104 protein-coding genes and 5 pseudogenes (1 of these 109 running past the window's edge) are annotated in these 114,230 nt (G+C 72.6%); 55 read left to right on the top strand and 54 right to left on the bottom strand.

Annotated features, from left to right (window positions below):
• Positions 1–1,121, bottom strand: the 5' portion of a protein-coding gene (locus AB0946_RS28685) for an ATP-binding SpoIIE family protein phosphatase (protein ID WP_366763545.1). It extends 514 nt beyond the left edge of the window; only the first 1,121 of its 1,635 coding nucleotides appear in the window; the start codon lies at positions 1,119–1,121; its stop codon lies off the left edge, out of view.
• A complete protein-coding gene (locus AB0946_RS28680) occupies positions 1,118–2,134 on the bottom strand; it encodes a PP2C family protein-serine/threonine phosphatase (RefSeq protein WP_366763604.1) in 1,017 nt (338 codons plus the stop codon). The genes AB0946_RS28685 and AB0946_RS28680 overlap by 4 nt, the downstream gene beginning before the upstream one ends.
• A 523-nt stretch (positions 2,135–2,657) precedes the next feature.
• On the opposite strand from AB0946_RS28680, the gene AB0946_RS28675 reads away from it, so the two are divergent.
• Entirely contained in the window at positions 2,658–5,096 is a 2,439-nt protein-coding gene (locus tag AB0946_RS28675; RefSeq protein WP_366763544.1) for a SpoIIE family protein phosphatase, read from the top strand.
• A 6-nt stretch (positions 5,097–5,102) separates the two neighbouring features.
• On the opposite strand, the gene AB0946_RS28670 is transcribed toward AB0946_RS28675, so the two are convergent.
• From AB0946_RS28670 to AB0946_RS28650, 5 genes are all read right to left on the bottom strand, one after another.
• Complete coding sequence (locus AB0946_RS28670) at positions 5,103–8,078, bottom strand: glycoside hydrolase family 2 TIM barrel-domain containing protein (RefSeq protein WP_366763543.1); 2,976 nt, start codon at positions 8,076–8,078, stop codon at positions 5,103–5,105.
• 81 nt (positions 8,079–8,159) lie between these two features.
• Entirely contained in the window at positions 8,160–10,892 is a 2,733-nt protein-coding gene (locus AB0946_RS28665; protein WP_366763542.1) for an alpha-mannosidase, read from the bottom strand.
• A 35-nt stretch (positions 10,893–10,927) separates the two neighbouring features.
• The gene (locus AB0946_RS28660) at positions 10,928–11,734 is read right to left on the bottom strand and encodes a carbohydrate ABC transporter permease (RefSeq protein WP_366763603.1); all 807 of its coding nucleotides are present in this window, start codon (positions 11,732–11,734) and stop codon (positions 10,928–10,930) included.
• Between the two features lie 47 nt (positions 11,735–11,781).
• Positions 11,782–12,729 (bottom strand): sugar ABC transporter permease, encoded by a 948-nt coding sequence (locus tag AB0946_RS28655; RefSeq protein WP_366763541.1) that lies wholly within the window; start codon positions 12,727–12,729, stop codon positions 11,782–11,784.
• Positions 12,730–12,736: 7 nt separating this feature from the next.
• Positions 12,737–14,071, bottom strand: a complete 1,335-nt coding sequence (locus AB0946_RS28650) for an ABC transporter substrate-binding protein (protein ID WP_366763540.1) — start codon at positions 14,069–14,071, stop codon at positions 12,737–12,739.
• 266 nt (positions 14,072–14,337) lie between these two features.
• Here AB0946_RS28650 and AB0946_RS28645 point away from each other — a divergent pair, with 266 nt between their 5' ends.
• Entirely contained in the window at positions 14,338–15,336 is a 999-nt protein-coding gene (locus tag AB0946_RS28645) for a LacI family DNA-binding transcriptional regulator (protein WP_366763539.1), read from the top strand.
• Positions 15,337–15,436: 100 nt separating this feature from the next.
• Here AB0946_RS28645 and AB0946_RS28640 read toward each other — a convergent pair whose 3' ends face one another.
• Positions 15,437–16,357 (bottom strand): LysR substrate-binding domain-containing protein, encoded by a 921-nt coding sequence (locus AB0946_RS28640; RefSeq protein WP_366763602.1) that lies wholly within the window; start codon positions 16,355–16,357, stop codon positions 15,437–15,439.
• Positions 16,358–16,457: 100 nt separating this feature from the next.
• On the opposite strand from AB0946_RS28640, the gene AB0946_RS28635 reads away from it, so the two are divergent.
• Positions 16,458–17,591 carry a diaminopropionate ammonia-lyase gene (locus AB0946_RS28635; RefSeq protein ID WP_366763538.1) on the top strand — a complete coding sequence of 378 codons (1,134 nt, stop codon included), beginning with the start codon at positions 16,458–16,460 and terminating at the stop codon, positions 17,589–17,591.
• Positions 17,592–17,834: 243 nt separating this feature from the next.
• On the opposite strand, the gene AB0946_RS28630 is transcribed toward AB0946_RS28635, so the two are convergent.
• Positions 17,835–18,260 carry a VOC family protein gene (locus AB0946_RS28630; RefSeq protein WP_366763537.1) on the bottom strand — a complete coding sequence of 142 codons (426 nt, stop codon included), beginning with the start codon at positions 18,258–18,260 and terminating at the stop codon, positions 17,835–17,837.
• Positions 18,261–18,448: 188 nt separating this feature from the next.
• Entirely contained in the window at positions 18,449–19,153 is a 705-nt protein-coding gene (locus AB0946_RS28625) for an SMI1/KNR4 family protein (protein ID WP_366763536.1), read from the bottom strand.
• 204 nt (positions 19,154–19,357) lie between these two features.
• On the opposite strand from AB0946_RS28625, the gene AB0946_RS28620 reads away from it, so the two are divergent.
• The 3 genes from AB0946_RS28620 to AB0946_RS28610 all read left to right on the top strand — a co-directional run bounded on the left by AB0946_RS28620 (position 19,358) and on the right by AB0946_RS28610 (position 21,905).
• Positions 19,358–20,095, top strand: coding sequence for a flavodoxin family protein (locus AB0946_RS28620; protein WP_366763535.1), 738 nt, complete (start codon positions 19,358–19,360; stop codon positions 20,093–20,095).
• 112 nt (positions 20,096–20,207) lie between these two features.
• Entirely contained in the window at positions 20,208–20,897 is a 690-nt protein-coding gene (locus AB0946_RS28615) for a HEAT repeat domain-containing protein (RefSeq protein ID WP_366763534.1), read from the top strand.
• A 3-nt stretch (positions 20,898–20,900) separates the two neighbouring features.
• Positions 20,901–21,905, top strand: coding sequence for a MerR family transcriptional regulator (locus AB0946_RS28610; RefSeq protein ID WP_366763533.1), 1,005 nt, complete (start codon positions 20,901–20,903; stop codon positions 21,903–21,905).
• Positions 21,906–22,377: 472 nt separating this feature from the next.
• Here the strand turns inward: AB0946_RS28610 and AB0946_RS28605 are convergent, their stop codons facing one another.
• The gene (locus tag AB0946_RS28605) at positions 22,378–22,920 is read right to left on the bottom strand and encodes a GNAT family N-acetyltransferase (protein WP_366763532.1); all 543 of its coding nucleotides are present in this window, start codon (positions 22,918–22,920) and stop codon (positions 22,378–22,380) included.
• A 242-nt stretch (positions 22,921–23,162) separates the two neighbouring features.
• Between AB0946_RS28605 and AB0946_RS28600 the strand changes: the two genes are divergently transcribed.
• Positions 23,163–25,325 carry a SpoIIE family protein phosphatase gene (locus AB0946_RS28600; protein ID WP_366763530.1) on the top strand — a complete coding sequence of 721 codons (2,163 nt, stop codon included), beginning with the start codon at positions 23,163–23,165 and terminating at the stop codon, positions 25,323–25,325.
• Between the two features lie 87 nt (positions 25,326–25,412).
• On the opposite strand, the gene AB0946_RS28595 is transcribed toward AB0946_RS28600, so the two are convergent.
• The 3 genes from AB0946_RS28595 to AB0946_RS28585 all read right to left on the bottom strand — a co-directional run bounded on the left by AB0946_RS28595 (position 25,413) and on the right by AB0946_RS28585 (position 28,383).
• Positions 25,413–26,597 (bottom strand): type III polyketide synthase, encoded by a 1,185-nt coding sequence (locus AB0946_RS28595; RefSeq protein ID WP_366763528.1) that lies wholly within the window; start codon positions 26,595–26,597, stop codon positions 25,413–25,415.
• A gap of 403 nt (positions 26,598–27,000) precedes the next feature.
• Complete coding sequence (locus AB0946_RS28590; protein WP_366763527.1) at positions 27,001–27,633, bottom strand: AAA family ATPase; 633 nt, start codon at positions 27,631–27,633, stop codon at positions 27,001–27,003.
• Positions 27,634–27,687: 54 nt separating this feature from the next.
• Positions 27,688–28,383 carry a DNA alkylation repair protein gene (locus AB0946_RS28585; RefSeq protein ID WP_366763526.1) on the bottom strand — a complete coding sequence of 232 codons (696 nt, stop codon included), beginning with the start codon at positions 28,381–28,383 and terminating at the stop codon, positions 27,688–27,690.
• Positions 28,384–28,801: 418 nt separating this feature from the next.
• Here AB0946_RS28585 and AB0946_RS28580 point away from each other — a divergent pair, with 418 nt between their 5' ends.
• The 5 genes from AB0946_RS28580 (at position 28,802) to AB0946_RS28560 (ending at position 33,515) form a co-directional block, all read left to right on the top strand.
• Positions 28,802–29,989 carry a lycopene cyclase family protein gene (locus tag AB0946_RS28580; RefSeq protein WP_366763525.1) on the top strand — a complete coding sequence of 396 codons (1,188 nt, stop codon included), beginning with the start codon at positions 28,802–28,804 and terminating at the stop codon, positions 29,987–29,989.
• 30 nt (positions 29,990–30,019) lie between these two features.
• Complete coding sequence (locus tag AB0946_RS28575; protein WP_366763524.1) at positions 30,020–30,739, top strand: class I SAM-dependent methyltransferase; 720 nt, start codon at positions 30,020–30,022, stop codon at positions 30,737–30,739.
• A complete protein-coding gene (locus tag AB0946_RS28570; protein ID WP_366763523.1) occupies positions 30,736–32,328 on the top strand; it encodes an FAD-dependent oxidoreductase in 1,593 nt (530 codons plus the stop codon). Before AB0946_RS28575 ends, AB0946_RS28570 begins: the two co-directional genes overlap by 4 nt.
• A 148-nt stretch (positions 32,329–32,476) precedes the next feature.
• Complete coding sequence (locus AB0946_RS28565; protein ID WP_366763522.1) at positions 32,477–32,929, top strand: hypothetical protein; 453 nt, start codon at positions 32,477–32,479, stop codon at positions 32,927–32,929.
• A gap of 109 nt (positions 32,930–33,038) precedes the next feature.
• Positions 33,039–33,515: an MSMEG_6728 family protein gene (locus AB0946_RS28560; protein WP_225809953.1), complete on the top strand. Its 477-nt coding sequence runs from the start codon at positions 33,039–33,041 to the stop codon at positions 33,513–33,515.
• Positions 33,516–33,720: 205 nt separating this feature from the next.
• On the opposite strand, the gene AB0946_RS28555 is transcribed toward AB0946_RS28560, so the two are convergent.
• The 6 genes from AB0946_RS28555 to AB0946_RS28530 form a co-directional block, all read right to left on the bottom strand.
• Positions 33,721–33,882: a hypothetical protein gene (locus tag AB0946_RS28555; protein ID WP_366763521.1), complete on the bottom strand. Its 162-nt coding sequence runs from the start codon at positions 33,880–33,882 to the stop codon at positions 33,721–33,723.
• 102 nt (positions 33,883–33,984) lie between these two features.
• A complete protein-coding gene (locus tag AB0946_RS28550) occupies positions 33,985–34,197 on the bottom strand; it encodes a helix-turn-helix domain-containing protein (RefSeq protein ID WP_366763520.1) in 213 nt (70 codons plus the stop codon).
• A 109-nt stretch (positions 34,198–34,306) separates the two neighbouring features.
• The gene (locus AB0946_RS28545) at positions 34,307–34,828 is read right to left on the bottom strand and encodes a hypothetical protein (protein ID WP_366763519.1); all 522 of its coding nucleotides are present in this window, start codon (positions 34,826–34,828) and stop codon (positions 34,307–34,309) included.
• 349 nt (positions 34,829–35,177) lie between these two features.
• A complete protein-coding gene (locus tag AB0946_RS28540) occupies positions 35,178–35,999 on the bottom strand; it encodes a rod shape-determining protein (protein WP_366763518.1) in 822 nt (273 codons plus the stop codon).
• A complete protein-coding gene (locus tag AB0946_RS28535; protein WP_366763516.1) occupies positions 35,996–36,370 on the bottom strand; it encodes a TraR/DksA C4-type zinc finger protein in 375 nt (124 codons plus the stop codon). The genes AB0946_RS28540 and AB0946_RS28535 overlap by 4 nt, the downstream gene beginning before the upstream one ends.
• A gap of 49 nt (positions 36,371–36,419) precedes the next feature.
• Positions 36,420–36,731: a TraR/DksA C4-type zinc finger protein gene (locus tag AB0946_RS28530; protein WP_366763515.1), complete on the bottom strand. Its 312-nt coding sequence runs from the start codon at positions 36,729–36,731 to the stop codon at positions 36,420–36,422.
• 336 nt (positions 36,732–37,067) lie between these two features.
• Between AB0946_RS28530 and AB0946_RS28525 the strand changes: the two genes are divergently transcribed.
• The 7 genes from AB0946_RS28525 (at position 37,068) to AB0946_RS28495 (ending at position 46,923) form a co-directional block, all read left to right on the top strand.
• Positions 37,068–38,021 carry a histidine kinase gene (locus AB0946_RS28525; RefSeq protein ID WP_366763514.1) on the top strand — a complete coding sequence of 318 codons (954 nt, stop codon included), beginning with the start codon at positions 37,068–37,070 and terminating at the stop codon, positions 38,019–38,021.
• 2 nt (positions 38,022–38,023) lie between these two features.
• A complete protein-coding gene (locus tag AB0946_RS28520; protein WP_366763513.1) occupies positions 38,024–38,725 on the top strand; it encodes a response regulator transcription factor in 702 nt (233 codons plus the stop codon).
• A 1,338-nt stretch (positions 38,726–40,063) separates the two neighbouring features.
• Entirely contained in the window at positions 40,064–42,424 is a 2,361-nt protein-coding gene (gene secD / locus AB0946_RS28515) for a protein translocase subunit SecD (protein ID WP_366763512.1), read from the top strand.
• Between the two features lie 152 nt (positions 42,425–42,576).
• A complete protein-coding gene (locus AB0946_RS28510) occupies positions 42,577–43,506 on the top strand; it encodes an endopeptidase (RefSeq protein WP_366763511.1) in 930 nt (309 codons plus the stop codon).
• Between the two features lies 1 nt (position 43,507).
• Entirely contained in the window at positions 43,508–43,783 is a 276-nt protein-coding gene (locus AB0946_RS28505; protein ID WP_366763510.1) for a carboxypeptidase regulatory-like domain-containing protein, read from the top strand.
• 697 nt (positions 43,784–44,480) lie between these two features.
• Positions 44,481–45,095 carry a lasso peptide biosynthesis B2 protein gene (locus tag AB0946_RS28500; RefSeq protein WP_366763509.1) on the top strand — a complete coding sequence of 205 codons (615 nt, stop codon included), beginning with the start codon at positions 44,481–44,483 and terminating at the stop codon, positions 45,093–45,095.
• 10 nt (positions 45,096–45,105) lie between these two features.
• Positions 45,106–46,923, top strand: a complete 1,818-nt coding sequence (locus AB0946_RS28495) for an asparagine synthase-related protein (protein ID WP_366763508.1) — start codon at positions 45,106–45,108, stop codon at positions 46,921–46,923.
• An 86-nt stretch (positions 46,924–47,009) separates the two neighbouring features.
• On the opposite strand, the gene AB0946_RS28490 is transcribed toward AB0946_RS28495, so the two are convergent.
• Positions 47,010–47,324 (bottom strand): SpoIIE family protein phosphatase, encoded by a 315-nt coding sequence (locus AB0946_RS28490; RefSeq protein ID WP_366763507.1) that lies wholly within the window; start codon positions 47,322–47,324, stop codon positions 47,010–47,012.
• A gap of 65 nt (positions 47,325–47,389) precedes the next feature.
• Here AB0946_RS28490 and AB0946_RS28485 point away from each other — a divergent pair, with 65 nt between their 5' ends.
• The 3 genes from AB0946_RS28485 (at position 47,390) to AB0946_RS28475 (ending at position 52,207) form a co-directional block, all read left to right on the top strand.
• Positions 47,390–48,031 (top strand): carbonic anhydrase, encoded by a 642-nt coding sequence (locus AB0946_RS28485; RefSeq protein ID WP_366763506.1) that lies wholly within the window; start codon positions 47,390–47,392, stop codon positions 48,029–48,031.
• A gap of 457 nt (positions 48,032–48,488) precedes the next feature.
• A complete protein-coding gene (locus AB0946_RS28480; RefSeq protein WP_366763505.1) occupies positions 48,489–50,417 on the top strand; it encodes a maleylacetate reductase and hydroxyquinol 1,2-dioxygenase domain-containing protein in 1,929 nt (642 codons plus the stop codon).
• A 17-nt stretch (positions 50,418–50,434) separates the two neighbouring features.
• Positions 50,435–52,207: an FAD-dependent monooxygenase gene (locus AB0946_RS28475; protein WP_366763504.1), complete on the top strand. Its 1,773-nt coding sequence runs from the start codon at positions 50,435–50,437 to the stop codon at positions 52,205–52,207.
• 260 nt (positions 52,208–52,467) lie between these two features.
• Here the strand turns inward: AB0946_RS28475 and AB0946_RS28470 are convergent, their stop codons facing one another.
• From AB0946_RS28470 to AB0946_RS28455, 4 genes are all read right to left on the bottom strand, one after another.
• Complete coding sequence (locus tag AB0946_RS28470) at positions 52,468–53,337, bottom strand: AraC family transcriptional regulator (protein ID WP_366763503.1); 870 nt, start codon at positions 53,335–53,337, stop codon at positions 52,468–52,470.
• A 192-nt stretch (positions 53,338–53,529) separates the two neighbouring features.
• Positions 53,530–54,534: a hypothetical protein gene (locus AB0946_RS28465; protein ID WP_366763502.1), complete on the bottom strand. Its 1,005-nt coding sequence runs from the start codon at positions 54,532–54,534 to the stop codon at positions 53,530–53,532.
• A 412-nt stretch (positions 54,535–54,946) separates the two neighbouring features.
• Positions 54,947–55,468: a phosphatase PAP2 family protein gene (locus tag AB0946_RS28460; RefSeq protein WP_366763501.1), complete on the bottom strand. Its 522-nt coding sequence runs from the start codon at positions 55,466–55,468 to the stop codon at positions 54,947–54,949.
• Between the two features lie 317 nt (positions 55,469–55,785).
• Positions 55,786–55,974, bottom strand: coding sequence for a hypothetical protein (locus tag AB0946_RS28455; protein ID WP_366763601.1), 189 nt, complete (start codon positions 55,972–55,974; stop codon positions 55,786–55,788).
• A gap of 186 nt (positions 55,975–56,160) precedes the next feature.
• Between AB0946_RS28455 and AB0946_RS28450 the strand changes: the two genes are divergently transcribed.
• Positions 56,161–57,798: a N,N-dimethylformamidase beta subunit family domain-containing protein gene (locus AB0946_RS28450; RefSeq protein WP_366763600.1), complete on the top strand. Its 1,638-nt coding sequence runs from the start codon at positions 56,161–56,163 to the stop codon at positions 57,796–57,798.
• Here the strand turns inward: AB0946_RS28450 and AB0946_RS28445 are convergent.
• Positions 57,775–58,137: an antibiotic biosynthesis monooxygenase gene (locus tag AB0946_RS28445; RefSeq protein WP_366763500.1), complete on the bottom strand. Its 363-nt coding sequence runs from the start codon at positions 58,135–58,137 to the stop codon at positions 57,775–57,777. The two genes, AB0946_RS28450 and AB0946_RS28445, sit on opposite strands and share 24 nt — an antisense overlap.
• Positions 58,138–58,306: 169 nt before the next feature.
• On the opposite strand from AB0946_RS28445, the gene AB0946_RS28440 reads away from it, so the two are divergent.
• Entirely contained in the window at positions 58,307–58,855 is a 549-nt protein-coding gene (locus AB0946_RS28440) for a GNAT family protein (protein ID WP_366763499.1), read from the top strand.
• A 98-nt stretch (positions 58,856–58,953) separates the two neighbouring features.
• On the opposite strand, the gene AB0946_RS28435 is transcribed toward AB0946_RS28440, so the two are convergent.
• Entirely contained in the window at positions 58,954–59,109 is a 156-nt protein-coding gene (locus AB0946_RS28435) for a hypothetical protein (RefSeq protein WP_366763606.1), read from the bottom strand.
• Positions 59,110–59,210: 101 nt separating this feature from the next.
• Here AB0946_RS28435 and AB0946_RS28430 point away from each other — a divergent pair.
• Positions 59,211–59,768 (top strand): annotated as a pseudogene (locus tag AB0946_RS28430) (isocitrate lyase); the annotation flags it as partial.
• 10 nt (positions 59,769–59,778) lie between these two features.
• On the opposite strand, the gene AB0946_RS28425 reads toward AB0946_RS28430, so the two are convergent.
• Positions 59,779–60,957, bottom strand: a complete 1,179-nt coding sequence (locus AB0946_RS28425) for an MFS transporter (RefSeq protein WP_366763498.1) — start codon at positions 60,955–60,957, stop codon at positions 59,779–59,781.
• 206 nt (positions 60,958–61,163) lie between these two features.
• Positions 61,164–61,715 (bottom strand): ABATE domain-containing protein, encoded by a 552-nt coding sequence (locus AB0946_RS28420; protein ID WP_366763497.1) that lies wholly within the window; start codon positions 61,713–61,715, stop codon positions 61,164–61,166.
• Positions 61,716–61,834: 119 nt separating this feature from the next.
• Here AB0946_RS28420 and AB0946_RS28415 point away from each other — a divergent pair, with 119 nt between their 5' ends.
• A complete protein-coding gene (locus tag AB0946_RS28415) occupies positions 61,835–63,067 on the top strand; it encodes an MFS transporter (RefSeq protein WP_366763496.1) in 1,233 nt (410 codons plus the stop codon).
• Between the two features lie 77 nt (positions 63,068–63,144).
• Here the strand turns inward: AB0946_RS28415 and AB0946_RS28410 are convergent, their stop codons facing one another.
• Together AB0946_RS28410 and AB0946_RS28405 are read right to left on the bottom strand one after the other, a co-directional pair.
• Positions 63,145–63,528 (bottom strand): hypothetical protein, encoded by a 384-nt coding sequence (locus tag AB0946_RS28410; protein WP_366763495.1) that lies wholly within the window; start codon positions 63,526–63,528, stop codon positions 63,145–63,147.
• Positions 63,529–63,644: 116 nt separating this feature from the next.
• Positions 63,645–64,358, bottom strand: a complete 714-nt coding sequence (locus AB0946_RS28405) for an SDR family oxidoreductase (protein WP_366763494.1) — start codon at positions 64,356–64,358, stop codon at positions 63,645–63,647.
• 284 nt (positions 64,359–64,642) lie between these two features.
• On the opposite strand from AB0946_RS28405, the pseudogene AB0946_RS28400 reads away from it, so the two are divergent.
• Together AB0946_RS28400 and AB0946_RS28395 are read left to right on the top strand one after the other, a co-directional pair.
• Positions 64,643–65,466 (top strand): annotated as a pseudogene (locus AB0946_RS28400) (aldo/keto reductase).
• A gap of 478 nt (positions 65,467–65,944) precedes the next feature.
• Entirely contained in the window at positions 65,945–67,129 is a 1,185-nt protein-coding gene (locus tag AB0946_RS28395; RefSeq protein WP_366763599.1) for a YbfB/YjiJ family MFS transporter, read from the top strand.
• Between the two features lie 60 nt (positions 67,130–67,189).
• On the opposite strand, the gene AB0946_RS28390 is transcribed toward AB0946_RS28395, so the two are convergent.
• Both AB0946_RS28390 and AB0946_RS28385 read right to left on the bottom strand, forming a co-directional pair.
• Positions 67,190–67,885 carry a type 1 glutamine amidotransferase domain-containing protein gene (locus AB0946_RS28390; RefSeq protein WP_366763493.1) on the bottom strand — a complete coding sequence of 232 codons (696 nt, stop codon included), beginning with the start codon at positions 67,883–67,885 and terminating at the stop codon, positions 67,190–67,192.
• A gap of 162 nt (positions 67,886–68,047) precedes the next feature.
• A complete protein-coding gene (locus AB0946_RS28385) occupies positions 68,048–69,283 on the bottom strand; it encodes an epoxide hydrolase (protein ID WP_366763492.1) in 1,236 nt (411 codons plus the stop codon).
• An 821-nt stretch (positions 69,284–70,104) separates the two neighbouring features.
• On the opposite strand from AB0946_RS28385, the gene AB0946_RS28380 reads away from it, so the two are divergent.
• The 5 genes from AB0946_RS28380 (at position 70,105) to AB0946_RS28360 (ending at position 72,664) form a co-directional block, all read left to right on the top strand.
• A complete protein-coding gene (locus tag AB0946_RS28380) occupies positions 70,105–70,308 on the top strand; it encodes a cold-shock protein (protein ID WP_014677112.1) in 204 nt (67 codons plus the stop codon).
• A 333-nt stretch (positions 70,309–70,641) separates the two neighbouring features.
• A complete protein-coding gene (locus AB0946_RS28375) occupies positions 70,642–70,899 on the top strand; it encodes a hypothetical protein (RefSeq protein WP_366763491.1) in 258 nt (85 codons plus the stop codon).
• Positions 70,900–71,117: 218 nt separating this feature from the next.
• A complete protein-coding gene (locus AB0946_RS28370; RefSeq protein WP_366763490.1) occupies positions 71,118–71,363 on the top strand; it encodes a DUF5133 domain-containing protein in 246 nt (81 codons plus the stop codon).
• Positions 71,364–71,591: 228 nt separating this feature from the next.
• Entirely contained in the window at positions 71,592–71,894 is a 303-nt protein-coding gene (locus AB0946_RS28365; protein WP_366763489.1) for a hypothetical protein, read from the top strand.
• A gap of 206 nt (positions 71,895–72,100) precedes the next feature.
• Positions 72,101–72,664 (top strand): dihydrofolate reductase family protein, encoded by a 564-nt coding sequence (locus tag AB0946_RS28360; RefSeq protein WP_366763488.1) that lies wholly within the window; start codon positions 72,101–72,103, stop codon positions 72,662–72,664.
• Between the two features lie 71 nt (positions 72,665–72,735).
• Here AB0946_RS28360 and AB0946_RS28355 read toward each other — a convergent pair whose 3' ends face one another.
• A complete protein-coding gene (locus AB0946_RS28355) occupies positions 72,736–73,497 on the bottom strand; it encodes a DeoR/GlpR family DNA-binding transcription regulator (RefSeq protein WP_366763487.1) in 762 nt (253 codons plus the stop codon).
• A gap of 88 nt (positions 73,498–73,585) precedes the next feature.
• On the opposite strand from AB0946_RS28355, the gene AB0946_RS28350 reads away from it, so the two are divergent.
• From AB0946_RS28350 to AB0946_RS28335, 4 genes and pseudogenes are all read left to right on the top strand, one after another.
• Positions 73,586–74,773 carry an MFS transporter gene (locus tag AB0946_RS28350; protein WP_366763486.1) on the top strand — a complete coding sequence of 396 codons (1,188 nt, stop codon included), beginning with the start codon at positions 73,586–73,588 and terminating at the stop codon, positions 74,771–74,773.
• Between the two features lie 61 nt (positions 74,774–74,834).
• A pseudogene (locus tag AB0946_RS28345) lies at positions 74,835–75,218 on the top strand (MMPL family transporter); the annotation flags it as partial.
• Positions 75,219–75,527: 309 nt separating this feature from the next.
• Entirely contained in the window at positions 75,528–76,136 is a 609-nt protein-coding gene (locus tag AB0946_RS28340; RefSeq protein ID WP_366763485.1) for a sigma-70 family RNA polymerase sigma factor, read from the top strand.
• Positions 76,137–76,301: 165 nt separating this feature from the next.
• A complete protein-coding gene (locus tag AB0946_RS28335) occupies positions 76,302–77,315 on the top strand; it encodes a cobalamin B12-binding domain-containing protein (protein WP_366763598.1) in 1,014 nt (337 codons plus the stop codon).
• A gap of 87 nt (positions 77,316–77,402) precedes the next feature.
• Here the strand turns inward: AB0946_RS28335 and AB0946_RS28330 are convergent, their stop codons facing one another.
• From AB0946_RS28330 to AB0946_RS28310, 5 genes are all read right to left on the bottom strand, one after another.
• Positions 77,403–78,911 carry a cryptochrome/photolyase family protein gene (locus AB0946_RS28330; RefSeq protein ID WP_366763484.1) on the bottom strand — a complete coding sequence of 503 codons (1,509 nt, stop codon included), beginning with the start codon at positions 78,909–78,911 and terminating at the stop codon, positions 77,403–77,405.
• A 397-nt stretch (positions 78,912–79,308) separates the two neighbouring features.
• A complete protein-coding gene (locus tag AB0946_RS28325) occupies positions 79,309–80,316 on the bottom strand; it encodes a DUF5914 domain-containing protein (protein ID WP_366763483.1) in 1,008 nt (335 codons plus the stop codon).
• A complete protein-coding gene (locus AB0946_RS28320; protein WP_366763482.1) occupies positions 80,313–81,344 on the bottom strand; it encodes a phytoene/squalene synthase family protein in 1,032 nt (343 codons plus the stop codon). The genes AB0946_RS28325 and AB0946_RS28320 overlap by 4 nt, the downstream gene beginning before the upstream one ends.
• Entirely contained in the window at positions 81,341–83,098 is a 1,758-nt protein-coding gene (gene crtI / locus AB0946_RS28315; protein WP_366763481.1) for a phytoene desaturase family protein, read from the bottom strand. The genes AB0946_RS28320 and crtI overlap by 4 nt, the downstream gene beginning before the upstream one ends.
• Positions 83,095–84,426: a polyprenyl synthetase family protein gene (locus tag AB0946_RS28310; RefSeq protein WP_366763480.1), complete on the bottom strand. Its 1,332-nt coding sequence runs from the start codon at positions 84,424–84,426 to the stop codon at positions 83,095–83,097. The genes crtI and AB0946_RS28310 overlap by 4 nt, the downstream gene beginning before the upstream one ends.
• Positions 84,427–85,112: 686 nt before the next feature.
• Here AB0946_RS28310 and AB0946_RS28305 point away from each other — a divergent pair.
• The 4 genes from AB0946_RS28305 to AB0946_RS28290 all read left to right on the top strand — a co-directional run bounded on the left by AB0946_RS28305 (position 85,113) and on the right by AB0946_RS28290 (position 88,024).
• Complete coding sequence (locus AB0946_RS28305) at positions 85,113–85,895, top strand: MEDS domain-containing protein (RefSeq protein ID WP_366763479.1); 783 nt, start codon at positions 85,113–85,115, stop codon at positions 85,893–85,895.
• A complete protein-coding gene (locus AB0946_RS28300; protein WP_366763477.1) occupies positions 85,892–86,845 on the top strand; it encodes a sensor histidine kinase in 954 nt (317 codons plus the stop codon). The genes AB0946_RS28305 and AB0946_RS28300 overlap by 4 nt, the downstream gene beginning before the upstream one ends.
• A gap of 162 nt (positions 86,846–87,007) precedes the next feature.
• Positions 87,008–87,379 (top strand): STAS domain-containing protein, encoded by a 372-nt coding sequence (locus tag AB0946_RS28295; protein WP_366763476.1) that lies wholly within the window; start codon positions 87,008–87,010, stop codon positions 87,377–87,379.
• Between the two features lie 165 nt (positions 87,380–87,544).
• Positions 87,545–88,024 (top strand): hypothetical protein, encoded by a 480-nt coding sequence (locus AB0946_RS28290; RefSeq protein ID WP_366763475.1) that lies wholly within the window; start codon positions 87,545–87,547, stop codon positions 88,022–88,024.
• A 54-nt stretch (positions 88,025–88,078) separates the two neighbouring features.
• Here AB0946_RS28290 and AB0946_RS28285 read toward each other — a convergent pair whose 3' ends face one another.
• Positions 88,079–88,774 carry a glycerophosphodiester phosphodiesterase family protein gene (locus tag AB0946_RS28285; RefSeq protein ID WP_366763474.1) on the bottom strand — a complete coding sequence of 232 codons (696 nt, stop codon included), beginning with the start codon at positions 88,772–88,774 and terminating at the stop codon, positions 88,079–88,081.
• A gap of 286 nt (positions 88,775–89,060) precedes the next feature.
• Here AB0946_RS28285 and AB0946_RS28280 point away from each other — a divergent pair, with 286 nt between their 5' ends.
• On the top strand, positions 89,061–89,927 hold the full coding sequence (locus AB0946_RS28280) for an alpha/beta fold hydrolase (protein ID WP_366763473.1): 867 nt from the start codon (positions 89,061–89,063) through the stop codon (positions 89,925–89,927).
• 40 nt (positions 89,928–89,967) lie between these two features.
• Complete coding sequence (locus tag AB0946_RS28275; RefSeq protein WP_366763472.1) at positions 89,968–91,740, top strand: MOSC and FAD-binding oxidoreductase domain-containing protein; 1,773 nt, start codon at positions 89,968–89,970, stop codon at positions 91,738–91,740.
• Positions 91,741–91,793: 53 nt separating this feature from the next.
• Here AB0946_RS28275 and AB0946_RS28270 read toward each other — a convergent pair whose 3' ends face one another.
• Together AB0946_RS28270 and AB0946_RS28265 are read right to left on the bottom strand one after the other, a co-directional pair.
• Positions 91,794–92,687, bottom strand: coding sequence for an SDR family oxidoreductase (locus AB0946_RS28270; protein ID WP_366763471.1), 894 nt, complete (start codon positions 92,685–92,687; stop codon positions 91,794–91,796).
• The gene (locus AB0946_RS28265) at positions 92,684–93,520 is read right to left on the bottom strand and encodes a DUF1990 domain-containing protein (protein WP_366763469.1); all 837 of its coding nucleotides are present in this window, start codon (positions 93,518–93,520) and stop codon (positions 92,684–92,686) included. The genes AB0946_RS28270 and AB0946_RS28265 overlap by 4 nt, the downstream gene beginning before the upstream one ends.
• 108 nt (positions 93,521–93,628) lie before the next feature.
• Between AB0946_RS28265 and AB0946_RS28260 the strand changes: the two genes are divergently transcribed.
• Positions 93,629–93,841, top strand: coding sequence for a hypothetical protein (locus tag AB0946_RS28260; RefSeq protein ID WP_366763468.1), 213 nt, complete (start codon positions 93,629–93,631; stop codon positions 93,839–93,841).
• Positions 93,838–94,569, top strand: coding sequence for a DUF1990 family protein (locus AB0946_RS28255; protein WP_366763467.1), 732 nt, complete (start codon positions 93,838–93,840; stop codon positions 94,567–94,569). The genes AB0946_RS28260 and AB0946_RS28255 overlap by 4 nt, the downstream gene beginning before the upstream one ends.
• Positions 94,570–94,864: 295 nt before the next feature.
• Here the strand turns inward: AB0946_RS28255 and AB0946_RS28250 are convergent.
• From AB0946_RS28250 to AB0946_RS28230, 5 genes and pseudogenes are all read right to left on the bottom strand, one after another.
• Positions 94,865–95,096: pseudogene (locus tag AB0946_RS28250) on the bottom strand (transposase); the annotation flags it as partial.
• Positions 95,097–95,120: 24 nt separating this feature from the next.
• Positions 95,121–95,660, bottom strand: coding sequence for a GNAT family N-acetyltransferase (locus tag AB0946_RS28245; RefSeq protein WP_366763597.1), 540 nt, complete (start codon positions 95,658–95,660; stop codon positions 95,121–95,123).
• 114 nt (positions 95,661–95,774) lie between these two features.
• On the bottom strand, positions 95,775–97,760 hold the full coding sequence (locus AB0946_RS28240; protein ID WP_366763596.1) for a serine/threonine-protein kinase: 1,986 nt from the start codon (positions 97,758–97,760) through the stop codon (positions 95,775–95,777).
• A gap of 575 nt (positions 97,761–98,335) precedes the next feature.
• The gene (locus tag AB0946_RS28235; protein ID WP_366763466.1) at positions 98,336–98,791 is read right to left on the bottom strand and encodes a MarR family winged helix-turn-helix transcriptional regulator; all 456 of its coding nucleotides are present in this window, start codon (positions 98,789–98,791) and stop codon (positions 98,336–98,338) included.
• A 446-nt stretch (positions 98,792–99,237) separates the two neighbouring features.
• On the bottom strand, positions 99,238–99,825 hold the full coding sequence (locus AB0946_RS28230; RefSeq protein ID WP_366763465.1) for a helix-turn-helix domain-containing protein: 588 nt from the start codon (positions 99,823–99,825) through the stop codon (positions 99,238–99,240).
• Positions 99,826–100,039: 214 nt separating this feature from the next.
• Here AB0946_RS28230 and AB0946_RS28225 point away from each other — a divergent pair, with 214 nt between their 5' ends.
• A complete protein-coding gene (locus AB0946_RS28225) occupies positions 100,040–100,804 on the top strand; it encodes an SDR family NAD(P)-dependent oxidoreductase (RefSeq protein ID WP_366763464.1) in 765 nt (254 codons plus the stop codon).
• An 82-nt stretch (positions 100,805–100,886) separates the two neighbouring features.
• Here the strand turns inward: AB0946_RS28225 and AB0946_RS28220 are convergent, their stop codons facing one another.
• Positions 100,887–101,999, bottom strand: coding sequence for an aminotransferase class V-fold PLP-dependent enzyme (locus tag AB0946_RS28220; protein ID WP_366763463.1), 1,113 nt, complete (start codon positions 101,997–101,999; stop codon positions 100,887–100,889).
• A gap of 795 nt (positions 102,000–102,794) precedes the next feature.
• Here AB0946_RS28220 and AB0946_RS28215 point away from each other — a divergent pair.
• A complete protein-coding gene (locus tag AB0946_RS28215; RefSeq protein WP_366763462.1) occupies positions 102,795–103,214 on the top strand; it encodes an ester cyclase in 420 nt (139 codons plus the stop codon).
• Positions 103,215–103,520: 306 nt separating this feature from the next.
• Here the strand turns inward: AB0946_RS28215 and AB0946_RS28210 are convergent, their stop codons facing one another.
• Positions 103,521–103,826, bottom strand: a complete 306-nt coding sequence (locus AB0946_RS28210) for a hypothetical protein (RefSeq protein ID WP_366763461.1) — start codon at positions 103,824–103,826, stop codon at positions 103,521–103,523.
• A 217-nt stretch (positions 103,827–104,043) separates the two neighbouring features.
• Here AB0946_RS28210 and AB0946_RS28205 point away from each other — a divergent pair, with 217 nt between their 5' ends.
• The 3 genes from AB0946_RS28205 to AB0946_RS28195 all read left to right on the top strand — a co-directional run bounded on the left by AB0946_RS28205 (position 104,044) and on the right by AB0946_RS28195 (position 106,257).
• Positions 104,044–104,946 (top strand): NmrA family NAD(P)-binding protein, encoded by a 903-nt coding sequence (locus AB0946_RS28205; protein ID WP_366763460.1) that lies wholly within the window; start codon positions 104,044–104,046, stop codon positions 104,944–104,946.
• 108 nt (positions 104,947–105,054) lie between these two features.
• Positions 105,055–105,528: a VOC family protein gene (locus tag AB0946_RS28200; RefSeq protein WP_366763459.1), complete on the top strand. Its 474-nt coding sequence runs from the start codon at positions 105,055–105,057 to the stop codon at positions 105,526–105,528.
• 156 nt (positions 105,529–105,684) lie between these two features.
• Positions 105,685–106,257 carry an ester cyclase gene (locus tag AB0946_RS28195; protein ID WP_366763458.1) on the top strand — a complete coding sequence of 191 codons (573 nt, stop codon included), beginning with the start codon at positions 105,685–105,687 and terminating at the stop codon, positions 106,255–106,257.
• Positions 106,258–106,362: 105 nt separating this feature from the next.
• On the opposite strand, the gene AB0946_RS28190 is transcribed toward AB0946_RS28195, so the two are convergent.
• Entirely contained in the window at positions 106,363–107,010 is a 648-nt protein-coding gene (locus AB0946_RS28190; protein WP_366763457.1) for a TetR/AcrR family transcriptional regulator, read from the bottom strand.
• 152 nt (positions 107,011–107,162) lie between these two features.
• A complete protein-coding gene (locus AB0946_RS28185; RefSeq protein WP_366763456.1) occupies positions 107,163–107,876 on the bottom strand; it encodes an SDR family oxidoreductase in 714 nt (237 codons plus the stop codon).
• A gap of 223 nt (positions 107,877–108,099) precedes the next feature.
• Between AB0946_RS28185 and AB0946_RS28180 the strand changes: the two genes are divergently transcribed.
• From AB0946_RS28180 to msrA, 5 genes are all read left to right on the top strand, one after another.
• Positions 108,100–109,023: a LysR family transcriptional regulator gene (locus AB0946_RS28180; RefSeq protein ID WP_366763455.1), complete on the top strand. Its 924-nt coding sequence runs from the start codon at positions 108,100–108,102 to the stop codon at positions 109,021–109,023.
• A 184-nt stretch (positions 109,024–109,207) separates the two neighbouring features.
• A complete protein-coding gene (gene wrbA / locus AB0946_RS28175; protein WP_366763454.1) occupies positions 109,208–109,819 on the top strand; it encodes an NAD(P)H:quinone oxidoreductase in 612 nt (203 codons plus the stop codon).
• Positions 109,820–109,870: 51 nt separating this feature from the next.
• Complete coding sequence (locus AB0946_RS28170; protein ID WP_366763453.1) at positions 109,871–110,176, top strand: muconolactone Delta-isomerase family protein; 306 nt, start codon at positions 109,871–109,873, stop codon at positions 110,174–110,176.
• Positions 110,173–110,544, top strand: a complete 372-nt coding sequence (locus tag AB0946_RS28165) for an SgcJ/EcaC family oxidoreductase (protein WP_366763452.1) — start codon at positions 110,173–110,175, stop codon at positions 110,542–110,544. The genes AB0946_RS28170 and AB0946_RS28165 overlap by 4 nt, the downstream gene beginning before the upstream one ends.
• A gap of 218 nt (positions 110,545–110,762) precedes the next feature.
• A complete protein-coding gene (msrA, locus tag AB0946_RS28160) occupies positions 110,763–111,278 on the top strand; it encodes a peptide-methionine (S)-S-oxide reductase MsrA (RefSeq protein ID WP_366763451.1) in 516 nt (171 codons plus the stop codon).
• Between the two features lie 196 nt (positions 111,279–111,474).
• Here the strand turns inward: msrA and AB0946_RS28155 are convergent, their stop codons facing one another.
• From AB0946_RS28155 to AB0946_RS28145, 3 genes and pseudogenes are all read right to left on the bottom strand, one after another.
• Positions 111,475–112,938 carry an NAD(P)/FAD-dependent oxidoreductase gene (locus tag AB0946_RS28155; protein WP_366763450.1) on the bottom strand — a complete coding sequence of 488 codons (1,464 nt, stop codon included), beginning with the start codon at positions 112,936–112,938 and terminating at the stop codon, positions 111,475–111,477.
• Positions 112,939–113,289: 351 nt separating this feature from the next.
• A complete protein-coding gene (locus AB0946_RS28150) occupies positions 113,290–113,901 on the bottom strand; it encodes a TetR/AcrR family transcriptional regulator (protein WP_366763449.1) in 612 nt (203 codons plus the stop codon).
• Between the two features lie 132 nt (positions 113,902–114,033).
• A pseudogene (locus AB0946_RS28145) lies at positions 114,034–114,230 on the bottom strand (hypothetical protein); the annotation flags it as partial.

Raw genomic sequence — 114,230 nt, 5'->3', positions numbered from 1 at the left:
TGGCAGACGTCACCCGGGCTCGGCCGGGGTCCCAGGTCCGTCAGCGGCGGCGCGGCCGCGCAGGCCCCGGCTGCCGGACCGGGTGTCCCGGGGCCGTGTCCGCGCAGCAGAAGCACACTGCCCTCGGGGAGACGGACCTCCGTGGCCTCCGCAGGCGGCCGTGCGTGTCCGAGCGGCGGGCCGGCCGGAAGGTCGACCGTGGTGACGACGCCGTCGGGCCTGATGACGGTCGGCGCCTCACATCCGGCGCCGGCGAGGGTGCAGCAGCCGGAGACGGGGTCGTAGACCGCGTACAGGCAGCTCACGGTCACCCCCGGCGCGCCCGCGCGGTGCCCGCCCGCGTCGCCGGCGGGACGCAGCCGGGCGAGCACGTGCTCCAGCCGGGTGAGCAGTTCCTCGGGTTGCAGGTCCAGGTCGGCCAGCGTGCGTACCGCGGCGCGCAGTTCGGCGGTGACGGCGGGCGCGGCGGTCCCGTCCTCGACGGAGCCCGCGACGAGCGCGACGCGGGCACCCGGCAGCGGTATGGCGTCGAGCCAGTAGGCCTGGGCGCCGGCCGTGCCGTCGGCAGCCGTGCGGCGAGCCGCCAGTTCCACCGCCGCGGGGTGCGGCAGGAGGTCCAGCCGCAGTTCGGTCATCGAGGGCGGCGCGTCAGGGGGCGTGCTGCGGGCGGGCTCCACGGGCCGCTCCGTGGGGACGGGAGCCGAGCGCTGGTGACGCAGCCGCGCCTTACAGACGACGAGGCTGAGTACGAGGGACAGCACGGCCGCGGAGATCACGACCGTTCGGCCGCCGCCCGAGACCCCCTGGATCGCGAAGCCGTAGACGGTCACGCTGGCGACGAGCGTCGCCACCCCGACCGCGAGGGTGCTGCGGACGGGAAGCAGCGCCGCGGCCACCAGGGGCGCCGGCAGCGAATAGGCGGACCAGCGGACCAGGCCCCCCGCCGACGCGCCCAGCTGGACCGCGCAGGCCGCGCACAGATAGACGGCGAGCAGCGGGCCGGGGTGCCACAGCAGGCGGCGTACGGCGGCCGTCCTCGTCACGGTCTCTCCCGGACCGGCGGTGTGCAGGGGGGAGACAGGGGGCGGGGGGTCGTCGTCGCCGGTCGTGTCGCCGGTCACGCGGTCGCCTCCGGTGCGGGTCCCGCGACGGCCGTCGGGACGTGGCGGGAGCGGGCGGGGGAGTGTACGGCCACCATGGCGAGGTCGTCGTCCAGGTGCCGCCCCGCATAACTCTTCAGGTCCTTGCTGATGTCCCGCAGGAGGCCCTGCGGACACTGCCACGCCCAGGCGGCGGCGCGTTCGAGGACGGGGTAGAAGCTCCCGGTGGCATCGCGGGCCTCGATGAGCCCGTCGGTGTAGAGCAGCAAGGTGTCTCCTGGCGCGAACGCGAAGGTGGCGAGGGGGAATTCCTCCGCCGTGCTCCCGGCCAGGCCGAGCGGCGGAGCGGGACGGGTCACACACAGGGCGGTCACGGGGCCGCGCCGGTTGACCAGGGGCGGGGGATGTCCGCAGCTGACGATCCGGACGGTCTCCTCTCCGTCGGGAAGTTCGGCCAGCAGGGCCGTGATGAAGCGCTCGGCGCAGTCGGGCGCCAGTCCGGCCATCTCGTCCAGGTGCCTGCGGACACTGCGTTCCAGGGCGGCCGCCAGCTCCGGGAGCGTCTCGTGCTGGTGGGCCGCCTCGCGGAACGCGCCGAGCAGGGCGGAGGCGTCCTCCAGGGCCGGCAGACCCCTGCCGCGGACGTCGCCTATGAGGATGCGGGTCGCGCGGCCGGTGCGGGCGGCGGCGTACAGGTCACCGCCCACCTGGGCGTGCGCGGTGGCCGCCCGGTACGCCGACGCGACACGCAAGGAGCCGAGTCTGCCGGGCAGGGGCCGCAGCAGAACCCGCTGGGCCGCCTCGGACACGGCCCGCACCTGCGTGAGTTCCCTCAGGTCACGGTCGTGCAGGGCGCGAGCGGCGATCACCGAGGCGGAGACGGCCAGCAGGGCGCCGATGTGAATGGGCAGCAGGGGCGAACGCAGCAGCCCGTCGTGCCAGTCGACGAGAACCACGGCCGCACTGGCGGTCAGCGCTGCGGCGACCGTGTACCGGGTGCGGGCGACCGCCGCGGTGCAGGTGGGGGCGGCCACGAGGAGGGGGGAGAGGTGAACGGCCAGGGGGGCGAAGGACGCCGCGAGGGTGATCGCCGCGATCAGCAGGAGGGGAAGGGCCAGCTGGGCTCGGAGACCGCTGGTGAGGGGTCTGCCGGTACCCGTGGGGCCGAACCGGGATCGGCTTCCCCACCGGATCCGGAGCCCCCGCGGCCCATGGCCCTCGGGGTCCTTCGGACCCGGTGCCGGGACACGGCGGGAAGGAGATTTCATGGGGGTCCTATGAGGGGGCGAACCTCATGAGCGCCGGGGATCGTGTGGCGATGCGGCGCAGACGCTCCGACGGAAGTGGATCATGGGCCCGCCGTCCTTACCGGATTCATGACGCATTCTCACCGTAATGCGAGAAATGGTTTCCGTAATGCGGACTCAAATGTGCGACACCCGACGGCGCGAGTCAAGCGGCATATCATCTCGGCCTCACCATGACAAGACTGTACGCATTTGTGAAGTTTGAAGTAGCTTCGAGCCATTCAAGTCATCTGTCCATAAAGGTGATGATGTGGAGAGGCGAAGGCGGCAGGCCGAAGCCCTGCCGTTCCACGCGTCCTTCCTGACCGCCGCTCACGCGGCGTCCCGGGGCGCCTCCCTGCTGTGCGCCCTGCTCGGCGCGGTGGGCCTGTCCGGCTGGATCTCCGGCATCGCCGTGCTGAAGAGCGCCCTGCCCGGCGCCGCCCCGGTCATGAAACCGAACACCGCCGTGGCCCTCCTCGCGGTGGGCCTCTCGCTGTTCCTGGCGGCCCGCGGGCCCATGACCCGGCCGACGACCGCCGTGGCTCGCACGGCCGCGGGGCTGGCCGCCCTGATCGGCGGACTCACCCTGCTGGAGTACCTCACCGGCACCCGCCTCGGCATCGACCAGCTCCTGTTCAGGGACGGCAGCCTGCGGCTGATGACCGGCGCGCCCGGACGGATGGCCCCGAGCGTGGCCGCGGCGCTGACGCTCGGAGGCGCGGCGGCCCTGGGCCTGAGCATGCGCCGACTGCCCGCCTGGGTGAGCCAGGCCTCGGGCCTGTCCGTCCTCGGACTGGGCCTGCTGCGCCTGTACGGGCTGGCCTACCACGCGCCCGAGATGGAACGGTTCGGCGCCTACATGGCCCTGCCCACCGCACTGGCCCTGGTCCTGCTGGGCATCGCCGCGTTCCTGGCCCGGCCGGACGAGGGCCTGGCCGGACTGCTGATGAACGCGGGCATCATGAGCCCCCTGGGGCGCCGGCTGGTCGCCACCAACCTGATCGTTCCGCTGCTGCTGGGCTGGGCCGTCCTGGCCGGCCAGGACGCGGGGCTGTACGGGGAGCGGCTGGGTACGGCGCTGCTGGTGTGGGGGCACGTGGTCGTCTTCACCGTCGTCGTCTTCGTCACCCTGCCCGTGGGCCGCCGAGTCGAGCTGGCACAGGCCCGGGCCGAACGGCAGGTCCGGCAGAACGAACTGCTGCAGGCCTTCATGGACCACACGCCCGCGACGGTGTTCATCACGGACCTGGACGGCCGCTTCCTCGCGGTCAACTCCACGTTCGAGGAGAACACCTGCGTGCCGGTCGAGCAGGTCCTGGGCCGGCGCGCCGAGGACGTCCTGCCGACCGGACTGGCACGGCACGTGAGCTCCGGCGACTTCGGCACACCGGCGAGCGGCACCGCCGTACAGCGGGAGGAACGTCTGCTCCTGCCGATAGGGCCCCGGGACGTCCTCACCACCTTGTTCCCCCTCACCGGTCCGACCGGCACGCCCTACGCCGTCTGCGGCGTGGTCATCGACGTCACCGAACGCGTCGCGGCCCAGCGCGAGGTCCAGCGGTCCCACCAGCGATTCCGCGCGCTGCTGGAATCCGCGCCCGACGCCACCCTGATCACGGACGGCGACGGCATCATCGTCATGGCCAACGCGCAGGTCGAGCGGCTCTTCGGCCACAGGCCGGACGACCTCGTCGGCACCCTGGTCGCCGACCTGGTGCCCGGCGAGCGGCGCCGGCGGCACAGCGCGCTGCTGGGCGCCTACCTGCGCCGGCGCGACCCGCGGCCGATCGTCCTGGACCGGGACCTGTACGGGTTGCACCGCGACGGGCGTGAGTTCCCCGTCGAGGTCAGCGTCAGCACCCTCCAGGCCGAAGAGGACGCGGTGATGTTCATGGCCGTGCGGGACATCACCGAACGCCGGCAGCTCGAAGCGGAACGGGCCGGACGCTACGAGCAGCAGCGACGCGTCGCCTACACCCTGCAGCACAGCCTCATGGGCGAACCGCCCCGGCTGCCGCACCTGCCCAGCGCCCACCGTTATCTGGCGTCCGTCCAGGACCCCGGGGTGGGCGGGGACTGGTTCGACATCATCCCCCTGGACGCCCACCGCACCGGCATCATGATCGGCGACGTGATGGGCCGGGGCCTGGAGGCCGCGGCCGTCATGGGTCAGCTGCGCGCCGCGTCCCACGCACTGGCCCGCACGGGCATACCGCCCAGCCGGCTCATGACCGGCCTGGACGCGTTCGTCAGCGACCTGGCGGACCAGCTCGTCACCTGCGTGTACCTGGTGATCGACCAGGAAGCCCACCACGTCACCCTGTGCTCGGCCGGACACGTGCCGGTCATCGCCCGGCCTCCCGACGGGCCGGCCCACCGGCTGCCGGCACCGGTCGGTGTGCCGCTGGGCGTCAACGAACTGTCCGGCACCGCGGTGCCGTTCGAGGAGACGACCCAGCCGCTGCCCCCGGGCAGCACCGTCGCGCTCTACACCGACGGACTGGTCGAGAGGCCCGGCACCGACATCGAGGCACAGATCGATGTCCTCGCCCGCACCCTCGACGGCGTGTTGCAGAACGCTCCCTCCGGTCCGGACACCCTGGACGCCACCGCCGGCCACCTGGTCGGCAGCCTCATCCCGGACACGGCCACGCACGACGACGACGTGACGCTGCTCCTCCTCGGCGTGCCCCCGTCACAGGAGTGACCCGGTTCAGCGGTCCGCCGTGATGCGCAGTCCGATCGTGCGGGCCTCGGGACGCAGCGCGAACGCGGGCCGCACATCCGGCCCGCAGGACCGTGAGCCGAGTCCGTGCTGGGCCGCATCGATGATCAGGTGGCTCGTCGTCGAGCCGGGAAGCTCGAACGGGTGCCCGGCCCCTGCCATCTGCTGGGGGGTGTGGCGGCTCAGCGTGAAGCCAGGACGACGTCCGGACCTGTCCGGGACCGCCTCGACGCGCAGCACCTCGGTGCCGCCGCTCAGCAGGGTCAACCGGCGCAGTCCCGAACGGTGTCCGGTCTCCTGAGGGCGCGCATAGCCGGCCGAGAGGTCGCCGACGCCCGCGGTGAAGCGGCCCGTGCGCGCCGCACGCAGACTGTCCGGGTAGGACTCGAAGGGACCGAGACCGAACCACTCGGCGCCGTCGACCGGAGCCGTGCCGTCGGGAAATCCGAAACGGATCCCGATCCGGGGCCACACCGTCCGCCATCCCCTCGACGGCTCGATCTCCACGAGCAGTTCCAGACCGTCGTCCCCGAGGGACCAGACGGACTCCACCGTCACCGACGGGGCGGAGCCCGCCGCGGCGACCTTGTCGATCGTGCGCAGGGACCGCGCGGCCTGCTCCACCCGGACCCGCCGTGTCATGAGCCGGTCGAGACCGTAGCGGCGCCACAGGTCGGCGTGGGAGACACCGGCCACGGCGTCGCTGTCCTCGACCCGGTCGGACGCGCTCTCGTCGTTGTCGGTCGGTGCCCGGAACAGTTCCAGCCGCGGGCCCGTCACGGCGCGCCCGGCCAGTCGTACGAGGGACCCGTCGACGAAATCGGCGAACCCCAGCGTCAGGGTTCCCTCCCCCGGCCGCCAGTCGGTCCGGGGACGGGCCGCCGCCACGGTACGGGGTGCCGACGCGTCCCGCTGGGCCGTCGCGACCACGTGTCCCTCGGGCGCCCAGGCCGTCCCGGCCGCCAGCACCGCGTCCACCGTGAACCACGTCTCGGCGTCCGGTGACACACGGATCGGGGGCAGCGGCACCCGCGCCGAACCGCCCGGTGCGACGACGGGGACCTCTAGGTCCCCGCTCTCCACGGGCGTCCCGTCGTGCTCGACCCGCCAGCGGAAACGGAGGTCGGAGGTGTCCGCGGAGTGCCGCAGGTTCGTGACCGTGACGCCGTCGTCGCCGAAGCCGAAGCGGATCGGCTGCGCGACCGCCTTGAACTCGTGGAGACCGGGCGTCGGCACGTCGTCGCTGAGTACCATCCCGTCCATCACGAAGTTGCCGTCGTGCACCACCTCGCCGAAGTCGCCGCCGTAGGCGTAGTACGGCGTCCCGTCCGGGGCGCCGGCCAGGATGCCGTGGTCGCGCCACTCCCAGACGAAACCGCCGTGCACGCGCGGGTACGCGTGCACCAGTGCCTCGTACTCCTCGAGCCCTCCCGGCCCGTTGCCCATCGCGTGCGCGTACTCGCACAGCAGGAACGGCTTGGCACGCTGGCGGGCACTCTGTGCCGGAGTGCAGTGCGCCAGCGCCGAACGGGCGTCCTCGGCGCCGATCTGCTCGATCTCCGGCACCGATGCGTACATGCGCGAGTAGAGGTCGGTGTACTCGCCGGTGTGGTCACCTTCGTAGTGCACGGGGCGTTCGGCGTCGCGGGCGTGCACCCACGCCGACATGGCGGCGAGGTTGCCGCCCGTCCCCGCCTCGTTGCCGAGCGACCAGATCACGATGCCGGGGTGGTTCTTGTCCCGCTCGACGGTGCGCTGGATCCGGTCGAGGAGCGCCTCGCGCCACGCCGGGTCGTCGCAGGGGTTGCCGGCCCAGCCGGCGTCCTCGAAGCCGTGCGTCTCCAGATCGCATTCGAGGACGACCCAGAACCCGAGTTCGTCGGCGAGGTCGAGCAGCCTCGGGTGCGGCGGGTAGTGGCTGGTGCGGATGGCGTTCACGTTGAACCGCTTCATGCGGGCCAGGTCCGCCCGGGCGTGCTCCTCGTCGAAGACGCGCCCGCGCTCGGGGTGGGCCTCGTGGCGGTTCATCCCGTGGAACACGACGCGGCGGCCGTTGACCAGGAACCGGTCGCCGCGGATCTCGACCGTACGGAACCCCAGCCGCAGGGAGACGGTCTCGGCGGCCGTCGACACGGTGGCGTCGTACAGGCGCGGTCGTTCGGCCGACCAGGGCTCCACGCCGGCGATGTCGAGGGGGGCCACGTCGGCGGGTGCCGCCCAGACCCGCTCCACGCCGAGTTCCGGGATGCGCAGGGTGACCGGGAAGGCCGCCGCCTCGGCCGTGACCTCGGGGTCGACGCGTCCGCGCCCGTCGTCGAACCCGGTGCGCAGCCAGACGTCCTCGATGCCCCCCGCAGGCCGGGCGATCACGGTGACGTCCCGGAAGATCCCCGGCAGCCACCACTGGTCCTGGTCCTCCAGGTAACTGCCCGCCGACCACTGGTGCACCCGTACGGCGACGACGTTGTCGCCCGGGCGTACCACCGAGCTGACGTCGAACTCGTGGGCGAGCCGGCTGCCGCCGGCGCTGCCGATCTCCGTGCCGTTCACCCACACCCGGAAGAGCGACTCGACCCCGTCGAACCGCAGCACGACGCACTCGGCGTCCGACCAGTCGGCGGGCAGGTCGAAGTGGCGGCGGTAGTCGCCGGTGGGGTTCTCGTCCGGCACGTGGGGCGGGTCGAGCGGGAAGGGGTAGCGGATGTTGGTGTAGTGGGGCCGGCCGTAGGCTCCGTCGCCCTGGAGCACCCAGTGGGAGGGGACCGGAACGCCGTCCCAGCCGCTGTCGTCGAAGTCCTCGGCCGCGAAGTCCTCGGCCTCCGACGCCGTGGGCGACAGCCGGAACCGCCACGGCCCGTTGAGTGACCGGGAGGGCGCGTCGGAGTGCAGCCACGACCGCGCGGGACGCAAAGCCCCCCGTCCGGGGGCGAGGTCCGAGACATGGGTGGGGAGTGTGGAGGACAAGAGGTCACAACTCTTTCTCGTGAGCGAGTGAGCGAGTGAGCGAGTGCGTGAGCGGGGGCGTCGCGTGCCCGCGGCGACCGGTCAGCGCACCCTGACGGTGCGGATCTCCCACGGGGCGAGGTCGAGTCCGAGCCCGTCCCGCACCGGCGTCTCGGACAGGGGCCTGCCCAGCAGGTCGACCGTGGTGGCCTCCGTGAACGGGCCGGTGACGCGGACGTGCGCCCCGCTGTCGCTCATCGCCGTCAGCCGGATCTCGATGCCGCCGGTTCCGTGACCGGCGTCGGTGACCCGGCGAACGGCCGAGACGAGGACGTCCGTGCCGTCGACGCGGATGCCGGCCGCGTCCGGGGGCAGCCGGTCCCCGGCGGGGGCGGTCCCGCGGGTGACGAGTACGTCGTTGCGGAACTCCTCGGCGCGCGCGACCGCGCGGGCGCCCGCCCAGCCGGCCGCCGAGGGCAGCACCGCGAAACGGTTCTCGATGCGCATGCCCAGGTCCTGCGCACCCGGTGCCGGGATCTCGCTCGCCGCGGGCTCGTCACGGAGAGGATGGATGTTGACGCTGATCGAGCCGACGGCACGCAGCAGGGTGAGGGCGAGTTCGCGGCCGCCGTCGACGAGTTCGTACTCACCGGAGTGGGCGAGCAGGACGTGCGCGGCGCCGGCCGACACGAAGCAGCTCGCGGGGAACGTCGGGATCGGGTACTCGCCCCAGCCGCCCTCGGCGCTGAGCCCGCGTTCGGTGACGGCGAACTGCCCGGCGGAGGCCGACGTGTCCACGGCTTCGGGCAGCGGCACGTGGAAGCGCAGCCGGTGGTCGGCGCACTGGTTGAGGAACGCGGTGGACACCCGGACGAACGGCTCGCCGGCGCGCACCTCCACCAGCGTCTCGACTGGCGTCGGCACGGTCCGCACGCTGCGCACGTCACGGTCACGGGAGAGCTCCGCGGGCCACTCGTAGACACGGGTGACACGCACGCGCGCCCGCAGCGGGCCGCTCTCGAGCAGCTCGAAGCCGACCTCCGTGGGCTCCGAGACGAGCACGTCCCGGGCCGGGGGAGCGTAGTTGTAGCTGTCGCCGCGGTCTCCGCCGTCGACGAGCCGCCCGACCCCGTTCAGCACGGTGCCGTCGGCCCCCGTCACGTTCAATGTGCCGTCGTCGGCGATCTCGACCTCGACCAGCCCGTTCGACAGGGCGCGGGCCGTCGCCGCCGCCGGGGCGGGGGTCGCCGCGGAGGCGGCGGGCCGGTCGCCCGGCGCGACCCGGAAGCTCGCCAGCCCGCAGGCGGGGACGTGCACGGGCACCAGCGCGGTGGCACGCGCCTCCCGGAGCGTCAGCACCCGCCACTCACCCGGATGCGCGGCAGCGGCGGCGGCGACGTCCCGGCGCAGGATGAGCAGGTCGAACGGTCCGCCGGCCGGCACCTCGGCGAGGTGGAAGACGAGCGAACCCGGGGTGAGTTCGTAGTGGTCGATCAGCAGGCCGAAGAGTTCCCGGCGATGGATCCGGCGCAGCACGCGTTCGAGCTGCGAGGCGTCCACGCGCTCGTCGCTGAGCACGGTCGGGGTCTCGGAGATCAGTTGCACGGGGTGTTCGCGGCCGTCCGGGGTGGTGGCGACCAGCATGGTTCCCCCGGGCGGGGCCGCGACCTCCACCTCGACCAACGCCTCGCGGGGGAACGGCAGCGGATTGACGGCCAGATGACCGTCGCCCGGCACCAGGGCGGCGGGCTCGGCGAGAGCCGCGTCCCGGACGGCGCGCGCGATCTGCGCGGCTTCGGCGAGCCGCGCTTCGACCTGGGTACAGGTCTCGTCGGTGCCGGAACCGACCACCGAGTCGTGCGCCGTCGACTCGATGATCTTGTGCCAGGCGAGCGAGAGGAACGGCGAGTCGTCCCGCCGGGACCACAGCGCGTTGACCCGCTCGGCGTGGTCGATGGTGCGCTCGGCCACGGCCATCCGCTGCTTGAGGCCGAGCCGGACGGACAGCACGCCCGGCAGGATGTTCCCGCGCACATGACTGCGCAGCTCACCGGTGACGACGGTGGCCGCCTCGTCGCGCACGTGCTCGCGGACGTACGCGTCGAGCGTGGCGAGGGTGATGGCGCGGTCCGGGCCCGCCGCGCGCCGCAGCCAGGCCGCGAGCCGCGGGTCGGGCGCGGTGTGATCGGTGCCGGCCATCGCCAGCACCGGGTCGTCGCCCCACCGATGGGCCGTCGTCTCCGTGTACTCACCGAGCGCGCGGCCGATCCGGTCGGGTACCAGCAGCAGGTCGAGGCCGTTGTCGTAGCCGTCGAAGAGGAACTCGGTGCGCACCTCGGAGCCGTCGGGAGCACGCCAGCGGAAGGCGTGGCCTTCGACGGCACCGGGCACGCCGCGCCACAGCGCCGCGTGTTCGATGCCGGCACGGGCCAGGATCTGCGGCATCTGCGCGATGTGGCCGAACATGTCCGGCAGATAGCCGATGGGCATCGCCCCGCCCAGGCCCTCCGCGACCGCCCACCCGAGCTGGAGGTTGCGGACGATGGTCTCGCCGGAGCAGAGGAACTCGTCGAGCAGGATCAGCCACGGCCCGATGGCGATCCGGCCCTCGGCGACCAGGGCCGCGAGACGATCGCGGTTCTCCGGGCGCATCTCCAGGTAGTCCTCGACCGCGGCCATCTGACCGTCGACGGTGAACCGGAACTCCGGGTCGGCCTCGGCCGTCTCCAGCACGGTGTCGAGGGCGGTGACCAGCCGGTGCCGGAACACCTGGAAGGGCTCGTACCACTCGCGGTCCCAGTGGAAGTGGGGCACGAACACGGCCGCATGGGGCATGGCGACAGACACCTTCTGTGCGAGGGGGGCGGACGTCACTTGAGGGACCCGGCGGCGAGCCCGGTCCGCCAGAACCGCTGGAGGAGCACGAACACGATGATCACGGGCACGATCGACACCAGCGAGCCGGTGATCACGGACTGCTGGAGCAGCGGGGCGCGGGCGGTCTGGCCGTTCCACTCGTACAGGCCGAGCGTGATCGGGAACAGGGACTCCTTCTGCAGCATCACCATCGGCAGGAAGAAGTTGTTCCAGATGGCCACGAACTGGAACAGGAAGATGGTCACCAGGGCCGGCGTCATCAGCCGGAACGCCACCGAGAAGAACGTGCGGAACTCGCCCGCGCCGTCCAGCCGCGCCGACTCGATCAGCTCCTGCGGGACGGACGCGTTGGCGAAGACGCGCGCGAGGTAGACGCCGAACGGGCTGACGACGCTGGGCAGGAAGACCGCGAGATAGGTGTTGACGAGCCCGGTCGCCGAGAACAGCAGGAACAGCGGCAGGGCGAGCGCGGTGGTGGGGACGAGGACGCCGCCGAGGATGACGGAGAACAGCACCTCCCGGCCGCGGAAGCGGAACTTGGCGAGGGCGTAGCCGCACAGCGCGGAGATCAGGGTGCCCACGGCCGCGCCCAGCACCGCGTAGACGACGGTGTTGAGGGCCCAGCGGCCGAAGATGCCGTCGCTGCGCGTGAACAGGACGCGGAGGTTCTCGAACAGGTTGAAGTGCGAGAACACCAGCCCGTTGGTCGAGGCGAGGTCGCCCTGCGGCTTCGTCGCCGCGACGACGAGGAAGTAGACGGGCAGCAGGAAGTAGAGGGCGAGGAGCAGCATCAGGGCCATGACGGCCGTACGGCTGACACGGCTCTCACGGATCACGGAGGGGTTGCTCACAGTCCGGCCCTCTTCGCGGTCAGTCGCATGAACCCGAAGCTCAACACGAAGGTGATGACGGCGATGACCACGGAAATCGCCGCGGCCTGCTGGTAGTTGTTCCCCGAGGCCACCGTGTACGCGAGCATGTTCGGCGTGAACGTGCTGGGGATGTTCGAGGAGATCTGGCGCAGCACGGCCGGCTCGGCGTACAGCTGGAGCGTGCCGATGATCGAGAACACCGAGGTCAGCACGATCGACGGAGCGATGATCGGGACCTTGACCCGCCATGCGATCGTCCAGTTGCTCGCGCCGTCGATCTTCGCGGCCTCGTAGAGCTCCTGCGGGATCGACTGCAGTGCCGAGAACATGATCAGCATGTTGTAACCGGTCCACAGCCAGGTGGAGACGTTGGCGGTCGACCACAGCACAGCACCCGGGCCGAGGAAGTCCGGCTTGAGGCCGACGCCGTTCAGCAGGTCGACGACGGGGCTGAGCTGGGGCGAGTACAGGTACGACCACATGATCGCGGCGATGACTCCCGGCACCGCGTACGGCATGAACGCGGTGATGCGGAAGAACGCCTTGAGCCTCAGCAGCGGAGTGTCGAGCAGCAACGCGATGATCAGGGCGACGAACAGCATGACCGGCACCTGCACGACGCCGAACAGCCCGATGCGGCCGATGCTGGACCAGAACTCGGTGTTCCGCAGCACCTGCCCGTACTGCTCGAAGCCACCGAAGGCGGTGTACGAGGTCCCGTACTGCCCGCCGGTGCGGCGCACCACCCGGAGGCTCTGCCAGAGCGCGTAGCCGACAGGCACCAGGTAGAAGAGCAGGAACGGCAGGAAGAAGGGGGTCAGGAACGCGGCGACGGTGCCCGCCCGGGGCCCGCCGCCGTGGAGCCGGCGGCGGACGCGGACCGGCGCCACCACGGATGTCGCACGGGCTGCGGTGTCGGTCATGCCGTGGTCACTTGCCCGCCGTGACCGGGATCGCCTGGTCCTTCATCGATGTCAGCGCGGCCCTCTGGGCCGCCGTCAGCGCGTCGGTGAGCGTGCCGTCGCCGGCCGCCGCCTTGGCCATCGCGTCCTGCAACGCCAGGTTCACCGTCTTCTGCGTGGGACCCCAGGCGAAGCTGGTGTCGATCTTCTTGGAGGACTCGGCGAAGACGTCGAAGATCTTCTCGTTGCCGTAGTACGCGACTCCCTTCTGCAGCGAGGGAAGTCGCAGCCCGGCAGTGGCCGCGGGGTACAGGCCGCCCAGCTTGTTCTCCATGGCGAGCGCCTCCGGATCGGTGTTCAGCCAGGTGTTGAACTGCACCGACTCGTACAGGTGCCGGCTGCCCTTCATGAACGCGACGGTCGACCCGCCCCAGTCACCGGAGGCGCCGTCCGTCCCCCAGGCCGGCATCGGGACGACCGACCACTTGCCGGCCTGCTTGGGCAGGTTGTCGCGGAACATGCTGTAGCCCCAGGCGGCACCGACGTAGCTGGCGATCCGGTCCTTCTGGTACGCGGCGTACATCTGCGTCGAGCCGTTGGCGAGGTCGGTGCGCACGAGCTTGCCGGAGATCAGCTTCTGCCAGTACGCCGCCACCTGCCTGCTGCGCTCCGAGTCGACGGTGACCTGCCACTTGTCGTCGGAGTAGCCGTACATCTTCGCGTCGTTCTGCCAGAGCAGGCCGTTGAACCACTCGGCGTTGTTCGGGTCGAAGAACGTGATGGCGAGGTTCGGGTCCGCCTTGTGCAGCTTCTGTGCCGCGGACGCGTACTCGTCCCAGGTGGCGGGGATCGCGACGTGGTGCTTCTCGAAGAGGTCGCGGCGCACGAAGAGGGCCATCGGGCCGGTGTCCTGCGGGAGGGCGAACACACCGGTGCCGCCGAAGCTGGTCTGGGACCAGGTCCACGGGACGAACTTCGACCTGGCCGCGGTGGCCGCCTTGCACGCCGAGGCGTCCACGAAGGCGTTCTGGGTGCGCAGGTTGGGGAGTTCGTCGTAGCCGACCTGCGCCAGGTCCGGCGCCTTCCCCGCCTTCAGGGCGTTCCCCAGGGTGCCGTACTGGTCGTTGGAGATGTTCTTCGTCTCGACCCGGATGTCCGGATGCCGCTGGTTCCACAGGTCCACGACCTTGTCCATGCCCGGCACGGTGTTCCAGTACTGGAGGGTGACCTTGCCCTTGGAGGGCGCGCACGAGGCCGCCGATGCCTCGCCCGACGGCGCGGGCGAGGAGCACGCGGCGAGTACGGCGACACCGGCGGCCGCGGCCACGGTGGCGAGGCGGGTGCGCATGACTGTGCTGCTCATGTTTTCCGTTCCCGAGGACGACCGGCGACGGGCGCCGGCCGGGTCGACGTTGACTCACTCAGACGGGATGCCGCGGTGGACGTGGACGGCCGCGACGGTGCCGGTTCGGATCCCCGAGCACCGTGGCGGGAAGGGGCGACTCTGCTGTAGCTTCCGTCCGTGAGCGTTCACGGGAACGTTCACGGACGCTGTGAAACGTTCGGAAGTGTGCGCTCGGGTGCAGTTGAGTGTCAATACTTCGGATCACGACGGGGAGGTGGCCGACAGTGCCGTCCGGGACCGGTTCCCGCAGGGTGACGATCCATGACGTCGCCCGTGCTGCCGGGGTGTCCCGGCAGACCGTGTCACGCGCGCTGAACGACAAGGGGGAGATCGACGACTCCACCAAGCAGCGTGTGCTCGAGGCCGCGCGGACGCTGGGATACCGGCCGAGCCGGTTCGCCAGGGGGCTGGTGCGCCAGGACACCATCAGCGTCGGTCTCGTGATCCCCGACCTGCTCAACCCGTTCTTCACCGAGGTCGCCGCGGCGGCGCTGGAGGCGGCGCGGGCCCGCGGATGGCATGTCCTGGTCTACGACACCGCGGACAGCGCACAGGAGGAGCTCGGCACCCTCCAGGTGCTCGCCTCCCAAGTGGACGCGGTCGTCGGCTACTTCAGCCGGAGCGAGAGCGAGATCGAGCAGTGGACCCGGGGGCTGCCGGTCGTCCTGATCGACCGGGGCGAGGACGCCGAACGCTTCAGTTCCATCCGTATCGACGGACGGGACGGCGTCAGGGCGGCCGTCTCCCACCTCGTCCAGGCGGGGCACCGGCGCATCGGCATGCTCGACCACGCCGCTCGGACCGAGCCGAGCGTCCGGCACGCGTGGTTCGCCGAGGCGCTGACCGCATGTGGACTCGGTGACGGACCGGTGTGCCGCGCGGAGCAGAGCGTGCGGGGCGGCGAGAGGGCGCTGGAGCTCCTCCTCGGCCGGCATCCCGACGTGACCGCCGTGTTCGCCTTCAACGACGTCATCGCCATCGGCGCGCTCCGTGCCGCGCGCCGGACGGGACGACAGGTGCCGCGCGATCTGGCCGTGGTCGGCTTCGACGGGGTGACGCTCGGCACGCTGGTCGAGCCCCCACTGTCCAGCGTGGCCCTGGACATCCGCCGGCTCGGAGCACTCGCCGTCGAGCAAGCGGTGCGTCTCCTGACCGGTGACGGTCCGCTCGGCCCCGACGACCTCGTGGCCCGCGCGGAACTCCGGCTCCGCGAGTCCACCTAGGGTCTTTCGTTCGGACCGGGCCGGATCAGGGAGCCGTGCCAGGGCCCGCGAGCCCGGCATGATCCGAACGCGAGGCCCGGGGTCCGCCCCTCTGACCCCGTCACGTGGGGTCGGAGCGCAGGTCGACCGCTCGGCGCAGAGCCTTCCGGCAGGCCCGCACGGCGGGGTGCCGGCCGCGGCCACGGCGTACGACGGTGAAGATCCGACGGACGCGCTGACCGCGGGGGAGCGGCCGCAGCGTGACGGTCGGGGACTGTCCGGTCCAGACGAGGCCGGGCAGGAGGGCCGCGGCGTGCCTCTGCTCGACGAGGCGGAGGTGGAGCAGCAGGTCGGTGGTCTCGAACCGCACGTCCGGTTCGAAGCCGGCGTCGCGGCACAGGGTCGTGGCCCAGTGCCGGGCCGCGGTGCCCTCCGGTTCCATCACCCATGGGTGGTCGGCGAGGGAACGCAGCGCCGCGGCCGGCCCCTCGGCTTCCGCTGCGCCGGCCGGTGCCGGCAGGGCCAGGTGCAGGGGGTCGTCGAGCAGGTCCTCCTGTTCGAGTTCGGCGGGGCGGGGATTGGGGTTGCCGGGGTACTCCTCGGCGAGCACGAGGTCGAAGTCGCGGGCTTGCAGCGCGGGCAGGGCCTTCTCCGGCTCCATGTGGGTGACGTGGACACGCAGGTGCGGGTGCTGATCCCGAAGCAGGCCGAGCGCGGTGGGGACGAGGGCCAGGGCGGCCGTCTGGAACGAGGCGATGCGCAGGGTGCCGGTCAGGTCGGACAGCGAGGCGGCGATGTCCGCCTCCGCGCGCTCAAGGCGTTCGAGGACCGCTTCGGTGTGGGCGACGAGGATCTCGGCCTGCTCGGTCAGCCGTACCCGCCGCCCGACCGGTTCCAGCAGCGGGACACCGACCTCGCTCTCCAACAGGGAGAGCTGCTGGGAGACGGAGGAGGGGGCGTAGGACAGGGCGGTCGCGACGGCCGCCAGCGTGCCGCGGTGCTTCAGTTCCCGCAGCAGGCGCAGTCGGTGCAGATCGAACATGGCACGCTCGGTCCGTCGGCCCATCGGTCGGTTCCGTCGACGAGTATAGGTCGGAAACATTCGCTGGACCGATCGTACGGGCTCGCCGCACCCTGATCCTGTGCCTGACGACGCCCCCGACAACGCCTCCTCCCGTCCGCTGCCGTGGTTCGCGCGCTCCGGTGCCCGTGCCTGGCGGTGTGAACCCGCGCCGGCCGAGGTGCGGGCCTTCCACCTCTCGCTGGCCGACTACGCCCCCACCCCGCTGACCGAACTACCGTCGCTCGCGGACGCGTGGGGTGTCGGCCGGGTCTTCGTCAAGGACGAGTCGTGCCGTCTGGGGCTGCCCGCGTTCAAGGCCCTGGGTGTGTCCTGGGCCGTCCACCGCGTCCTGGCCGAGCGGGCGGCGAACGGCGGGGAACCGGCTCCGGTCACCCTCGTGACCGCCACCGACGGCAACCACGGCCGCGCGGTGGCCCGTGTCGCACGCCGCCTCGGCCAGGAGGCCCACGTGTTCGTTCCGCAGGGCGTGCACCCCCGGGCCGTGGCGGCCATCGTCGCCGAACAGGCCAAGGTCACCGAGGTGCCGGGGCCGTACGACGAGGCCGTGCGCCTGGCGGCCGAGGCGGCTGCCGCGCCGGACGCGGTCCTGGTCCAGGACACCGCCTGGCCGGGCTACGAGCGGATCCCGCGGTGGATCGTCGAGGGGTACTCCACCCTCTGCGCCGAGACCGACGAGCAGTTGAGGGCCGAAGGGGTCACCGACGGGCCCGACCTCGTCTCCGTACCGGTGGGCGTGGGGTCCCTGGCCCAGGCGGTGGTCACCCACTACCGCAGCCGCCCCCGCGGGCACGCCCCGGCACTGCTGTCGGTGGAGCCGGAGGCCGCGCCGTGCGTCCTGGAGAGCCTCACACTCGGCGCACCCGTCAGCGTCCCCACGGGGAGCACCACCATGGCCGGGCTGAACTGCGGCACCCCGTCCAGCATCGCGTGGCCGCACCTGAGGGACGGACTGGACGCCGCGGTCGCCGTCGCGGACGCCGACAGCTCCCGCGCGGCCCGCGTCCTCGCCGCTGCCGGTGTGTCCTCGGGCCCCTGCGGGGCCGCGTCGCTCGCCGGTCTGCGCGCGGCACTCACCGGCACGGGGGCCGAGGAACGCCGCGGGGCGCTGGGACTGGGACCGTCCTCGGTCGTCGTGCTGCTGAGCACCGAGGGCGCCGCTGCCAATCCGCACCCGGGAGCCGGTCACCGGTGACCCGCCTCGTGACCGCGATCGGTGTCCTGAGGCTGCCGACCGTCGTGCCCGGCCCGGACACGGCGGTGGTGACCCGGCGTGCGCGCGTGGGCGGTCGCGGGAACGGGCTGCGTACCGCGGCCACCTGGTGTTCCTGGGCTCGCAGGCGCTGTGGCAGCACCGCCAACACGGTGGTCCGACGACACACCGGGCTGCCCCGGCCGGCTCCGAGCAAGCCGGGGCCCGACGTCGTTCGGCGGCCTCCTACGGGCGGACGTACGGCCGAGTCATGATCTCCATGTTGTGGCCGTCCGGGTCCTCGAAGTAGGCGCCGCGGCCACCGAAGAGACGGTTGATCCGGCCGGGCTCGGTGTGGCCGGGGTCTGCGTAGTAGGTGACACCGACCGTCTCCAGGCGGGCGATCATGGCGCTGAACCGATCGTCGGGCACGAGGAACGCGTAGTGCTGCGACTGGATCGGCTCGTCGCGCTTCTCGTAGTAGTCGAGTGTGACGCCGTTGCCCAGGTCGACGGGCAGGAACGGCCCGAAGGGGGCGCCGACCTCCAGGCCGAGGATCGCGGCGATGAATTCGGCCGACAGCCGACGGTCCGTCGCGTAGACGGCGGTGTGGTTCAGCTGGACGGTGGCCGGCGAGGCGGGTTCGTGCCGACGCTGCTGTTCATGTGACATGTATGGATGTGTCTTTCGAGTCCGGGATCCGCTGTCGGGGCGCCGCGTGCGGGCGCTCGGGGGAAGCCGCGGAGAGGTGGCGGGGCTCTCGCCCGCCTCGGGCTCACGCCGAGGCCGGGTGCCCCACTCGTGTATGGCCCATGGCCGACCCGGCAGTCACATGATCGACTCTAGTGCCCGACCAGCTGTCACGGCAAAGAGACGGGCACACCCTGCGCGGCGGGCGAAGCCGTGCGCTCCGCCTTCTCCAGCCAGTCGGTGTACCAGCGGGCGAACGTCACCGGCGTGCCGTCGTCGTGGAGAAGCGGGGCCAGGTCGACGTCGTCCACCCGGCAGTCGGACCAGATCGTGCCGCGGTGGCTGCCGCTGACGATCAGCCACTCTCGCTGGGCGCAGCCGAGGTGGGAGATCACGATCGCGCCGACGGTGCGCTCCGGGGCGAACATGACGGCCTCCCACCGTTCGTCCCACGCCTCGACGGCGTCGTCGAAGTCCTCGATGTCGTCGAAGTCCTCTTCCTCGGGACGCTGGGCGAGGACGTCGTCGAGCAGCTCCGGGTCCGGGCCCCGGTCGGGAAACGGCTCGGCGAGCCTCGACAGGTCGGCGAGGTCCGCGCCGTCGCCCTCCCAGCGCCAACGGCCCCGCACGCGCCGCACGGGGAACAGGCCGTAGGCGGGGCCGGCGCCGCCCGCGCCGACGTGGAGCAGGAAGTCCCGGCACTCCTCCGGCAGCCGCACGCCCGTCTGGGCTTCGAGTTCGGCCAGCTCTCCCTGGGTGAGCGGGTCCTCGACGACCCACCTGTGCCCCAGTGCCCCGAACACCTCGCTGCCCCCGGGCCCCGCACCCGCCGCCTCGACCCGCCGTCGTACGTCCACCCACCACTCGTCACTCATGCGCAGACCGTACGCGGCGCCACTGACACCCAGAAGGACAGGGGTCTCACCACACAGCTGCTCGTGCACCTCGGATCCGGCGCGGGTGCCCCGGCCATTCGGAGGCGCTGTGGTGGCGCCCGCCGGGGACGGCCCACAGGCTGGTCTGGACGTGGGCGCGCCGCCACGCAGGGCGGCGGCAGGATTCCGGGAGGACCGCACCGTATGACCGCTTCGTCGCCCTCCACCGAGACACCTCCGGCCCGGTACGACGACCTGCGGGCCCTGGTGATCAACTGCACCCTCAAACGCTCGCCGGAGACGAGCAACACCCAGGGGCTGATCGACCGGAGCACCGGAATCATGGGTGCCCAGGGCGTCCGGGTCGACGTCGTCCGGGCGGTGGACCTCGACATCGCCACCGGCGTGTGGCCCGACATGAGGGAGCACGGCTGGGAGACGGACGCCTGGCCGGATCTGTACCGGCAGGTCATGGGGGCCGACATCCTCGTGCTGGCGGGACCGATCTGGCTGGGCGACAACAGCTCGGTGATGAAGCAGGTGATCGAACGCCTCTACGCCTGCTCCAGTCTGCTGAACGACGCCGGCCAGTACGCGTACTACGGCCGTGTCGGCGGCTGCCTGATCACCGGCAACGAGGACGGCGTCAAGCACTGCGCCATGAACGTCCTCTACAGTCTCCAGCACCTCGGCTACACCATCCCTCCTCAAGCGGACGCCGGGTGGATCGGTGAGGCAGGACCCGGCCCCTCCTACCTCGACCCTGGCTCGGGCGGTCCGGAGAACGACTTCACCAACCGCAACACCACCTTCATGACCTGGAACCTGCTGCACCTGGCCCGTGCCCTGAAGGACCTCGGCGGCATCCCCGCCTACGGCAACCAGCGCACCGCCTGGGAGGCGGGCTGCCGCCACGACTACGAGAATCCCGAGCACCGGTAGTCATGGCCGACCGCTGAGCGGCCGGCCGCGCCGCGCGCCGCACACCCACGGACCGCTGTTTGACCTTGACACGGTGACAAGGTCTTCACTGCGTGCCGAGGAGGTGGTCTCGATGACGATGCCGAGACACGACACAGGTGCGGACGCGGAGACGAATACGGCACGAGTGCTCCGCGGACTGGAGGACAGCCGGCCGACCGTGCGGCTGCGGACGGCCATGGCGGCCGGGACGACACCCGACCCGCGCTTCGTCGACAAGCTCGTCGAGCGATGCGCGGTCGAGCCCGAGTTCTTCGTCCGCGACATGCTGACCTGGGCGCTCACCCGCCACCCGGTGTCCATGACGCTTCCCGTGCTGCTCCGCGAAGTCCGCTCGGAGCGTGCGCGGGCACGGAGCCAGGCGCTGCACACGCTGTCCAAGATCGGGGACCGGCAGGCATGGCCGGCGATCACACGGACGCTGCTGACCGACGCCGACGACGAGGTGGCGCGCACCGCCTGGCGGGCCGCGGTCGTGCTCGTACCGGAAGGCGAGGAACCGGCGCTGGCCACGGTGCTGGCGACGCAGCTCGGGCGCGGCGGCCGGGAGACACGGCTGAGTCTCAGCCGGGCACTGGTCGCGCTGGGGGAAGTGATCGTGCCGGCTCTTCGTTCTGCGACGATGGCCCCTGACCGCGGCGTACGAACGCACGCGCTCGCCACGCAACGGCTGCTGCGCGACCCGGACGCCGGATCCGGGTTCGCGATCGAGGAGGCGAAGCGCGTCGCGGTCCTCGGCGGTCCTGGCCAGGAGGAACGATAGGGCGTGTTGATCAGCGAGGTGGCGCGACGGTCCGGGGTCAGCGCCCGCATGCTCCGGCATTACGAGGCGCTCGGTCTGGTGCGCCCCTCGGGCCGTACGGGCTCCGGGTACCGGGAGTACTCCCGCGAGGACATGCGCAGGATCTTCCACATCGAGAGCCTGCGGTCGCTGGGAATGTCGCTGCGTGAGGTCGGACGCGCGCTCGACGACCCCGGCTTCACGCCCTCGGCACTCGTCGACGACCTCATCCGCGAGACACGCGACCGCATCGCGGCCGAGACCGAGCTGCTCACGCGGCTTCGCCGGATCCGCGCCGCGGACCCCGCCGGCTGGGAGGACGTCCTCCAAGTCGTCGCGCTGCTCCAGGCGCTGGGTTCCAAGAGCGCCGACGCACGCCAGCGCGCGGCCCTCTCCTCAGCCGACGAGGTTCCGGTACCGGTGGAGGCCCTGGTCGAGGCGGCACTCGGCGAGGCGGACCCGAACGTCGCCGGGGCCCTTCGATGGGCGCTGGCGCGATCGGACGGCACGGCCCCGGCGCTGCTTGCGGAGGGCCTCGGCTCACCGGTGGCCGCGGTGCGGGTACGTGCCGTCCAGTGCCTCGCCGAGATGCCCGGCGGGGAAGCCACCGGGCATCTGCGGGACGCCCTCGCCCACCCCGACGTCGCGGTGCGCGGGCATGCGGCTCTGGCGCTCGGCGCACGCGGTCTGGCCGATGCGGTCCCGGTGCTCGTCGACATGATCGTGGAGGGGAGGAACGACACAGACGCGGCCGATGCGCTGAGCGTGCTGGCCGGCGACACCGTGACGGCGGACGAGATCGCGGACTTGCTCGTCGACCGCCTCGCCCACGACACCACGAGAGCGCCCGCACGCGGCCGGCTGACCCAGGCGCTGGCGGGCGTCCCGGGACCGAGAGCGTCACGGGCCCTCGTGGAGCTGTCCCACGACACGGACCGCGCCGTCGCGCTGACCGCTGCGTATCTCCTTCAGCTGCGCGGCGCACGGTGACGGGTCTCTGCTGACGGCCGGGGGAGCGCCGTGGGGGTGGGGGGATGCTCCGGCCGCGGCGGCTCCGGGGAGGGCGAACCGGGAGGACCGACGTTGTACCGGCCGAGCTGATCACGGTCACCGTGAGGCGGTGGGGACCCGCGCCGGTCCGGGCGATCGCTCGTCGAAGCCGACGGCCCGCGAGGGCGGCGCGGAGCCGGAGGCCGGTGAAGCTTCGCGGGTGCGCCCGGTCGCCACGCAGTCGTGCCGTTCGCCCGGCGGGCCCGTGGGCTACCTCGTCCGCCGGAGCGCTCGGGGCCAGGACGCCGGTCTCCTGAGTGGCTGCCCAGGAGGCCAGGAGTCGCAGGGCCTGGTGTTCCGCAGTGCCGGGGGGGCGTTGTAGGCGGTGAGGGTCAGGCCGGGCAGGGCCGGCAGTTCCATGGCGTCGGTCTGCCGCCGGCCTCGGCACAGCAGACGGGTACCGCGCTCCGCGTCAGCGAGTGGTGGTGACGTACCGGTCCGACGACAACTCGAACACCCGGACCCGCCGACCGCCGGTGGGATGGACGGTCTCACGGACCGGACGCATCCCCAGTTTGGTCATGATCCGTTCGGAGGCGTCGTTGCCCACCTGAGCGATGCTGACGATCCGCTCCAGCCCCCGCTCCACGAACCCGAACCGTACGACGGCCTCGGCCGCCTCGGTGGCCAGGCCCTGGCCCCAGTGGGAACGTCCCAGCCGCCAGCCGACCTCGACCGCCGGCATCACCTCCGGCAGGAAGTGGGGCACCGAAAGGCCGGTGAACCCGGCCAGTTCACCGGTGGACCGGAGCTCCACGGCGAACAGGCCGAAGCCCTGTGACTCCCACTCGCTCTCCCACGCCTCGACACTGTCGCGGGTCTGCTGTTCGTCACGGACGCTGCCGTCACGGATCCACCGCATGACCTCGGGGTCGGCATGGATGGCGGCCATGGGCGCGACGTCGTCCTCGCGCCAGCGACGCAGGATCAACCGCGGAGTCTCGAGCGTGACCATGCCCTCATTCTGGATCACGGAACGGGCTCTCCGCCATGCTCACCAGGCACTTCCGATGCACGCCGGCCGTGTCCGCGATGCTGCCGGAGCGGCCCGTCGCCGACCCGCCTCGAGGTGCCGCCGTGTGGGCGAAGCGACCCCCGCTGTTATTCAATGAGGTGTGCGGCCGGGGCTCTCGGGACCCCGTCGCGCGGGTCCGAGTACGGCCCCGGCGCTGTGCCGGGGATTGCTGAGAGAGCTGCATGGACTCCACACCCTCTCCATCGCCCTCCTCCGCGTTCGACCTGGTCAGCAGGGCCTTGGGGCGCTACTTCCCGCGCGGCGGAGCGGCAGGGGACGCCCGTCCCGCCGACGCGCGGGGCGACCGTAACAGGCGCCGGCGGCCCCCCGAGGACCCGGCGACCGGCCGTCAGGAGGAGATTCTCGGCGCGGTCAACCTGGACAGGGATCTGATCATCACCCGCTGCAATCTGGACGCCCCGGTGTTCGCGGGTCTGGAAGCCGTGGCCGGCAGACCCTTCGTCGGTCTTCTGCCCCCCGGTGACGTACCGACGGTCACCCGGCGGTTGCGGCAGGTGCTGGAGACCGGTGAGGCGCACGTGGCGCGGATCCAGCGCTTGCGGCGCGGCGACGGGTCGGAGCTGGTCGTGTCGATGAGCATCCTGCCCGCGGCGGCGCCCGAGGAGGGCCTGACCGTCTCCCTGATCGCGATGGCCAGGAGGCTGCACCTCTACGCCGCCGAGACCGCGATCGGCACCTCGCTGGACATCGGCGAGACCGCGCAGTCGCTGGCGGAGTCCCTGCTGGCCTGGGGGGACGTGGCCGCCGTCGACCTGGACTTCGGCGTATGGACGGGCGAGGGGGTCACCGGCCGGTCCAAGGGGCGCATCCGGCTGCGGCGGGCGGCCCTGGTGCCGGACAGGGCATGGCCCGAGGGCTACGTGACACCGGGCGAGGACCTCCCCGCCGACGCGAGCCGCCTGCTGGCGCAGGCCGTACTGCGGGACGACGCCCCGCAGACCATCGTCATACCCGACCGGGAGGCCGTCGAGCGGGTGCTCGGCAGTCCACGAGTCGTGCGGGCCCTCGTACCCGGCGACCGGTCGGCGGGTGTGGCGTGCGTACCGCTGGTCCTGGACGGCACGCCGCCCGTCGTCCTGGGCGTGGCGGAGGTCTGGCGGCGGGCGGACTCCCCGTTCCGTGACAGCGAGCTGCTCGACCTTCAGGAACTGGTGGCCAGGACCGCCCACCACGTCGACCTGGCTCGTCAGCACCAGCGTGAGCACACCCAGGTGCTGGCCCTGCAGCGCCGGCTCCTGCCCCGGACCAGTGGCGACACGATCGAGATAGCGAGCGTCTACCAGCCCGCCACCCCCGACAGCGCGGGCGTCGGCGGTGACTGGGTGAACAGCTTCCCGCTGCCGGACGGCCGCACCGCACTCGTGGTCGGCGACGTCGTCGGGCACGGTCTGGGAGCCGCGGCCACCATGGGCCAGCTGAGCATGGAGGCCCGCGCGCTGCTGTCCGCCGGACTCGCGCCGGACGAGGTACTGGAGCACCTGGACGAGACCGTCTCACTGCTGGACGACGCCGACTCCGGGCTGACGGTCGGCTACAGCGCCCTCGGCTCGACCTGCTGCATCGCCCTCTACGACCCCGTCAGCCACCGCGTGACCCTGTCCAGCGCGGGCCACCTCCCACCGGTCCTGGTCGCACCGGACGGGCGGGCGGGCCCGCTGGAGCTCCGCACCCACCCCGGCCTCGGCGCCGAGTTCGCGCTGCGGGAACCGTTCGACGTCCACACGTTCAGCGCACCGCCGGGTTCCCTGCTCGCCCTCTACACCGACGGCCTGGTGGAGGATCCGGCCGTGTCGATCGACGAGGGCATCGGCAGGCTTGCGGACGTCGTGTCCACGGTGCACCCCTGGGACACCCTGCAGCGGGCGGCACGGCACGTCGTCTCCACGCTGGCACCCGCGCGCCAGCGCGACGATGTGACCCTGCTCCTGGCACGGATGATCGGCTACCGCAAGGGGGACACCGCGACCTGGCGGCTGCCCGCCCGTGACGACGCCCCCGCCCGTGCCCGCGCGCAGGTCTCCGTGCTGCTGCGGCAGTGGCGCACGAGGGACGACACCCGCGACGACGTGGTCCTGCTGATCAGCGAACTGGTCACGAACGCCGTGCGCTTCGCCACCGGCCCCATCACGGTACGGCTGATCAGGTCCGGTCACGGCCTGCTGTGCGAGGTGGGCGACACCGGCAGCGGCAGGCCGCGTCTGAGGCGGGGCGGCCTGCTCGACGACGACGGTCGCGGCCTGCACATCGCGCACCGGCTCACCACCCGGTGGGGGGTCCGGTGGACGGACACCGGCAAGGTGGTCTGGGCGAAGGTCGCGAGGTGACGCGGCCACGGGCGGCCTGTGCCTGCCGGCACCTGTACCGGTACAGGTGCCGGGGCCTGGTACCGGTACGGGTGGGGCGGATCCGTACTACAGCCACTCCCCTTCCAGGGCGGTGGCGGTGAGGCCCGGTGCCGCCGCGTAGAGAACGGTGCGACTGCCCGGCTTCTGCCCGGCGTCATGCGCCCGCCGCAGGATGTCGAACACGGCGGCGCCCCCGCGGTTGCCGGTGGTGTAGCTGTCCCGGCTGTAGTGCAGCAGCCCCGACGGCCAGGCGTCCGGCATCGTCTGCTCCATGTACTCCAGCACCCGGGTGCCGCCGGGGTGCGCGAGCAGCACGTCGGGGTGCCAGGCGTCGGGGTGGTCCTGGTAACGGACGCGCAGCCACTCCCACATCGCGGTGACCGTCTCCTGTACGGCGCGCGGCCCGCGCCGGTCCATCACGAAGTGGGTGCCGTCCGCGCGCGTCTCCAGACGGTGCAGGTCACGGGTACCGGGCAGGGTGTGATGCCAGGCGGCGTCCAGCCGCAGCACCGACTCGCGCCGGGGGCGGCCCGTGACCACCGCGGCGACCGCGGTGTCCGCGAACAGCAGCCGGACGATCAGCGACTCGAGGGTGTCGTCCGCGGGCTGGTAGGTCGTGCTCAGCGCCTCCGAGACGACCACCAGGACCACGCGGTCGGGGTCCGCGGCCACGAGGTCCGCGGCCAGTGCCAGGGAGCGGGTCCCGGCGACGCAGGCCCACTGCGTGGCCGGCAGCAGCATCACGTCGTCGCGCAGCGAGAGCTTGTTGGCCAGGGCTATGTCCAGACCCGGCAGCGCCGGGGTGGTGGAGTGACTGGTGATCAGGCAGTCGATGTCCGCGGGGTCCAGCCCGGCGATCTGCAGGGCCCCGCGCGCCGCACGCTCTCCGTAGGACTGCACGGCCTCCCAGGCCGGCCCGGTGCGCTCCTGTACGGTCTGCGGCGTGGGTATCGCCTCGAGGGCGGCGATCACGCGGTCCACGTCCTGCTGGGTGAACCCGTCGCGTGCCAGTGCCTCTTGGGCCGGCTCCACGCCGACGGCCCGCAGGCCGCCGCCCTTGCCGGGCGCGACGGCGGTCTCCAGCGGCAGCATCCACCCGCGGGTCTCGATGCCCGTACTGGCCGCGATGCCGTCGATCCGCGGCGCCCACGCCGCGTCCGGGTGCCGGTCGCGCACCTCCGCCACGATCTGGCTGGTCTTCACGGGGTGCTCGCCGTGTATCACGGCAGGAGGACAGAGGTAAGCGGCCATGGTGCACCTTCCCGGCGAAACAGGGGAAATGGAAGAAAAAGGACATCTGGCGAATGCTGTGGCATGAGCCACTTTGCGACTTCATGCCCAAGGAGATGCCGATAAGCTCCACTTCGGGAGTCGGTATCCGTTTCGAGCATGGACGCCAAATGGACATTTCCGCTGTGATGCAGACAACTCAGGCGGCATCAGAAATGCGTGACACGGCACACACGCCGCTGCACCAGGGGGACCGCAGGAGTGGTTTCCGCCTGGACGCGGGCAAGGGCGTCCTCGCGCGGAGGAATTGAGCGCCCGTCGGTGGTAGGCGACAGTGACTGTGAGCCAGGGCCCGCGAGCCCGGCATGATCCAGACGAGAGGCCCTAGGGGAGCGCGTGTGCCCCTTCCTCCTACGGCAGGCGCTCAGTCGAACCGGATGTGCTTGATCCCTGTCCAGGCCCGGCGCGCACGTCCTCGCAGTGCTCCGTCCCTGTTCGGGGCGAGTGCCAGACCGGCGGCAGCGGCGATGTGCTCGGCGACCTCGGGCACGGTGAGATGGTCGGTCCATACCTGCTCCGCGAACTCCCGCGCGCGCAGGCGCTCCAGACAGTGGTCGAGCCTGGACACGGCGAAACTCTCGCGACGCAGGGGGGCGTTCTCGCCCGCGACGAACCGGACGACGTGTCCGAAGCCGCGCTCGCGCAGCCGACGCAGCACCGTCTCGCGCTCGGCCAGCAGCGCGAAGTGCCGCACGTCATGGCCGCGCTCGCGCAGGCGGCCCACGGTCTCGCGGAAGTACGCCGGTTCCACGACCGTCATGGGCACGATCACCGTCCCCTCGTGCTCGCTCAGGACGTGGTCGAGCACTTCGAACACCCCCTGCCGCCAGGCGGCGAGATCCTGGAAGTCGCCGCGCACGGACGGGGGCATCATGCGGTGCAGACCGAAGCCGACGTGCTCGGGATCGCAGACGACGCTGCCCGCGAGCCGACGCCGGAGTTCGTACGCGGTCTGCGTCTTGCCACCGCCGAAGGGACCGTTGATCCACAGGAGCATGCACGCGACCCTACGCGGGCCGGGGCGGTTGCCGGCCGTGCGCGTCAGGTCTCGCTATCGCGCCTTCACGAACCGTGACCGCTCGGCCGGCGCCAGCCGCTCCGTCGCATGGCGCACGGTGACGCGCGGCAGCTCGTCCAGATGCCGTTCGACGAAGGCCACCATGAGCGGTTCGTCCCGGCGTCCGACCTCCCGCAGCATCCAGCCGAGCGCCTTGTGGATCAGGGGTTCCGGATCCTGGCGCAACGTCAGGACCAGGCCGAGCGTCGGCTCGAAGCGTCCCGCGCGGATCAGCGCCAGCGTGGCGAGCACCGCGATCCGGCGGTCCCACAGCCGCGCCGACGCGGCGAGTTCGTCCAGGACCCGTAGATCCCCCTCCAGCAGCCACGGCCCGAGTACGACGTGCGCGGAACCGTCGACCAGGTCCCAGTTGTCCACGTACTCGGTGTGCGCCAGATAGAAGTCGACCAGCGCCTTGCGGTCCGCGCCGCTCGCCGTGCGCACCCGCTCGGCCAGGACCAGCAGCCCGGCGAAGCGCTCCTCGTGGACACGGCTGCGCAGCAGTACGTCCACGTCGCCGAGGGACAGGCCGCGGTGAGCACGCGCCAGCTTGCGCAGCACCGGCACGCGTACGCCGAGCAGTTCGTCGTCCTCCGCCGGGCTGAGCACCCGCTCCAGTTGCGCCCGCACGGCCGGCTCCGCCAGATTCCGCAGCTCGGCCCGTAAGCCCTTGAGCGAAGTGAACGTCATGACGGCGGACGTTAGCGCGGGACCGGCGATGCCGGGAGCCGGCGAACCGAAGGAGAAGCTTTTTGCCAGACCGCCCGAGCAGCCGATGACGTGCCAATTCCACTGCCGCGGGTTCGCCGGAAGGGACGCCCGGCACGCAGCCGCGCGGTGACCGCCCGCACGAGGCCCCCGGCGGCGACCGCACACGCCGCCGGCGCGGGACGCCCCCACTCCCGGACACAAGACACGCCGCCCCTGGAAGCGGCGCGGGGGACGCCTGCACGGTCGGCGTCTCCTTCAAGCGGGCAGCCGTCTGTCACCCCGTCCGCGCCGGCCGCCGTGACCCCCGCGTGCCGCATCCGGGTGACCCGCGTCCGTTCGGGCACTCCGGCGGGAAGAGAGGCAGAGCACGTGCACCCACAGCACGGAAGGAGCCGTCGTGTTCGAGGCGGAGGTGGCCGTTCTGGGCGGCGGAGCCGCAGGACTGTCCCTGGCCCACCGTCTGGCCGGCCACGCGCGGGGGCTGCGGACGCCGTCCGTGCTGCTGGTGGACGCGCCGCCGGGCCCGCTGCGCCCGCCGCGCCGCACCTGGTGCTTCTGGGAGCCGGGCCAGGGGCGTTTCGACGGCGCGCTGACGGCCTCCTGGGGGCACCTGCGGGTGCGGCCCCCCACGGGCGACCCCATCGAAGGGGACCTCGCGCCGCTGCGGTACAAGATGATCCGGTCCGACGACTTCGAGGGCCTGGTCGGGCGGGACCTGGCGCGCAGCCCCAACGTGCGGCGGCTGGAGGCCACTGTCGAGACCGTCGAGGACATCGAGGGCGGAGCCCGGGTCCAGGTGCGGAGCGCCGACGGCGAAGCCCGGGTGCTCACCGCCCGCTGGGTGTTCGACTCACGGCCGCCCGGCAGCCTGCCCGCCGCCCGCACCACCCTGCTCCAGCACTTCCACGGCTGGTTCGTCCGCACCGCACGCCCGGTCTTCGACCCCGGCACCGTCGACCTCATGGACTTCCGCACCCCACAACCCGCCGACGGCCTCTCGTTCGGCTACGTCCTGCCCGTCGGGCCGCACGAGGCGCTCGTCGAGTACACGGAGTTCTCACCCCGGACACTCACCGACGGCGAGTACGAGGCGGCGGTGCGGCACTACGCCGACGACGTGCTCCGCCTCGGCGACACACAGGTCCTCTCCACCGAGACGGGCGTCATCCCGATGACGGACGCGCCGATGCCCCGGCAGGTCGGAGCCCGCGTCTTCCGCATCGGTGCCGCCGGCGGCGCCACCCGCCCGGCCACCGGCTACACCTTCGCCGGTCTGCAACGCCAGACGCGGGCCGTCGCCGCCGCCCTGCGTCGGGGACGGCGGCCGGTGCCGCCTCCCGCCCACTCCGCCCGGTCCCGCGCCATGGACGCCGTGCTCCTGCGCGCCCTGGCCAGCGGCCGGGTCGACGGCCCCGCGCTGTTCTGCGGCCTGTTCGCCCACGTACCCGCCCCCCGGCTGCTGCGCTTCCTCGACGGACGCACCCGCCTGCGCGAGGACCTCGCCGTCGGCCTGCGCACCCCGATCGGCCCGATGCTCCGCTCGGCGCTCGAACTGCCCCTCCTGCCCCGCCGCCCGTTCGACTGATCACCCCTACCGCACCGACCTGGAGACCGCATGACGCTGCTGCGCGACGAGGACCTCACCGCCGCCTTCGACCACGCCGCCCGCGGCTACGACGCGCTGGTGGCCGCCAATCCCGGCTACCACGCCCACCTGCGGCGCTCGGCACGCCGTCTCGGCCTGCCCGGGGCCGGAGCGGGCCTGCGCCTGCTGGACCTGGGCTGCGGCACGGGCGCCTCGACGGCCGCGCTGCGCTCCGTCCTGCCGGCCGCGCACATCACCGCCGTCGACGCCTCCGCCGGCATGCTGCGGCGGGCCGCCGCCAAACCCTGGGCGGAGGGGGTGACCTTCGTGCGGGCACCGGCGGAACGGCTGGCCGAGGCGGGCGTGACCGGTCCGTTCGACGCGGTCTTCGCCGCTTACCTGCTGCGCAACGTGTCCGATCCCGACGCCGTCCTCACCGCCGTGAGGGACCTGCTCGTGCCCGGCGGCCGGCTCGGCGTGCACGACTACGCCCTCAGCGGCCGCCGCGCCGACCGAGCGGTGTGGACCCTGGTCTGCCGCGGCCTCGTACAGCCCGTGGCGTCCCTCCTCGGGGACGGCGGGCTGTACCGCCATCTGTGGCGCAGCGTCGTCGAGTTCGACACCGTCGACCGCCTGGCCGCCCGCGTCCGCGCGGCCGGCTTCGAGCGGGTGCGGGCGCTGCCCCTGCCGGGCTGGCAGACCGGCATCGCCCACACCGTCGTCGCCCGGCGCGCGGAGGGCGCGCGATGACCGCGGCCGAGTGGGGGACGACCGCGGCCGAGCGGCCGGACGGCGGTCGTCCCGGCCGGGACCGGCGGGCCCGGATGCTGCCGGCACCGCCCGGCGCCCGGCGCGTCGACGGGGCCCGCCGCAGCGCCGCCGTCGTCGGCGGCGGCATCGCCGGTCTCGCCGCCGCCACGGCACTCGCCGAGCGCGGCGTGGCCGTGACGCTGTACGAGCGGCAGCCCTACCTCGGCGGGCGCGCCGGGGGCTGGCCGACCACCCTGCGCGACGGCACCCGGGTCACGATGAGCCGGGGCTTCCACGCCTTCTTCCGCCAGTACTACAACCTGCGTGAGCTGCTCCGCCGCACCGACCCCGGCCTGCGGCGACTGACCGGTCTGCCCGACTACCCGCTGCTGCACGCCGGGGGAACGCGCGACAGCTTCCGCCGCGTCCCGCGCACCCCGCCGTGGAGCGCGCTCGGCTTCGCCGCGCTCAGCCCCACCTTCACGCTGCGGGACATGCGCCGCATGAACCCGGTCGCGGCCCTGCCGCTGCTCGACGTCCGCGTCCCCGAGATCTACGACCGGCTCGACCACGTCAGCGCCCACGCGTTCCTCGACGCCGTCCGCTTCCCCGACAAGGCCCGGCACCTCGCCTTCGAGGTGTTCTCGCGCAGCTTCTTCGCCGACCCCCGGCAGCTCTCGGCGGCCGAGATGGCGCTGATGTTCCACGTCTACTTCCTCGGCTCGGCCGAGGGCCTGCTGTTCGACGTGCCCCGTGCGCCCTTCCCGGCCGCCCTGTGGGAGCCTCTGGCCGGTCACCTGCGGCGGCACGGCGCCGAGGTACGCACCGCCACGGCCGTCGAACACATCACGCCGCGGCACGGCGGCGGTCACCTGGTCGTCACGGACCGCGACGAGCGGCATCACGACGCCGTCGTCCTCGCCCTGGACACCGCGGGCCTGCGCCGCCTCGTCGCCCGCTCGGACCTGCTGGGCGACGCCCCGTGGCGCGAGCGGATCGCACGGCTGCGCAACGCGCCGCCGTTCCTGGTGACCAGGCTGTGGCTGGACCGTCCCGTGGCACCGGACCGTCCGGGGTTCCTGGGCACCGGCGGGTTCGGGACCCTGGACAACGTCAGTGTCCTGGAGCGCTGGGAGGACGAGGCCGCCCGCTGGGCCGCCCGCACCGGGGGCTCGGTGGTGGAACTGCACGCCTACGCCGTCCCGGCCGGCGCCGCCCGGGACGTCGAGGAGAAGCGCCTCATCGAGCAGATGCACCGCGTCTATCCGGAGACGCGCGACGCCACGGTCGTCGACGCCCGCCACGAGTGGCGCGACGACTGCCCGCTGTTCCCGGTGGGCGGTCACGGCGACCGGCCGGCCGTGCGCACCCCGGACCCCCACCTCATGGTGGCCGGCGACCTCGTCCGCACCGGCCTGCCCGTGGCACTCATGGAACGGGCCGCGACGACCGGCTTCCTCGCGGCCAACGCGCTGCTGGAGCAGTGGGGCGTGCGGGGAGTGACCCTGTGGACGGTTCCACGGCACGGCCGGAACGCCCTGCTGCGGGGCCTGGCCGGCGCCGCCGCCCGGGGCTCCGGCACGCGGTGAACGCCGGTCGGCGCGTGGGGGTCCCGGCGGAGCGCACGGCCACACCACACGACGACCCGTCACCCGTCCGGCGCACGCCGACAGCGGTCACCCGGTGCGGCGGGAAGGGATGCGGGGACCGACAGAGCCACAGCACCCAGGGAGTGCCATGAACGAGTACCAGGGCGGGCCCGACCACCGGTACCGCCGCCCGGAAGGTGTCGACGACCTGACCGTCGAGGCCCTCGGATCGCTGTCGAAGGCTCTGGAGACCACGGAGCGCGCCCGCGGCCATCTGTACAGCTTCCACCAGCTGACGGGCGGGGCCGACCTCGAACTGGAGCGAGCGGTACGGCTGCTGCGCGAGGCCGGGCACACCGAGTGGGCGGCGAAGGCCGAGGCGGAGATCCTGGGCCGCGACGTCATCCCCGGTCACTGGACCTTCCAGATCGTCGAGGCCTACGACGACACCTACTACGGGCCGTTCCGGGAGCTGGAACGCAGCGTGGTGAACGCACTCGCCCAGGGCCGGGGCCACCTGTACGAGGCGGAGATGAAGGAGGCACGCCGCACCCTCGGGCACCCCGGCCACACGGTGAGCCCCCCGGCCGCGGACGGCTGACCGCCTCCCGCACCGACCGGGCCCGCCGGGACCGCCGGCAGCGCACCTCCGAGCGACCCGGGACCACCCGAACTCCCGCACCCGCTCCACGACTTCCAGGACGGCTACCATGCAGACGTTCCTGCCCGATGCCGACTTCCGGCGCTCCGCCCTGATCCTGGACCGGCGCCGCCTGGGCAAGCAGCGGGTCGAGGCACTCCAGGTCCTGCGCGGCCTGACCGTTCCCGGATACGGCTGGCGCAGGCACCCGGCCGTGCGCATGTGGAGCGGCTACGAGGAGGCCCTGGTCCGCTACGGGCTCGAAGTCTGCCGGGTCTGGCGCGAGCAGGGGCACCAGGACAGCTGTGCCGCGTCACTGATCGCGGGATACGCGGCGGGCCGTCCGGGCGCACACGTGCGTGACCAGCCCGCTCTGGCCGCCGCCGGCGAACTCCCGCCCTGGCTCGGTGACGAGGCCTTCCACCGCAGTCACCAGTCCGCGCTCGTCCGCAAGGACCGGGACACGTACGCACCCGTGTTCCCCGGCGTGCCGGACGACCTGCCGTACGTGTGGCCGTCCTCCGACCGGGAGGGGACGACCGCCTGACCGGTGCGCCGCAGGATGCGGCGGGTTCGCCGGCGGGGCCGGCGAGGTCCGTCAAGTTCGCGACGCCCTGCGGGGTTCCCGCGAGCCGGACGTCACGACCGACGGGGCCGAGGGGTGAATCGCCGTCGACCGCCTCGGCGCCGCCGTCGTGCCGTCGCGGAACGCCCGGTCCACGGGCGCCCGTCTCAGACCATCGCCGGGACGGTCAGATGCCCGAACCCGAACGGCGGGAGCGCAGCTTGCCGATGAGCCGCTGGGCCTGGGCCCGGCGGCGCGGATCGGCCGCGGTACGGCGCACCTGATCGATCGTGCGCCGGCCCTGCGGGCTGTTGGCGAACTGCTTGATGCGCTGGAGAACTCCTGACATGACACTCCTCTCGCCAGGGGTGCCCTGCTCTCGTCGGGGCCCCACGAGGTCCGGCTACCCGGAAACCGGTGGTCCAGCCGCTGGCGGCCGGGGACGCGGCTGTCACCGCGTCGACTGGGCGGCGCCGGTACGGACATCACCGCCCCGTGCCCTGAGAGGCGCGCCGGCTTCGGTGAGCACGCGATGCACGAAGCCGTACGACCGGCCATGAGCCTCGGCTATGGCACGGATCGACTGCCCCTCCCGGTACTCCTTGGTGAAGGCTTCGGCCAACTCCTTGCGCGCGCTGCCCGTTATCCACTTGCCCTTGTGCACGGAGAATCTCCTCCCGCATCGCCGAAACGTGATCACCGGTTTCCCGCGTCGACGCGACCCATGCGGGGCAAGTGCTTCCGAAGGACGCAGGAGCACCGCATCGACTCGGTCACCGCTCCTCCAGCGGTCCCGCGGCCGCCCCCCGGCGCGGGGCCCGGTCGTCGGGGACGTTCGGGGAGGCGAAGTGGAACGGCACGCCGAGGCGGTCGGCCAGCGCCCGGCCGGCCTCGGCGGCGGCCGTTTCCGGAGGGGGACTGCCGCGGCGGCGGTAGACGGTCGCCACATGGCCTTCCCCGTCCGGTTCCTCCAGCACCGCGACCAGGACCACGAACCAGTCGTGCCCCGTGTCGCCGTCCCACACGGCCTCGATCGCGGCCACACGCCCTGGCAGGGCTGCGGAACGGGCAGCGAGCGAGGGGACGTCGAGCGGATCGGGCGGTGTGCGCCGGACCTGGTCGGCCAGGGCCGCGTATCGCGCACGGACCACCCGCTCCGCCTCGTACAAGCCCAGTCCCGACGGGCGCAGGGCGCCGCAGACGGCCTTGACCGCCGGCAGGCGGCGGTCCCGCAGCACTTCGGCGTCCACCTCTCGGCGCGTCCGCTCCTCCAGGGCAGCCCACCAGCCGCTCACTGGCTCATCACCTGCGTCTCCGGCACCGATCACGGACCTGAACGTACGTCAGGTCGCCGCCCGACGCCTCCGGGTTCCGTCCGCAGCGCCGTCACCCGCCACCGTCTCCGCCGACGCCGCCACCACCGTGCGCGGACCCTCGGCCGGCCGGGGCCTACGGCGACGTGGTCCAGCGGGGAGCCGTCCGGGCCCAGACGGTGTCCCACGCGGCGGCTGCCGTGGCGTGGACGCCGAGGGCGGCGATGACGGCCGATCCGACAGGTTGCTTCCAGGCCGGCCGCCACGACGGAAGGCCCTCACCTGTTCAAGCACCCGGCACGCGTGTCACCGACGTCCCGGGACAGCACACCTAGGCAGGGCGGACAGGCGGGAGAACACCGGACGCGGAGGGGTGGGTGTGGGCGGCTTGCAGCAGCTTGGCGGCGCCGCGAACCGCCGCGGTGTGCGGGGCCGGGACCACGCGCAGCGGCAGGTGCCACCGTTCGGTGAGACGGCGGGTGATCTCGGGGCGCAACGCACCACCACCGGCCAGCAGGACGCCGCGGTGCGCCGCGTCGGCGGCGAGCGAGGTGCGGTCCTGCCGGAGCACCGCGGTCAGCATCGAGGCCACCGCCCCGGCGATCTCCCCGGGTGTGGTCGTGTCGTCCAGATCGCCGGTGCCCAGGGCGGTGCGGCGCGCGTCGGTGATGTCGCCGTCGGCCAGCAGCACCACCTCGGTGAGGTGGGCGCCGATGTCCACCACCATCAGCGGACGGGACGTGTCCGCGCCGGCCGCCACGGCGATGGCCCGGGCGCCGGGCACGGTCAGGACGCTGTGCGGGCGGAGCACGTCGACCGCGCTGCGGGCCCGGGCGCGGTAGGCGACGCCGTCCAGGACGGGCGCGGTGACGATGACCATGGGGCGGGCGGAACGCGGCAGGCGGTGGGCGAGCAGCCGGTGGAGCATGCGGGCGCACTCGGGGGTGTCGATGATGGTGCCGCGCTGGATGGGGTGCACCGCGCCGGAGCCCGGGAAGGTCACGGACGGTACGTCGACGACCACCCCCTTCCCGGCGATCCAGGCGCGGGTGCGCACGCTGCCCATGTCCAGGGCGATGCCGCAGCAGCGCCGGCACAGCGGCCAGGGCAGGTGCCGGGCAACGGGGGCGCGGTCGTGGTCGGTGCCGGTCACGAGACCGCCTGCCTGACCTGCTGGCAGCGGACGCAGTAGCGGCACTGCGGCACGATCGTCAGCCACTCCCGGTCGATGGGGCGCCGGCACAGGTGGCAGGTGCCGTACGAGCCGTCGTCCATGCGCCGCAGGGCCGCCTCGACGTCGGCGAGGACCATGCGGGCGGACGCGGCGAGCTTGACGCGCACCTCGATCTGCGCGGCGGCCTGCCGCTGCAGCCGGTCCTCGGCGCGTGAGGTGACCGGTCCGGCGAGCTGCAGCAGTTGCTCCTGGCGGAACAGGCGCTGCTCCTGGAGGTGCCGGCGCAGTGCGGCGAGGTCCTCGGCCGACAGGTGTGTCGCGCTCTGGCCGATGGTCTGGTGGTTCACCACTTCACCCCTTCGGGGGCAGGAGGCAGGAGGGCGGCGTGACGGGCGGTGGTCAGGTGGCGCGGCGCTGGCAGGCGACGCAGTACCGGGTGTAGGGCAGGATCTCCAGCCGCTCCGCGGGGATGGGCCTCGCGCAGTCCTGGCAGGTGCCGTAGGAGCCGTCGTCGATGCGGGTGAAGGCCTCCTCGATCTCCTTCAGCACCCGCCGCATGGCGGACTTCTGCTCGGACAGCAGGTACGCGTCCGTGGTGTGCACGGTCTCGTCGAGGGCCTGGAGCTGGGCCAGCCGCGAGACACGGGCGTGTTCCAGGTGCCGTCGCGCCTCGTCCCGATGGGGTTCGGCCCGGGTGGCGTCGAGTGACATGGTCGCTTCCCTTCGCGGCGGCCCACGGCGCGGCGGCGTCGCCGAGCCGCACGCCCGTCGTCGGCGGTGATCGTGTGCCTCCCACCATGGCCGGGCCGGCGGCGGACACCCATCGGGCGCGGAACCCATCTACGCCGGGGCGCGGAACCCATACGAAGGGCCATGGGTGGTGCGCGCCCCTCGGAATGGGCTCCGGGCCCCATCGACGCGGCACACGCCACGGGGGACGCTGGCCCAAGGCGCACCCGAGCGCCCCGGTACCGTGGTCGCGGTGGGGCTGCGCGATGGCCGACAGTGGAGGTGGACCGAGGTTGTAGAAGGGGAGGCGTAGGGCCGGTGTCCTTGTTCTGGCGGATCTTCGCCCTGAACGCCGTCGTGCTGGGCACGGCGACCGCGCTGCTCCTGTGGGCCCCGGTGACCGTCTCCGTGCCGGTCCTCCTCACCGAGGCGATCATCCTGGTCGGCGGAATGGCCGTGATGCTCGTCGCCAACGCCGTGCTGCTGCGGCTCGGACTGGCCCCGCTCGACCGGCTCACGAAGCTGATGAGCACCGTGGACCTGCTGCGCCCCGGCCAGCGTCTGCCCGCTTCCGGAGGCGGCGAGGTCGCCGAGGTGATCCGCACGTTCAACGCCATGCTGGAACGGCTGGAACACGAAAGGGCCACCAGCAGCGCCCGCGCCCTGCTGGCCCAGGAATCCGAACGCCGCCGCATCGCCCAGGAGTTGCACGACGAGGTCGGCCAGAGCATGACCGCGATCCTGCTGGGACTGAAGCGGGTTGCCGACGACGCACCGGCGGCACTGCGGGAAGACCTGCACGAGGCCCAGGAGATCACCCGGCAGAGCCTCGACGAGGTCCGTCGCCTGGTGCGCCGGCTGCGGCCCGGCGTGCTGGACGACCTGGGTCTGGTCAGTGCGCTGACCTCGCTCACCGAGGACTTCGCCACGCACACCGGGCTGCGGGTCAGCCGCCGGTTCGACGCCGACCTGCCCGCCCTCGCGCCGGAGACCGAACTGGTCCTCTACCGCGTCGCCCAGGAGTCGCTGACCAACGTCGCCCGCCACGCGGACGCCCAGCGGGTCACGGTCGCCCTGCGCCACGCCGACGACAGCGTGGTGCTGACGGTCACCGACGACGGCTCCGGCATCGAGGCCCCCCGCGAAGGCGCCGGCATCCGCGGCATGCGCGAGCGGGCCCTGCTCATCGGGGGGAGCCTCGAGATCACCCCGGCACCCGGTACCGGCACCCGGGTCCAGCTCACCGCGCCCGTTCCCAGGAAGCAGCCCTGACCATGCCCGACGCCACGACGCCCCCGGCGGGGACACCACCCCGGACGGCCTCCCGGAGCACGATCCGTATCCTGCTCGCCGACGACCACGCGCTGGTCCGGCGGGGTGTGCGGCTCATCCTCGACCAGGAACCCGACCTGGAAGTGGTCGCCGAGGCCGGTGACGGCGCCGAGGCCGTCAGCCTGGCCCGCGCCCATGACGCCGACCTGGCCGTGCTGGACATCGCCATGCCGCGCATGACCGGCTTGCAGGCCGCCAGGGAACTGGCCGTGCTCAAGCCGGGCCTGCGGATCCTGATGCTCACCATGCACGACAACGAGCAGTACTTCTTCCAGGCCCTGAAGGCCGGCGCGAGCGGGTACGTGCTGAAGTCGGTCGCCGACCGGGACCTGGTCGCCGCGTGCCGGGCCGCGATGCGGGACGAACCGTTCCTGTACCCCGGCGCGGTCACCGCCCTGATCCGCAACTACCTGGACCGGGCCCGGCGCGGCGAGGAAGCCCCCGACCAGGTCCTCACCCCCCGCGAGGAGGAGGTCCTGAAGCTGGTGGCCGAGGGGCACTCGTCGAAGGAGATCGCCGAGCTGCTGTTCATCAGCGTCAAGACGGTCCAGCGGCACCGCGCCAACCTGCTGCAGAAGCTGGGCCTGCGTGACCGCCTGGAACTCACCCGCTACGCCATCCGCGTCGGCCTGATCGAACCCTGACGTCCCGTCCGGCCCACCGGTGGCCGCCCGCTCCGGGACCCGCCACCCGCACACCACGACGAGAGGGGAGGGGCATGCACCACCCCGCGCGCACCGCCCCCCGCCGAAGCAACACCGGGCTCTCCGCCGCAGCGGTACTGGCGGCCGTCGTCCTGACACTGCTGACCGCGGTGGGCCTCACGGGCCCCGCGAGTGTGGGCGACGCCGCGGTGACGGGCGGCCTCGCGATCGACGGTGGCCCGGCGGTGACGAGCGGCGCGTCGGCCGGGGGTGGCGCCGGGGCGACGAGTGGTCCCGGGACGACTGGTAGTTCCGTGATCCTGAGCGGCCCGGCGATGACGAGTGACCTCGGGACCGCGTACGGCTTCGCGCCCGCGGGCGGCCCCCTCGACACGCGTGGCCCTGTCATCGCGTACGGCTCCGCTGCCCCGGGTGGCCCCGCAGCTCCGGGCGGCGTCGGGACCGTGTACGGCCCCGCGCCCCCGGGCGGTCCCGCCGACACGCGTGGCCCTGTCATCGCGTACGGCTCCGCAGCCCCGGGTGGCCCCGCAGCTCCGGGCGGCGTCGGGACCGTGTACGGCCCCGCGCCCCCGGGCGGTCCCGCCGACACGCGCGGCCCTGTCATCGCGTACGGCTCCGCAGCCCCGGGTGGCCCCGCAGCCCCGGGCGACCTCGCGAGCGTGTACGGCCCCGCGCCCCCGGGCGGCCCCCTCGACACGCGCGGCCCTGCCACCGCCTACGGCTCCGCAGCCCCGGGCGCCCCCGCAGCCCCGGGCGACCTCGCGACCGCGTACGCCCCCGCGCCCCCGGGCGGCCCTGCGCCCGCGGGCGGTCCCGCGGATACGCGTGGCCCTGTCATCGCGTACGGCTCCGCAGCCCCGGACGCCCCCGCATCCGTGGGCGCCCCGCCGATGACGGGTGCCCCGGCGACCCCGGGCGGCCCCGCGTCCACGGACGGCCCACCGGGGGTAGTGGCGGCGGCAGCGGGTTACCACCTGGAGCCCGGGCCGCGTGCCGGCGACGGGTGTGACCCCGTCTGCGTCGTCCGCGCGGCGCCGCGTCAGGAGCAGCACGGCGAGCAGCGCGCTCCGCGGTGCCAACTCGGGGCCTGTCCCGAGCGTACGGACGTCACCCCGCCCGGCCCGGCGCCGCACACGGAAACCGTCCGGCACGTCCCCTCCTCGGGTTCTCACGCGCCCCGTGACCGTGGCCGGGCCCCGCCGGTCGCCTCCGGCACCTGACATCCTCTCTCCTTCCCCTCACCGCTCACCCCGCCCCCGGGCCGCGGCCCCGCCAGGGCCCGCGCCGTGGCCGTGGTGTGCCTGCCGGAGGCTCCCGTTGACCCGTTCCCTGCGGGTGAGGGCGTTGCTCGCCCTCGCCGTGATCGCCGTATCGCTGTACATCACCGTCACCGTGCCGGTCCGCCTCGGACTCGACTTGCGCGGCGGCACCCAGATCGTGCTCCAGACCCGGTCCACCGCCGGCACCGAAGCCGACCGCGCGGCCACCGACCGCACCCTGGAGGTGCTGCGCGGCCGCATCGACGCGCTCGGCGTCGCCGAACCCACCCTCGTCCGCTCCGGCGACGACCGCATCGTCGTCGAACTCCCCGGTGTGCAGGACCCGAAGAAGGCCGCCGACGTCCTGGGCCGCACCGCGCAGCTCACCTTTCACCCCGTGCTCGGCACCGCTGCCGGGGCGGACGACGACTCCCGTCCCCTGCCGAAACGGTCCCCGCAATCCGTCCTGCCCGACGAGTCCGGTACGCCCCTGCGCCTCGGTGCCGCGGCGCTGACCGGCGCGCACGTCGAGGAAGCCGCCGCCCGTTTCGACCAGCAGGGCGGCGCCGGATGGCACGTCACCGTCGGCTTCGCCGGCGCCGGCCGGGACGGCTGGGCCCGGCTGACCGGCGAGGCCGCCTGCCACCCGCCGGGCGCTCCGGAGCGGCGGGTCGCCATCGTCCTCGACGGCAAGGTCATCTCCTCACCACAGGTCGCCCCGTCCGTCGCCTGCGGGACCGGCATCCGCGACGGCGCCACACAGATCACCGGCTCCTTCGGCCCCGAGGAGGCCCGCGAACTGTCCCTGCTCGTCAACGGCGGAGCCCTGCCCGTGCCGGTCGAGACCGTCGAGCAGCGCACCGTCGGCCCGACCCTGGGCGCGCAGGCCATCACGGCAAGTGCCTGGGCGGCGGCCATCGGCACGGCGCTGACCTCGCTGTTCATCATCGCCGTCTACCGGCTGATGGGGGTGCTGGCCGCAGTGGCCCTGGTCTGCCACGGCCTGGTCTCCTACGCCGCCCTGGCCGTGCTCGGCGCCACCTTGACCCTGCCGGGCCTGGCCGGTTTCGTCCTGGCGATCGGCATGGCCGTGGACGCCAATGTCCTGGTCTTCGAACGGGCCCGCGAGGAGTACGCCGCCCGCCGCCGCCCCACTGCCCGCTCGGCGCTGGCGGCCGGGTTCCGCAACGCGCTCGGCGCGATCGCCGACTCCAACGTCACCACCCTGATCGCCGCCACGCTGCTGTTCTTCCTCGCGTCCGGCCCCGTGCGGGGCTTCGGTGTGACCCTCGGCATCGGCGTGCTCGCCTCCATGTTCAGCGCCCTGGTGATCACCCGGGTGCTCGCCGAGTACGCCACCGGCCGCCCCGGCCTGCGCCGCCGTCCGCACCTGACCGGCATCGCGACCACGGGCGTCGTCCGTGCCCGGCTCGCCCGGCGCGACCCCCACCTCATGCGCCACCCGCGCCGCTGGCTGGCCACGTCCGCCGCCGTGCTCGTCCTGGCCGCGTCGGGCATCGCGGTGCGGGGCCTCCAACCGGGTGTGGAGTTCACCGGCGGCCGTCTCGTCGAGTACGCCACCAGCGCCCCCGTCGACGCCGACCGGGCCCGCGCCGCGCTCGCGGAGGCCGGATTCTCCCGGGCCGTCGTGCAGTCCTCCGGCGACAGCGGCCTGACCGTGCGCACCGAGCAGCTGACCGACGCCGAGGAAGCCCAGGTCACCGGCGCCGTACGCGACCTCGCGGGCGGGGCGGACAAGGTCCGCGACGAGCTGATCGGCCCCAGCCTCGGGAAGGAGCTGCGCCAGGCCGCCCTGCTCGCGCTCGCCGTGGCCCTCGGTGCGCAGCTCGTCTACCTGGCGGCGCGCTTCCGTCTGCTGTTCGGCACCGCCGCGGTCGCGGCCCTCGCGCACGACGTGGTGATCCTCGTCGGCGTCTTCGCCTGGCTGGGCAAGCCCGTCGACGGGGTGTTCCTGGCAGCCCTGCTCACCGTCATCGGCTACTCGGTGAACGACTCCGTGGTCCTCTTCGACCGCGTCAGGGAACTGGCCCGCCCAGCCGGGCCGCCTCGCCCGGCCGCCGCGACACCGCTGTCCGACCTCGCGAACCAGGCGATCGTCCAGACGCTGCCCCGCACCGTGAACACCGGCATGGGCGCCGCCTTCATCCTCACCGCCCTCGCCGTGCTCGGCGGGTCCTCGCTCACCGACTTCGCCCTGGCACTGCTCATCGGCCTCGCGGTCGGCACCTACTCCTCGGTCTTCACCGCTGTTCCAGTGGCCCTGGAACTCCACCGGTACCGCGACCGGCCCCGCCCACCCCGCCGCGGGCCGGCTGCGACCGGCGGGTTCCGCCCTCGGCACGGCGACGGCGACCGCGGACGTCATCGCCCGAAGCCCGCTGGTGCGGCACCATCCTGACGGACGTATCGTGGCAAAGGGAACGTCAAGTGGCGGTGTCCTCAAGCCCGTCCACTCCCTTCCGTTCCCTCTTCAACAGTCCATCCCTGGACGTTCGGCCGGCGGTCGCCGGTGGATCGCGGCGCCGGCCTCTGCAGGAAGGCCTTGAGAACATGACACGCGATCAGCACACCTCTGTCTCCAACCAGCCCGAGGAACAGCTCGCCCTGGGCGCGGAGCAGGCGCTCTTCCAGCCCCCGTCGGAGGGCGTGGAGGGCACCGCGGCGCAGGCGGCCCCCAACGGAATGGAAACGGTCGAGGGGTACGTGCGTCCGGAGTACGACAGGATGCCGGCCGAGGCATGGATCCCGCCGACCGCGGACCTGCCCGACATCGGCGTGGCGTCGTTCGGGCCGCCTCGGCCGGTGGCCGAGACCGTCCATCTCCCCGACGACAGAGTCCAGGTCACGAACACGGCCGACTATCCCTGGCGCGTGCACGCGTCCCTGCTCATCACCGCGGCGAACGGTGACCGGTACATCGCGACCGCCTGGTTCGTCGGACCGCACACGCTCGCGACCGCCGGCCACGTGGTGTTCATCAACCACCCCGGTCATCCCGACCACGGCTGGGTCCAGAGCATCCAGGTCATGCCCGGCCGCAACGGCTCGGTCCTGCCCTTCGGCTCCGTCACGAGCACCAACTTCCGCTCGGTGCGCGGATGGACCGAATCGGGTGACGAGAACTACGACTACGGCGCGATCATCATCCCGACCGAACTGGGCTCCACCACCGGATGGTTCGGGTTCGGGGCGTGGCCGGACGCCGATCTGCTGAAGACCACCGGCAACATCTCCGGCTACCCGGGCGACAAGCCGCCGGGCACCCAGTGGTACGACGCGCGGGGCATCAGTTCGGTGAACCCGCTGAAGGTGTACTACGACATCGACACCGCCGGCGGGCAGAGCGGGAGCGCCGTGTACCGCGTCGTCAACGGCAGCCGCTACGGGATCGCCGTACACGCCTACGGCGGGGCGACCGTCAACTCGGGGACGAGGATCACCCAGCCCGTCTACGACAACCTCGTGGCCTGGAAGGCCTGAGGTGGCGCACGACGATCACTCCGTCCATCTGATCACCGGGGTCGTGGAGGACACGACGACGGGCAGGCCCGTCCCGGAGGCCAGTGTGTATCTGACCGCCGGCCCGGGCCCCTACCCCGACGTCGCCGCGCTCTCCGGGGCCGACGGCAGCTTCACCCTCTCCGTGCGGGGGGAGGGCGCCTACACCCTCCAGTGCCGCACAACGGACGACAGGACCGGCGAGGCCACCGTCACCGCAGGGGGCGACAGTCCGACGCGAGTCCGTCTGCGGGTATGAGGAAGGGCTCCGGTGGACACCGGACCACCTCCCGTGCTCAGCGGCGTTCGAAGCGGCTGCCGGACTGGCCGCCCGGCGCCGTCAGGGGCGTCGGCTCAGCCCACGGGCGGCCGGCGTGGCCAGGCCGTGCCTGCCCGGGCGAGCCCGAACGGCCGCGCCCCGCGGTCCGGGCGCCCGTCGAGCCCGGGGCGGCAGCCAGGCGGCGATCATCGTGGCCGACGCGCCGACCTTCAACCGCGTGCCCTGGTCGGCGAGTTGAGCGAGCACAGCCCCGACCTCGTGCGGATCTGGTCGGAGCCTCGCTCAGCGACTGCCTGCCCTCACAGCGCGCATACCGCCATCCGCGGGTCGGCAGCACGACGCTCGACGAGGAAGTGGTCCGGCTGACCGACGACCCCGGGGTACGCATCACCTTCAGGGCTCCGCCGGCACACGCGAGGCGGGGCCCCGATCATGCCGTGTGCTCGCCCTCCCCGTGCACGGTTGCGAGTCATCGGGGCGAGAGTAGCCTGGAGTTGATCGACGCCACCCGGTTTCTGGAGGTAGGCGATGTTGATCCGATTCCTGCGGCGCCGTATGCCGCGCGGCCTCGTCCTGCTCGGCGGCGGCCGTCTGATCCGGGGTTTCAGCGGCGGCGACTACGACGGTCACGGATACCAGTCCTGACACCGTGCAGCCGGGCGAGGGAGGTCGTGCGGTGACACAGGACCCCGACGCCCTGGCGGCCATGACACGGATCCTCTCACCGCACTGCCGTGTCACCAGGCTGCCCGGCGGAGCACTCATCGCCGACTGGAAGCGGACGCGGTTCCTCGGAATGGCGACGGCGGACGTCGAGAAGTTCGCCGACGAAGGCTCCGGGGAGCGCGCCCGACTCGTCAGCGGACTCGTGCGAGCCGGATGCGCGCCGGCCGGCCGGCCCGCGGACACGGACACCGAGGTCGGACACTGGCTGCGCGGCGGGCACCTGCTGATCCGGACGCTCGGGTTCGGCCGCGTCCTGCGCCTCCTGCCCTTGGTCGCCCCGCAGTACGCCCGGACGGACACCCCGTCCGCGGCGGACGTCGCGCGACTGAAACGGGCGGTGCAGACGGTCAGCCGCGGCAGCTGGTTCGTCAACGGCGACTGCAAGACCGAGGCCGTCACGGCCTTCGTCCTGCTGCGGCGGCACGGCTTCGAGGCCGCACTGCACGTGGGTGTGCGCGAGCACCCGTTCGCCCTGCACGCCTGGACGTCCGCGGCCGGCCTGAGCATTCCGGACGCCGATCCGCGAGGGCACGCCTTCGCGCCGGTCCTCACGATCGGGTGCTGAGGGCGTCGGCATGGAAGCGCTGCGAGTCGAGTTCGCCGGGGGCGCGCCCCGGCTCAGGGCAGCCGAGGCCATGGTCCGCCGGGGGCTCGTGACGACGGTGTCCTCACCAGCCGGCACGGCGGCGGTCGTCGGCTGGACCGGGTCGGTCCGCGACCGCCTGGCGGGCGCACGCGCTCTTCTCGGCGCCTTCGCCCGGCCGGGGTGTGAACCGCCCCTGCCCATCGGCGACTTCGCCGCGGTCCTCGTGTACCGCGACCGCGTCCTGCTGATGCGGGACGGGCAGGCGCGCATCCCCCTGTTCTTCAGGCGGTCCGGTGACCGGGTGAGCGCGGTGAGTACCTCGGCGCGCGGCCTGGGCGACGCGGCGGAGCTGGAACCCTGCTACTTCTGCCGGTACCTGACCGGGAACATGGCGCAACCGCACACGGAGCTGAGCCCGTTCACCGGGGTGCACCGGATCCTCGGCGGCGAGGTGGTGGAGCTCTCCGTCACCGGGCGGATGCGCGGCCGCCGGCCGGGCCGCACCGCCGGGGCCGGCGACGAGCCGCCGGCGGCGGTCACGGACGCAGACACCGCCGGCCGGCAGCTGCGCCGCGCGCTGGAGCACGCCGTCGGGCGCCGCCTCGGCCGGACGGTCGCCTGCCACGTCTCCGGCGGCACCGACTCCACCAGCGTCGCGTTGCTCGCGGCCCGTCTGCTCGCCGAGGGACAGCAGGGCGGCACCGGGGAGCTGATCCTGCTGGCCGGACGCTTCGGCGGGGGAGAGCTGGCCGGGGAGCGGCCGTACCTGGAGGAGGCGGTGGAGGCGGTCCGCGGGCTGGCACCCGGCGCCCGCCCGGTGATCGTCGACGCCGACGACGTGGCCGACTTCGACGACTTCGCGCACCACGCCATGGCCTCCGACGAGCCCCATGCCCACGCCTTCCGGGCGCCCTTCTGGAGCAGACTGCACGCCGCCGCGGCCGAGCTGGGCTGCGACACCGTCCTCACCGGATGCGGAGCCGATCCGGTCGTGGACGCCAACCCCTTCCATCTGCACCGGCTGGCCCGGTCCGGACGGCTCCGGGAGATGACGAGCCTGGCGCGGGCCCGGGCGGCGTCGAGCGAGCAAGGGGTGCGCGACATCGTCCGCACCCACGTCGTGCGGCCGGCGTTGCCGCTGACCGCCGAACGGGTCACACGCCTCGCCCACCGCGGCACGGTCCTCGGGGGCCTCGGCCACTTCACCCGTCCGCCGTGGCTGCGACGCGGATTCGCGCGGGCGCACGGCTACCGCGCGGCCGGCCTGGCGGAGAGCCGCTTCCTGTTCGGAACCACGCCGGAACGGTCGCTCTACGACGCGGCCAACTACCTCGCCGCACCCGACCCGCTGTCCTGGCGCTGCGCACCGCGCGACGGCTTCTTCCTCTCCCATCCTTTCCTCGACCCGGAGGTCATCGCCACGATGCGCCGCCTCCCCGCCGAAGCGACGTTCCGCCCCGGCCGTCCGAAGGCGGTGCTGCGCGACGCCATGGCGGACATGCTCCCGCCCCGGATACGCGACCGAACGGACAAGATCCCGTTCAACGATCCGTACGTCCATGGTCTGCGCGCGCACGGCGACGACCTCGTCGGCCTCTGCCGCTCCGCACGGCATCCGCTCGTCACGGAGATGTTCGACATCGACACACTCTGCCAGGCGGTGCGGGAGGCCCGGCTGGGCCTGGGCGACTCCGCCTCCTGGGACCGTGTGAACGGCTCGCTCGCTCTGGTGGTGTGGCTCGAAGGACTGCTGGACGGGTCTTCTCCGGCGCCCGGCGCGACCATGCCGGTCAGCGTGGTCTCCTGAGGCCCGCGGGAACGCGCCCGGCACTCACCGGGCACGCGGCGCCGGACGTCCGCCGGCAGGGGCGGGCGGGCCCGCCCGCTCGCCGGTCAGGGGCGTGTGACGATCAGCGCGATGTCGTCGCGGCCACCGCCGGGGACGCCGAGGCGTGCCAGGACCGTGTCGGCGAGTTGCCCGGTGCCGAGGTGACCGCATGCGCCGAGCACGTCGATCAGGCGTCCGAGGCCGGCGTCGATGTCCTCGCCGCGGCGCTCGATCAGCCCGTCGGTGTACAGGGGGGTGACGTCCCCCACTCCCTCACCGTACGGTCCGCCCCGAATCCGCGCCCGCCCTCCCCTCGCCGCACCGCCGGCACCCCCCGTACCGAGGCCGCCGTGGACCGGTGTCCGAGCCGTGCGCGTCACCCGACCCGGCGACGACCGGGGGACCAGGCGCTGCGCCGACCGGGGCCGGGTTCTAAGCTGCGGTCATGAGCGAGATCCAGACCCCGACGCCCCGCGACGCATTCGAGCTGCTGCTGGCCGGCAACCAGCGCTTCGTCGCCGGCACCCCCGAGCACCCGAACCAGGACGCCACCCGCCGCGCGGAGATCGCACCGTCCCAGCAGCCCTTCGCCGTGCTGTTCGGGTGTTCGGACTCCCGGCTGGCCGCCGAGATCATCTTCGACCGCGGTCTGGGCGACCTGTTCGTCGTGCGCACCGCGGGCCACGTGGCGGGCGCGGAGGTGCTGGGCAGCATCGAGTACGGCCTGGACGTGCTGGGCTGCCCGCTGGTCGTGGTGCTCGGTCACGACTCGTGCGGCGCGGTCGGCGCGGCGTGCGCCGCGCTGGAGGACGGCATGACCCCGGCCGGCTACGTCCGCGACGTCGTCGAGCGGGTGACCCCCAGCGTGCTGGCGGCGCGGGCCGCCGGACGGGTCGAGCCGGACGAGATTCTCGCCGAGCACATAAGGCACACCGTCGACCTGCTGCTGGACCGCTCCCGGGTGCTCGCCGAGAAGGTCGCCGCCGGCCAGGCCGCCGTGGTGGGCCTGTGCTACCGCCTGGCCGACGGCAGCGCACAGCTCGTCGCCTCCCACGGCCTCGACGCGGTGCTCCCCGCCGCGTCCTGACCGCCCGGCCACCGGCCGGTGGAAGGCGCAGCCCGCCCCGCGCCGCCCTGACGGGGACCGGGCCGCGCCGCGTTCACCGGCCGCCGGCCTCGCAGCGCCGCCGGGCGGACCCGACGGTGCCGGAACCTCCCGGGCGCCCAGCCGTACGGGACCGTGCGGCGCCCGGCAGGCCCCGGCGGGGTCCGCCCCGCCGGAACGGGCGCCGCGTGTGCCCCCGGGCTCCGCGTCCCGGCGTCCTCCACCGTCGCGGGGGCACGCGCCCCGCAACGCGCGGCCCGCGACGGGCGTACGCGCGCCCCCGCCGTCTCATGCCCGGTGCGCCGCCCCCGGAGGACGCACACGCGTGTTTCGTGCAGCGCGGCGCGCGCATCGTGCAGGACGACGTGCCTCCCTCCTCCGCACACTCGGTGATCCAAGCCATCGGCGCACACCGGATGACAGGCGGAGGCAGAACCCCATGCGGACGTTCGTCCACACATCCCGTCCCTCGCGGGTCGTCTTCGGATCCGGCACGGTGGGCCGGCTCCGCGAGGAGGTCGAGCGGCTCGGCCGCTCCCGTGTCCTGCTGCTGTCCAGCCGGCCCGCGGCCCGCACCACCACACGGGTCCGCGAGGCGCTCGGCGACCTCGTGGTGGCGGAGTTCGGCGGCGCCGCCATGCACACCCCGGTCGAGGTGACCGAGCGGGCGCTCGACGTGCTCACCCACGCCTCGGCCGACGTGATCGTGGCCGTCGGCGGCGGCTCGACGACCGGACTGTCCAAGGCGCTGGCCCTGCGCACCGACCTCCCGCAGGTGATCCTGCCGACCACCTACGCCGGTTCCGAGGTGACCCCGGTGCTCGGCGAGACCCGGGACGGGCGCAAGGTCACCCAGTCCTCCCCGGCGATCCTGCCCGAGACCGTCGTCTACGACGTCGACTTCACCCTCGCACTGCCGCTGCCCCTCACGGTGACGAGCGCCGTCAACGCCCTCGCGCACGCCGTCGAGGCCCTCTACTCCGCCGACGCCAACCCGGTGACGGACCGGCAGGCCCTCGACGCGATCTCGGGCATCGCCCGGGCGCTGCCCCGGCTGGCCGCCGACCCGGCCGACCCCGAGGCCCGGACCGACCTGCTGCACGCCGCCTGGCTCGCCGGGACCTGCCTCGCCACGGTCGGCATGGGCCTGCACCACAAGCTGTGCCACACCCTCGGCGGCAGCTTCGGCCTTCCGCACGCCGAGACCCACACCGTCGTCCTGGCACACGCCATGGCGTACAACGCTCCCGCCGTCCCCGAGGTCATGCGCCGCATCGCCGACGCCCTGGGGGTGCCCGACGCACCGAGCGGTGTGTACGACCTGGTCGCCTCCCTGGGTGGCCCCACCTCCCTGCGCGACCTCGGCATGGCGGAGGCGGACCTGGCGCGCGCGGCCGAGCTGGCCACCGCGAAGCCGTACCCCAACCCGCGTGAGCTGACCACCGAGGGCATCGGTGAGCTGCTGGCCGGCGCCTGGCAGGGGCGCCGCCCGCAGGGGCCGCCCTCGACGGAGGCGAAGCTGGCCCGGCTCACCGAGGAGGTGGTGGGCAGTTTCGCGCAGGCCCCCGACCCCCGGGTCCGTACGCTGATGGCCGACCTCGTCCGGCACCTGCACACCTTCGTCGCGGCCAACGACGTCACCGACGCCGAGTGGCAGTACGCCATCGACTTCCTCACCCGTACCGGGCAGATCTGCAGTCCGACCCGGCAGGAGTTCGTGCTGCTGTCCGACACGCTCGGCGTCTCCAGCGCGGTGGACCTGCTCACCAACTCCCGCACCCCCGACACCACCCCGTCCGCGGTGCTCGGCCCCTTCTACGTGGAGGGCCCGCCCGAGACCGCGTCCGGCAGCGACATCTCCGGCGGCCTGCACGGCACCCCGCTGTGGGTGGACGTACGCGTCACGGACGGCGAGGGCGAGCCGGTCAAGGACGCGGTGGTGGACGTGTGGCAGTCCAACGAGGACGGCTTCTACGACGTACAGCTCCCCGACCTGGAGGGACCGGTGCTGCGGGCCCGGCTGCGCAGCGACAGCCAGGGGCGGGTCACGTTCTGGTCGATCCTGCCCTCGCACTACCCGATTCCCGCCGACGGACCGGTCGGGCAGATGCTCGACGCGGTCGGCCGCCACCCCTACCGGGCGCCCCACCTGCACTTCATGTTCGACGCGCCCGGCCACCGCCGGCTCGTCACGCAGCTGTTCGTGGCCGGCGGAGCGTACCTGGACAGCGACACCGTCTTCGGCGTCAAGGACGAACTCGTCGTGGACTTCACACCGGGGTCCGGTCCCACCCCCGACGGCCGTCCGGTGGACGGCCCGTGGTGCCGGCTCGACTACACCTTCCGTCTCGCCCCCCAGGCCGGATGACCGAGGAGCGCACACCCATGACGACCACCGACCCGCTCGACGCCTACGACACCGACGTCCTCGTCGTCGGCAGCGGCCCCGCAGGGGGCTCGGCCGCCCTGCTGCTGGCCACCTACGGCATCCGCACTCTGCTGGTGACGAAGTACGGGTGGCTCGCCAACACCCCGCGGGCGCACATCACCAACCAGCGCACCATGGAGGTCCTGCGCGACCTCGGCGTCGAGTCCGAGGCGCTGGCCCTCGGCAGCCCCTCGCACCTGATGGGGGACACCGTACTGTGCACGGCGCTCACGGGCGACGAGATCGGCCGCATCCGCAGCTGGGGCACCGGCCCCGCCACGGCCACCGAGTACTCCGCCAAGAGCCCCTGCGAGATGATCGACCTGCCGCAGACCTATCTGGAGCCGATCCTCGTCGACAACGCGGCGGCCCGCGGCGCCAAGGTCCGCTTCGACACCGAGTTCATCGGCTTCGAACAGGACGAGGACGGGGTCACCGCCCTGCTGCGCGACCGGGTCCGAGGCGACGAGTTCACGGTCCGGGCCCGCTACCTGATCGGCGCCGACGGCGGACGGAGCGCGGTCGCCGAGCAACTCGGACTGCCCTTCGCCGGCCGCATGGCCAAGGCCGGCAGCATGAACATCGTCTTCAAGGCCGACCTCGCCCGGTACTGCGCCCACCGTCCGAGCGTCCTGTACTGGGTGCTGCAGCCCGGCGCCGACACCGGTGGCATCGGCATGGGACTCGTCCGCATGGTCCGCCCCTGGAACGAGTGGCTGCTGGTGTGGGGTTACGACATAGAGCAGCCGCCGCCGCGGGTCGACGAGGAGGCCGCGCGCACGATCGTCCGCGACCTCGTCGGCGATCCGGACCTGCCGGTGGAGATCACGTCGACCTCGCTGTGGACCGTCAACCACGCCTACGCCGAGGAGTACGCGAGCGGCAGGGTCTTCTGCGCCGGCGACGCCGTGCACCGCCATCCGCCGTCCAACGGACTGGGCTCCAACACCTCCGTCCAGGACGCGTACAACCTCGCGTGGAAACTCGCGATGGTGATCCGCGGCGAGGCGGGACCCGCCCTGCTCGACAGCTACACGGCCGAACGCGCCCCCGTGGGACGGCAGATCGTCGAACGGGCCAACCTCAGCCGCGACCAGTTCGGGCCGATCTTCGACGTGCTCGGCGTCGGCGGCGGCAGCGACGCGCAGGCCATCGCCGAAGGCATCACGGCGCTACGGGCGCGGACACCCGAGGGCGCCAAGAAGAGGCGGCAGCTGGAAGAGGCGATCCAGCTGAAGAACTACGAGTTCAACGCGCACGGTGTGGAGATGAACCAGCGGTACGTCTCCGGCGCGGTGCTCCCGGACGACAGCCCGGCCGAAGTCTGGGCAGACGACCGCGAGTTGGTGCACCAGCCGACGACCCGGCCGGGCGCCAAGCTGCCGCACGCCTGGCTCGTCGACGCACAGGGCGAGCGCGTCTCCACACTCGACGTCGTCGGCCACGGCCTCTTCACCGTGCTGACCGGCCTGTCCGGCGGTGTCTGGGACTCGGCCGCGCGCGCCTGCGGTGACGCCCTCGGCGTACCGCTGCGCGTGGTCCGCGTCGGTGACGACGACCACCGTGACGCCTATGGCGAGTGGAGCCGCGTCAGCGAGATCGCCGAGGACGGCGTGCTGCTGGTGCGGCCGGACGGACACGTCGCCTGGCGCCGGGCCACCGCCGCCGAGTCCGACGAGGCCGCGCGGGAGGAACTGCTCGGCGCGCTCCGCCACGTCCTGGCGCGGTAGGCAGGGATCCGGTCCCCGCGGGACACCGATGCCCAGCGGCTGCGAGCGGGGGAGTGGGCAAGGGCCGCGGAACCCCCGCCTCCGACACCCCGCCCGTCGTCACCCGGGCGCCGTCGCCATCGGCCGTCGGGCCGGAGCGCGGCACGGGAGCCGGTCGGGGACCCACTGGCCGCGACCGGGCGGGGGCCCGGGGACGGTGGAGCCGGGCAGGGGCGGGCCGGGCACCGGCGCTGGGACGCCCGGGGCCGTGGCCGCCCCGGTCAGCCCGAGCGGCGCAGTGCCGCGGGGGTGGTGCCGAGCCGGGCGCGCATCACCCGGGTGAGGTGCTCCTGGTGGGAGAACCCGCAGTCGACGGCCACCTCGGCGATGGGGCCGGTACCCGCGCGCAGCAGCCGGCAGGCCCGCTCCAGGCGCAGGGCGAGCAGGAACTGGTGCGGCGACTGGCCCGTGCTCGCCCGGAACTGCCGGGTGAACTGGCTGGGGCTCAGCGCGGCCGCGTCGGCGAGGTCCGCGATCGGCAGCGGTTCGGCCAGCCGCTCCTCCATCAGCGCGCGGACGGCGGCGAGCCGGCGTGCGGACAGCCCGGACCGCCGGTCCGCCGTTCCGGCTTCCCGGACGCCGTGCCGGCGGGCGAGCTGTGCGGCGAGCATCCCGGTCAGGTGGTCGGTGTACGTACGGGCCGACGGCTCCCACGAACGCACCGCGCCGGCCAGCGCGAGCAGAAGCTGCTCGGCCAGCGGGTCGGTGGTGCCGAGTTCCTCGGACAGCTCCACGGGCCGTCCGTCGTTCGCCTCGCACAGCGCGTCGTCGGTGAGGTAGGCGTGCACCGTGTCCAGCGTGCCGCCGAGTTCCACGGCGAGGGTCCGGCCGGCCGGCTGCAGGAAGAGCCCGCCGGCCGGGATCGTCCGCGACCGGGAGACCGCACCCCGTCCCCGCCGCACGGTGACGGGGCCGCTCAGGTGCAGGATCAGCAGATGCGTGGGTGCCGGAGCGAAGGCGGCACGATAGGGCTGCTCCTCCTGGACGGAGACGTACAGCCGCTCCCACCCGAGTCCGGCACTGCTGTGCCGCGTCCGTACGCCGGGTTGCCGAAGGATGCCGACCGTGTCGGCCAGGCCCAGCTCCGCCATGGTGCGACCTCCTCGTGGCACCGAATGTAGTTGAATGGTAAACCGCAAAGGGGGGAGCGGAAGAGTGTGCGGCATCACTGGCTCGAAGGTGTGCCCCGCACCCTCGGGTCGACACGCTCCGTAGCCGCCCCGTCGCGCGGTTCCTCCTGGCGGGCCGCTGGAAACCGGGGGCCCGGACTGGTGCCCGTGCGCTCAGGCGTCGCTCGTGGCGGCGTCGACCCGCTGCGCCCCGGGGTCGGCGCCGGTGGCCGCCGGGGTGGGGTCGAGGGGGGCCGGCGGCGCCGGACGGTCACGGCGTACGTCCGCCACGATCAGGGACACCACGGCCGCCGAGCCCGCCAACTCCAGGAAGGACTGCACCGTGTTGAGCGGGGAGGCCGACAGGGCGGACGTCCCGGCGAGCCCCCACAGCTTGGTGAAGGCGATCGGCATCATGAACAGGGCCAGCCCGACGGAGAACCCGGTCGCACTGGGCCGGCGCTTGGCGGCGAGCACCATGCCCACTCCGCACAGGACGGTCAGGCAGGCCCACTGCCACGGCGACGAGACACCGAGCACGGCGCGTCCGGCCCCTCTGCCGGCGAGGAGATGCGCCAGCGCGTCGGGTCCCACCTGTACGGCCGTCAGCACGTTGCGGCAGACGTAGAAGACGTTCAGCACGGCGAGCAGGGTGCAGGAGGCCGAGGCGGTGATCTTCACCGGGCGGATTCCGGCGGAGCGGCTCTCCTCCTGCGCGGCCGCTTCACGCTCCAGCTCGCGCACCCGGAACAGCAGGCCCCCCAACGCGACGGCGACCAGTGCCGTGAAGAGGCAGCTCAGGCCGGCCCCGGTGAGTGAGGGACCTGTCAGGCCGCCGAACCAGGGGTCGGACTCGGAGTCGAGCAGCATGTACCAGACGACCGGCGCCCGGAACAGCACGGTCGTGAGGCACGCGGTCACCAGCAGCCCGCCGGCGCCCCGTACCCGCAGCAACAGACCGCAGACGGCGCCGAGTTGGAGCGCCGCCAGGCCGAGGTCCAGTGCGGTCGTCGCCGGGAGCCCGGAGACCGGACCGTTGGTCCACGCGGACCACATCGGCGGCAAGCCGCGGTCGGCGACGTCGTACAGGAGCCAGAACGCCGTCTGCGCGAAGAGCAGCGCACCCAACGGGCCCACGGCGAGCCGAGCTTGCTTGATCGACACTCCTGGACGGTTCATGGCTCTCCTCGGGCTGCGTGGCGCGGTGGTGACGTGCGGTCGGTGGTGCGGCAGGAGTCCGGCAGTCCGAGCAGGCCACTCGGCCCGCGTCGCAGCGGTGAACACCCGCGCGTGCGTCCACGCGAGGGAGGGTCGCGGCTTCGCGCCTCAACCGCCGCTCAGGGACGGGCACTTGGGCACTCGGCACGGGCGGCGTACGGGGTGTGGATCACTGCCCGTCGGCGTCGCGGCGTGATCGTAGCACGGCAGTTGAAGGTTGAACTTAGTTGATCCGGCGCGTCGGCGAGGGCTGGGCGGGGCGTGTCGACGACCGGCCGGAAGAGGGACGTGACACGTGCGCCGAGTCGGCGGACGAGGCCTGCTCCGCGAGCATGTGACCGACGGCGCAGCCGGCGCGGCGGGGGGGGGCGGGTCACCGCCGCACGCGCACCACCAGTCGCGGAAGACGCCTGACCAGCCAGGCGCTGACCAGGCCGATCGCGGCACCGGCGGCGACGTCGCTCGGGTAGTGGGCACCCGACTGCACCCGCTCCACCGCCACCAGCGCGGCCGGCACCGCGCAGACCGCCCCGGCCGACGGCCACGAGGGGGCGACCGCAGCGGTGAAAGCCAGCGCGGCCGCGGTGTGCCCGGAGGCGAACGACGAGGAACCGGGCCGGTCCTCGACCTCGTCGTGGGGGATCCACTCCTTGGGCGGACGCGGACGGTCGATCACCTGCTTGCACACACCGTTGCACACCAACTGCGCCAAGCCGAGCGCCGCCATGCCCGCCACCGCGGCCTTACGGCCCTTCCACCCGCCGGCCCAGACCATCACCGCGGCGGCACCCCACCACAACTTGGTGGCTTCCGCCGTTTCCTCCACCGCCGACAGCGTCCGGTGCACCTCGGGTCTCCGGCAGGAAGCCATCCACTTGGTCAGACGACGATCCATCTCACGCACCGTGGCAAGCAACCTCATGACCTGCTGGTATCCCGTGCTCACCGGATCACGCGCGTCCGGTTCCGCCCACCACACCGACCCTGCCGGCGGCAGCCTCCCCGCACCCCTGTTCCGCCTCCTCGCGTCACCAACGTCCCGGGACAGCACGCCCAGGTCCATCTGCCGAGGCAGGGTCGGGCTGCGGGCGGGTTACGAGGAGAGGACGGGTGGCCGTCCGTCGGCGCGCCCGACGCCGCGAGGACACGGCAGCCGCAGACGCCTCCCGGCGCGGGCAGGGGTCGGCGCCCGCCGCCGGGTGAGCGCGGGCGTCAGCCGGCGTCGTCGTCGCGGGAAGGGGCCTCGGCCGCGCGGCAGGCCGCGCACACGACCTGCGCGGCGGGCCCGTAGCGGCGCGTCAGCCCCTGGCAGCGTGCGCAGTAGCCGACCTGGTTCGGAGCGCATCCGAGCAACAGGGCGGCCGCGGCTCGATCCGTCGAAGGGGCGATGCGCCGAGGCATCTCCTCCACGTGTCCGAATGTACGACCGTCCACCGCTCCGAGCAGCCTGTCAGGGTCTCGGCACTCGTCCAGGGTCCGTGTGGACAGACCTTGCGGGACGGGGGCGCGCGACCCGGACGGCTCTGTGCCACCGTGGCCCGGAGGGGCGCGTGAGCGGCGAGCACGGCCACGGGAGGCGTCATGAGCATCGGTCCTGCCCGTCAAGGAGGCCCGGAGGACGGGACGGCCCACGCGGGGCGGCCCGGACGCAGGCGCTTTCTCGGGGCGTGCGCCGGCCTCGGGCTCGCCTCGGTGACAGCGGCCTGCGACGCGTCCCCTGGTGCCCACGGGCGCCCCCGGGCGGCCCTCTCCCACCGGCCCGAAGCGGAACGGGACCGCCCCGGGACACCCGATTGGCGTATCACCTCCCGGGGCCCCGCCCCGGCCGTCGTCGGCTACGCGGACCGGGTGAGCGTGACGCCCGGCGAGGAGTGCGGCCTGTACGTGTCGACGACCGCGTCGTCCTTCCGGGTCTCGGCCTTCCGCGTCGGCTGGTACGGCGGCGACCAGGCCCGGCTCGTATGGTCGTCCGGGCGCGTACGCGGCCGCGTGCAGCCGGAGCCCCGCCTCCTGGCGGACACCCGCACCGTGCGCGCGGACTGGCCGCGCACGCTCACCGTCGGCACGGCCGGCTGGCCGGAGGGCGCGTACCTGCTGCGGCTGGACGCGGACAGCGGCCACCAGCGCTACCTCCCGCTGATCGTGCGCTCCACGCAGGGCACGGGCCGAACGGTCCTGATGCACGCCCCGGCCACCTGGCAGGCGTACAACCGCTGGGGCGGCTACAGCCTCTACGCCGGTGCCTCCGGCGCGTACGCCACCCGTTCCCTGGCCGTCAGCTTCGACCGCCCCTACGACGCCGACGGCGCGGAGAAGTTCATGGTGTACGAACGGGCGGCGGTGGTCCTGGCGGAACGGCTCGGCATACCCCTCGCCTACACCACCGGCACGGACGTGCACCGCGACCCGGAGGTGCTGCGCGGCGCCGCCGCGGTGGTCTGCCTGGGGCACGACGAGTACTGGACCCCGGAGCAGCGCCGACATGTCACCCGGGCCCGCGACGCCGGCACCAACGTGGTCTTCCTCGGCGCCAACACGTGCTTCCGCCGCGTCCGCCTCGCGCAGGGGGAGACACAGCCGGACCGTACGGTGGTCTGCTACAAGACCTCCGTACGGTCGGACCCGCTGTACACCACCCAACCCGCCGTGGTGACCACGGACTTCCGCCAGGCACCGGCGCCGGATCCGGAATCCTCGCTCACGGGAGTGCTCTACGAGGGCTACCCGACGGACGCGCCGTACGTGGTCCACGCTGCGGACCACTGGCTGTACGAGGGAACGGGCGTACGGCCCGGCGACGCCTTCGACCACCTGGCCGGCGTCGAGTACGACCGGGTCACACCCGCGGCCCCCGTCCCCGAGCCGCTGGAGATCACGGCCCACTCTCCTGTGGTGTGCGGTGGCCGGCGCAGCCACAGCGACTCCGCCTACTACACGGCTCCCGGGGGCGCCGGCGTGTTCGCCACCGGCACCATGCGCTGGGTGGAGGCCCTCATGGCCGGCACCCCCGACGGCGGCCGCGACCACGGAATGGACGCCCGCACCCGCACCTTCGTGACCCGCACGACGGAGAACGCCCTGCGCGCCTTCGCACAGGGCCCCGCCGTCCGTCACCGCCCGGCGGCCCGCCCGAACATCAGCGAGCTGTACAAGGCAGGTACACGAGGCGGTACCGCGGAATCCGCGTCTCCGGCCCGCGGCTCAGGCCTCGTCCGGCACGCGTGACTCTTCCTCCTCGCGGCTGAAGGCGTAGGCGCGCTCCACCCGCGCGACTTCCACGCTGTACGAGGAGTACCAGCGCTCACGTCCGAGCCGCTGTGCCTCGAGATGTTCGGGGTGAGCCTTCCATGCCGTTATCGCGGCCTCGTCCGCGTAGTAGATGACGACGAGGTCCCGGCCGTCCTCGTCCGTCAGCGACTCGCGGCCGAGATAGCCGGGCTGTGTCTCACCGAGTTCGGCCATGCGCTTGCTCATCGCGGCATAGCCCTCGAGATCCGCGGCGGGCCGGGTCGTGATGATCACGGCGTAATACGGCGGCTTGGGACGGACGAACGAGGTGGTCATCTGAGGAGCCCTCCGTCGGTAAGGAGCATGGCAGCCAAGGCTACTGACGTGATTCTCCGGTGGCTACCGCCTCGGACGTGCGGTGGAACCACATCCGATGGGCATGACCAGACCGCTTCCATACCCACCGCCAGTCCTGGGTGATCACTGGATAGACTAGGTTTGCCCCATGTTCGAAGGCATGCTGGTGAGACTGCGCGCGCTGCGCCCCGAAGACGCCGAGCACCATGTGCGGTGGCGCAACGACCCGGAGGTGGTTCGCTGGGCCGCGGCGGGCGACCCGCTGTTCGGCCCGGTCACAGCGGAGGCGATCCAGCTCGGCTTCGACACCATGCTGCGACTGAACCCCAGGGAGTCGGCCGTGTTCACGGTCGAGGACCTGGCGGACGGGTCGGTGATAGGCATGGCCGACTACCGGGACCTCGACCCCTATGCCGGAGTGGCCACCCTCGGCGTCACCATCGGTGAGCGGGAGTTCTGGGGCCGCGGCCACGGCAGCGACGCGTTGCGGCTGCTCGTGGACCACCTGTTCGGCGCGTACTGCCTGAGCCGGCTGGAGCTGGACACCTGGAGCGGCAACGAGCGTGCCGTACGCGCCTTCACCAGGCTGGGCTTCCGCGAAGAAGGCCGCCGCCGGTCGGCCGTGCTGGTGGAGGGGGAGCGCTACGACCGTGTGCTCTTCGGCATGCTCCGCGAGGAGTGGGCGAGCAGCACGTGACGCCGGCCGTGGCCCGCGCCGCACTCACACCGCCGCGGACGCCATGAGTTCGTCCAAGGTGGGAATCCTCTCGGCCACCGGATCCCCGGTGAAGTCACCTAGAAGCGCACCTCGTCCTCACTGTGCCGGTGCTCGCTCAGGAACTTCTGCCGGGCGGCGCCGGCCAGGGCCGTCCATTCCGGGTCGTCGGGGCGGGGGGTCATCCGTGCTACGTCCACCAGCCGGAACCCGCGCTGCGCGCAGAGCCGGTCCACCTGGTCGCGGTACAGGGCGAGGACCTCCTCCTGGCCGGCTTCCCGGGGGAGGGCGTGATCGGTGGGCCGGCGCCGGAACTCGACGCGATGAGCGCGGAGTTCGGGACGCGCGGTTCTGCACCGGGGAGCGCACGAGCGAGGGCTACCACCGGGTCAGGCCCGGCATGGCGGCCGCGATCAGCCGGGGCCTCGCCTACGCCCCGTACGCCGATCTGCTCTGGATGGAGACCTCCACACCCGACCTGGAACAGGCCCGCGCCTTCGCCGAGGCCATCCACGCGGAGTTCCCCGGCAAGCTCCTCGCCTACAACTGCTCGCCCTCCTTCAACTGGCGCCGGCACCTGGACGACACCGCCGTCGCGGCCTTCCAGAAGGAACTGGCCGCCATGGGGTACCGCTTCCAGTTCATCACCCTCGCCGGGTTCCACTCGCTCAACCACGGCATGTTCGACCTGGCCCGCGGTTACGCCGAGGAGGGGATGCCCGCGTACGTCAGGTTGCAGGAGAGCGAGTTCGCCGACCAGGAACGTGGCTTCACCGCGGTCAGGCACCAAAGGGAGGTCGGCACCGGGTACTTCGACCTCGTGAGCACGGCGGTCAATCCGTCGGCGGAGACCCTCGCGCTGCGCGGTTCGACCGAGGAGAGCCAGTTCGGCTGACCGGTGGACCTCACCGTCCGCGGGAAGCGACTCCCGCGTCCTCCCCCCGCGTCACGTCGTCCTCCGACCGCCGCGCGGGGGGCCGGAAAGCCAGGGTGACCAGTGCCACGGCCGCCGTCACGAGGAAGCCGGCCCGCAGACTGTAGTGGTCCGCCACCGCTCCGAGCGTGGCGGGCCCCGTCAGTGTCCCCAGGCCGAGCGCCAGCACGGTGGCGCTGAACCCGGTCGACGGCTGCTCGGGGAAGATGCGGTAGCTCCACAGGGCGAGCAGCGACGACGTGGCCATGAACGCCGGCCCGTACAGAACGGCCGATGCGATCACCGGGCCGACGGCATCGGGGGCCACCCCGAGGAGGGCGATCGCGGCGGACAGCGCCAGGAACAGCACCGCCTGGCCCAGCCGCAGTCCCAGCCGCAGGAAGAAGGCGCCGGCGAAGACACTGCTGAGCCCGGCCAGCCCCATGAGCGTCCAGAACAGCGGCGCCATCGGGGAGTCCTCTCCCGCCGCGTCCGAGACGGCCTCCAGCGCGAAGGCCCAGTAGAAGGCCCCGATGACGCCGTACACGAACGCGGTGACGTACAGCGGGACGGCTGCCGGGCGCAGGAACCAGCGTGCCGTCACGGTCTTTCCGCGACCGGTGCCGGACGCGTCGTCCCCGTGGCGCCCGGCGGGCAGGACCCGCGCCGCGTACCAGGCCATCGCGAACGCGACGAGCGCGAATCCGATCCAGGCGTACCGCCAGCCGTCCCCCCGGGCGAGCAGGGCGAGCGGCCCGGCCACGGTGACACCGAAAGCGGTACCGCTGGGAATCAGGGCCATGACCCGCTCACGGGTACGGTCCGGCAGCAGGCGGTCGGCGGTGTCGGAGAAGGGCGCCCAGGAGAAACCCGAGGCCATCCCCGCCACCACGAGCCCCACGACGAGGACCCAGGTGCTCTGCGCCAACGCCACCGTCACCATGCCGATCCCCGCCGACACCCCCGCCGCGACCACCATGGGCCGGGGGCCCAGACGCGAAACGAGCGCCCCCACCATCAGGAGCGCCACCAGATACCCGCTGTACGAAACGCTGTTGACCAGGCCTAAGACCGAGGTCGAGAGTCCGAAGCGGTCGCGCAGACTCGGCAGGAACAATCCGTAGCCGTACCGGGCGAAGCCGTAGGCCACCGCCTGGGCCGCCACACCCACACCACCCACCTGCCACGCCGCATTCGACGCCGCTGCATTACGCCGTCCGGTCACACGGATTCTCCTCGTGCTCGGGCCAGTTCCGGAACGCCGGTTATCCAGTTGGCTCCCTGGTACACCGGGGCTCGCCGTGACACGAGCCGATCCCGGCCAAAGTCACACGACCGCCTCGCGGAACCGTCCCGACCGCCGGCGCGGCCCTCGGGTCAGGACCGCTCGTCCTCACGGGTACGCCGGCGGTAGGCGGCGGCGTTGATCCTGCTGCCGCAGCTTCGCTTGGAGCACCAGCGCCGAGTACCCGCCTGGGAGCGGTCGACGAAAAGACGGGTGCAGGGCTCACCGGAGCAGTGCCGGATGAGCAGGTGGTCCGGTCCGCCGAGCAGGTCGCTGGCGCTCGCCCCGAGGGTGGCCAGCACCTCCTGTACCCCGCCGCGGCGTTCCACCCGGCCCACGGCGTGGAGGGTGAGACGGACCGGAGGGCGTGCGGCGGCCTGCCGGACCCGGGCGACGTCCGCGGAGTCGTACGGCTCCCCGTCCGCGGCCGCCAGGGCCAGCCGGTAGACCGCCTCACGCAGCGCCCGCGCCTCCGCCAGTTCCGCGTGGCTCACCGCCTCCAACCGGTCGACCACTCCCGCCTTCACGGCCCAGCGGGCGAAGTCCTCCGGCTCGGCCAGCAGTTCCCTGGGGCGAGTCGTGCGCCACGCCACGGTGGCGGCGAAATCAAGGGCGAGGTGATCACTGACGAAGGCGAAGCTCACCCCCCGAGTATGAGCGGTTCGGACACCGGACACACATGCCGTCATACCTTCAGGGTATGACGAAGGGGGCGAGCCGCGTCGTCCCGGTCTGGAGGCATGCAGTGCGTACGCAGACGTCAGTGAAGCCGGCACGGCGGTCGGGCCCCCGGACGTGGGTGCTCGTCCGGTACCTCCAGGTCGCCCTGCTGGTGCGTCTCGCCTCCGAAGGAGCACGAGTCGGCCTGGTGGTGCTCGCCGTGGACCGTACGCGCAGCACCGGCTTCGGAGGTGCCCTCGTCGCGGCCCTGCTGGTGCCCAGCGTCGTCGCCGCCCCGCCGGCCGGTGCCCTCGCCGACCGGGTCCGGCGACGCCGGCTCTTCCACGGTGGCTGCCTGGTCTGCTACGGCACGGGACTGGCCGCCGTGGCGATGCTCGTCGGGCGGGCCTCCGCTCCCCTCGTCCTGGCCGTGGCGGCCGCGGCCGGCTGCTGCACCCCCCTGCTGACCGGGGGCCTGACCAGTCTGCTGGGCGACCTGCTGCCGCCCGCGGCGCTGAGCCGTGCCTTCAGCCTGGACGCCGTCTCCTACAACCTGGCCGGAATCGCCGGCCCGGCCCTCGCCTCCGCCCTCGCCGCGGCAACCGGTCCCGCCCTTGCCCTCGCCGCACTGGGCGCCGGGGCCGCCGCGGGCGGTGCGCTCGTCTTCGCCCTGCCGCTGAAACCCCGCGCCTCGGCAACCCCTGCGCCGCGCCCCGCCGATCTGGGTGCCGCGGCCGTCCTGCTGCTCCGTGACCCGCCGCTGCGCTCGCTCACGTGGGCCAGCGCGGTGGGCCAGCTCGGGACAGGGGCCCTGCCCGTGGCCTGTGTGATGCTCGCCGCCCGCTATCAGACGCCCTGGGCCGCCGGCGGTCTGATGACCGCCATGGCACTCGGCTCGCTGACCGGCTCCCTGGTGTACGCCTGGCGGCCGTGGGGCGCCCGCCGCCCCGAACTGACCGTCATCCTCATGTTGTTCGCCACCGGAGCGGCGCTGGCCGCCGTGCCCTGGGCGGACGGTGCCGGGGCGACGGCCGGCGGCTTCGCTCTGGCCGGGTGCTGCACCGGCCCGCTCTTCGCCGCCCTGCTGACCGGGCGTGACCGCTACGCGCCCCCGGCCGCCCGCACCCAGGTGTTCACCCTCGGAGCGAGCATCAAGAGCGCCTTCGCCGCGGGCGGGGCCGCGCTCGCGGGCGGCTGGCAGTCAGCCGGGCCGGGAGGCCTGGTCGCGGCGGTGGCCGGCTGCCAGGTCCTCGCGGCCGCCCTGGGCGCGCTCTTGCTCAAGGGACGCCAAGCAAAGGTGTCCTGCCCGCTCGCGGAGAGGAGCGTGGGGCACTGAACCCGTCTCTTCTCCGGCTGTGGACAGTGGCGCGGATACTCCCGGAGCGCAGGCCGGCATAGCCGCCCGACGGCGTGTCAGTGGGTCAACAGAAAGGCGGCGGCGAGCATGACGAGCACGCAGACGCCACAGAACGCGAGGTGCGAGCGCGGATAGTCGTACCGCTCGCGCGTCACTCCGTCGTTGATCTCGTGCGCCCACACCGCGAACAGTCTGCGGCTCGGGTACATGCCGACCGTCAGCCCGATGAGCGCGAACGAGCACAGGACGAGCATGTCCTCCAGAGCGAAGCCGCGCCACGATCCGAATGCCACCGCCCCGGTGCCGCACACCACCCAGATGAAGGGATAGACCGCCCAGAACCGCTGCATCGGCACCCATTTCGCCATGGCGGAACAGTGGATCACAAGGGCAGTGACAGCCAACAGCCACGGCCAATCCGTGGTGACCGACGTGAACACGGACTTCCCCCAGAGTCGTTGAACGCGCAAAGAATAGCAGCGGGGTGAGGGCAAGCCCGTTGGGTGAATACTCCAGACGCGATCCCGTCGCCCCGGCACCGCCCGCCCGCACCCCGTCAGTGGCCGGCGCTCTGGCCGCCGTCGACGTGGAGGATCTCTCCCGTGACGAACGGCGCGTTCTCCAGGTAGACGATCGCGTCGACGACGTCGCTGATCTCGCCCGTCCGGCCGAGAGGGTGGAGGGCGGCCAGCATGTCGTCGGAGTCGTCCGAGTGCATGGGGGTCTTGACGACGCCGAGGGAGACGGCGTTGCTGCGGACGCCCCGGTCGGCGTACTCGATCGCCAGGGCCTTGGTGGCGGACTGCAGACCTCCCTTGGTCAGGGAGGCCAGTACAGAGGGCACGGCGGAGTTGGCGTGGTCGACCAGGCTGGTCGTGATCTGGACGACGTGTCCGCCGCCCTGGCGGGTCATCTGCTCGACCGCGAGCTGGGTGATGCGGAAGAACCCGGTCAGATTGACACCCGTCACCGCCTCGTAGTCGTCCCGCGTGTACTCGGTGAACGGCTTGGCGATGAAGATGCCCGCGTTGTTGACGAGTGTGTCGATGCGCCCGAAGCGCTCCAGGCCGGCGGCGATGACACGCTCGGCGGTGGCGGGGTCGGCGATGTCACCGCGCACGGTGACGACGTCCGGGTCCTCCGACGCGGCGATGCCACGGGCGGTGGCGACCACGCCGTAGCCGAGTTTGCGGTAGGCGTCCACCAGAGCGGCACCGATGCCCTGCGACGCACCGGTGACGACCGCGACCTTCTTCACAGGAATGCTCATGACTGTCCTCTCGGTCGAGACCGCCCACCGTGCCGGCCCCGACAACCACCTGGGCAGAGCACGTGCAAAACACCCTTCCATGGACATATTGACCGAGAATTCTCCGGAGGGCGCCTCGTGCGGGGCGCCCCGATCGGCGGGGCCGGCGGCGGCCCGGCCCGCGCGTCACGCCGCTGGGAGTTCTCTCCTCTCACCTGCGAGAGAACAGGTCCCGGCCCAGGCGCTCCCGGCCTTTGACTCCTCGCGTACGGCTGCCTACGGGCAATTAGCCGACGGGTCGGTTCATGATGCCCGGTCGCGCTCCACACCGTTCCCGTACCGGAGGCAGACGCTTCGCCTACGACATGGCCACACCGCGCGACGAAGCCACCTCCGCCTCCGTCATCCACCAGGCCCTCGACCTGGGCATGACCCTGATCGACACCGCCGATGTCTACGGCCCCTACACCAACGAGGAACTCGTCGGCCGGGCACTGGCCGGCCGACGCGACCAGGCGGTGATCGCCACGAAGGTCGGCATGGAGTGCATCGACCCCACCGGCGGCCCCGGCGGGGCGCCACTGGTCAGGCCCAACGGCCGGCCCGAGCATGTGCGTGCCGCCATCGACGCCAGCCTGCGCCGCCTGGGTACCGACCACATCGACCTCTATCAGCTCCACCGCGTCGACCCCGCCGTACCCTTCGAGGAGACCTGGGGCGCCCTGGCGGAGACGGTCACGGCCGGCAAGGCGCGTGCGAGGACCAGGGAATCGGCCTGCTGCCGTACTCGCCGCTGGGCCGCGGCTTCCTCCTCGGCCGCTTCAGCTCCTTCGACGAACTGCCGGAGAACGACCAGCGGCGGCGACTGCCCCGGTTCCAGCAGGACAACCTGCGGGCCAACCTCGCCATCGCCACCAAGGTCCGCGAAGTCGCCGACCGCATCGGCGCGGCCCCCGCGCAGGTCGCCCTGGCCTGGCTCGTCGCCCAGGGCGAGCACGTCGTTCCCATCCCCGGCACCAAGACCCCGACGTACCTCGCCGAGAACGCGGGCGGCGCGGACGTCCTGCTGTCGCCGGCCGACCTCGCCGAGCTCGACGGCATCCCGGCCCCCGTAGGCGCCCGGTACTGAGCGCGGCCGGGAGGGACCGCCCAGGGCCTGGCGGGTACGGCGCCCTCGGCGGCCCCCCGACGGTCGGTCCGTCGGCGTCTTCCCGGAGCCCGCGCCGCACAGCGGCCGCACAGGAGGCCGAGGCTCCCAGCAGGGAGGACACCGGTCCTGGATTGCGCCCCCACGGTGGGAGCAACCTGGGGGTCGTGGAACCCGGACAGCACAAATCTTCGACGACTCCGGCCAGGAGCCCGCTGCCGACCACCACCTCGCGTCCGTCCGGCACCGGCCCACGCGGAACCGGCAGGCCACGCGACCGCAGCAGGCCGGCCCGGACGACCGGGCCCCCGAGTCCGCGATCCGCGACCGCCCCGTCGAGCATTCCGAGGAAGACCGCATGACCGAGACGCCGTCACCCCACCGGGCCCGAGCCGAGGGAGAGGCGATCCGCTCACCCTGGGCCCACATCGCGCAGGCCGCTGCCGCCCTGGCGACCGGCATGGGTGTGGGACGCTTCGTCTACACCCCGATCCTGCCGCTGATGCACGCGCAGGCGGGACTGTCGGCCGAGGCAGGGGCGAACCTGGCCACCGCCAACTACGTGGGGTACCTGGTCGGGGCGCTTGCCGGGACCTTGCTGCCGCGGCTGGTGCGTTCCGCGGCCGTACTGCGCGGCAGCCTCCTGGGATTGATCGCCTCCCTGGCCGCGATGCCACTGGCCCACTCCACCACCCCGTGGCTGCTGCTCAGGCTGGCCGCCGGAGTCCTCAGCGCACTCATCTTCGTCATCGCCGCGAGTTCCCTGCTCAGCCATCTGCGCGACCACCCGGCCCACCTGCCGGGTTGGGCGTTCGGCGGGGTCGGCGCCGGGATCGCCCTGTCGGGCCTGCTCGTGCTGGTGCTGCGCACGGTCGGCACCTGGCGGGTGGCGTGGTGGGCCTCCGCCGCCCTGGCCGCGGCACTCGCTCTCGCCGCGTGGGGCCTACGACCCGAGCCCGAGCCCCGGCCCGCCTCGTCCACGGCGCCCACGCACACCGAGAGCGACGGACCACGCACCAAGCGCTGGTTCAGCACCCTCTTCGCGTCCTACACGCTGGAGGGAATCGGGTACATCATCGCCGGTACGTTCCTGGTCGCGGCCATCGAGCAGGCCTCGCCCGGCTGGATCGGCAGCGGGGCCTGGGTGCTGGTGGGCCTGGCGGCTGTCCCGTCCTCCGCGGTATGGGCCGGGCTGGGACGCCGGTGGTCCCGCCCGGACCTGCTGCTGGCCGCGCTCGGTGTGCAGGCCGTGGGCATCGCCTTGCCCGCACTGGTCGGCGGGGTGGCGGCCGCACTGATCTCCGCGGTGCTCTTCGGGGCGACCTTCATCGGCGTGAGCACGCTGGCCCTCGCGACCGGCGCGCACCTGCGGTTCCCCCGCGCCGTGGCCCTGTTGACCGCCGGATACTCGATCGGTCAGATCCTGGGCCCGCTGATCGCCAGGCCCTTGCTGCACCACGGTTACCACCAGGCCCTGATCCTGGCCTCCGTGGTCGTCCTGGCCGCGGCGCTCGCCGCCCTGGTTCTGCGTATCGGCTTCCCGCACCACGTGCCGGCGCCGGGTGACCTCACCCGGCGCCCGACCACGGCCCCCGGCCGCCGACAGGCTTCCCGGGACGCTGCCGGAGTCGAGGTGGGGGAGTGACACGACACCGGCGCGCGCTCGGATTCCAGGCAGGGGAACGCCGACCAAGCGGAATCGATCTCACTTGAGGAGTTCGAGCAGCCGATCGGCGAGAATCGCCGCCGAATGAGGATTCTGCCCGGTGATGAGGTTGCGGTCCTCCACCATGTACGGCTCCCAGATCGGACCGCGGCTGAAGTCGACGCCGACCTTCTCCTTCAACTCGGTCTCCAGCAGCCACGGTGCCCTGGGGGCGAGCCCGACGCCCTCTTCCTCCTCATTGGTGAAACACGTGATCCGGTACCCCTTGAAGGGCGACTCGCCGTGGATCCTGGTGGCGAGGATCGCGGAAGGGGCGTGGCACACGATCGCCAGCGGCTTGCCCGAGGCGAGCTGTGCCGTCAGCAGCCGGCCGGCGTCGGCGTCGACCGCCAAGTCCGCCATCGGGCCGTGGCCGCCGGGCAAGTACACCGCGTCGTAGTCCTCGAGACGGACGTCCGACAGCTTCAGGGGCCGACGCATGACCTCCGCGGACCGGATGATGGCCTCCAGTTCGAGAGCGCCTTCCTCACCGCCCGCCATCGACGGGCGCAGGCTCATCATGTCGACGTTGGGGGTCACACCACCCGGTGTCGCCACCACGACCTCATGACCGGCTTCCGTGACCTTCTTGTACGGCAGAGCGAACTCTTCAGCCCAATAGCCGGTCGCGTATCTGGTGCCGTCCTTGAGTATCCAGTACGTGGCCCCGCTCACTATGAAGAGTATTTTCGCCATCGCGCTCCGCCTCCTCGCCCCCGCCCGAATCATCGTGAAATGCGAATTTTTCCCACTCTAAGCGCACACTTGTCCGCACGCATGCCGGCTTTTCGGCTGCGGAATCCTCGGGCATTTCTCACGGGAGGTGGCGTCCGTTGCCGGACGGGCCCGCGAGCTCGCTCAGGGCCTGCGGCCGTGGAAGGTGCGGCGCAGGTCGCTCACCCAGGCATCGGGGTTCTCCCAGGGGATGAAGTGGCCTCCGTGGTCGTGGGCGTTGACGTTGACGTGATTGAACCAGTCGGCCTGTGGGCCGGTCTTGAACGCCCGGACGCGCTCGTCGGCCGTGTGGATGCCGGGCGGGTTCTCGTACGTGACGAAGGTGAGGCCGACCGGTGCCTGCACGACCGGGGTGCGGTCGTGGGCGGGGGCCCAGGGGTAGCGGTTGGCGTTGGCGTAGTAACGCATCGACGTGGCGATGGAGTTGTTCACCCAGAAGATGGTGGCGTGGGTGAGGAGGTCGTCCTTGGTGAAGACGGACTCGAGGTCGCCGCCGTTGTCGCTCCAGCCGTTCCAGCGCTCCAGCAGCCACGCGAGCAGTCCGGCGGGCGAGTCGCTCAGCCCGTGGGCCAGGGTGGCGCCATCGAGCATGTGCACGGCGAGGTGGGACGCCCAGCGGTGGTCCTGCTCGATGATGCGGGCGCGGACGTCGGCGGGCTGGTCGTCGGCGAGAGGGCGGTTCCGTGCGAAGTCCCACGCGCGGGGGCCGGTGAAGAAGTCCAGCGGCAGACCGGAACCGATGTGGATGCCGTACAGCGCGTCGGCGTACTTGTGGCCGAGCTGGCTGGAGACGATGCCGCCGATGTCGCAGCCCCCGGCGGCGTACTTCTCGTACCCCAGGGTCTCGGTCATCAGGGTGTGCCAGAGGTCGGCGACCTTCCAGAAGTTGACGTCAGGGAAGCCGGTGAGCGGGCCGGGGAACCCGAAGCCGGGCAGGGACGGCACGATGACGTCGAACGCGTCGGCGGGGTCGCCGCCGAACGCGGCCGGATCGGCGAGCGGATCGATCACCTTCGACCAGTGCCAGAACGTCCACGGCCAGCCGTGGGTGAGGATCAACGGCACCGGGCGGGGACCGCGGCCGGGCTTGCGCATGAAGTGCACCGGGACACCGGCGACGCTCACCTCGTAGTGCTCGTGGACGTTGACGGCGGCCTCTGCCTTCCGCCAGTCGTAACCGTCCCGCCAGTAGGCGACCAGCTCACCGAGATAGCCGGCCGGGACGCCGTAGGACCAGTCCTCGTTCCCCTCGTCCAGCGGCGGGCGGGTCAGCGTGAGACGGGCGCGCAGGTCGTCCAGGACCTCGTCGGACACATGGATCGAGGTGGGGACCAGGGGGAAGGCGCGCGGGATGGTCATGCCGTGATTCCTTACTGGACAGAGGGCGAAGCGGTGCCGTGGGCCTGTCGGGTGGATGGGCGGCGAGCCCGGCCATGTCGAGGAGTGGGGGCAGCGATGTGGCCGGTGTTCGCCGGTGGCGCGGGGCGAGCCGGCCTGCCGGACCACCGATGCACTCCTCTCGCCGCGACACGACCATCTTCCCACCGCAGGGCGTGACTTGGGCCGGCAGTGCCCGGCTCCGGCGCCGCGGTCCGGCGCCGCGAAGTCGCAGCCGCCGAAGCCGTGGTGCCGCGCCGGCTTTCGGGACGGGCAGGGTTCGGTGGGTGCCGTGCCACAGCCGACCTGACGCCGTGTTGTGTCCGGACGGCCGATGACTTCGCCGAGTGCGCGTACCGCGCTGTACGGGGCGCAGGCGAGGCCCGCCGACCTGGCGCCTTCGCGCCCCGATGCGGCCCGCACCCGGACGAGGTGCGTCCGGTGGCCCGCGTCAAAGCGCGGGCGAATCCGTACCGGCTCCGACCTGGGCGGTGGCGCCCGTCAGAGCCGGGCCCGTCGAAATGCGGCGTCCCGGTGGTACGGGGGAGACCACCGGGACGACGACAGCGTACTCCGCACTGTTCACTCGCGTGCGGGGATCGTGGGACGCGTCCGGATGCGGCCCCCCGGCCCGACGGACCTGGGCCGACTTGGTCCACTCGATCGGACCGTATCCGACTCATGGACGAATGATCGAATGACCGGGCCCTCGACGGGGTAGAACGGTCGATGGCATCTTCCCGCAGTGGGAGATGCCGCTACTTACTCCGGCCGGCACCCCCGGCAAGATCGAAGGACGCAGTATGGCCAGCGGCACCGTGAAGTGGTTCAACTCCGAGAAGGGCTTCGGTTTCATCGCCCAGGACGGCGGCGGACCGGACGTCTTCGCCCACTACTCCAACATCTCCGGCAACGGCTACCGCGAGCTGGTCGAGGGCGAGACGGTCACGTTCGACGTCACCCAGGGCCAGAAGGGCCCCCAGGCCGAGAACATCGTCCGCGGCTGACGTCCCTCGGCTGACCTGCGGCCCTCTGTGCGGAGCTGTACCACCCACGCCGGGTGGAGCCGCTTGGTAGCCGGCTGGGCTCCAGCCCACAGACCGCAGGCTCATCTCCAGACCCGCTACGGAAGACGGGGGCCCGGCATCGGCCGGGCCCCTGACGCGTTTCCCCCGACATCGCGCGAAGGTGCTCAGGGGGCCACCCAGCGTTCGAGGCCGACCGGGCTTCCGCTGGTTGTCCGGATCGAACCGTGGGACAGGCCTTCGACGGGGTAGCCGCTGCTGTGATCGATACAGGGCGGCTGACGGCGTCCGCCCACGGGAAAGGAGAGGAGCCGCATGGCTACCGGTGCGGACTCGGCGAGAATCACGGCGAAGGTCCAAGGCAGGGACATCACCTTGGACGGCCCGCTGACGAAGGACGAGATCCGGGACAGGATCTGGTGGTGGCAGAGCGCCGGCACCGGCTACGACGACTCCCACAAGGATGTGATCACGACCCTGGGCGGCTACTACGAGGTTTCCCCCGACCCCCGTACGCCCGAGGCCGAGAGGCTGGTGGAGCTGGTGTACGACGAGCTTCGCCCGGACGAGTGACACAGCGCGGCACGGACGGACTCGGGATCCGGGTCTCCCCGAAAGCGGGTGCCTCAACAGAACGCGGCAGAAGAAGCGCATACGGTGATCAAGCCGGGGCACACGACTCCATGTAGTACGCACCCACCCGCTCCTGGCCCTCCGGCCGCCCGGCGGGTGCGCGCTCACGGACGCCGCGGACCCTGCGGAAGGGCCCGCCCTGCGAGAAGGATGTCGCTGTGTTGCTGCCTGCGGAGAAGGAACTACGCGCGGTACTGGCCCGCTTTGCCGACGCCCGCTTTCGCCATGACCTGCACCCCACCGGTCACTCCAGCCGGGAGTTGGAGGACACCACCTACACGCTGTGCGTCATGACCGGCACCCAGTCCGTGGACGAAGCCCTCGCAGCCGCCGACGCCATGCTGGAACGGCTGCGAGCGGATCGCACCGCGCCCATCAAGGCGACGCAGACCCTGGCTGCGTGACCGCCTCCTGTTGCCGGACGCAGGGGCCCTCGGGCGGGCAGCGTCGGCTTTGTGACGCGCGCCCGACCGGGGCCGCGAGCCGTGTGTGAGCAGCCTGTACGGCTGGTCAGGAAACCGGGAAATGCGGACAGAACTCCGATGCCTGAAAAATCCGTGGATGTGTGTAGGGCATGAGGAACGGGTAGGGGCGCCCCCGCGACAACGCGGCCCGGCAAGAAGGAGAAGATCATGCAGATGACTGGACGGATCGCGATAGCCGGCGCTTCCACGGTGCTCGCCGCAACCGCCATGGCGATCGGTAGCGGTCCTGCGTCGGCGAACACGACCCAGCCATCCCAGGGCCATCCCGCCGTCGCCGTATCCGGTTGCGCCCGGAGCGCCGCCGACCGCCATGATGCCGCCCGGCAGCCCACGGACCAGTGGATCGAGGACCAGCTGGCGACCTTCTACCCGTCGTCCAGGCAGCGGCTCGCGGTGTTCGACCCCTGGGTCAAGGACCAGCTCGCGCTGTTCCAGAAGACTGGCCGGTGAGCAAGCCGGCGGCCCGTCCTGAAGCGGATGCCGGTGACAGCGGGGAGTATCAGTAGGCGTTCCGGTCGAGCGTCCAGTCCGACATCGTCGAGTGTCCGCGGACTTCCTCCCACGTCGACTCTGCCCAAAAACATCCTGCGCGTCGCGATGACTCCTGAGGTCTTCGGCAGTCGTACTGTCGAACCCGGCATCGAGGAGGACTTCTGGTGCGCAGCGTTACCTATTCGATGAGCGTCTCGCTCGACGGCTACATCGTCGGGCCGGACGGCCGGTTCGACTGGACGGCGCCCGACGAGGAGGTCTTCCGCTTCGCCACCGACGAGGTGCGGGAGGCCGGCGTCCACCTGTTGGGACGACGGCTGTACGAGACGATGCTCTACTGGGAGACCGTGGATCAGAACCCCTCGCTCGATTTCTCGACGCTCGAGTTCGCCGCGCTCTGGAAGGCCCTCCCCAAGGTGGTGTTCTCCACCACGCTGTCGGCGGTCCAGGGCAAGGCCCGATTGGCCTCCGGCGGCCTGGCGGAGGAGATCGAGCGGTTGCGAGCCGAGCCGGGGGAGGGTGACATCGCGATCGGCGGCGCGACTCTCGCCGCCGAGGCGGCCGCGTCGGGTTTGATCGACGAGTACCGTGCCAGGGTCTACCCCGTCCTGGTCGGCGGTGGCATCCCGTTCTTCCCCCGGCACCAGCGCCGGGTGGATCTCGAACTCGTCGAGACCCGTACGATCAGCTCACGATTCGTCTACCTCCGCTACCGCGTGTCGCGGTAGCCGGCTCGTCGCAGATCCTCGGGCTCCACACCGGGCCGACCCCCGTCAAAGACACCGCGGGCGTGTGTGCCTCAGACGATCTTGAGAGTGGTGCCGTTGTTCTCGAGTGCGTCGGTCTCGTCGGCGGGCGCGGTGGTGTCGGTGACGAGGATGTCGACCACGCTGGAGGGGCCGACGTAGGCGTGTGCGGTGCGGCCCAGTTTGCTGCCGTCGGCGGCGGCGATGACGCGACGTGCCGATGTGATCACCGCCTTCTTCACCGCTGCCTCGTCGAGGTCGTAGGCGGTCATGCCGTCCCCGGCGGTCAGGCCGCAACAGCCCAGGACGGCGGTGTCGAACCGCAACGCCGAGAGGGAGGCGAGGGTGAGGGGCCCGGTGAGGGCTCCTTCGCCGGCGCGGGGCCGGCCACCCGGCACGAGGAGCGCGGTGGGTTCGGGGGCGTCACCGAGGACGCCGATCGCCTGCAGTGACAGGGGCATCACGGTGATCTGCCGCCCGCGCAGCAGGCGCGCGACTTCCAGACAGGTCGTGCCGCTGTCCAACAGGACGGTCTCACCGTCGGTGATGAGCGAGGCCACCTCTGCCGCGATCCGGCGTTTGGCGTCGACGGCTTCGTGGGTGCGCAGCGCGAAGGGTGGTTCGTCTCCCCGCAGGAGGAGGGTGCGCGCCCCGCCGCGGAACCGTTCGAGGACGCCTTGCGCGGCCAACTGGTCCAGATCCCGGCGGACGGTCATGTCCGAGGCGCCCGTCAGGTCGGCCAGCTCGGCGACTGTGGCCGTTCCTGCCTCCTGGACGGCCTGGGCGATCAGTCGATGACGTTCCACGGTGCTCATACCGCGATTCAACACCACCGGAAGCGAACATGATGGACGTTCGGAAGACGCTGTTTTAAACAGTCTATGTGTTCGTTATGGTGCTCGCATGGAAAGAACGCTGCGCGTCTCGCGCGTTGTGACGTTTGTCTACTTCGTCCTCAATGGCTTGTTGCTGGGCATGTGGGTGGTGCAGATCCCGGCCGTCGAGGAACGCGTGGGCATCGGTCACGCGGCCCTGGGCGGGTTCCTCGTGCTGCTGGGGGCAGGGGCGTTCGCCGGCATGCAGGTCGGCGGGCGCCTGTCCGACCGGCTCGGCACGCGCACCATCGTCCCCGCGGCCGGGATGCTGTGCAGCGTCACCCTGGTGCTGCCCGGCCTCGCCCAGGAGCCGTGGGCCCTCGCAGCGGCCCTGCTGGTCTTCGGATTCGGGAACGGCACCCTCGACGTGAGCATGAACGCGCACGCCGTACAGGTGGAGAAGGCGTACGAGCGGCCGGTCATGTCGGCCTTCCACGCCACGTTCTCCGTCGGCGGCGTCCTGGCCGCGCTCGCCGGCGCCGCGGCCGTCGACATCGGATGGGACCCCGCCACGACGCTGGGCGCCGCCGCGGGCGCCGGCGCCGTCATCGCCCTGGTGTCGGCCCGTGGCCTGCTGCCCGCCGAGCCGGCCGCCCCCGTGGCCGATGCGCAGGGGGAGCCGGAGGAAAGGAAGCGATCCGTTCCCACCCGGATATGGCTCCTGGCCGTTCTGGCTCTGCTGATCATGCTGTGCGAGGGAGCCGCCAACGACTGGAGCGTCCTGCACCTCAAGACCGTTCTGGGCGCGCCGGAGAGCACCGCCGCCTTCGCCTACGGGACGTATGCGGCGACGATGACCGTCGGCAGGCTCGTGGCGGACCGGGTGTCCGCGCGGTTCGGGCCGGTCGCCGTCCTGCGGTACGGCTCGGCCCTGGCCGCCGTCGGCATCACGGTCGCGGCCCTCTCGCCGTGGGTCTGGGCGGCGCTGACCGGCTGGGCGCTGTTCGGCCTCGGCCTGTCCGGCTGCGTCCCACAGCTGTTCAGCGCCGCCGGACACGCCGACCCCGCGGCTGCGGGCACCAATGTGTCGCGGGTCGCCGGACTCGGCTACATCGGCATGCTCGCCGGCCCTGCTGTCATCGGCTGGATGACCCATCTCATGGCCCTCAACCACGCCTTCCTGCTCCTCGCCCTGTTCTGCGCATCGGCTGCCGCGGCGGCCGGCATCCTGCGCACCTCACCCGAGCGGGCGCGCGTGGTCGAGCTGACATCCTGACCCGGCCCCACGACCCGCGGACCGTCGAGCGCGCCGAGGGGCATCGGGAGCGCAGGAGGCGGCGCTGGTCTCCCGCGGCCTGTTCGGTTTCAGCGGCACCGATCCGTCGGCGCCGCTGTACGGATTCGTCTTCCTGGTCGCCCTCGGCGTCGACTACAACATCTTCCTGATGTCCCGGGTCCGCGAGGAGACGCTGCGGCACGGCGCCCGTGAAGGCGTCACGCGGGGGCTCGTCACCACCGGCGGGGTCATCACCTCCGCCGGGGTGGTGCTCGCCGCGACCTTCGCCGCGCTCCTGGGCACCCTGCTGGTGCCGGCGCTCGTACGGGACGCCGGGGACCGCGTGTGGTGGCCCACCCGGCCCGGCACCGGCGGGACAGGCGGCCGCCCAGCGGCGCCGGTCGAGCGACGGCCGGCCGTCCTCCGGCCGAGGGGCGACGCCTGACGGCCACCCTGGCGGCGTGGGCCGACGCGGTGGCGATCCGACGCGGACCCCGTGCGAGTCGCCGCCGCAAGGCTCCCGCCGGCCCGGGGCCGATCCGATGCACACCTTGTGCGAGTTCTGTCCGCACGGCTGCTGGACGGACCGCTCGCATCCGGGCGCGGACCCGATGCGGCCGCGCCACGAGGCTCCCGGGCCGACCCGGGCAATACGATGCAGAGCCGATGCGAGTTGCCCTCGCGGGGCTCCCGGACGGACCGTGGCCGTGAGGCGTCAAGCCACCCGGAAATGGCCGGAAAAGGAGCAGGCGACATGACGGCACTTGCTGTGACCGAAGCCGGGCCCGTGCCCATGCCCGTGCCCATGGCGTCACCGGAGGACGATCTGGCCTCCCGGTTCGCGGCCGGGGACGAGGCCGTCATGGAGGCGGTCTACCGCCGATGGGCCCCTCTCGTCCTGTCGCTGGCACGGCAGTCCCTGGGCGACGGCGCGGAGGCCGAGGACGTCACCCAGACGGTGTTCCTCGCCGCCTGGCGCGGACGCCACGGATACCGTGCGGGCCGTGGCCCGCTGCCCGCCTGGCTCGTGGGCATCACCCGCCGCAAGATCGCCGACGCCCTGTCCGCCCGCACCCGGCGCACGGACGCCGCAGCGGCGGCGGCACGCGAGCCGGACCGCACACCGGGGCCGTCGTACGCGCAGGACGACGTCCTGAACCGCGTGGACGTCACCCGGGAGCTGCGCCGCCTTCCCGAGGCCCAGCGGCGGGTGCTGTGCCTGACCTTCTACGGTGACCTGACGCAGACGCAGATCGCCGACGTCACCGGCTGGCCACTGGGTACGGTCAAGAGCCACGCCCGGCGCGGCCTGCTGCGCCTGGGCCGGAGCCTCGTCGGGGAGGCCCCGGAACGAGCCCGCTGAACGGGCGGTACGCGGGACGACGGACACGGACCGCGGGGAGCGGCCCCCGCAGGCCGGCCGGCGCAGACGCCGGGGGTTTCCCCGCTCCCCACGCGCGTGCTCGTCGCCGGTCTCGTCCGCGCGGCCTCCGGAGCGCGAACACCAGCAGAACAGGGACACTTGACCATCGTGAACCCCGCCGCCCCGCCTCCCGACGAACCGTCCGCCGTACCGGGCGACGCCGGTCTGACCACCGGTGTACTGGCCCGGCGCCTCGGTGTGTCGCCCATGACCCTGCGCTCCTGGGACCGCCGCTACGGCATCGGACCGACCGCGCGGACCGAGGGCGGGCACCGCCGCTGGACGGCGGCGGACGTGGCCACGGTCGAGGAGATGTGCCGGCTGACGGCGACCGGTGTCCCGCCGGCCGACGCGGCCCGCGCCGCCCGTACGGCCTGCGCCGGCCCGCCTGCCGGGGCCGAAACCGCCACCGCTTCCGCGCCGCCGGTGGTGCCTCCGGGGCGATCACGGGCCGCCGGCGCGCTGCCCCTCGGCGATGTGCGCCAGGAGTGCCGCGGCCTCGCGCGCGCCGCCGTACGGCTGGACGCGCCCGCGCTCGAGAAACAGCTCGCCGCCGCCGTCGAACGCCACGGACTCGTCGTGGCCTGGCAGGAGGTGATGGTTCCCACCCTGCACGCCGTGGGGCGCCGCTGGGCCTCCTCCGACGACCGGTACGTGGAGGTGGAGCACCTGCTCGCCTGGCACGTCTCCACCGTGCTGCGCCGCAGCACGCCGCCCGCCACCCCCGTCGCGTCCCCCGGAGCCGGCTGCGTCCTGCTGGCCTGCGTCCCCGGTGAGCAGCACACGCTGCCCCTGGAGGCGTTGCACGCGGCGCTCGGTCAGGAGGGCCTGCCGGTGCGCATGCTGGGAGCCGCCGTTCCGCACGAGGCGCTGGACGCGGCGGTGCGCCGGCTCGGTCCGGCCGCAGTCGTGCTGTGGGCCCAGGAGAGTACGCGGGCGGCCCCGGCCCTGGCCCGGCACGTGGCCGGGCTGCGCTGGGGGATGAAGGGGACGCGGCGCGGCCCGGCGGTGGTGCTCGGCGGTCCCGGCTGGAGCAGGAGCCAGCCCGTCGTCGGCATCAGACCGGCCGGGCTGGCACAGGCGGTGGAGGTGCTGCGCGCGCTCTGCACCGCGGGGTGAACCGGCGCACACCGTCCCGTCCCCCCCTCGCCGGCTGCCCCCGGCGGTGCCCACGCCGCCGGTCCGTCCGCAGCGCCTCCGGCTCCCTCACGGCGCGTCCGCCGCCCGCCGCCGCTCCTGGCGCAGCACCTCTTCCAGGTCGCCGAGACGGTCCAGACCCTGTACCGCGCGTCGCACGCGGGCGTTGCCCGACAGCAGTCGCCGGTGCCGGTGCAGGAAGGCCCAGTACCCGGCGGTGAAGGGGCACGCGCGCGGGCCGGTGCGCTCGGTCGGCCGGTAGGCGCAGCCGTCGCACAGGTCGCTCATGCGGTGGATGTAGGCGCCGCCCGACGTGTACGGCTTGGTCGTCATCCGGCCGCCGTCCGCGTACTGGGACATGCCCACCACGTTCGGCACCATCACCCAGTCGTAGCCGTCGACGAAACAGCGGTGGAACCAGTCGGTCACCGCGGCCGGGTCCCAGCCCCGCTGCAGTGCGTGGCTGCCCAGCACCATCAGCCGCGGGATGTGGTGCGTCCACCCGGTGTCGCGCACCTGGGCCAGCACGGTGGCCAGGCAGCGCGCCGCGAGCGCGTCCGCGTCCAGCTCGGCGAAGTACTCGGGGAGTTCCCGTGTGTGCCCGAGCGCGTTGCCGTGCCGGTAGTCCTCGCCGAAGTGCCAGTACAGCTGCCACACGTACTCCCGCCAGCCCGCCACCTGCCGGACGAAGCCCTCCGCGCTGTTCACCGGGACCGCGCCCTCCCGCCACGCCCGCTCGGCCCGCTCCACGCACTCCGCCGGGTGCAGCAGCCCGAGGTTCAGCGAGGACGACAGCAGGCTGTGGCTCATCACCGGATCACCGGCGAGCATCGCGTCCTCGTACGGCCCGAAGGACGCCAGCCGGTGCGTCACGAAACGGCGCAGGGCCGACAGTGCCTCCCGCCGGGTGGCGGGGAAGCGGCGGGGCCCGTCCCGGCCGACGAACCGCACCCCGTCCTCGCGCTCCCACCGGTCGAGGTCCTCGCGCACCCCGGCGTCGATGTCGTCCTCCCTCGGCCGGAACGGCCCCGGCAGGTCCAGTTCCCGGGTGCCGCGCGGCGGGGGCTCGCGGTTGGCGTGGTCGTGGTCGAACCGGCCGCCCGCCGGGTGACCGCCCTCCATCAGCAGGTCGTGCTGCCGGCGCACCCAGCGGTAGAAGTCCTCGTGGAGCAGCCGTCGCCCACCGCGCCCCTCGGCCCAGCCGGCGAACTCCTCGCGCGTCACCAGGAAGCCCCGGGCGGACAGCACCCGCACCCGCGGCAGGGAGCGCACCAGCCGGAGGGCCGCGTACGAGGTGGGGTGGCACACCGTCACCGGCCCGCCGCCCACCGCCCGGCGCAGGCCCTCGCGGTAGGTTTCGGCCCGTACGTACGTCACCCGCCCGCCCAGCTCCGCCGCGCGGTGCCGCATCGCGGAGAGCACCAAGTGCGCCTTGGCACGGTGGAAGCGGCGCCGCCGGAAGACCGACCTGGCCTCGATCATCACCAGGGGCGCCCCGCGGTCGGGACCGTCCTCGCCGGCGGGCGTGAGGAAGTGGGGGCCGAGCTGGTCACCGAAGATCCAGTGCGGGGTGGTCATCGCGGCGGTGCCTTCCGGGTCGTGGCTGGGTGCCTTCCGTGCGGCGCGGCGCCCCCTGCCCCACGTGCCGCGTCCGGTGCCGATGCCTGCGCGGGGCCGGGTCCCGGCACCGGGGTTCGGCGCGGCGGAACCCGCGCTGTCCACGGCAGGGGCACGCGCGACCAGCGGTACCGGTATCCGGTGAGGCCACTCTGGGACGGTTCCGCCCGGTCGGCCGGTGACGGCCGCGGCGTGCCGCGGATGATCCTCCGTTCGGGCGAGGGCGAGGGCGAGGGCGAGGGCGACGGCGTCCGGGGCGTTGCCACCGCGGGTCAGCGCGCGGGGGTCCGCCGTGCCGCCCTCGACCGGTGAACGCGGGTACGAGGAAGGACGGCCGCGGAAGCCGCCCGAGCGCCGCTCAGCCCGGGAACCGGCCGGTGGACCGCAGCTGCCAGCGCCGCTCGGCGTACGCCAGGTCGTCCCGCCACAACCGCCCCGCCGCGGCACGCATCACAGGACGCAGCAAGGGCGCGGCCCGGCGGACGGCGGCGAAACCCGGACGGTCCGAGGCGGCCACCACCGCCTCGATCACCGCGGTACGCGGCCGGCCGGCCTCGTCCGCGCCCAGCGGCGTGGCATGGGTCTCCACGACGGAACCCGCGCCCTCGCCCTCGGTGATGCGCATGACGACCGTGCGCGGCCCGGGCGCGGTGAACACGGCGCGAACCGGCACGACCAGCCGGCCCGCCACCTTGAAGGACACGTCCACCGTCAGCGCGTCCAGCGCGTCGTCCGCCGCACCGGCCCGGTCCCCGGGCGCGTCGACCACCCTGAGGTCGACGAACGAGTACGGGTGGAACCAGGCCCCGTGCCACGGATCGAGCCGGTTGGCCACCACGTCCTCGGGCTCACAGACACCCACGCCGGCGTAGACGGTGTCCACAGCGCCCGGCAGCCCGGGCCGCCGCGGTACGACCGGCGCGTCCAGCGGCTCCTCACCGCCCACCTCGTCCAGGCGCGCCCACACCAGCACCCCGTCGTCGTGCACCGGCAGCGGAGCCCAGCCCGCGTACGGGCGGCCGTCCAGCGCCAGCCCGTGCCAGTGGCACACCAGGGTGCCGCAGCGCACCGGGCTGTCCCGCAGCGGCGCTCCCAGGTGCGGGCAGACACCCGGGCCGCCCACGAGGCGCCCGTCAGGCCCTCGCCACACCACGACCTCCCGCCCCGCCACGGTCCGCGCCAGCTTGCCGTCGCCGCGCAGGGCGCGGGAGGCGCCGATCACGTACCAGTTCCCGGACGGGCGGGCCTGCGCCCGCTTCAGTGCTCCGGCGATCACCCCGGGCCGCGCCTCGCGCCAGGTGGGCCGCTGCCTCTCCCACGGCACGGCATTGCGGCGCAGCGACAGCAGCGGACGACGGCGGTTCACGCGACCTCCTCGGCGGAGCGGACGGCCGCCGCCGGTGAGAGCACGGCCGCGGGCAGGTCGCGGGCGCGCGCCGGCGGCCGGTGTCCGGCACCGGCCCGCACGCGCAGCCGGGCCGCCGCCACCCGCACCAGCCCGTCGGCGGCGACGACCGCCCTGCGCCGTCGCGGCACCACCGACCGCCGGTGCAGCACGGCCCAGCCGTCGCGGGCGACGGCGTCCAGGATGCCGCCGTACAGGACGGCCGCGGTGCGGATGCAGGGACGGGAGACCGGATCGAGCAGCTCGACACCCGGCATCGCCGCCCGGTACACCCTGCGGGTCAGCGTCTCGAACTCCCTGAGCGCGGCCGTGATCCGGCGGTCCCGGCGGCCCGTCGCGCGGCTGTGGGCCAGCAGCTCACGGTCGACGCCGTGACCGGCGAGCAGGTCGGCGGGCAGGTAGACGCGGCCGCGGTCCAGGTCCTCGCCGACGTCCCGCAGGAAGTTGCTCAACTGGAAGGCGACGCCGAGCGCCGCGGCGTACGGCTCGGCCTCCTCCCGCGGCACCACCGTGCCCAGCACCGGCAGCATCTGGAGCCCGATCACCGCGGCCGAGCCGTGCATGTAGGCGCACAGGTCCGCGTAGGTGGGGTAGGCGGTCACGCTCAGGTCGGAACGCATCGCGGTCATGAAGTCCCGGAAGTGGACGTGGTCGATGGCGTACCGGCGGGCGGTGTCGGCGAGGGCCTGCACGACGGGCTCCTCGCCGCCGCCCCGTCGCAGCCCCTCCTCCAGTTCCTCGTGGAGCCGGGTCAGCGCCTCGGCCCGGGCGTCGGCTCCGGCACCGGTGCCGAGGGAGTCGACGATGTCGTCGGCCCAGCGGGCGAAGCCGTACAGGGCGTGCACGGCCGGCCGGCGTTCGACGGGCAGCAGCCGCGTGGCGAGGAAGTAGGTCCTGCCGTGCCGCGCGTTCAGGGCGCGGCAGTGCCGGTAGGCCGCGCGCAGCGCCGGATCGGTGATCCCCGCCGCGTCCAGCTCTCGATCGGTCATCGGGTCCTGCCTTCGGTCGTGGGGGCAGCAGGGGCGGCCGGGGGGCTTGGTGGCGTCTCGGACCGTGCTGGGGCAGCCGGGGGACCCGGCGGGGACGACTGCGGTTCCTGCGGGCCGGCAGCCAGGCCGGGAGGTGGGTCGCACACGCGCGGTTCGGCCGCCGGTTCCGCTCCGCCGGAAGGGGACGCGGACGGGCCGGGGGAGCCGGCGGGGGGCCGGACGTCCGACCGGACGGGGCCACCGGCGGGGCGCGGGCGGGTGTTGCCGCGCCCGGGTGCCCCCGTGACGCGGGCCGCGGCCAGCTTCCCCGACAGCAGCACGGTGGGCACGCCCACGCCGGGTGTGGTGCCGCAGCCGGCGAGGACGGCGTTCTCGGTGCCGCGCACCAGGTTCCGCGGCCGGAACGGCCCCGTCTGCGCGAAGGTGTGCGCGGCCGAGAACGGGGTTCCGGCGGCGTGCCCCTGGGCGTGCCAGTCGGCCGGGGTGACCAGACACTCCGCCTCGACGGCGTCCGCGACGCCCTCCAGTCCGCGCCGCCCGAGTTCCCGCAGCAGCGCGTCCCGGTAGCGCGGGCCCAGGTCGGACCAGGCCGCCGCGTCCGGGCCGATGTCGGTGTTGGGGCAGGGGGCGAGGACGTAGTGCAGGTGGCGGCCCGGCGGCGCGAGGCCCGGATCGGTGGCGGTGGGGCGGGTGACGAGCAGCGACGGGTCGCTCATCAGCCGTCCGGCGCGGGTCAGTTCGTCGAACGTGGTGCGCCATGCCGCGCCGAACATGATCGTGTGGTGGGCGAGGCGGGGCCAGGTGCGGTCCGTGCCGACGTGCAGCACGACCGCCGAGGGCGAGTGGCGGAGCCGCAACGGCCGGCGCGGCCGGCGCCCGAGCAGCCGGTAGGCGACGGGCAGGTCCGGAGTGAGGACGACCGCGTCGCACGGGATGCGGCCCGCGTCGGTGACGACGGCCGTGACACGCTCGCCGGACCGCTCCAGACGGGTCACCCGCTGCCCGTACCGCAGCTCGGCGCCCGCCGCGGCGGCGGCGTCCGCCATCGCCCGCGGCAGGGCGTGCATGCCGCCCCGGGGGAAGTACACCCCCGCGACGGTGTCCATGTAGGCGATGACCGCGTAGGCCGCCAGCGCGCGGGCCGGGGGCACGCCCGCGTACAGCGCCTGGAAGGAGAACACCCGGCGCAGCCGCTCGTCGCTCAGGAACCGGCCGATCCGTGCGTCCAGGCGACCGAAGCCGCCGAGAGCGGCCAGCCGGGCGAGATCGGGGGTGAGCAGACCGAGCGGGGAGTCGAAGTTGGCGTCGATGAACCGGCGCATCTGCGCCCGGTACAGCCGCTCGAGCCAGTCGCGCAGCCGCCGGTAGCCCGCCGCCTCACCGGGGCCGGCGAAGCGCTCCACCTCCGCCGCCATCGCCTCCGCGCCGGTGTGCACGTCGAGGCTGCTGCCGTCCGCGAAGCAGGCCCGGTACGCCGGGTGCAGGGGGATCAGCTCGACCCGCTCGTACAGACTGTCCCCGACGGCGGCGAACGCCTCGTCGGCGAGGTCGGGCATGGTCAGCACGGTGGGTCCGGTGTCGACCCGGTAGCCCCCGAGGTCCAGGCGTCCGGCCCGGCCGCCGGGCAGCGCCTCGCACTCGACGACGGTGACCCGGCGTCCGGCGCCCAGCAGGTGCAAGGCCGCGGACAGTCCGGCGAGTCCGGCGCCCACGACCACCACGTGGTCGGTGCGCCCGGGCAGGGTGCGGGTCACCGGCCGCTCCCCGCGCCTCGGGGATGGGGGGCGTACGGACCCTGCCAGGACCGCGGCCGTACGGCGGCATCCCCGGGCCGCGCCCCGGCCGTGGCGAGCAGCAGAGCGCGCAACGGCGCCGCGCCCTCCGGGTCGAGCAGGGCGCGGTCGAAGTGCCGCAGCCCCTGCGCGGCGAGCCGGTCGACCTTGGTCTCCACGGTCGCGCGCGCACCCGTCGCGACGAGCACCTCCCGCACCTCGTCCAGGCCGGGCTCGGTGAGGGCCGCGTCACCGAGCCACCGGTCCAGCACGGCGAGCGCGGCGTCGTCACCGGCGGCCTCGGCCCGCGCGCGGGCGACCGCGACCAGATAGGTGGGCTTGCCCTCCCGGATGTCGCCGCCGCACGCCTTGCCTGTCTCCAGCGGGTCGCCGAAGACGTCGTCGAGGTCGTCGCGCAGCTGGAACGCCATGCCGACGCAGCGCCCGGCGTCGCACAGCCGGCGCAGCGTCCCGTCGTCCGCGCCCGCGACGGCGGCTCCCAGCGCGAGGGGCCGCTCGACCGAGTACAGGGCGCTCTTCAGGAGGGCGGCGCGCAGCACGCGGGCCAGGGACCGTGACGCGGTGATCTGGCCGTGCAGGTCCAGGTACTGGCCGGCCACCATCTCCGTGCGCATGTCGCTCCACAGCCGCCGCACCACCACCCCCGTCCACGCCGCCAGCGGGATCTCCGCCACCAGGTCGTCGGCCCAGGCCAGCGCCAGGTCCCCGGCGAGAACCGCCGCCGACTGCCCGAACCGCCGGGCCCGCTCGGGCCCCACCCGGTCCTCGTGCCCGGCGGTCAGGTCCGTGTGCAGCGTGGGCCGGCCCCGGCGCAGCGCGGCCCGGTCCATCACGTCGTCGTGGACCAGCGCGCACGTCTGGAGCAGCTCCAGCGCGCCGCCGATCCGCAGGGCCCTGCCCGCCGTGGCCGCGTCCCGGCCGGCGCAGGCCCGCGAGGCCCACCACACCAGCTGAGCGCGCGTGCGCTTGCCACCCTCCAGAGTGAAGCGTGTCACCCGTTCGGCGACGTCCTGAGCGAACAGCGGATCCGCCAGCCGTGCGCGGCGCACGCGCTCCGCCAGGGCGTGGCCGAGCACCCGGTCGACGGCTCCGGGCACGTCGGCGTCGATCCGGCGCACCTCCGCGGGCCCGGCCGGAAGCGGTCCGGCCGCCGCCGAGCACGCCCCGGTCCCGTCCCGCCCCGCGCCGTCACCGGCCACCGGCCCGTGGGCGGGCGAGGCCACGGCCGCCGTCGCGACCGGCCGCGGCGGCGAGGCCGCGCGGTGGTCCTCTGCGTGGGTAGGACGCATCCCGGTTCCCTCCGTCGTGTCTGTGTCCGTCGTCCCCGTAGGGACTGCTTCCGCGTGGGCGATGGGAACGGATGCGCGAACTCCCCAGGTGGTCGCGCGGCCGTCGGTGCTCCGCCCACTCCACCGTGCTGTGTCCGGCGCCCGTCCGCTCGCCGCCGGAGGTGCCCTGCATCCGCCCGGGTACACGATCCGGAACACCGGGCGGGGACATCCCCGTCGGACGGGCACCTCGCCGGCGCCGGTCCGGCACCGATGCGGGGTCCGCAGCGACGCGGGATGTCCGGACCGATCGGACCGGAAGAACACCGCACATGGGAGACGCCGTGCCGGAAGCGCGCGTGGCCGCCGTGGGCCCGGATGCGGCCGGACTGTCGCCGCCCACCGGCTCACCGGATCGTTCCCGGGCCGTGGACGCCCTCCTCGACGCCCGGCGGACGCGCCGCGGGGTCCGCCGCGGCCGGCACAGGGGACCCGGTGTCACGGGACGGTGCGCCCACCGGCCGCACGACCGGAGGCAGGACGCAAGGACCCCACGTCAGGGCGCCGCGTGCCGGCGGACGCGACCTGCGGACCCGGACCCTGCCGGCCCGAACCGGTGCCGCCCGGGGCCCGACGTGCGAGGTCGGAGGGGGAGCGGGTGCCCGCGGTGGGTCAGTAGAGTGGTGGCAGCAAGCGAGGGAGGGGTAGTGAGAGCGCCGCGCACTCTGGCGACCCTGGACGAGGTCGATACGGGTGATCACGTCTGTCAGCTGCTGGATCCCGCCGAGGACGTCATCGACCGCAGCCGGGCCTTCGTCGCGGACGGTGAGCTGCACGGCGACAAGGTGGTGATCGTCGGTCCGATGCTCAAGGCCGGCAGCGAGTTCGCGCGGCTCGTACTCGATCCCGCCCGGCTGGGCGGTTCCCTCCTGGCCGCGGTCCGCCGCGAGGCGGCCACCGCCGACCGGCAGGGGTTCCGTTCCCTCCGGGTCCTGCATCACGTCGGTCCCGGATGCTGCGCGGCGCGGACCGACGAACTGCTGCGCAGCGAACTCGACCTGGAGGAGTTCGCCGCCGACACCGGAGCCCTGGTGGTCTGCGCCTACCACGCCGCCGACTGGGACCTTCCCGCCCTCCAGCGACTCGGGTGCGTGCATCCCCACCGGCTGGGCAGTCCTGCGGTATCGCCCGCGTTCCGGGTGTTCCGGGCGGGGAAGGAAGGCTGGGCGGTGACCGGGATCGTCGACGGCGACGGCGCGGACGCCTTCAGTGCCGTCCTGTGCGCCCTCCTGGCCCAGACCGACACGGTGCGCCTGTTCTGCCACGCCCTGGAGTTCTTCGACGCGTCCGGGATGAGTGCCCTGGCCGACGCCGCAAGGCACCTTCCGGATCGCAAGGTCGTCCTGGAGGGCGCCAACGACACCGTGCGGCTGGCCTGGGAGCTGTCCGGCTTCGCCGTTCCCGACATCCCGGTGGTGATGACACCGTGACGACCTACCCCGCGCCCGCCCCCGCCGCGGCCGGTTCCGGATACCGGCACGAGCTGTACCCGTACTCCGGGAAGGACGAGTTCGTCGAGGGCACGGCACGTTTCATCCGGGACGCGCTCGACGGGGGCGAGGCCGTCGTGGTGGCCGTCCCGCAGGACAAGGCTTCCCTGCTGCGTGCCGAGATCGAGGACGACGCCGTGCGCTACGTCGACACCAGCCGGGTGGCGCACCATCCGGGCAGGCTGATCGCCGCCTGGCAGGAGTGGCTCCAGGAGCACGTCTCGGAGGGGCGGCCCGTCCGGGGGATCGGCGAATCGCCCTGGGACGCTGTCCGGGGCCAGGCCGAGGTCCAGGAACTGCGGTACCACGAGTGGCTGCTCAACAAGGCGTTCGCCCAGGGGCCGGCCTGGTGGCTGCTGTGCCCCTACGACACCGCGCACGACGAGGACGGGCTGGCGCAGATGGCCCGTTGCCATCCCGAGATGCGCGAGAACGGCCGCACCATCCGGTCCGAGACGTACGACTCGCAGGCGCCGTACCGCTTCACCCCTCTCACCGGCGCCTGTGATCCGTACGACGAGTTCGCCTACACCAAGGGCGAGCTGTCCTCCGTGCGCGAGAAGATCACCGCCTGCGCCGAAGAGCACGGTCTGACGGGCCGGCGCCTGCGCGAACTGCACCTCGCCGCCACGGAGGTGGCGAGCAACAGCATCCGCCACGGCGGCGGACAGGGCGTGCTGCGCACCTGGAGCGAGGACCGTCGGCTCGTGTGCGAGTTCCGCGACGCCGGCTACATCGACGACCCCCTGGCCGGACGGAGAAGGCCGCAACCCCGGCAGGCGGGCGGACGCGGCCTGTGGCTGGTCCAGCAGCTCTGCGACCTCGTGGAGATCAGGTCCACACCGCAGGAGGGCACCACGATACGCCTCCACACCGCGCTGCCCGAGTGATCCGGGGATCCCGCCCGGCCCCGAACCCGTCCCTGTAATCTGCACGGGAAGCCGAGTCGTCGCCGACAGCAGGCACGCGGGGCGGAACGACGGGTAGGCGTACGACAGCGCCCACACACAGGGCGGTACAAGGCGAACGGCCAAGTTGGGAGCACGTCACCCATGCTCACCGTGCGGATGCGGGGCGAGGACACGACAGTCGCACAATTGCCGGAGGAGATCGACTACGACACCGCCTCACTCATCGGTGCCCAGTGCGAGGACCTGATCCGGCAGGGCTGCACCACCCTGGTACTGGACGGGTCCCGCGTCGAGTACCTCGACTCGTCGGGTGTCAGCATGTTCCTGGCGCTGTGGCGCATACTCGACGCCCGCACCGGCACCCTGCGCCTCGCCGCCTTCAACGCCCACCACCGCCAGGTGTGGAAGTTCCTCGGCCTGGACACGTTGCTCCCCTTCTTCCCCACCGCGGACGCCGCCCTCGCGGCCCCCGCCCCGCAGGCCGGCCTGGACCGAAGCCAGGACGCGGGCTGACGGCGGCAGCGCCGGCCGGGCGGAGCTCACCGGCCCCGCCCCCGTCACCAGAGGAACGCATCACGGTCCGGCCGGACCCGGTCGACCAGGTCAAGTGGGGGCGACGGGGTCGGGCAGAATCTGACCGTGACTCATCAGAAGGGGAGACCGGTACAGCGGGCAGCCTTGCCGGCCGTAGTGGCCCTCGTGCTCGCGGCCCTGTCCGGATGCTCCCAGGAGGGGCCCTGCGCCGGCTACGACGTCGTCTCCGGCGTCGGCGTGATGTTCGACCGCAAGGGGTACGTCGATCTCGCGGGCGGTTCCTACGAACTGTGCGCCCGGGGCGAGTGCGTGAGGGGCGAACTGCCCCGCCGGGAGCGCATCACGCATGTGAGTCTTCCGCTGCCGCACGACGTGGACCCCGACTCCGGTCCGGTCCGGTTCCGGGTCACCCGCCAGGGTGAGATCAGACCCATGATCGACGCGTCCGTCGACGTGCGGCTCATCCGCCAGACCGACGGCTGCGGCAGCAGCGCCTACAACCGCGGCCTGGCCTTCAGCAAGGAGCAGGGCCTGGCGACGAGGGTCCCGAAGGCGGTGGGGGACGCCTGGAGCAGACAGGTCGGATCGCAGGCCACAGTAGACCCCGATCCGCCTTCGGAGTGATCCCGCCACCCAGTGGCGTCGCCAACGGCCCGACGACCCGTTCCGGCCCGGAGGTCAGGCCGTGGCCTGCACGAGCCGCTTCATACCGGGCTCATCGGTCACACAGCCCACCAGACCGAGCGCCCGGGCCAGCGCCAGGTCCCGCTCGTCGTTGACCGTCCACGCCATCACGTCGATGCCGGCCGCACGGCACTTCCCCACGATGGCCTGGTTCAGCTGGCGCAAGTCCACGCTGACCAGACTGGAACCGACCTTCTGGGCGCGCTCGACGAAGGTGTCACGGTGCGCGCTGGCGCCCGCCACCAGCACGGTGCGGGCCTGCGGCAGCAGGTTGTGGATTTCGGTCAGCGCAGCGTCGTGGAACGACAGCACCGACACACGGTCCAGCAGGTCACGGTCGGCGAGCACCTTGGCCAGCGACCGGGCAGCGGCCACGTCCTTGATCTCCGCCTGGATCGGCAGCGTCGGCCCGACCGCGTCCAGCACCTCCCCGAACGTGGGGATCCGCTCGCCGAGACCGGCATCGAGCTCCTTGAGCCTGCGCAACTCCTGGTCAGCGATCCGACCCGTGCCGTCCGTCGTACGGTCCAGGGTCTCGTCGTGCATGACGACCAACTCGCCGTCACTGCTCAGATGCAGGTCCAGTTCGATGCCGTCCAGCCCCTCACGCTCGGCCCGCAGAAAGGAACGCAAGGTGTTCTCCGGCTCGGCGGCCATGACACCGCGGTGGCCGATGGTGAAGAAAGACACTCTGTCGCCGTCCTTCGATGTGATGACCCGGGCAGCCGCACGAGCGCCGTACCCGGCTGCCCGCCAGCACGCCCAAGCCTAACGGCCCCCACCCGGCCGCACGTTCCCACCCACCCGGATGCCGGTGTCCCTGGCCTCGCGCGTGAACCGGCTCAGCAGGACGGCCTGACCACCGTCGACCAGCAGGGCCGAGTGGCCACCGCCGGAGGCCGGGTCTAGCGTGGGCAACGTGCCGCGGGCTCCCCCGTAGACCGAAGAAGTGGGATCCCCGGGAAGGGAGGTCGGCATGCTCCCTACGCACCACCGGACCACGACGATCGCCGGCCAACAGGTGTTCTACCGTGAGGCGGGCCCGAGCGAAGCGCCGGTGGTTCTGCTCCTGCACGGGTTTCCCAGCAGTTCCCACATGTTCCGCCACCTGATCCCCGCGCTCGCCGATCGCTATCACGTGATCGCCACCGACCACATCGGGTTCGGCCAGTCCTCGATGCCCGCGGTCGACGCGTTCGACTACACCTTCGACCACCTGGCCGACATCACCGCCGGGCTGCTCGACGAGCTGGGGATCAGCCGCTTCTCGCTCTACGTGCACGACTATGGCGCCCCGATCGGCTGGCGGCTGGCCGTGAACCCCGCCTACGAGGTGACGGCCGTCGTCTCGCAGAGCGGCAACGCGTACATGGAGGGCTTCGCCACCCCCTTCTGGGACGACCTGTTCGCGTACGCCACGTCACCCGGACCGGAGACCGAGCCCGGCGCGCGGGCGAAGTTCAGCGCCAAGACCACGCGCTGGCAGTACGAGAACGGGGCCGACGACGCGAGCCTGGTCAGCCCGGACACCTGGCTGCACGACCAGACCCTGCTGGACCGCCCGGGCAACGACCAGGTCCAGCTGGCACTGTTCCGGGACTACCCGACCAACATCGAGGGCTATCCGCGGCTCCAGGAGCACTTCCGTACCAGCAAGGTGCCGCTGCTCGCGGTCTGGGGCGAACGCGACGAGATCTTCGGACCGGACGGCGCTCGGGCCTTCTCCCGTGACCTGCCGGACGCCGAAGTCCATCTGCTGCCGGCCGGTCACTTCGCCCTGGAGACGCATCTCGACGCCATCAGCGGCTACATCCACGGATTCCTCGGCCGTGTCCTCAGCTGAGGCGCGCCGGGAGCGGGACCCCGAACAAGGAGGGCGAGCGGTGGCGACCTTGGTCGCGGTCAACGTGGGAATGCCGAAAGACGTGCCCTGGCACGGCAGGACCGTGTACACCGGCGTGTACAAACAGACCGTCTCCGGGCCGCGGATGGTGCGGCGGCTCAACATCGACGGAGACGGTCAGGGCGACCTCGGCGGACACGGCGGGGAGATGCGGGCCGTGCTGGTCTACCAGCTCGAGTCCTACCGCTTCTGGTCGCGCAGACTCGGACGCGACGACCTGACGCCCGGAAGCTTCGGCGAGAACTTCACCGTGGACGGGCTCCCCGACAACGAGGTGTGCATCGGTGACCGGTACCGCATCGGCGGGGCCCTGTTCGAGGTCTCACAGCCCAGGGTGACGTGTTACCGGGTCGGCCTGCGCATGGGGGAGCCGCAGATGGCGGCGCTGCTGGTGGCCCATCACCGGCCCGGTTTCTACCTGCGTGTCATAGAGGAGGGGGAGGTGGAGGCCGGGCAGGAGATCGTCAGGGTCTCCACCGGCCCGGAAGCGATGACCGTCGAAGAGATCGACTCGGTCCTCTACCTCCCCGGACACACGCGCGAGCAGGTGGAACGGGCTCTGCGCATCCCCGCCCTCAGCCCGGGCTGGCAGGGGTCGATGCGCGCGCTCCTGGAGCAGGCGGAACGGGGGCCCGGCCCGGCGTCGGGCAGCGCCGGCCTCACGGCGGCATCCAGCGCCCCGCCCCCCGCGTGGACCGGCTTCCGCCCCCTCACGATCACGGACGTCCGGCCCGAGAGCGACAACGTCATCAGCCTGTCCCTGGCCGCAGCCGAGGGCTCCGCCCTGCCGGCCGCCCTGCCCGGACAGTTCCTGACCGTGCGCATACGGCCCGAGGAGGACGGGCCACCGCTGATTCGCAGCTACTCGCTGTCCGGCCGGCCCGGCACGGGGACGTACCGGATCAGCGTGAAGGTGGAACCCCATGGCGTCGCGAGCACCTATCTGCGCGCACACGCCCGCGCCGGTGGCAGCCTGGACATCGCCGCGCCCCGCGGCACGTTCTGCCTGTCCGAGGGTGACCGTCCGGTGGTCCTCGTGTCCGCCGGGGTAGGCGTGACGCCCGTGCTGGCCATGCTGCACGCGCTGGCGGGTGCCCGCTCCCGACGGCAGGTGTGGTGGCTGCACGGCGCCCGCAACGGCAGGGAGCATCCCTTCGCCCAGGAGAGCCGCGCCCTGCTGGACAGCCTGGACCACGCGCGGTCGATCGTCTACTACAGCAGACCGAACGCCGAGGACCGGCAGGGCGAGGACTACGCGCAGGCGGGACGCCTGACCGGCGAGCGGCTTGTCGGCATGGGTCTGCCCACCGATGCCGACGCCTACATCTGCGGGCCGGTGACCTTCATGGACGAGGTCACCGACGCCCTGGTCAAGGCGGGCCTGGAAGCATCGCGCGTGCACACCGAGAGCTTCGGCTCCGGCCCGTCGATCACTCCCGGCATCAAGGGCGCGCCGCCGGCCATGGCGCCGCACCAGCCCGCCGGCCCGGCCGGCACCGGCCCTTCCGTCTCGTTCACACGCAGCGGGCTGACCGTCGCGTGGGACGACACCCGCGCCTCCCTGCTCGAACTCGCCGAAGCCTGCGACGTCCCGGTCCAGTGGTCGTGCCGTACCGGTGTGTGCCACACATGCGAACTCGCCCTGATGTCGGGGAGCGTGGACTACTCACCCGATCCCGTCGAGCCGCCGGGCGACGGGAACATCCTCATCTGCTGCTCCAAACCCGCTCAGGACGTCGTCCTGGACCTTTAGGGCCTCTCGTCCGGATCAGGCGAAAGACCCCAGCGCCCCCCGCCCGGTTCGCTTCAGTCCCGGCGGTCGCCGTCCGGTGCGGTCGCGGCACGGTCGGCCCGTCCGCCGGTGCCCAGGCTGCCCGTGGCACGCAGGGGCCGTCCGGCGTCCCAGCGGGGCAGATGGTGCCGGGCCAGCCGCAGTACCACGGGCGGCAGGGCCCAGCGCACGGGCTGGACGAGGCGCAGCCACGCCGGGACGTAGACGGCGGTGCTGCGGCGCTCGACGGCGCGCGCCAGCCGGGCGGCGACCGCGTCCGCCGGACGGATGTCCCGGACGCCGGGGGGCATGTGCACGCGCAGTTCGCGCAGGGCCGCGAAGTCCTCGGCTTCGCGGATCATGTCGGTGTCCGCCCAGGCGGGATAGGCGACGCCCACCGCGATCCCCTCGTGTGCCACCTCGGCCTGAAGGGCGTGGGCGAAGGCTTCCACACCCGCTTTGGAGGCACAGTAGGCGCTCATCATCGGGGTGGCCCCGAGTGACGCGAGCGACGCGACCTGGAGGAAGTAGCCCGCCGTCGCCCTCAGGTCGGGCAGGAAGGCCCGCGCCGTCTGGGCACTGCCCGTCACGTTCACATCGATGACGCGGCGCCATGAGGCGGGGTCCGACCTCGCGAAGGGGCCTCCTTCGGCGATTCCCGCGTTCGCCACGACCGCCGACGGCCGGCCGAGGCGTCCGCGGACCTCGCCTGCCGCAGCGTCCAGAGCGGAGCTGTCGGTGACGTCGACTTCGAGCGCCAGCGCCGGCGTGGGCAGGGAGGCCGCCAATGCGTCCAGTCCGGGCCCTTCATGGCCGAGAAGTGCCAGGTGTGCCCCCCGCCGGGCCAGTTCGTGCGCCAGTGCCGCTCCCAGTCCGCGTGCGGCTCCGGTGATCACGACGGTCCGGCCCTGGAGCGGGCTCGCCCTCACGTGCTGTCCCTTCGTCGGTGGTCCCGGCTCGCGCCCGGCCGGCCGAACCGGTCCGCCGACGGTGTCTGCTGGGCCGGCGCGCCGCCCGAGGGGTTCCTCCCAGCCTCGGAGAGCGGACGCACCGGTGTCCATTCGGGCGATTCGAGCCAGCGGGTAGAGATGTGCACACCGTCGGCCGGCCGGCCTCCCGACATCGCGGCGGCGGCCAGGCAGAAGCGGACCCACATGTTGAGCTGGATCTCCTTCGCCAGGCGCAGGTGCGAGTACAGGAGGTGCACCAGGCGGCTGCCGGGGCACGCCCAGAGCTCGATCTCGAACACCAGCAGGCCGTCCTCCTCCCGCGCGCGGAAATGCACCTGACCTGCCTCCATGTGACCGCGCAGGGTCACCAGGCGCAGGCTGCTGACGTCACGATGGGCGACCTTGACGGGGCCGTTCCAGGGCCCTGGCATCTCCACCAGCACCTCGTCCCCGACGTCCAGACCGTGGTCACGGAGCTCACCGGTGTGGATGTCGACCACCTCGGAGGGCACGAAGCCCTTGAAATCGCGGCAGACCCATGTGATGAGCCGGTCCGGAGCGACGTCGGTATCGGCGATGCGCACGCGGAAGAGGCGGTGGAACAGGGGGCCGTAGCCGTCCTGTGCGCGTTGCACCCGGCTGTCCACCACTGCGGGCGGCAGCCGCGGTGGGAGGTCCGTCTCGTCACCGTGGCACTCGCCGCCCCGGTACAGAGGCGTCGTCTCCCACAGGTAGCGCCACGAGACCAGCGCTGTGCCCAGGAGCCACCGCGAGAGCACGGCCAGCGTCCGAGAACCGCTTGGAGACGTCATCCCCGGCCCCTTCGACTCCGTATGAAACCGCGGCAAAAGGTCTATACCCTGATACAAGCGCACTTTCTCGAAAAATGCTGACACAAGGAAGCGATACCGGAGGTCCCCATGGTGGTCCGGCTCCTGCGCCGTGCAGGTGTGCGGAGTAGTCATCTGCACCTGGTCTCGCTCGCCTCCGTGGGCCTCTGCGTGACGTTGTGGGTGCGCGCGAAGACCGTCGACCAGGAGCAGCGGGGGAACGCCGAGCGGCGCGCGCTCTTCGTGGGTCTGTGGCCGCCGACGCTGTGGCTGATCGGCGACTCGCTCGAAGGCTCCGAATGAGTTCCTTGGGCGACCGGGTCTTCGGACGGCCCGACGCCGTACAGGTGTGGCGGGGCCTCGCCGACGCGCGCGTCAACTACTCGCTCGACGAGGTGCGCCGACCGTCCTGGAACATCGACGTCCACCGCACCGCGCTGCCGGCGGAGCGACCGGGCCCGCCGGAACCGGGAGGCTCCTGGGAACGGGCCTGCCGCCTGGTCCGCGACTACGAGTTCTCGCCGCCGGAGATCGTGCGCGCGCTGTACGACCCCGCCGCACCCCTGCTCGGCCGCGACATGCTGCTGGAGGCGCGGTTCCACGGCATGTACTTCTACTGCGGTGTGCGCGTCACCGGGGTGGTGGACGAGGTGCGCGACGGGACCGACCGCGTCTGGGGATGGGCCTACGAGACCCTGGAGGGCCACCTGGAACGCGGCCGGGCCACCTATGAGGTGGTGAAACGACAGGACACCGGCGAGGTGCTGTTCGTCGTCTCGTGCCATTCGCAGGGCGCCCCCACCCTGAACCGGATCACCTCCCTCGGGTGGCGCCTGTTCGGCCGCCGCACCCAGCTGCGGTTCTACCGCAGGTGTGCCGCACGGCTGCGCCTGTTCGTCGAGGCCGAACTCGGCGGCCGTGAGCCGCTGCCCGGCCGGGCCCCGGCAGTCGGGCGGCTGGTGTGGGCACCCTCCGACACGAGGACGCACCACAGGGACGCGCTGGCGATCCACCGGGTCGCCCCCGGCTGAGGCTCATCGCCGGATCGGGCGAGCCTTCGTCGTACGCAACGGTGACCGGGGTATCCGGATCGCATGTCAAAGCCCTTGCGCAGAGCATGCGTTGTCCTGGCGATGTACGTGCTGCTGGCTGTGATGATCCGGTTCGGCGGGGGTGGTGCCGGCTGGGGTCCGGCCTTGCTGGGCGCCCTCGTGATGACGCCGCTCGCGCTGTGGATGACCTGGTTGCGTCGCCGTGTCCGGGAACGGGCACAGGAGTGGGGACGGCGACGGTTTCGGCCCTGGCCCGAGGAACGGCACCGCGGTGCCGGCCGAGGAAGCGGTTGAGCAGGTGGGGTTGGGCGGCGTTGTGCCAGTCTCCGTGTTCGCGTCGGCGCCGGTAGTGGGCGTTCGCTCCTGGTGAGGCGATGAGGGATGCGAAGGCGCAGAGGAAGCCGGCGTGCATGAGCCGGTTGTTCTAAGTGCTTCTTGCCGGAGGCCCGGGTGATCGGGGCCGAGCCTGCGTACGCCTTCAGGGCTCTGGCATCGACGAACCGTGAAAGCCGCCCTGCCGAAGCGCGAACTCAACTGGAGGGCGTGGCAGGAGCCCGCAAGCCGAGCCACTGATCGGCGTCCCAGGCCCGGAACCGTTCCGCTTCGGTGAACCCCAGCTTTGCCGCGAGGCGCATCGAGCGAGCGTTGGCGGTCTGAGTGGCGAGCACCACCGGCTCACCCGGAAGGACGTCTTCGAGCCAGCCCAGAGCCGCCGCGCACGCTTCGGCGGCATACCCGAATCCCCACGCCCGCGGCAGGAACAGGTAGCCCAGATCGACTTTCCCCACGGCAGAGGGGCAAACGTGCTCCGCTACTCTCCTGAGCAGGATCTGACCGATCATCACCCCGTCGAGATCGACGACGAAACTCCCGGACCGCCGCCCGGGTACCTCGGGCATCTCGCCCTCGAGCTCGTCCCGCGGCCGGGGACCGCCGAGGTAGGTGTGCACCTCCGGCGAGGCGTGCAGCTCGATGAACGCCGCACGGTCCCTGGCCTCGGGCTCACGCAGCACGAGCCTCTCGGTCCTGATCGGTGCAGGCGGCCACGCAATGGGTCCGAGATCATTCATGTCGGCCAGCCAATCAGCGACCTCGGTGGCGATCAAGTCTCGCGCCCCTCTTGACTTCTTGTCCCCCTGAGATGTCCAGGTGACGTGGGTGCCGTTGGTGTGCCTCCACCCGCCTCAGGAGAGGCAGTCACCGGAGCCGATGAACTCGGGGGTTCCCATGTTTCCGCTGTAGACGGCCACGGACCAGCGGATGTACCGCCAGGACCGGTTCCTGCTGTACTCGTCCCTCAGTTTCCCGCACGTGGTCCTCCGGGCGACATCCTGGAAGTTGTCCCTCTGGGCGCGGCCGATCAGCGCTCCGTAGGTGTCCCGAATCCACACGTACGCGGCCTTCTCGGCCGGGTCGAACCCGAGGCTGATGTCGTCGTCCGCGGCGGAGGGGTCCACGCCGTCGCCCTCGGCGACCCGGGCCTTCCACGCTGCGGTGATGGCCTTGTCCGTGGCGTCGGCGACCCGGATCTCGTCCTGGTCGGCACTGGGTATCTGCGCGGTCGCCATGCCGGACTCGCCCCCCCGCCACTGCCCGGCGACCTCGCTGTAGCACCCGTCGGTGGCCCGGCCGAAACCGAGGACGTCCGCCTCGGTGTCGCCGTCGGAGTCCTTCCAGAAGACGGAGTAGCGGCCGTAGGGCCAGGTGGTGGGGCTGCCCTGGAGGCGGCGGGCGAGAGTGGTGCAGGATGCCGTCTCTCCTGCCCTGCGGAACACCTCCTGGTCCTCTTCCGGCAGTTGGGAGACCGGCCCGCCGGTCACCATCACGGTCTGCGCACGCCGGTTGAACGTGACCGTGGCGCTGAGGTGGTCCAGGCCCTTGGTGGCGAGCATGGACCTCACGTCGTTCCCGATCGCCCGGGCGGCGTCCTTCTCCTCCTGGGTGCTCGCGGTGGTGCTCGCCCTCCACTCGTCGTCCGACGGCTGGGCCTCGTCCCCGGCCCGCGTGAAGGCCGGGTCGGCTACGCCGGCCAGCGGATCGGTCGGTACGCGGATCCCGCGCGCATCGTCAGCGGTTCGCGTCGCCGCGGCGGGGCCAGGGGTTCGGGAGGGCCCGGTGGTGCCGCCGGTGTGCCGGGCCGGGGACGCGGTCGGACGGCTGGCGACGGCGTCCCGCGCGCCGCCCTGGTCCGCGTCGTCCGAGAAGGCGGCCGGAAGGGCCAGGGCGCCGCCGGCGAGAGCGCCGATCACGGCGGCGGCCACGAGGACGGTCGTGACGGTCCGTCTGCGGGAGGGTGCGGAAGGGGAGTGCCAGGCGGGGTCGTCGACGGTGGGTATCTCCCACACGGCCGTGACCAGTTCACCGACCCGGGTGGGTGCCGGTCCGTCACCGCCCGCGAGCACCTGGGTGGCCTGGGAGGCGAGCAACCGCGAGCACTCCTGGGCGGCCGAGGCGGCGGATATCCGGTCGGCGGGATCCTTCGCGAGGGCGCTCTCCACGACGTCGCGCAGTTCCTCCGGCACACCGCCCAGGTCGGGGTCCCCGGACATCACACGGAACGCGACCACGTCCGGCGCGCCGGTACCGAAGGGGAGCCGGCCGGTCGCGGCGTAGGCGACGAGCGCGCCCCAGGTGAACATGTCGCCCTCCGGCCCGGCGGCGCTGGTGCGGTAGTACTCGGGGCTGATCCAGCCGGGAGTGCCGGTCATGACGCCCGTCCGGGTCACGCTCGTGCCGTCGGCGGCACGGGCGATGCCGAAGTCCAGGACGCGAGGGCCGGCCGGAGCGAGGATGACGTTCTGCGGCTTCACATCACGGTGCACGACGCCGGCTTCGTGAACAGCCGCCAGTGCTTGGGCCGTGCCCGTCGCGAAGGCGTACAAGGTGCCGCCGGTCAGGGGGCCGTGGTCGGCCAGGTACTGGTTGAGGGTGGGGCCCGGAGCGTAGGCGGTCGCCAGCCAGGGCGCGTCGGCTTCGGGGTCGGCGGCGAGCAACGGCACGAGGCACGGCCCCTGGACGCGCGCGGACAGCTGCACCTCGCGGCGGAACCGGGCCCGGAACTCCCGGTCTTCGGCCTGTGCGGGGTGGATCACCTTGACAGCGACCCTGAGCCCGTCGGCGGTGAGACCGGCGTGGACGGTCCCCATGCCGCCGGAGCCGAGACGGCCGATGATCCGGTAAGGGCCGACACGGGAAGGATCACCTGGGCGGGCGGGCTGTACCCGCCCGCCGGAACCAGCAGCGCTCACGACGGGTCCTAGCCTGGGAAACTGACGGTGAAGAAGGTGTGAAGGAGGTGTATATCATGATCACATAGTCACGTGAAAAGGTCCCCCGGCCGTGCCCGGCCGTGGGGGCGGCGACTCCTCCGCCTCAGGGGTCGCCCGGTTCGGTGCGCGCAGGATCGTGAAGGTCGCCGTGCGAGCCTTCCCGCGTGCTTGAAGCGGACGAAGCGGCTCGGCCACGACGCCGTCGAACTCACCGCCCCCGCCGATCACTTCACCGCCCATCGCCCGGTGGGTGGGTCCGCCTGCCCGAGGTGCCGGCCGGCTACGGCCGTACGGCCGGGGCCCTGCGCCTCTCCTCCTGTGGCTCGCGGCGACGATCAGCCCGTGCGGTCTCCATCGCGGCCTCCGCCTACGCCCCGGTACCGTCCGGCCACCGGTTGCCCGACCTCTGCGGACGAGCCGGGTGGGAGGGACGAGCCGGCGTCCTGCCTCCCGGTCTCCGCCGGGATCGCGTGACTTCACGCGGGCGCTATGCGCTCCAGTACCTTCGCGGCGGCGGCGATGTCGCAGCCGTCCAGACGCGAGAACACATGGCGGCGCACGCTCGCGAGGTTGGTGGGCCAGGCCCGCTTCAGCTGTGTCCATCCCGCGCTGGTGAGGACGGCGAGCCAGGACCGCCCGTCGTCCGGCGACCTCTCACGGATGACCAGCGACTGCGACTCCAGCCGGTTGACCACTCGGGTCATGCCGCTCAGCGACAGCCCGCACATGCCGGCGAGCTCGCTCATGCGCATCTGGTGGTCCGGCGCCTCGGAGAGATGCACGAGGACCATGTACTCGGTACCCGAGATCGGCTGCTCCTCCAGCATGTCCGCGTCGACGACCCGGGGCAGGAACGTGATCACTCTGCCCAGAGCCCGTAGGAAGGCCTCCTCGTCCGGGTTCAAGGGCTGCGGGGGTGTCGCGTCTGCCATGGCCACAGTGTAGAGGGCCCGCGATGACCGTCTCCGCGGTCGGTGACCCCCGCTCCGTCCGCCGTCGACGCGCAGGATCCCGCCGGTGACGAAGGGGGTGCCGGCCCGATGGAGAACCCTGTCGGCGGAGAGGAACGGCGCCGGCCGGTGGAGGCCCACCGCAAGCCCGGCCACGCGTCGCTCCCTGCGGGATGCGGGAGACAGGTGGCCGCCGAATCCGCCGCGGGCCGGTGGAACGCCGTACACGTCGGGCCGGGCGCACGATCCCCCCCCGGTCGCGCCGCCGCTCCGGTCCGCGACTGCGGCGGTACGCGAGAAGTACGGGGAGACCGTGAACCGATCGCCCCGGCGGCTACGTGTATCTCCTGACAGACTCCCGCCACCCACCCCCTTGTGGCGGGACGGGGCGGCCGCCCCACGTGGTGCGCACTACGGGCGGCCGCCCTTCAGCGCGTCAGGATGCCGTGCAGGAGCAGATCGATCAGGGCCGGTGCCAGGCCGGGCTGTTGTTCGGTGTCGGCCATGACGCTGATGCCGCCGAGGGCCATGAGGACGTCCTGCGCCTCGACCTGTGACCGGGTGACGTTCTGGCCCGCCCCGGCGGCGAGGAGGTGACGGACCGCCTCGGTGAGGTGGGCGCGGGTGGTCAGCCGCTCGCCCTCGTCGGTCAGCACCACTCGGAGTACGTCGGCCATGCCGTGCTTGGCCGCCATGAAGCCGATGAAGCGTTCCATCCAGGCCCGGAGCGCCTCCGCCGGGGGCAAGGAAGCGGTGAGTTCGGGTGCCGCCGCGCACAGCCCCTGTACTTCGTGCCGGTACGTCGCCTCGATCAGCAGTTCCTTGGACGGGAACCGGCGGTAGAGCGTGCCGACACCCACGCCGGCCGCGCGGGCGATGTCCTTGACCGAGGCACCCGTGCCTTCCCGCGCGAACGCCTCCGCCGCGGCGCTGAGCAGCCGGTCCTCGTTCCGCCGCGCATCGGCGCGCAGCGGCCTGTCCTGCCGTCCGGTCCCGTCCGTGCCCTTGCCGGTCAACCTGCTTCCTTCCCTCGGTCTTGCAAGCGGAACCAGTTCCGCTTAATGTGCATCCGGAACCGGTTCCGGTTACGAGGCTACCGTGCTCTCGCACGGGAGGCGAGGGGCGCGGGGCGCCGCCGGACCACGGCGGACACCCGGCTCGCTGCCCGTCTCCCGCGTCGCCGGCATCCGAGGGCGGCCTGCCCGACCACCCCTATGAGGAGGAAGACACATGACCGCGCGACTGCAGAACACGGTGGCCCTGGTGACCGGTGCGAGCAGCGGTATCGGCGAGGCGACCGCGCGCGTGCTCGCCGCGGAAGGCGCGGCCGTCGCCGTGCTGGGACGGCGGCGGGCACGGCTTGAGGCGCTCGCGGACGCACTGCGGGCCGAGGGTGGTACGGCCTTGGTCGTGGAGGCCGACATCACCGACAGGCAGCAGGCCGCCAGCGCGCTGGAAAGCGTGGTGGCCGAGCTCGGCCGCCTGGACACGGTCGTCAACAACGCCGGTTTCATGGGCGTCGGGCAGGCCGTGGACTCTCCGCTGGAGGAGTGGGAGCACATGCTGGAGGTGAACGTGCGGGGTCTGCTGTACGTCACCCATGCCGCGCTGCCGCATCTCCTGCGCGCGGCGGAGGACTCGCCGCGGGGGGTTGCGGATCTGGTCAACATCAGCTCCACCGCGGGACGGGTCGCCCGCCCCGGAACGGCCGTCTACAACCTGACGAAGTTCGGGGTCAACGGCTTCACCGAGGCGCTGCGGCAGGAGCTCAGCCAGAAGCGCGTGCGGGTGAGCGTGGTGGAGCCCGGCACCGTGGACACCGAACTGAGCACGCACCTGCGCGACGGCGTACGGCAGGCCGTCGAGCGCCAGATCGCGGGCATGGAGCCGCTGCGGCCCGAGGACATCGCGGACGCCGTGTCCTACATCGTCACCCGGGACCGACGGGTCGCCGTCAACGAGATCCTCGTCCGCGCCGGCGAACAGACCTGGTAGCCGCCGGCCCGCGGACGCGCCGCACGACGCACACCGCGGCCGGCGACCCCTGTCCGACGGACCCGTGCCCGGTCCGGCGGGCTCAGCTCCCCAGAGACGACAGCGCGGCGGCGACCCGCTCGGAAACCTCCGGCGGCGTCGAGGCGTGCGGGGAGAAACGGAGTGAGTCGGTGCGCACCGTCGGAGTGACACCCTCGGCGTGCAGCGCCTTCGCCACGAGGGACGGTTCGTGTCCCGGCATGGTGAAGGAGAGGATGCCCGCTCGCCGCGCCGGGTCGGCGGGGGAGAGGACGCGGCCCCCGTACCGCTGGACCGTGTCGGAGAGTTCGGCGATCCGCGCGGCGATCGCGCCCTCGATCGCCGCTACGGTGTGCCGCTCCACGACGGCGAGCGCGGACGCGAACGCGGCGGCCGTCACCGGGCTGAGATGGGTGATCGACCAACGGCGCGCGTCCGGGGCCGGTGGGTGTGCCGTTCCGTCGAAGAGGCCGGCGTCCTCGACCCCCGTCCAGCCGGTGAGGACGGGGTCGAGGCGTTCCAGCGCCCGGTCGGACAGCGTGGCGAAGCCGGTGCCCCATCCCGCGCGCAGCCATTTCTGGCCGCCCGTCACCAGTACGTCGGCCGTGTCCCAGGGCAGCGCGGTCACGCCGAATCCCTGGATGCCGTCCACGATCAGCAACCGGTCCGGTCCGATCGCCTCGCGCAGCGCCGCGAGGTCGGTGCGGAAACCGGTACGGAAGTCCACGGCGCTCACGGACAGGGCGACCACGTCATCGGTCAGCGCGGTACGGACCAGGTCGGGGGTGACACCGGCGCCGGGCGCCGGGTCGAGCCAGCGGGGTGTGGCCCGGCCCAACTGCGCGGCGCGGTGCCAGGGATAGTGGTTGGCGGGGAAGTCGGTCCGCGGCGCGAGGACCACGCCTTCCCGGATGCCGAGGGCCGCGTGGAACAGACCGGTGGACGTGTTCGGGAGCAGCACGGTGTGCCGGACGTCGGTGCCCGCCAGGCGGGCGGCCGTGTCCCGGGCGGCCTCTTCCGCGCGCATCAGGGCGTCCACGGTGGTGTGGTCCGCGGTGGCGGATTCCGCCACGGCTCGCGCGCCGGCGGCCACCGCGTCCCGGGACGGCGGTCCGAAACGTGCGAAGTCCAGGTACCCGGCGGGCGTGTCGAAGTGGGCGGCGTACGACGTGAGCACGGGGCTCGTCCTTCCGGGCCGATGCGGTGGGGTGGGGTGGCGCGGTGGGTGAGGACCGTACGCGTGCCGTGGACCGCCTCCTCGCCGCCCACCACCACGCGGGTCGCCACCCGCCCCGCACCGTACGCGGTTCACGGCGCGCGGTCCTCCCCGGGGTGCCGGTCGGCATGGGCATCTCCGTCATTCCGCCCGGCGACCCGCCCCGCGCATCAGCCACGCGAGGGACGCGCCGAGTTGTGCCGCGGACTCGCCTGGGCGGCCCGACCCCTTCAGTGGCGAGTGAAACGGGCGCGGCCGCCGTACCAGCGGGCCCCTGGAGGTGGTTCGCCGGACCGGCCGTCGCCGGGAACGCCCCCTCACGGTCGCGGCCCGGAGCCGGCACGGTGCTCCCCGGCTGCCCGCGTTCATGCGACGTCAGACACACGACGCGTCGCGCGAGCCGTAACCACTCCGCGCGCCCCGGCCTCGGTTCGCGCGACGGTCGTTCCGCCGCCGCTCGGGCACATGCCGCGGCAGCGCGCGGTTGCTCACCGCCTGCCGGAGTGCCCTCGCGCGGCCACGGAGGGAGACTGGAGACACCGTGGCACAGGGCCGCCGCGCCGGGGCACACGTGTGCCGGGTCCGGGTGTGCGCTGTGGCCCCGGCCGGGGAGCGGGACGGGTCATTGCGGCGGGACGCGCGGCAGTCGCGCGGCGAGCACGCGGACCGGCGGATTCCCCGCCTCTCCGCACCGCGGGCGCCCGCGGAAGTCCGGCCACCACGGATCGGTGGCCTACTCGGCGCAGGAGGAGCGCTATGTCGAGACAGACGAACATCGCCGCCCAGACCGCCTTCGCGGAGGCCGTCATCTCCGGAGACCTCGACGCCCTGGACAGGGTCGTGGCGCCCGGTTCGATCGATCACGACCCCGCCCCCGGCCAGGGGCCCGGGCCGGCCGGGTACAAGGCGATGTTCGGCGAACTCCGCGCCGCCTTCCCGGACCTCAACGTGGCGGTGGAACACCTCGTGGCCACCGACGACGAGCTGGCCTTCGCCTACACCATCAGCGGCACACACCTCGGACCACTGATGGGGCACCCGCCCACCGGCAGGAAGGTGAGCTACCGGGGCATGCAGATCAGCCGCTTCGACAGTGACGGCAGGCTCGTCGAACGCTGGGGCAGCAGTGACGAGCTCGGCATGCTGCGGCAACTGGGTCTCACCGGGGACGGGTGACGCCGCGGATGCCCAGGCCGCGCCGGCAGGTGTCCGGGCCCGGTTGCGGCAAGGGCCCGGGGATCAGGCACGGCCGCTCAGGGCGAAGACCGTCACGTTGCTCGCCGCCGTCTAGGTAACCGACTCGGCCGTCCGCCGCGGATCGACGCGCAGGGCCACGTGCCGGATCCGCACGGCCCGCCCGTCCGCCGTCCCGTTGACGTGGTACCGGGCCGTCAGCGCGGTGTCCTCACCGAAGTGGACTGTCGTACCGGCCCAGTCCGTGACGGTGCCGTCGGTGGGGCGGAGGGTGACGTCGGCCTCCCGTCACCCTGCGGTGGGCGGGGTCGTTGTGGATCTCCGCGTCCTCGCTGCCGTTGACCGATGAGAGGACGGGACGGCGCCGACGAAGGGCATGATCGGGATGTCGCCCGCGGCTCCCGGGTGGCAGCCCGCGCCGTTGACGTGGGTGAGGCCGAAGCCCCGGACGCGCGGTGTGTCGTACGCGTAGCCGTTGGCGCCGGCGGCGTCCGTCCGGTCACCAGCGATGTTCGTCGGGCTCCAGGAGATCATGCCGAACGGCCGGACCGCCCCGGGGTGGGTGTCGTCGCCGCCCCCGGAGGAGCCGATCACCGGGACCTCCCTGCGCCGGGACCGGGACGGCACGGCGGGCGCCGCTTGCCCTCCGTCTAATGCGAGCATATGCTCCTAATTCACGTCGGGGTCATCACACCCCCTCCCTCGGCCTTCCCGCGGCACCCGCTGGAGCTCCGCCGGACGGCCGCGCCCCCGATTCCGCGCGGCGACGCGCATGCGATCTCACCCACCCCCGAAGAAGGAGACCGAACCCATGACTCATCACCACGCGCTGATCGCAGGAGCGGGCGGCGTAGCCCGCCTTGTCGTCGAGAGGCTGCGCGCGCACGACGTGGCCGTACGCGTCCTGGTCCGCCGGGACGACGACCGGGCCGCGCGGCTCCGTGCCCTCGGGGCCGAGGTCGTCCTCGGTGACCTCACGCGCCCCGAGACCGTCGCCACCGCCCTGGAAGGCGCCCGGAGCATGTACTTCGCCATGCCCGTCTCACCGGACCACCTCCTCGCGGCGACCGTCGTGGCGAGCGTCGCCCGGGAGCACGGCACGCTGGAGGCCCTGGTCGACCTGTCGCAGATGACCGTGTCGCAGATGACCGCCACGAGTACGGCCGAGTCCCACCAGCAGCGGCTGCACTGGCTGGCGGAGCAGGTGTTCGACTGGTCGGGCCTGCCGGTGGTGCACATCCGTCCGACCTCGTTCCTGGACAATCCGCTGTTCACCGCGCTCCCGGCACGGACGATCCCGGCGCGGGGCACCATCGAACTGCCCTTCGGCACGGGGCGCACCTCTCCGGTCGCCGTGGACGACGTCGCCAGGGTGATCGCGACCGTGCTGCGCGAGCCCGCCCCGCACGTGGGGCACGTCTACGAACTCACCGGCCCGCGCACGCTCGACATGACGGAGATGGCCGAGACCTTCGCGAAGGCGCTGGGCCGGCCGGTCTCGTACGTGGACGTGCCGCTGGAACAGTGGCGCGCGGAGATGCTCTCCACGATCGGCCTGCCGCCACACATCGAACAGCACATCCTCACCATGTGCCGCCTGCACCAGGAGAACCGCTACGACCGGGCGTCCGACCACGTCGAGCGTCTGACCGGCACCCCCGCCCGGACGGTCGAGGAGTTCGTGGCGGCTCGCAAGAACCTCTACCTGGGCTGACCTGCCGAGCCCTGCCCCTCGCGCCGGACCCGTGCCCTTCCTGTGTCCCGCACTCCGCCATGTGTCCCGCACCCGCGCGCGACACGCACAACGAAAGCGATCAAGGAAATGACCATGAAACTCGAGCTTCTCGTCCTGCCCGTCTCGGACGTCGACCGCGCCAGGGCCTTCTACGAGCAGGCGGGGTTCCGGCTCGACCTCGCCAAGGACGTCACCGACGGCTACCGGGTCGTGCACCTGACGCCGCCCGGCTCCGAGGCGTCGATCATCTTCGGTACGGGCCTCACCACGGCCGAGCCGGGTTCGGCCCAGGGCCTGTACCTCGTCGTCGCGGACGTCGAAGAGGCCCGCGAGACGCTCCTGGGCCGCGGGATCGAGGTGAGCGAGGTGTTCCACGACGGCAAGGGCCTGTTCTTCCACGGGCACGATGCCGGCGACGTCGTGCACGACGGCCCGGGCCAGGAGCGGATCGCCGGCCCGCACCCCGAGCGTGCCAGCTACGGGTCCTACGCCACCTTCAGCGACCCCGACGGCAACGGCTGGGTCCTCCAGGAGATCACGCAGCGGTTCCCCGGCCGCTGACGGCCTGCCCCATGGGTCTGCTGCCGAGGAGGCGCGGTCTCGCCTGCCCGAGGGTTCATGCACCGACTATTCAATAGGTAATGTATGACCTCAATTCGCGGGATGCCTTCGCCGGCGTCCGTCCGCAGCCCACCTTCACAGGGAAGGCAAGACCACATGGCGATGCACGCCTACGACCTCGGTCACGCGCTCTTCAAGGTCCTGGAGACCGGTGATCCGGCACTGGCCGCCGAAGTCGTCCACGACGAGTTCCACAACCGTGAGGCGGCGGTGTCTCCTCCGGCCTGCCGGATCCAGGGTCCGGCGGGCGTGCTCGCCTCCAGCGCGTGGATGCGGTACGCGTTCGGCGATCTCCGGCTGCCCGTGACCGACGTCGTCACCAACGACTCCCAGGCGTGGGTTCGGCTGCGCATGCAGGGCCGGCACACCGGTGCCTTCGTCCTCTTCGGGGACCAGGGGGTCGACCAGGTCGTGCCGCCCACCGGCCGGGAGATCGACTTCGAGCAGATCCACGTGCTGGACCTGCGCGACGGCAAGGTCGTCCGGCACGAAGCCGTGCGCGACGACCTCACCATGCTCGGTCAGCTGGGCGTCTTTCCTCCCGGCCCGGCCGCCGGGCTGCGCATGCTGTCCTGGCGGGTGACCGGCCGGGCCGCACAAGCCGCCTCCGAGGTCACGGCGCGAGCGGCCGAGGCCGCCGCGGCACTGCCGCGCGACACCACGGTCTGAACGAAGTGCCCCCCCGCGCCCGGTGCACCGCACCTGGCGGAGGGGGCCGGCACGTGTGCCGTGAGGCGGCGTCGGCTGCCATGGCTCCGCCATGGCGCCTCCGCCCTACTCGGAGGGCTGGTCTTCCGGTGCGGACGCCCGGCAGAGCAGGGTCGCGACGGCCGTGTGCAGCAGAAAGGCCTCGGCCCGCTCCCAGGACCAGCCGTTCTCCCGCACCAGCGTGCGCCAGCCGGTCGGGCCGAACCAGAACCAGAGGAGATCCGCCGTCTCCTCCTCGGGGCGGTCGGGTGCCGGTGTCAGGGTGTGCAGGTGGCGAGCCGCTGTCCGAAGGGCCTCACGGTAGGCCGAGGTCGCCCGTTCCCACAGAGCCTCGCCGTTCTCGTGGACGGGCAGAGCCGCCCGGATCGCTTCGTGGATCTGGAACTGTCCTTCGTTGCCGATCCGTGTGCCCCGCGCCAGCGCCTCCAGGACGGCTTCCGGTGTGCGCAGAGCGAGCACGCGCCGCATGGCCTTCTCGTAGTCCGACGCGACCACGCCCTGGTCGACGATCTCGTCCAGGATGTCGCCCTTGCTGCCCACGCTGGCGAAGACGGTCTTGGCCGAGACTCCGCTCGCCGTGGCGATGTCCGCCACGGTGACCCTGCCGTAACCGCGTGCGGCGAACAGGTCGGTGGCGCACCGCAGAATCTCCGCGCGCGTGCGTGCGGCTGCCTGCTGGCGCAGGGGAGAGACGTACGGGCGTTTGGCAGGCATGCGGTCATGGTAACGGCGCTGATCCGCCCGGCTCTATTGATTAGGTGCCATAACACCCCGAAATATGCGGAACGGGCCGCCGATCACGCTCGTGATCAGCGGCCCGTCGATGTGCCCAGGGGTCCCGCGATGGGTGACCGCCGGGCCGGGCGTCAGTGGCCGGCGCTCTGGCCGCCGTCGACGTGCAGGACCTCGCCGGTGACGAACGGCGCACCCTCCAGGTAGAGGACCGCGTCGACGATGTCGCCGATCTCGCCCATCCGTCCGACCGGGTGCAGGGCGGCGAGCGTCTCGAAGTACTCCTCGGAGTGCATCGGGGTCTTGATGACCCCCAGGGAGACGGCGTTGCTGCGGATGCCCCGGGTCGCGTACTCGATGGCCAGAGCCTTGGTGGCGGACTGGAGGCCGCCCTTGGTCAGGGAGGCCAGTGCCGAGGGCACCGCGGAGAGGGCGTGGTCGACCAGGCTGGTGGTGATCTGGACGACGTGGCCGCCGCCCTGACGGAGCATCTGCTCGACGGCGAGCTGGGTGATCCGGAAGAACCCGCTCAGGTTGACGCCCGTGACGGCGTCGTAGTCCTCCTGGGTGTACTCGGTGAACGGCTTGGCGACGAAGATGCCGGCGTTGTTGACCAGGGTGTCGATGCGGCCGAACCGCTCGATCGCGGCGGCGGCGACGCGCTCGGCCGTGGCGGGGTCGGCGATGTCACCCTGAAGGGTGACGACGTCCGGGTCGTCCGAGGCGGCGATCGTCCGCGAGGTGGCGACGACGGCGTAACCGAGCTTGCGGTACGCCTCGACCAGGCCCGCGCCGATGCCCTGGGAAGCACCGGTGATGACGGCGACCTTCTTGCCGGAGTTGCTCATGACTGCCTTCTTCGTTTTCGGGGTGTGACGGTGGTGGTGCCGACCGGTCCTCGTCGGGCGGTCACGTCGGACAACCAGACGACCAGTCGGCTAATTCCACCCCGTTCCGCACGGCAGTCGCCGTTCCACCCCCTCTGACCTGCGGTGGGAGCCTGCGCCTACCAGCTGGGAGCCAACACGTCGCGGAGGTGCCCCGGGACTGTCCCGGTCACCGCTCCGTAGCATGGGCCTCATGGAGTTGCGTCAGTTGCGGTACTTCGTAGCGGTGGCCGAGGACCTCAACTTCGGGCGTGCCGCGGACCGGCTGCTGATAGCCGGTCCGTCGCTGTCCCAGCAGATCAAGGCGTTGGAACGGGACCTCGGCGTGCGGCTGTTCGACCGTGACCGCCGCTCGGTCGCCCTCACGGCCGCCGGTGCGGCGCTCCTTCCGCAGGCGCGCGACCTGCTGGAGCGCGCGGAGGACCTCCGGAGCCGCGCCGCCAGGATCGCCGGCTCGGAATCCGTCCGGATCGGCTACGTCAACTGGCTGCCACCCGACCTGACGGCCCGGACCTCGGCCGTGGCCCGGGTGCACGTCGACGCGTGGATCGCGCCCTCGCACACCCAGGCGGCGCGGGTCGCGGACGGCAGTCTCGACCTCGCGGTGTGCTGGGTCCGCCGGCAGGACCTGGACGAACGCGGCCTCAACGCCCGGCTCATCGGAGCGGACCGCCTGTACGCGGTCTCCGCGGGCCGCCGGCCGGACGACGTCCGCGCCCAGGACCTCCTCGTCCTCACGGACACCGACGTCACGACATGGTTGTCCTGGAACGTCTACGCCGAGCGGCTGGCCCGCGACACCGGCGCCCGTGCGGTGCGCGTATCCGACGGGGGGATCACCGGTCCGGGCTTCTTCGACCACGTACGGCGTGCGCGCCGCCCGGTTCTCAACTGCCCCAAGGCGCAAGGGACATCGCTGCCGCCCGATCTGGTGGCGCGCCCCGTGTCCGGGCCGAAGGTCTACTGGACGTGGTCCCTGGTGTGGCGCCGCGACGAGAAACGCGCGGCCGTGCTCAGCACCGTGGACGCCCTCACGGAGGGAGTCGGCGACTGCGGCCTGGACGACCCGGACGCATGGCTCCCCGACGACGATCCGCACCGCCGCTGACCGGTTCCCGGCAGCCGGCAGGACGCCCCGGAGCCGTCGTCGCGAGGTGAGCGGCACCTTGGTGTGAGCGGCGCACGGCCAGGCCGTGCAAGTGCTGACGTTTGACGGAAGTAGACCGGTCGTCTAGCTTAGGTGACCGGTCGACTCAACAGGTCGACACAGTCCCACGAAACGGAGAACTCCCGTGTCCGCTCCCATCAAGCTCGCCATCGTCTTCTACTCGTCCACCGGCACGATCACCGAGATCGCCAAGGAGCTGCACGACGCCGGCGTGAAGGCGGGTGCCGAGGTGCGCCTGCTGAAGGTGGCCGAGCTGGCCCCGCGGGCCGCCATCGACTCCAACCCGGCCTGGGCCGCCAACCACGCGGCCATCGCCAACATCCCCGAGGCCACCACGGCGGACATCGAGTGGGCCGACGCCGTCATCTTCGGCACCCCGACCCGCTTCGGCAACGTCTCCTCGCAGCTGAAGCAGTTCATCGACACCCTCGGCGGCCTCTGGGCCGAGGGCAAGCTCGCGGACAAGGTGTACAGCGGCTTCGTCTCCACCGCCACGGACCACGCCGGCCAGGAGTCCACCCTGCTCGCGCTCTACAACTCCGTCCACCACTTCGGCGGCATCATCGTCGCACCGGGCTTCACCGACCCGCAGAAGTTCGTCGACGGCAACCCCTACGGCACCTCCCACGCCGACGGCCAGGGCACCAAGCCCGTCGGCGAGACCACCCGCCTCGCCGCCGCCATCCAGGCCGAACGCGTCGTGAAGATCGCCGCCGCCCTGCGGACCGCCGCCTGAGCGGAGCGCCGGACACGCCTGCCAGATTTGTACCAAGAGAGGAGAACGACGATGAGGGAATTCCTGGTCGTGCTCACCACGACCGTGCCCGAGGGCACCGACCCCGCCGAGGTCGACCGGCGGCGCGCGGCCGAAGCCGTCCGGGCCGGAGAGCTGGCCGCCGCCGGGCGCCTGTTCCGGCTGTGGCGCCCGGTCGGTGAGCTGCGCAGCATCGGTGTGTGGCGCGCGGACGACGAGGCCGATCTGCGGGAGGGGGTGCTCGGCACGCTGCCCCTGTGGCCGTGGATGACCGCCGAGATCACCGCCTTGCAGCCACATCCCAACGACCCGGGCCCCACTGGAGGAGAAGACCGATGAGCGGTACAGCAGCACACGAAGCGGTCCTGCGTGGTGTGGTGGACCAGTGGAAGAGCGCGGTCGACGCGCATGAGCCGGAGCGGGTCGCGGCGCTCTTCACGGAGGACGCCGTCTTCCAGGGGCTTCATCCCTACAGCGTGGGCCGTCCGGGGGTCGCCGCGTACTACGGCTCCCAGCCGATCGGGCTGACCGCCGAGTACCGGGTGCTGGAGACGCGGAGCCTCGCGGACGACGTCCTGTTCGGCTATCTCGACGTCGACTTCGGTTTCACCGACCGCCCGGCCATCCACGTCACCCTCGGCCTCGTGCTCAAGCGCGTCTCCGACCGCTGGTACATCGCCCACTACCAGGTGACGAAGCTCGACTGACGTGCTTCCCGCGTCGCGATGCCCCTCCTCCGCCGCCCTGTAGGCTCCCGTGATCGGCAGGCGCACCCTCGACGCATCGCCACCGAACCGCACGTGTGCCCCGGGGGCTGAGGCGGAGGACCCTACCCGAACGTCACCAGTTTGACAGGTGACGAATTGTGCGTCATAGTATCGGTGTAACTCCTCCGGTCGCTGGGGGAGGGGAAGGGTGAGAACTGATGACCGACATCGAGGAAAGGGCGCTGCTGGCCGGCGGCTGCTTCTGGGGCATGCAGGAACTGATCCGCAAACTCCCCGGCGTGACCCGTACCCGGGTCGGTTACAGCGGCGACGACAGCCTGGCCCACCCCACGTACCGCAACCACGGGAACCACGCCGAGTCGATCGAGATCACCTTCGACCCGACCGTCACCGACTACCGCACGATCCTGGAGTACTTCTTCCAGATCCACGACCCGACCACGAAGAACCGGCAGGGCAACGACATCGGGGCCAGTTACCGTTCCGCCATCTTCTACCTCGACGAGGAGCAGCGGCGCGTCGCGCTCGACACCATCGCGGACGTGGAGGCGTCGGGGCTGTGGCCGGGGTCGGTGGTGACCGAGGTCGTCCCGGCCGGTCCGTTCTGGGAGGCCGAGCCGGAGCACCAGGACTACCTCCAGCGCTACCCGGACGGCTACACCTGCCACTTCCCGCGCCCGAACTGGCGGCTGCCGAAGCGCGCGGAAGTCTGAACCCCACGGGGCGGCGAGGCCGCCCTCCCTGCGGTACGGCCGCGGGACGAGCCTCACCGGCTCGTCCCGCGGCCGTTCTCGCGTTCGTCGCGCGGACACGCAGAAGGGGAGCGGCTCCGGCCTGTCATGTGCCGCGCGTCCAGCCGCCCGCGCCACGTCGGGCGGCTGGGAAACGGCGTGGGCGGCGGGAAGGCGTTCAGCAGGGTTCCGCGTTCCCCCGGTGCCGGTGGGTCTCCAGCAGCCTGAGCCAGACCTCGCTGATCGTCGGGAAGGCCGGCACGGCGTGCCAGAGCCTGTCGACGGTCACCTCGGCCGTCACCGCGACGGTCGCCGAGTACAGCAGTTCCCCGACGCCGGGGCCGACGAAGGTGACTCCCAGGACGACGCCGGTGTCCTCGTCGAGCAGCATGCGGGCCGTACCCCGGTAGCCCTCCGCGTACTGACGCGCACCCGCGACCAGCCCGATGTCGTAGTCCACGACCTCGACCCGGCGTCCGGTGCGTGCGGCCTCGCGTGTCGTGAGGCCCACGGACGCGACCTCCGGGTCCGTGAAGACGACTTGGGGTACGGCCACGAGGTCGGCGGTGGTCGTGTGAGCGCCCCACTTGGTCTCGTCGAGGGTCTCGCCCCGCGCGCGTGCGCCGATGACGGCGCCCGCGATCCGGGCCTGGTACTTGCCCTGGTGGGTCATCAGCGCCCGGTGGTTGACGTCACCCACGGCGTAGAGCCAGCCGTCGGGGACGGCGGTCACCCGGCAGGTGTCGTCCACCCGCAGCCAGTCGCCGGGCGTCAGCCCTATGGTCTCCAGACCGAGCTTGCCCGTCTGCGGGGTCCGGCCGATGGCGAACAGGATCTCGTCCGCGGTCATCTCGGTCCCGTCCTTGAGCTCGACCCTGACCTCGCCGGCCGCGGGCTCCTGGCGCGTCACGGAGATCACCGAGGTTCCCAGACGAACGTCGACCCCCGCCTCGCGCAGGCCCTCCGCGACGAGCTCACCGGCGAACGGTTCCATCCGGGGAAGCAGCCCGGCCTCGCTGCGGACCAGCATGGTCACCTGGGAACCGAGGGCCTGCCAGGCGGTGGCCATCTCCACGGCCACGACACCTCCGCCGACCACCACGAGCCGCCCGGGTACCTCGGAGGAACTGGTCGCCTCACGGCTGGTCCACGGACGTACCGAGTCGAGTCCGGGCAGGTCGGGAAGGGCCGCGCCGGTGCCCGTGGCGACGACGACGGCGTGCCGGGCGGTGAGGCCGACCGTGTCGCCCTCGGGTGTCTCCACCGCCACCTGCTTCTCGCCGGTGAGCCGGCCGTGACCGCGGATCAGGTCCACGCTGACCGAGTCCAGCCAGTCGACCTGGTCGTCGTCCTTCCAGTGCTCGGCCATCGTGTCGCGGTGCGCGAGCACCGCCGGCACGTCCAACGGCCCGTCCGCCGCCTGGCGGAACCCGGGGACCCGGCGGGCATCGGCCCGCGCCATCACCGGCCGCAGCAGCGCCTTGCTGGGTTCGCAGGCCCAGAAGGAGCACTCGCCTCCGAGCAGTTCGTGCTCGATGACGACTGTGCCGAGCCCGGCGGCCCGGGTGCGGTCGGCCACGTTCTCACCGGCCGGGCCGGCTCCGATGACGATGACGTCGTAAGCGCGGGAGACATCGTTCATCACTGCTCCTGAGGCTCGGTCGTGCCTCGTCGGCCGGAGCCGCTCGCTGCCGTTCGGAGCGGGCTGAGCGTTCCACTGGGATGCGCCTGCGCGCGAAGGAGGTGGCCATCCCGGCCATGCGATGTCTCCTCGCCGGGCTGTCGCACGAGACACGGAGGAATGGACGATTCACACCCTATGCCCTGGTCTGTACGAGCGCACCGTGTCACCGTGACGGCGCGGGGCCCTGCGCGCAGCGCCCGGTGCGCCGTCTGCCGGACCGGCGCGAGCGTGTCCGGCGTACGACGGCGGCCCCCGGTCACCGGGACCGGGGGCCGCCGACGTGCCTGGACCTCCGGTCCCGTCGTGCCGTCAGGACGCGGCCGCGACCGGCCGGGCGTTCAGCAGCGCCAGGCAGTTGGCCCAGAGTCCGCCGAGCGTCGAGGTGGTGTTGTAGAGCTTGGCGAACATCACCTGGCCTTCGAGCTGCGCCACGATCGACCGGGCGGCGTCTCCCGCGTCGCCGACGGTGACCTCCCCACGCTCCTGGGCTTCGGTGACGACCTTCTCGACCATCTCCACCTGGGCGTCGAAGATGTGCTGCAGGCGTTCGCGGATGGGCTCCGTCTGGTTGCTCAGCTCCAGGGTGAGGTTGCCGAACATGCACCCGGAGACGGTCCCGCAGCTCTGCTGACCGGCGAGGAGACCGGCCTCGGTCTCCTCGAACAGCCGGCGCAGCCGCGACAGCGGTTCGCCGTCGCCCTGCAGAACCCGGGTCCAGTCCCCGCGCTGGGTCTCCCAGTGTTCGTCGAGGACGGCCAGGGCGAGAGCCTCCTTGGACTCGAAGAAGTAGTAGAAGCTGCCCTTCGGTACTCCAGCGGCCTTGCAGATCTCGGCCACGCCCAGCGCCGAGTAGCCACGCAGCTCGATGAGTGACTGCGCAGCGTCGAGGATCTTTTTCCTGGCGTCACTTGTCCGTCCCATGACGCCATTATACGACCGATCGACTATTGAGGGGAGGCCCATCCCGCCGGGTAAAGGCGTGCCGCCCGTTCCCGGTGTCAACGGGTGACCCGCCTGCTGCCGGTCCGTTCGGGCACACGGCTCCCGTGCTCGTCAGCGGCTGCGTTCCAGGCTGTCGAGCGGTGTGCCGGCCGCCCAGCGGCGCAACCGGCGGCCGTCCACGAGACGGACGTCGGTCTGCCGGGATGCCCAGCGCGTCTCGGCCTGGCTGAAGGCGCCGCGGTGGACGACGAGCCGGCCGGGCCGCTCCGCGCCGGGCCGGTTCATCGTCCAGATCGCAAGAGAATCTA

The sequence above is a fragment of the Streptomyces sp. NPDC046870 genome, from assembly GCF_040704595.1.
Classification (GTDB): domain Bacteria; phylum Actinomycetota; class Actinomycetes; order Streptomycetales; family Streptomycetaceae; genus Streptomyces; species Streptomyces argyrophylli.
Note: the sequence above shows the minus strand (reverse complement) of the source record. Positions and strands in the feature narration are given on the sequence as shown.

Bases quoted from the DNA above. Each gene is read 5' to 3' on its own strand.
- AB0946_RS28665 (WP_366763542.1), bottom strand. From the start codon at position 10,892: ATGCCCCATGCGGCCGTGTTCGTGCCCCACTTCCACTGGGACCGCGAG.
- AB0946_RS28660 (WP_366763603.1), bottom strand. From the start codon at position 11,734: ATGGCCCTGATGCTGCTCCTCGCCCTCTACTTCCTGCTGCCCGTCTAC.
- AB0946_RS28655 (WP_366763541.1), bottom strand. From the start codon at position 12,729: ATGACCGACACCGCAGCCCGTGCGACATCCGTGGTGGCGCCGGTCCGC.
- AB0946_RS28650 (WP_366763540.1), bottom strand. From the start codon at position 14,071: ATGAGCAGCACAGTCATGCGCACCCGCCTCGCCACCGTGGCCGCGGCC.
- AB0946_RS28640 (WP_366763602.1), bottom strand. From the start codon at position 16,357: ATGTTCGATCTGCACCGACTGCGCCTGCTGCGGGAACTGAAGCACCGC.
- AB0946_RS28630 (WP_366763537.1), bottom strand. From the start codon at position 18,260: ATGTCACATGAACAGCAGCGTCGGCACGAACCCGCCTCGCCGGCCACC.
- AB0946_RS28625 (WP_366763536.1), bottom strand. From the start codon at position 19,153: ATGAGTGACGAGTGGTGGGTGGACGTACGACGGCGGGTCGAGGCGGCG.
- AB0946_RS28620 (WP_366763535.1), top strand. From the start codon at position 19,358: ATGACCGCTTCGTCGCCCTCCACCGAGACACCTCCGGCCCGGTACGAC.
- AB0946_RS28615 (WP_366763534.1), top strand. From the start codon at position 20,208: ATGACGATGCCGAGACACGACACAGGTGCGGACGCGGAGACGAATACG.
- AB0946_RS28605 (WP_366763532.1), bottom strand. From the start codon at position 22,920: ATGGTCACGCTCGAGACTCCGCGGTTGATCCTGCGTCGCTGGCGCGAG.
- AB0946_RS28600 (WP_366763530.1), top strand. From the start codon at position 23,163: ATGGACTCCACACCCTCTCCATCGCCCTCCTCCGCGTTCGACCTGGTC.
- AB0946_RS28595 (WP_366763528.1), bottom strand. From the start codon at position 26,597: ATGGCCGCTTACCTCTGTCCTCCTGCCGTGATACACGGCGAGCACCCC.
- AB0946_RS28590 (WP_366763527.1), bottom strand. From the start codon at position 27,633: ATGCTCCTGTGGATCAACGGTCCCTTCGGCGGTGGCAAGACGCAGACC.
- AB0946_RS28585 (WP_366763526.1), bottom strand. From the start codon at position 28,383: ATGACGTTCACTTCGCTCAAGGGCTTACGGGCCGAGCTGCGGAATCTG.
- AB0946_RS28575 (WP_366763524.1), top strand. From the start codon at position 30,020: ATGACGCTGCTGCGCGACGAGGACCTCACCGCCGCCTTCGACCACGCC.
- AB0946_RS28570 (WP_366763523.1), top strand. From the start codon at position 30,736: ATGACCGCGGCCGAGTGGGGGACGACCGCGGCCGAGCGGCCGGACGGC.
- AB0946_RS28565 (WP_366763522.1), top strand. From the start codon at position 32,477: ATGAACGAGTACCAGGGCGGGCCCGACCACCGGTACCGCCGCCCGGAA.
- AB0946_RS28560 (WP_225809953.1), top strand. From the start codon at position 33,039: ATGCAGACGTTCCTGCCCGATGCCGACTTCCGGCGCTCCGCCCTGATC.
- AB0946_RS28555 (WP_366763521.1), bottom strand. From the start codon at position 33,882: ATGTCAGGAGTTCTCCAGCGCATCAAGCAGTTCGCCAACAGCCCGCAG.
- AB0946_RS28530 (WP_366763515.1), bottom strand. From the start codon at position 36,731: ATGTCACTCGACGCCACCCGGGCCGAACCCCATCGGGACGAGGCGCGA.
- AB0946_RS28520 (WP_366763513.1), top strand. From the start codon at position 38,024: ATGCCCGACGCCACGACGCCCCCGGCGGGGACACCACCCCGGACGGCC.
- AB0946_RS28510 (WP_366763511.1), top strand. From the start codon at position 42,577: ATGACACGCGATCAGCACACCTCTGTCTCCAACCAGCCCGAGGAACAG.
- AB0946_RS28495 (WP_366763508.1), top strand. From the start codon at position 45,106: ATGGAAGCGCTGCGAGTCGAGTTCGCCGGGGGCGCGCCCCGGCTCAGG.
- AB0946_RS28485 (WP_366763506.1), top strand. From the start codon at position 47,390: ATGAGCGAGATCCAGACCCCGACGCCCCGCGACGCATTCGAGCTGCTG.
- AB0946_RS28480 (WP_366763505.1), top strand. From the start codon at position 48,489: ATGCGGACGTTCGTCCACACATCCCGTCCCTCGCGGGTCGTCTTCGGA.
- AB0946_RS28475 (WP_366763504.1), top strand. From the start codon at position 50,435: ATGACGACCACCGACCCGCTCGACGCCTACGACACCGACGTCCTCGTC.
- AB0946_RS28470 (WP_366763503.1), bottom strand. From the start codon at position 53,337: ATGGCGGAGCTGGGCCTGGCCGACACGGTCGGCATCCTTCGGCAACCC.
- AB0946_RS28465 (WP_366763502.1), bottom strand. From the start codon at position 54,534: ATGAACCGTCCAGGAGTGTCGATCAAGCAAGCTCGGCTCGCCGTGGGC.
- AB0946_RS28460 (WP_366763501.1), bottom strand. From the start codon at position 55,468: ATGGATCGTCGTCTGACCAAGTGGATGGCTTCCTGCCGGAGACCCGAG.
- AB0946_RS28455 (WP_366763601.1), bottom strand. From the start codon at position 55,974: ATGCCTCGGCGCATCGCCCCTTCGACGGATCGAGCCGCGGCCGCCCTG.
- AB0946_RS28445 (WP_366763500.1), bottom strand. From the start codon at position 58,137: ATGACCACCTCGTTCGTCCGTCCCAAGCCGCCGTATTACGCCGTGATC.
- AB0946_RS28440 (WP_366763499.1), top strand. From the start codon at position 58,307: ATGTTCGAAGGCATGCTGGTGAGACTGCGCGCGCTGCGCCCCGAAGAC.
- AB0946_RS28405 (WP_366763494.1), bottom strand. From the start codon at position 64,358: ATGAGCATTCCTGTGAAGAAGGTCGCGGTCGTCACCGGTGCGTCGCAG.
- AB0946_RS28395 (WP_366763599.1), top strand. From the start codon at position 65,945: ATGGGTGTGGGACGCTTCGTCTACACCCCGATCCTGCCGCTGATGCAC.
- AB0946_RS28390 (WP_366763493.1), bottom strand. From the start codon at position 67,885: ATGGCGAAAATACTCTTCATAGTGAGCGGGGCCACGTACTGGATACTC.
- AB0946_RS28385 (WP_366763492.1), bottom strand. From the start codon at position 69,283: ATGACCATCCCGCGCGCCTTCCCCCTGGTCCCCACCTCGATCCATGTG.
- AB0946_RS28380 (WP_014677112.1), top strand. From the start codon at position 70,105: ATGGCCAGCGGCACCGTGAAGTGGTTCAACTCCGAGAAGGGCTTCGGT.
- AB0946_RS28375 (WP_366763491.1), top strand. From the start codon at position 70,642: ATGGCTACCGGTGCGGACTCGGCGAGAATCACGGCGAAGGTCCAAGGC.
- AB0946_RS28365 (WP_366763489.1), top strand. From the start codon at position 71,592: ATGCAGATGACTGGACGGATCGCGATAGCCGGCGCTTCCACGGTGCTC.
- AB0946_RS28355 (WP_366763487.1), bottom strand. From the start codon at position 73,497: ATGAGCACCGTGGAACGTCATCGACTGATCGCCCAGGCCGTCCAGGAG.
- AB0946_RS28350 (WP_366763486.1), top strand. From the start codon at position 73,586: ATGGAAAGAACGCTGCGCGTCTCGCGCGTTGTGACGTTTGTCTACTTC.
- AB0946_RS28340 (WP_366763485.1), top strand. From the start codon at position 75,528: ATGACGGCACTTGCTGTGACCGAAGCCGGGCCCGTGCCCATGCCCGTG.
- AB0946_RS28330 (WP_366763484.1), bottom strand. From the start codon at position 78,911: ATGACCACCCCGCACTGGATCTTCGGTGACCAGCTCGGCCCCCACTTC.
- AB0946_RS28320 (WP_366763482.1), bottom strand. From the start codon at position 81,344: ATGACCGATCGAGAGCTGGACGCGGCGGGGATCACCGATCCGGCGCTG.
- AB0946_RS28310 (WP_366763480.1), bottom strand. From the start codon at position 84,426: ATGCGTCCTACCCACGCAGAGGACCACCGCGCGGCCTCGCCGCCGCGG.
- AB0946_RS28295 (WP_366763476.1), top strand. From the start codon at position 87,008: ATGCTCACCGTGCGGATGCGGGGCGAGGACACGACAGTCGCACAATTG.
- AB0946_RS28280 (WP_366763473.1), top strand. From the start codon at position 89,061: ATGCTCCCTACGCACCACCGGACCACGACGATCGCCGGCCAACAGGTG.
- AB0946_RS28265 (WP_366763469.1), bottom strand. From the start codon at position 93,520: ATGACGTCTCCAAGCGGTTCTCGGACGCTGGCCGTGCTCTCGCGGTGG.
- AB0946_RS28260 (WP_366763468.1), top strand. From the start codon at position 93,629: ATGGTGGTCCGGCTCCTGCGCCGTGCAGGTGTGCGGAGTAGTCATCTG.
- AB0946_RS28255 (WP_366763467.1), top strand. From the start codon at position 93,838: ATGAGTTCCTTGGGCGACCGGGTCTTCGGACGGCCCGACGCCGTACAG.
- AB0946_RS28245 (WP_366763597.1), bottom strand. From the start codon at position 95,660: ATGAATGATCTCGGACCCATTGCGTGGCCGCCTGCACCGATCAGGACC.
- AB0946_RS28235 (WP_366763466.1), bottom strand. From the start codon at position 98,791: ATGGCAGACGCGACACCCCCGCAGCCCTTGAACCCGGACGAGGAGGCC.
- AB0946_RS28225 (WP_366763464.1), top strand. From the start codon at position 100,040: ATGACCGCGCGACTGCAGAACACGGTGGCCCTGGTGACCGGTGCGAGC.
- AB0946_RS28215 (WP_366763462.1), top strand. From the start codon at position 102,795: ATGTCGAGACAGACGAACATCGCCGCCCAGACCGCCTTCGCGGAGGCC.
- AB0946_RS28205 (WP_366763460.1), top strand. From the start codon at position 104,044: ATGACTCATCACCACGCGCTGATCGCAGGAGCGGGCGGCGTAGCCCGC.
- AB0946_RS28200 (WP_366763459.1), top strand. From the start codon at position 105,055: ATGACCATGAAACTCGAGCTTCTCGTCCTGCCCGTCTCGGACGTCGAC.
- AB0946_RS28195 (WP_366763458.1), top strand. From the start codon at position 105,685: ATGGCGATGCACGCCTACGACCTCGGTCACGCGCTCTTCAAGGTCCTG.
- AB0946_RS28190 (WP_366763457.1), bottom strand. From the start codon at position 107,010: ATGCCTGCCAAACGCCCGTACGTCTCTCCCCTGCGCCAGCAGGCAGCC.
- AB0946_RS28185 (WP_366763456.1), bottom strand. From the start codon at position 107,876: ATGAGCAACTCCGGCAAGAAGGTCGCCGTCATCACCGGTGCTTCCCAG.
- AB0946_RS28180 (WP_366763455.1), top strand. From the start codon at position 108,100: ATGGGCCTCATGGAGTTGCGTCAGTTGCGGTACTTCGTAGCGGTGGCC.
- AB0946_RS28170 (WP_366763453.1), top strand. From the start codon at position 109,871: ATGAGGGAATTCCTGGTCGTGCTCACCACGACCGTGCCCGAGGGCACC.
- AB0946_RS28165 (WP_366763452.1), top strand. From the start codon at position 110,173: ATGAGCGGTACAGCAGCACACGAAGCGGTCCTGCGTGGTGTGGTGGAC.
- msrA (WP_366763451.1), top strand. From the start codon at position 110,763: ATGACCGACATCGAGGAAAGGGCGCTGCTGGCCGGCGGCTGCTTCTGG.
- AB0946_RS28155 (WP_366763450.1), bottom strand. From the start codon at position 112,938: ATGAACGATGTCTCCCGCGCTTACGACGTCATCGTCATCGGAGCCGGC.
- AB0946_RS28150 (WP_366763449.1), bottom strand. From the start codon at position 113,901: ATGGGACGGACAAGTGACGCCAGGAAAAAGATCCTCGACGCTGCGCAG.